The sequence below is a fragment of the Lichenibacterium minor genome (genome assembly GCF_004137685.1).
Lineage (GTDB): Bacteria > Pseudomonadota > Alphaproteobacteria > Rhizobiales > Beijerinckiaceae > Lichenihabitans > Lichenihabitans minor.
In genome coordinates, this window is record NZ_QYBB01000004.1 from 1 (window position 1) to 112,801 (window position 112,801).

At 71.7% G+C, this 112,801-nt stretch carries 106 protein-coding genes and 4 tRNA genes (1 of these 110 cut by a window edge); 51 read left to right on the forward strand and 59 right to left on the reverse strand.

All coding sequences use genetic code 11. The features are described 5' to 3' along the window. From D3273_RS05260 to D3273_RS05275, 4 genes are all read left to right on the forward strand, one after another. Positions 1-515, forward strand: a 515-nt coding sequence (locus D3273_RS05260) for a DNA translocase FtsK (protein WP_165359382.1), incomplete at its 5' end; no start/stop codon positions are given. 644 nt (positions 516-1,159) lie between these two features. Beyond that, positions 1,160-1,789, forward strand: a complete 630-nt coding sequence (locus tag D3273_RS05265) for a transglutaminase-like cysteine peptidase (protein WP_129224247.1) — start codon at positions 1,160-1,162, stop codon at positions 1,787-1,789. Positions 1,790-1,863: 74 nt separating this feature from the next. Next, positions 1,864-2,241: a hypothetical protein gene (locus tag D3273_RS05270; RefSeq protein ID WP_129224249.1), complete on the forward strand. Its 378-nt coding sequence runs from the start codon at positions 1,864-1,866 to the stop codon at positions 2,239-2,241. 93 nt (positions 2,242-2,334) lie between these two features. Further along, a complete protein-coding gene (locus tag D3273_RS05275) occupies positions 2,335-3,123 on the forward strand; it encodes an NAD kinase (protein WP_129224251.1) in 789 nt (262 codons plus the stop codon). A 57-nt stretch (positions 3,124-3,180) separates the two neighbouring features. Here the strand turns inward: D3273_RS05275 and D3273_RS05280 are convergent, their stop codons facing one another. Together D3273_RS05280 and D3273_RS05285 are read right to left on the reverse strand one after the other, a co-directional pair. Further along, positions 3,181-4,377, reverse strand: coding sequence for a DUF2336 domain-containing protein (locus D3273_RS05280; RefSeq protein WP_165359383.1), 1,197 nt, complete (start codon positions 4,375-4,377; stop codon positions 3,181-3,183). Between the two features lie 91 nt (positions 4,378-4,468). Continuing rightward, positions 4,469-5,041, reverse strand: a complete 573-nt coding sequence (locus D3273_RS05285; RefSeq protein WP_129224255.1) for a nitroreductase family protein — start codon at positions 5,039-5,041, stop codon at positions 4,469-4,471. Between the two features lie 120 nt (positions 5,042-5,161). Between D3273_RS05285 and D3273_RS05290 the strand changes: the two genes are divergently transcribed. Next, positions 5,162-6,154 carry a hypothetical protein gene (locus D3273_RS05290; protein ID WP_129224257.1) on the forward strand — a complete coding sequence of 331 codons (993 nt, stop codon included), beginning with the start codon at positions 5,162-5,164 and terminating at the stop codon, positions 6,152-6,154. 32 nt (positions 6,155-6,186) lie between these two features. Further along, positions 6,187-6,423: an Lrp/AsnC family transcriptional regulator gene (locus D3273_RS05295; protein WP_129224259.1), complete on the forward strand. Its 237-nt coding sequence runs from the start codon at positions 6,187-6,189 to the stop codon at positions 6,421-6,423. Between the two features lie 38 nt (positions 6,424-6,461). On the opposite strand, the gene D3273_RS05300 is transcribed toward D3273_RS05295, so the two are convergent. Together D3273_RS05300 and D3273_RS05305 are read right to left on the reverse strand one after the other, a co-directional pair. Next, complete coding sequence (locus D3273_RS05300) at positions 6,462-7,040, reverse strand: SAM-dependent methyltransferase (protein ID WP_129224261.1); 579 nt, start codon at positions 7,038-7,040, stop codon at positions 6,462-6,464. 214 nt (positions 7,041-7,254) lie between these two features. After that, positions 7,255-8,499: a hypothetical protein gene (locus D3273_RS05305; protein WP_129224263.1), complete on the reverse strand. Its 1,245-nt coding sequence runs from the start codon at positions 8,497-8,499 to the stop codon at positions 7,255-7,257. 279 nt (positions 8,500-8,778) lie between these two features. Between D3273_RS05305 and D3273_RS05310 the strand changes: the two genes are divergently transcribed. Both D3273_RS05310 and D3273_RS05315 read left to right on the forward strand, forming a co-directional pair. After that, the gene (locus tag D3273_RS05310; RefSeq protein WP_129224265.1) at positions 8,779-9,702 is read left to right on the forward strand and encodes an SMP-30/gluconolactonase/LRE family protein; all 924 of its coding nucleotides are present in this window, start codon (positions 8,779-8,781) and stop codon (positions 9,700-9,702) included. Beyond that, the gene (locus tag D3273_RS05315; protein ID WP_245501005.1) at positions 9,699-10,571 is read left to right on the forward strand and encodes an EamA family transporter; all 873 of its coding nucleotides are present in this window, start codon (positions 9,699-9,701) and stop codon (positions 10,569-10,571) included. Before D3273_RS05310 ends, D3273_RS05315 begins: the two co-directional genes overlap by 4 nt. Before the next feature lie 3 nt (positions 10,572-10,574). Here the strand turns inward: D3273_RS05315 and nagZ are convergent, their stop codons facing one another. From nagZ to D3273_RS05330, 3 genes are all read right to left on the reverse strand, one after another. After that, positions 10,575-11,591: a beta-N-acetylhexosaminidase gene (gene nagZ, locus D3273_RS05320; RefSeq protein ID WP_129224266.1), complete on the reverse strand. Its 1,017-nt coding sequence runs from the start codon at positions 11,589-11,591 to the stop codon at positions 10,575-10,577. After that, complete coding sequence (locus D3273_RS05325; RefSeq protein ID WP_165359384.1) at positions 11,588-13,150, reverse strand: SPOR domain-containing protein; 1,563 nt, start codon at positions 13,148-13,150, stop codon at positions 11,588-11,590. Before D3273_RS05325 ends, nagZ begins: the two co-directional genes overlap by 4 nt. Positions 13,151-13,271: 121 nt before the next feature. Then, positions 13,272-14,345, reverse strand: a complete 1,074-nt coding sequence (locus D3273_RS05330; protein ID WP_129224270.1) for a DALR anticodon-binding domain-containing protein — start codon at positions 14,343-14,345, stop codon at positions 13,272-13,274. A gap of 209 nt (positions 14,346-14,554) precedes the next feature. Between D3273_RS05330 and erpA the strand changes: the two genes are divergently transcribed. Further along, entirely contained in the window at positions 14,555-14,899 is a 345-nt protein-coding gene (erpA, locus tag D3273_RS05335) for an iron-sulfur cluster insertion protein ErpA (protein ID WP_129224272.1), read from the forward strand. A 180-nt stretch (positions 14,900-15,079) separates the two neighbouring features. Then, a complete protein-coding gene (locus D3273_RS05340; RefSeq protein WP_165359385.1) occupies positions 15,080-15,664 on the forward strand; it encodes a helix-turn-helix domain-containing protein in 585 nt (194 codons plus the stop codon). Positions 15,665-15,772: 108 nt separating this feature from the next. Here the strand turns inward: D3273_RS05340 and D3273_RS05345 are convergent. From D3273_RS05345 to D3273_RS05380, 8 genes are all read right to left on the reverse strand, one after another. Beyond that, positions 15,773-15,849: transfer RNA gene (locus D3273_RS05345), tRNA-Arg, on the reverse strand. A gap of 46 nt (positions 15,850-15,895) precedes the next feature. Continuing rightward, positions 15,896-16,207 carry an ETC complex I subunit gene (locus tag D3273_RS05350; protein WP_129224275.1) on the reverse strand — a complete coding sequence of 104 codons (312 nt, stop codon included), beginning with the start codon at positions 16,205-16,207 and terminating at the stop codon, positions 15,896-15,898. Between the two features lie 54 nt (positions 16,208-16,261). Then, positions 16,262-16,338, reverse strand: a tRNA-Pro gene (locus D3273_RS05355). 56 nt (positions 16,339-16,394) lie between these two features. Beyond that, positions 16,395-16,868, reverse strand: a complete 474-nt coding sequence (locus D3273_RS05360) for a DUF192 domain-containing protein (protein ID WP_129224277.1) — start codon at positions 16,866-16,868, stop codon at positions 16,395-16,397. A gap of 40 nt (positions 16,869-16,908) precedes the next feature. After that, positions 16,909-17,532: a cold-shock protein gene (locus D3273_RS05365; protein ID WP_129224279.1), complete on the reverse strand. Its 624-nt coding sequence runs from the start codon at positions 17,530-17,532 to the stop codon at positions 16,909-16,911. 176 nt (positions 17,533-17,708) lie between these two features. Next, positions 17,709-18,443, reverse strand: a complete 735-nt coding sequence (locus D3273_RS05370) for an SIR2 family NAD-dependent protein deacylase (protein WP_245501006.1) — start codon at positions 18,441-18,443, stop codon at positions 17,709-17,711. Next, positions 18,440-19,657, reverse strand: a complete 1,218-nt coding sequence (locus D3273_RS05375; RefSeq protein WP_129224281.1) for an LL-diaminopimelate aminotransferase — start codon at positions 19,655-19,657, stop codon at positions 18,440-18,442. Before D3273_RS05375 ends, D3273_RS05370 begins: the two co-directional genes overlap by 4 nt. A gap of 79 nt (positions 19,658-19,736) precedes the next feature. Beyond that, positions 19,737-20,138, reverse strand: a complete 402-nt coding sequence (locus D3273_RS05380) for a hypothetical protein (RefSeq protein WP_129224283.1) — start codon at positions 20,136-20,138, stop codon at positions 19,737-19,739. A gap of 213 nt (positions 20,139-20,351) precedes the next feature. Between D3273_RS05380 and D3273_RS05385 the strand changes: the two genes are divergently transcribed. Beyond that, on the forward strand, positions 20,352-22,328 hold the full coding sequence (locus tag D3273_RS05385; protein WP_129224285.1) for a PHA/PHB synthase family protein: 1,977 nt from the start codon (positions 20,352-20,354) through the stop codon (positions 22,326-22,328). Between the two features lie 94 nt (positions 22,329-22,422). Further along, positions 22,423-23,271 carry a fumarylacetoacetate hydrolase family protein gene (locus tag D3273_RS05390; protein ID WP_129224287.1) on the forward strand — a complete coding sequence of 283 codons (849 nt, stop codon included), beginning with the start codon at positions 22,423-22,425 and terminating at the stop codon, positions 23,269-23,271. Positions 23,272-23,343: 72 nt separating this feature from the next. Here D3273_RS05390 and argC read toward each other — a convergent pair whose 3' ends face one another. From argC to rplM, 3 genes are all read right to left on the reverse strand, one after another. Beyond that, positions 23,344-24,252 (reverse strand): N-acetyl-gamma-glutamyl-phosphate reductase, encoded by a 909-nt coding sequence (gene argC, locus D3273_RS05395; protein ID WP_129224289.1) that lies wholly within the window; start codon positions 24,250-24,252, stop codon positions 23,344-23,346. 106 nt (positions 24,253-24,358) lie between these two features. Then, the gene (gene rpsI / locus D3273_RS05400; protein ID WP_129224291.1) at positions 24,359-24,838 is read right to left on the reverse strand and encodes a 30S ribosomal protein S9; all 480 of its coding nucleotides are present in this window, start codon (positions 24,836-24,838) and stop codon (positions 24,359-24,361) included. Then, positions 24,838-25,308, reverse strand: a complete 471-nt coding sequence (gene rplM / locus D3273_RS05405; RefSeq protein ID WP_129224293.1) for a 50S ribosomal protein L13 — start codon at positions 25,306-25,308, stop codon at positions 24,838-24,840. The genes rpsI and rplM overlap by 1 nt, the downstream gene beginning before the upstream one ends. A gap of 175 nt (positions 25,309-25,483) precedes the next feature. On the opposite strand from rplM, the gene D3273_RS05410 reads away from it, so the two are divergent. After that, on the forward strand, positions 25,484-25,918 hold the full coding sequence (locus D3273_RS05410; RefSeq protein WP_129224295.1) for a CoA-binding protein: 435 nt from the start codon (positions 25,484-25,486) through the stop codon (positions 25,916-25,918). A gap of 14 nt (positions 25,919-25,932) precedes the next feature. Next, positions 25,933-27,366 (forward strand): MFS transporter, encoded by a 1,434-nt coding sequence (locus tag D3273_RS05415; RefSeq protein WP_129224297.1) that lies wholly within the window; start codon positions 25,933-25,935, stop codon positions 27,364-27,366. Positions 27,367-27,423: 57 nt separating this feature from the next. Here the strand turns inward: D3273_RS05415 and D3273_RS05420 are convergent, their stop codons facing one another. Continuing rightward, positions 27,424-28,560, reverse strand: coding sequence for a COX15/CtaA family protein (locus D3273_RS05420; RefSeq protein ID WP_129224299.1), 1,137 nt, complete (start codon positions 28,558-28,560; stop codon positions 27,424-27,426). Between the two features lie 150 nt (positions 28,561-28,710). Here D3273_RS05420 and D3273_RS05425 point away from each other — a divergent pair, with 150 nt between their 5' ends. Beyond that, the gene (locus D3273_RS05425) at positions 28,711-28,953 is read left to right on the forward strand and encodes a DUF2842 domain-containing protein (protein WP_129224301.1); all 243 of its coding nucleotides are present in this window, start codon (positions 28,711-28,713) and stop codon (positions 28,951-28,953) included. Here D3273_RS05425 and D3273_RS05430 read toward each other — a convergent pair. After that, positions 28,940-29,992, reverse strand: coding sequence for a polysaccharide deacetylase family protein (locus D3273_RS05430; RefSeq protein ID WP_129224303.1), 1,053 nt, complete (start codon positions 29,990-29,992; stop codon positions 28,940-28,942). The genes D3273_RS05425 and D3273_RS05430 overlap by 14 nt on opposite strands. Positions 29,993-30,114: 122 nt before the next feature. Between D3273_RS05430 and D3273_RS05435 the strand changes: the two genes are divergently transcribed. Then, on the forward strand, positions 30,115-31,308 hold the full coding sequence (locus tag D3273_RS05435; protein WP_129224305.1) for a GNAT family N-acetyltransferase: 1,194 nt from the start codon (positions 30,115-30,117) through the stop codon (positions 31,306-31,308). A 190-nt stretch (positions 31,309-31,498) separates the two neighbouring features. Here the strand turns inward: D3273_RS05435 and D3273_RS05440 are convergent, their stop codons facing one another. The 14 genes from D3273_RS05440 to D3273_RS05505 all read right to left on the reverse strand — a co-directional run bounded on the left by D3273_RS05440 (position 31,499) and on the right by D3273_RS05505 (position 48,435). After that, positions 31,499-33,625, reverse strand: coding sequence for a GumC family protein (locus tag D3273_RS05440; protein WP_245501007.1), 2,127 nt, complete (start codon positions 33,623-33,625; stop codon positions 31,499-31,501). 133 nt (positions 33,626-33,758) lie between these two features. Further along, on the reverse strand, positions 33,759-34,934 hold the full coding sequence (gene lpxB, locus D3273_RS05445; protein ID WP_245501008.1) for a lipid-A-disaccharide synthase: 1,176 nt from the start codon (positions 34,932-34,934) through the stop codon (positions 33,759-33,761). Positions 34,935-34,944: 10 nt separating this feature from the next. After that, positions 34,945-35,781 carry an acyl-ACP--UDP-N-acetylglucosamine O-acyltransferase gene (gene lpxA / locus D3273_RS05450; protein ID WP_245501009.1) on the reverse strand — a complete coding sequence of 279 codons (837 nt, stop codon included), beginning with the start codon at positions 35,779-35,781 and terminating at the stop codon, positions 34,945-34,947. 51 nt (positions 35,782-35,832) lie between these two features. After that, complete coding sequence (gene fabZ / locus D3273_RS05455) at positions 35,833-36,294, reverse strand: 3-hydroxyacyl-ACP dehydratase FabZ (RefSeq protein ID WP_129224307.1); 462 nt, start codon at positions 36,292-36,294, stop codon at positions 35,833-35,835. Between the two features lie 140 nt (positions 36,295-36,434). Further along, entirely contained in the window at positions 36,435-37,484 is a 1,050-nt protein-coding gene (gene lpxD, locus D3273_RS05460; protein WP_129224309.1) for a UDP-3-O-(3-hydroxymyristoyl)glucosamine N-acyltransferase, read from the reverse strand. 188 nt (positions 37,485-37,672) lie between these two features. Next, on the reverse strand, positions 37,673-40,144 hold the full coding sequence (gene bamA, locus D3273_RS05465; protein WP_129224311.1) for an outer membrane protein assembly factor BamA: 2,472 nt from the start codon (positions 40,142-40,144) through the stop codon (positions 37,673-37,675). A 308-nt stretch (positions 40,145-40,452) separates the two neighbouring features. Then, complete coding sequence (locus D3273_RS05470; RefSeq protein ID WP_129224313.1) at positions 40,453-41,577, reverse strand: M50 family metallopeptidase; 1,125 nt, start codon at positions 41,575-41,577, stop codon at positions 40,453-40,455. Between the two features lie 97 nt (positions 41,578-41,674). After that, positions 41,675-42,895, reverse strand: a complete 1,221-nt coding sequence (gene dxr / locus D3273_RS05475; protein WP_129224315.1) for a 1-deoxy-D-xylulose-5-phosphate reductoisomerase — start codon at positions 42,893-42,895, stop codon at positions 41,675-41,677. Positions 42,896-42,903: 8 nt separating this feature from the next. Beyond that, the gene (locus tag D3273_RS05480; RefSeq protein ID WP_129224317.1) at positions 42,904-43,767 is read right to left on the reverse strand and encodes a phosphatidate cytidylyltransferase; all 864 of its coding nucleotides are present in this window, start codon (positions 43,765-43,767) and stop codon (positions 42,904-42,906) included. Next, the gene (locus tag D3273_RS05485; protein WP_129224601.1) at positions 43,764-44,555 is read right to left on the reverse strand and encodes an isoprenyl transferase; all 792 of its coding nucleotides are present in this window, start codon (positions 44,553-44,555) and stop codon (positions 43,764-43,766) included. Before D3273_RS05485 ends, D3273_RS05480 begins: the two co-directional genes overlap by 4 nt. Positions 44,556-44,613: 58 nt before the next feature. Further along, positions 44,614-45,174 carry a ribosome recycling factor gene (gene frr / locus D3273_RS05490; RefSeq protein WP_129224318.1) on the reverse strand — a complete coding sequence of 187 codons (561 nt, stop codon included), beginning with the start codon at positions 45,172-45,174 and terminating at the stop codon, positions 44,614-44,616. 151 nt (positions 45,175-45,325) lie between these two features. Further along, positions 45,326-46,054, reverse strand: a complete 729-nt coding sequence (gene pyrH, locus D3273_RS05495; RefSeq protein ID WP_129224320.1) for a UMP kinase — start codon at positions 46,052-46,054, stop codon at positions 45,326-45,328. 221 nt (positions 46,055-46,275) lie between these two features. Next, a complete protein-coding gene (gene tsf, locus D3273_RS05500) occupies positions 46,276-47,199 on the reverse strand; it encodes a translation elongation factor Ts (protein ID WP_129224322.1) in 924 nt (307 codons plus the stop codon). Positions 47,200-47,409: 210 nt separating this feature from the next. Further along, a complete protein-coding gene (locus D3273_RS05505) occupies positions 47,410-48,435 on the reverse strand; it encodes a 30S ribosomal protein S2 (protein ID WP_129224324.1) in 1,026 nt (341 codons plus the stop codon). Between the two features lie 321 nt (positions 48,436-48,756). Here D3273_RS05505 and D3273_RS05510 point away from each other — a divergent pair, with 321 nt between their 5' ends. From D3273_RS05510 to purF, 5 genes are all read left to right on the forward strand, one after another. After that, positions 48,757-50,256, forward strand: coding sequence for a replicative DNA helicase (locus D3273_RS05510; protein ID WP_129224326.1), 1,500 nt, complete (start codon positions 48,757-48,759; stop codon positions 50,254-50,256). Further along, positions 50,253-51,428: an alanine racemase gene (gene alr / locus D3273_RS05515; protein ID WP_129224328.1), complete on the forward strand. Its 1,176-nt coding sequence runs from the start codon at positions 50,253-50,255 to the stop codon at positions 51,426-51,428. The genes D3273_RS05510 and alr overlap by 4 nt, the downstream gene beginning before the upstream one ends. A gap of 27 nt (positions 51,429-51,455) precedes the next feature. After that, positions 51,456-52,964: a DNA repair protein RadA gene (gene radA / locus D3273_RS05520; RefSeq protein WP_129224330.1), complete on the forward strand. Its 1,509-nt coding sequence runs from the start codon at positions 51,456-51,458 to the stop codon at positions 52,962-52,964. A 134-nt stretch (positions 52,965-53,098) separates the two neighbouring features. Further along, a complete protein-coding gene (locus tag D3273_RS05525; RefSeq protein ID WP_129224332.1) occupies positions 53,099-53,851 on the forward strand; it encodes a CvpA family protein in 753 nt (250 codons plus the stop codon). 151 nt (positions 53,852-54,002) lie between these two features. Beyond that, positions 54,003-55,448 (forward strand): amidophosphoribosyltransferase, encoded by a 1,446-nt coding sequence (purF, locus tag D3273_RS05530; RefSeq protein WP_245501010.1) that lies wholly within the window; start codon positions 54,003-54,005, stop codon positions 55,446-55,448. Positions 55,449-55,455: 7 nt separating this feature from the next. On the opposite strand, the gene D3273_RS05535 is transcribed toward purF, so the two are convergent. Further along, entirely contained in the window at positions 55,456-56,388 is a 933-nt protein-coding gene (locus D3273_RS05535; protein WP_129224351.1) for an ion channel, read from the reverse strand. 123 nt (positions 56,389-56,511) lie between these two features. Here D3273_RS05535 and D3273_RS05540 point away from each other — a divergent pair, with 123 nt between their 5' ends. Then, positions 56,512-57,261, forward strand: a complete 750-nt coding sequence (locus D3273_RS05540) for an SDR family NAD(P)-dependent oxidoreductase (protein ID WP_129224353.1) — start codon at positions 56,512-56,514, stop codon at positions 57,259-57,261. Between the two features lie 6 nt (positions 57,262-57,267). On the opposite strand, the gene D3273_RS05545 is transcribed toward D3273_RS05540, so the two are convergent. From D3273_RS05545 to D3273_RS05565, 5 genes are all read right to left on the reverse strand, one after another. Continuing rightward, positions 57,268-58,113 carry a protein-L-isoaspartate O-methyltransferase family protein gene (locus D3273_RS05545; protein ID WP_165359386.1) on the reverse strand — a complete coding sequence of 282 codons (846 nt, stop codon included), beginning with the start codon at positions 58,111-58,113 and terminating at the stop codon, positions 57,268-57,270. Positions 58,114-58,142: 29 nt separating this feature from the next. Next, positions 58,143-58,394, reverse strand: coding sequence for a YjiS-like domain-containing protein (locus D3273_RS05550; RefSeq protein WP_129224357.1), 252 nt, complete (start codon positions 58,392-58,394; stop codon positions 58,143-58,145). Further along, positions 58,391-58,639 carry a hypothetical protein gene (locus D3273_RS05555; protein ID WP_129224359.1) on the reverse strand — a complete coding sequence of 83 codons (249 nt, stop codon included), beginning with the start codon at positions 58,637-58,639 and terminating at the stop codon, positions 58,391-58,393. The genes D3273_RS05550 and D3273_RS05555 overlap by 4 nt, the downstream gene beginning before the upstream one ends. Then, positions 58,636-59,208, reverse strand: coding sequence for an RNA polymerase sigma factor (locus tag D3273_RS05560; RefSeq protein WP_245501011.1), 573 nt, complete (start codon positions 59,206-59,208; stop codon positions 58,636-58,638). Before D3273_RS05560 ends, D3273_RS05555 begins: the two co-directional genes overlap by 4 nt. Positions 59,209-59,298: 90 nt before the next feature. After that, a complete protein-coding gene (locus D3273_RS05565; protein ID WP_129224361.1) occupies positions 59,299-60,573 on the reverse strand; it encodes a 3-phosphoshikimate 1-carboxyvinyltransferase in 1,275 nt (424 codons plus the stop codon). 74 nt (positions 60,574-60,647) lie between these two features. Here D3273_RS05565 and D3273_RS05570 point away from each other — a divergent pair, with 74 nt between their 5' ends. Further along, positions 60,648-61,205 carry a nucleotidyltransferase family protein gene (locus tag D3273_RS05570; protein ID WP_129224363.1) on the forward strand — a complete coding sequence of 186 codons (558 nt, stop codon included), beginning with the start codon at positions 60,648-60,650 and terminating at the stop codon, positions 61,203-61,205. 22 nt (positions 61,206-61,227) lie between these two features. On the opposite strand, the gene der is transcribed toward D3273_RS05570, so the two are convergent. The 4 genes from der to D3273_RS05590 form a co-directional block, all read right to left on the reverse strand. Next, positions 61,228-62,619, reverse strand: a complete 1,392-nt coding sequence (gene der, locus D3273_RS05575; RefSeq protein WP_129224365.1) for a ribosome biogenesis GTPase Der — start codon at positions 62,617-62,619, stop codon at positions 61,228-61,230. Then, positions 62,616-63,380 (reverse strand): tetratricopeptide repeat protein, encoded by a 765-nt coding sequence (locus D3273_RS05580; RefSeq protein ID WP_165359387.1) that lies wholly within the window; start codon positions 63,378-63,380, stop codon positions 62,616-62,618. The genes der and D3273_RS05580 overlap by 4 nt, the downstream gene beginning before the upstream one ends. 181 nt (positions 63,381-63,561) lie before the next feature. Beyond that, a complete protein-coding gene (locus D3273_RS05585; protein WP_129224369.1) occupies positions 63,562-66,213 on the reverse strand; it encodes a valine--tRNA ligase in 2,652 nt (883 codons plus the stop codon). A 193-nt stretch (positions 66,214-66,406) separates the two neighbouring features. After that, positions 66,407-66,482: transfer RNA gene (locus D3273_RS05590), tRNA-Phe, on the reverse strand. A 144-nt stretch (positions 66,483-66,626) separates the two neighbouring features. Here D3273_RS05590 and D3273_RS28105 point away from each other — a divergent pair. After that, positions 66,627-66,878 (forward strand): sulfurtransferase TusA family protein, encoded by a 252-nt coding sequence (locus D3273_RS28105; protein ID WP_165359388.1) that lies wholly within the window; start codon positions 66,627-66,629, stop codon positions 66,876-66,878. A gap of 116 nt (positions 66,879-66,994) precedes the next feature. After that, entirely contained in the window at positions 66,995-67,228 is a 234-nt protein-coding gene (locus D3273_RS05600) for a hypothetical protein (protein ID WP_245501012.1), read from the forward strand. Between the two features lie 24 nt (positions 67,229-67,252). On the opposite strand, the gene D3273_RS05605 is transcribed toward D3273_RS05600, so the two are convergent. From D3273_RS05605 to D3273_RS05635, 7 genes are all read right to left on the reverse strand, one after another. Then, the gene (locus D3273_RS05605) at positions 67,253-67,453 is read right to left on the reverse strand and encodes a DNA gyrase inhibitor YacG (protein WP_129224375.1); all 201 of its coding nucleotides are present in this window, start codon (positions 67,451-67,453) and stop codon (positions 67,253-67,255) included. Between the two features lie 18 nt (positions 67,454-67,471). Then, positions 67,472-68,125: a Maf-like protein gene (locus tag D3273_RS05610; protein WP_129224377.1), complete on the reverse strand. Its 654-nt coding sequence runs from the start codon at positions 68,123-68,125 to the stop codon at positions 67,472-67,474. A 10-nt stretch (positions 68,126-68,135) separates the two neighbouring features. Continuing rightward, positions 68,136-68,354 carry a translation initiation factor IF-1 gene (infA, locus tag D3273_RS05615; RefSeq protein WP_129218220.1) on the reverse strand — a complete coding sequence of 73 codons (219 nt, stop codon included), beginning with the start codon at positions 68,352-68,354 and terminating at the stop codon, positions 68,136-68,138. A gap of 209 nt (positions 68,355-68,563) precedes the next feature. After that, positions 68,564-69,412 carry a CDP-alcohol phosphatidyltransferase family protein gene (locus D3273_RS05620; RefSeq protein WP_129224379.1) on the reverse strand — a complete coding sequence of 283 codons (849 nt, stop codon included), beginning with the start codon at positions 69,410-69,412 and terminating at the stop codon, positions 68,564-68,566. Then, positions 69,409-70,713, reverse strand: a complete 1,305-nt coding sequence (locus D3273_RS05625) for an adenylate/guanylate cyclase domain-containing protein (protein ID WP_129224381.1) — start codon at positions 70,711-70,713, stop codon at positions 69,409-69,411. Before D3273_RS05625 ends, D3273_RS05620 begins: the two co-directional genes overlap by 4 nt. 3 nt (positions 70,714-70,716) lie before the next feature. Continuing rightward, positions 70,717-71,415 (reverse strand): phosphatidylserine decarboxylase, encoded by a 699-nt coding sequence (locus D3273_RS05630; protein ID WP_129224383.1) that lies wholly within the window; start codon positions 71,413-71,415, stop codon positions 70,717-70,719. A gap of 74 nt (positions 71,416-71,489) precedes the next feature. Next, entirely contained in the window at positions 71,490-73,385 is a 1,896-nt protein-coding gene (locus tag D3273_RS05635; protein ID WP_129224385.1) for an ABCB family ABC transporter ATP-binding protein/permease, read from the reverse strand. A gap of 155 nt (positions 73,386-73,540) precedes the next feature. Between D3273_RS05635 and D3273_RS05640 the strand changes: the two genes are divergently transcribed. Then, a complete protein-coding gene (locus D3273_RS05640; RefSeq protein ID WP_129224387.1) occupies positions 73,541-74,161 on the forward strand; it encodes an LOG family protein in 621 nt (206 codons plus the stop codon). A 37-nt stretch (positions 74,162-74,198) separates the two neighbouring features. On the opposite strand, the gene D3273_RS05645 is transcribed toward D3273_RS05640, so the two are convergent. From D3273_RS05645 to D3273_RS05650, 3 genes are read right to left on the reverse strand one after another with little or no spacing between them, the layout of a single operon-like run. Next, positions 74,199-74,534 carry a DUF1491 family protein gene (locus tag D3273_RS05645; RefSeq protein ID WP_245501013.1) on the reverse strand — a complete coding sequence of 112 codons (336 nt, stop codon included), beginning with the start codon at positions 74,532-74,534 and terminating at the stop codon, positions 74,199-74,201. Positions 74,535-74,544: 10 nt separating this feature from the next. Continuing rightward, positions 74,545-75,474 (reverse strand): hypothetical protein, encoded by a 930-nt coding sequence (locus D3273_RS29050; RefSeq protein WP_245501014.1) that lies wholly within the window; start codon positions 75,472-75,474, stop codon positions 74,545-74,547. Then, the gene (locus tag D3273_RS05650; protein WP_129224391.1) at positions 75,467-77,305 is read right to left on the reverse strand and encodes a sensor histidine kinase; all 1,839 of its coding nucleotides are present in this window, start codon (positions 77,303-77,305) and stop codon (positions 75,467-75,469) included. The genes D3273_RS29050 and D3273_RS05650 overlap by 8 nt, the downstream gene beginning before the upstream one ends. Before the next feature lie 273 nt (positions 77,306-77,578). Here D3273_RS05650 and D3273_RS05655 point away from each other — a divergent pair, with 273 nt between their 5' ends. Together D3273_RS05655 and D3273_RS05660 are read left to right on the forward strand one after the other, a co-directional pair. Further along, positions 77,579-77,920 carry a hypothetical protein gene (locus tag D3273_RS05655; protein WP_129224393.1) on the forward strand — a complete coding sequence of 114 codons (342 nt, stop codon included), beginning with the start codon at positions 77,579-77,581 and terminating at the stop codon, positions 77,918-77,920. A gap of 101 nt (positions 77,921-78,021) precedes the next feature. Then, on the forward strand, positions 78,022-78,480 hold the full coding sequence (locus D3273_RS05660) for a SufE family protein (protein WP_129224395.1): 459 nt from the start codon (positions 78,022-78,024) through the stop codon (positions 78,478-78,480). A 76-nt stretch (positions 78,481-78,556) separates the two neighbouring features. On the opposite strand, the gene D3273_RS05665 is transcribed toward D3273_RS05660, so the two are convergent. Beyond that, a complete protein-coding gene (locus D3273_RS05665) occupies positions 78,557-78,982 on the reverse strand; it encodes a Ros/MucR family transcriptional regulator (RefSeq protein ID WP_129224397.1) in 426 nt (141 codons plus the stop codon). Positions 78,983-79,183: 201 nt separating this feature from the next. Between D3273_RS05665 and D3273_RS05670 the strand changes: the two genes are divergently transcribed. The 3 genes from D3273_RS05670 (at position 79,184) to D3273_RS05680 (ending at position 82,919) form a co-directional block, all read left to right on the forward strand. Beyond that, entirely contained in the window at positions 79,184-81,325 is a 2,142-nt protein-coding gene (locus D3273_RS05670) for a S9 family peptidase (RefSeq protein ID WP_129224399.1), read from the forward strand. Between the two features lie 132 nt (positions 81,326-81,457). Continuing rightward, positions 81,458-81,652 carry a hypothetical protein gene (locus tag D3273_RS05675; protein ID WP_129224401.1) on the forward strand — a complete coding sequence of 65 codons (195 nt, stop codon included), beginning with the start codon at positions 81,458-81,460 and terminating at the stop codon, positions 81,650-81,652. 112 nt (positions 81,653-81,764) lie between these two features. Beyond that, complete coding sequence (locus tag D3273_RS05680) at positions 81,765-82,919, forward strand: alpha/beta hydrolase (protein ID WP_245501015.1); 1,155 nt, start codon at positions 81,765-81,767, stop codon at positions 82,917-82,919. Positions 82,920-82,949: 30 nt separating this feature from the next. Here D3273_RS05680 and D3273_RS05685 read toward each other — a convergent pair whose 3' ends face one another. Beyond that, positions 82,950-83,318, reverse strand: a complete 369-nt coding sequence (locus D3273_RS05685) for a DUF2267 domain-containing protein (protein ID WP_129224403.1) — start codon at positions 83,316-83,318, stop codon at positions 82,950-82,952. Positions 83,319-83,447: 129 nt separating this feature from the next. On the opposite strand from D3273_RS05685, the gene D3273_RS05690 reads away from it, so the two are divergent. From D3273_RS05690 to D3273_RS05705, 4 genes are all read left to right on the forward strand, one after another. After that, positions 83,448-85,106 (forward strand): helicase HerA-like domain-containing protein, encoded by a 1,659-nt coding sequence (locus D3273_RS05690; RefSeq protein ID WP_129224405.1) that lies wholly within the window; start codon positions 83,448-83,450, stop codon positions 85,104-85,106. Positions 85,107-85,120: 14 nt separating this feature from the next. Continuing rightward, positions 85,121-86,092, forward strand: coding sequence for a PfkB family carbohydrate kinase (locus D3273_RS05695; RefSeq protein WP_281011226.1), 972 nt, complete (start codon positions 85,121-85,123; stop codon positions 86,090-86,092). A 53-nt stretch (positions 86,093-86,145) separates the two neighbouring features. Beyond that, positions 86,146-87,756: an inorganic phosphate transporter gene (locus tag D3273_RS05700; RefSeq protein WP_129224409.1), complete on the forward strand. Its 1,611-nt coding sequence runs from the start codon at positions 86,146-86,148 to the stop codon at positions 87,754-87,756. Positions 87,757-87,905: 149 nt separating this feature from the next. Next, positions 87,906-89,279: a M20/M25/M40 family metallo-hydrolase gene (locus D3273_RS05705; protein WP_129224411.1), complete on the forward strand. Its 1,374-nt coding sequence runs from the start codon at positions 87,906-87,908 to the stop codon at positions 89,277-89,279. Positions 89,280-89,306: 27 nt separating this feature from the next. On the opposite strand, the gene murJ is transcribed toward D3273_RS05705, so the two are convergent. Together murJ and D3273_RS05715 are read right to left on the reverse strand one after the other, a co-directional pair. Next, a complete protein-coding gene (murJ, locus tag D3273_RS05710) occupies positions 89,307-90,839 on the reverse strand; it encodes a murein biosynthesis integral membrane protein MurJ (protein ID WP_129224413.1) in 1,533 nt (510 codons plus the stop codon). Between the two features lie 238 nt (positions 90,840-91,077). Next, positions 91,078-91,677 (reverse strand): superoxide dismutase, encoded by a 600-nt coding sequence (locus tag D3273_RS05715; protein ID WP_129224415.1) that lies wholly within the window; start codon positions 91,675-91,677, stop codon positions 91,078-91,080. A gap of 179 nt (positions 91,678-91,856) precedes the next feature. Between D3273_RS05715 and D3273_RS05720 the strand changes: the two genes are divergently transcribed. Continuing rightward, on the forward strand, positions 91,857-92,504 hold the full coding sequence (locus D3273_RS05720) for a hypothetical protein (RefSeq protein WP_129224417.1): 648 nt from the start codon (positions 91,857-91,859) through the stop codon (positions 92,502-92,504). 14 nt (positions 92,505-92,518) lie between these two features. Here D3273_RS05720 and D3273_RS05725 read toward each other — a convergent pair whose 3' ends face one another. Continuing rightward, positions 92,519-93,037 (reverse strand): VOC family protein, encoded by a 519-nt coding sequence (locus tag D3273_RS05725; protein WP_129224419.1) that lies wholly within the window; start codon positions 93,035-93,037, stop codon positions 92,519-92,521. Between the two features lie 180 nt (positions 93,038-93,217). Here D3273_RS05725 and D3273_RS05730 point away from each other — a divergent pair, with 180 nt between their 5' ends. The 15 genes from D3273_RS05730 to D3273_RS05800 all read left to right on the forward strand — a co-directional run. After that, positions 93,218-94,837, forward strand: coding sequence for an efflux transporter outer membrane subunit (locus D3273_RS05730; RefSeq protein WP_165359389.1), 1,620 nt, complete (start codon positions 93,218-93,220; stop codon positions 94,835-94,837). Then, complete coding sequence (locus D3273_RS05735; protein WP_129224423.1) at positions 94,834-96,204, forward strand: efflux RND transporter periplasmic adaptor subunit; 1,371 nt, start codon at positions 94,834-94,836, stop codon at positions 96,202-96,204. The genes D3273_RS05730 and D3273_RS05735 overlap by 4 nt, the downstream gene beginning before the upstream one ends. Positions 96,205-96,346: 142 nt before the next feature. Further along, positions 96,347-99,550, forward strand: a complete 3,204-nt coding sequence (locus D3273_RS05740; RefSeq protein ID WP_129224425.1) for an efflux RND transporter permease subunit — start codon at positions 96,347-96,349, stop codon at positions 99,548-99,550. A 169-nt stretch (positions 99,551-99,719) separates the two neighbouring features. Then, entirely contained in the window at positions 99,720-102,818 is a 3,099-nt protein-coding gene (locus tag D3273_RS05745) for an efflux RND transporter permease subunit (protein WP_129224427.1), read from the forward strand. Positions 102,819-103,017: 199 nt separating this feature from the next. Continuing rightward, on the forward strand, positions 103,018-104,178 hold the full coding sequence (locus D3273_RS05750; protein ID WP_129224429.1) for a GGDEF domain-containing protein: 1,161 nt from the start codon (positions 103,018-103,020) through the stop codon (positions 104,176-104,178). 96 nt (positions 104,179-104,274) lie between these two features. After that, the gene (locus D3273_RS05755) at positions 104,275-105,126 is read left to right on the forward strand and encodes a transporter substrate-binding domain-containing protein (RefSeq protein ID WP_129224431.1); all 852 of its coding nucleotides are present in this window, start codon (positions 104,275-104,277) and stop codon (positions 105,124-105,126) included. 82 nt (positions 105,127-105,208) lie between these two features. Further along, positions 105,209-105,868: an ABC transporter permease gene (locus tag D3273_RS05760; RefSeq protein WP_245501030.1), complete on the forward strand. Its 660-nt coding sequence runs from the start codon at positions 105,209-105,211 to the stop codon at positions 105,866-105,868. A gap of 19 nt (positions 105,869-105,887) precedes the next feature. Continuing rightward, positions 105,888-106,655, forward strand: a complete 768-nt coding sequence (locus D3273_RS05765; RefSeq protein ID WP_129224607.1) for an ABC transporter permease — start codon at positions 105,888-105,890, stop codon at positions 106,653-106,655. 61 nt (positions 106,656-106,716) lie between these two features. Next, the gene (locus D3273_RS05770) at positions 106,717-107,490 is read left to right on the forward strand and encodes an ABC transporter ATP-binding protein (protein WP_129224435.1); all 774 of its coding nucleotides are present in this window, start codon (positions 106,717-106,719) and stop codon (positions 107,488-107,490) included. A 71-nt stretch (positions 107,491-107,561) separates the two neighbouring features. Next, positions 107,562-108,353 (forward strand): HugZ family pyridoxamine 5'-phosphate oxidase, encoded by a 792-nt coding sequence (locus D3273_RS05775; RefSeq protein WP_129224437.1) that lies wholly within the window; start codon positions 107,562-107,564, stop codon positions 108,351-108,353. A 362-nt stretch (positions 108,354-108,715) separates the two neighbouring features. Next, a complete protein-coding gene (locus D3273_RS05780) occupies positions 108,716-109,489 on the forward strand; it encodes a CarD family transcriptional regulator (protein WP_245501016.1) in 774 nt (257 codons plus the stop codon). A 442-nt stretch (positions 109,490-109,931) separates the two neighbouring features. Continuing rightward, positions 109,932-111,494 carry a 2-isopropylmalate synthase gene (locus tag D3273_RS05785; RefSeq protein ID WP_129224441.1) on the forward strand — a complete coding sequence of 521 codons (1,563 nt, stop codon included), beginning with the start codon at positions 109,932-109,934 and terminating at the stop codon, positions 111,492-111,494. A 124-nt stretch (positions 111,495-111,618) separates the two neighbouring features. Then, positions 111,619-111,694 (forward strand) — tRNA-Lys (locus D3273_RS05790). Between the two features lie 201 nt (positions 111,695-111,895). Continuing rightward, the gene (locus tag D3273_RS05795) at positions 111,896-112,117 is read left to right on the forward strand and encodes a hypothetical protein (protein WP_129224443.1); all 222 of its coding nucleotides are present in this window, start codon (positions 111,896-111,898) and stop codon (positions 112,115-112,117) included. Positions 112,118-112,464: 347 nt separating this feature from the next. Next, positions 112,465-112,801, forward strand: partial view of a hypothetical protein gene (locus D3273_RS05800; protein ID WP_129224445.1) — the beginning only. 482 nt of this gene lie beyond the right edge of the window; the window shows 337 of its 819 coding nt (coding positions 1-337); its start codon is at positions 112,465-112,467; the stop codon falls past the right edge of the window.

Below are 112,801 nucleotides of genomic sequence, written 5' to 3' on the forward strand. Positions count from 1 at the left end.
TGACCAGCAAGATCGACTCGCGCACCATCCTGGGCGAGCAGGGCGCCGAGCAGCTGCTCGGCCAGGGCGACATGCTCCACATGGCGGGCGGCGGCCGCATCTCCCGCGTGCACGGCCCCTTCGTGTCCGATGCCGAGGTCGAGAAGGTGGTGGCGCACCTGAAGATGCAGGGCCACCCGGCCTATCTCGACGTGGTGGTGGCCGAGGAGGGCGCCGACGACAAGGCCGACGCCGCCGACGACAAGCCCGTGTTCGACAAGTCCGCCATGGCGGCGGCGGGCGGCGACGACGATTCCGACCTCTACGACCAGGCCGTGAAGGTGGTGCTGCGCGACAAGAAGTGCTCGACCTCCTACATCCAGCGCCGCTTGGCAGTCGGCTACAACAAGGCGGCGTCGCTGGTGGAGAAGATGGAGCGCGAAGGCATCGTCGGGCAGGCCAACAACGCCGGCAAGCGCGAGATCCTCGTCTACAGCCGCGACCTCCGCTACACGGAACGCGACGGGGACGAGTAGCCCCGCCGCACGGCATCGACGGCGGCGGGCCCGGGGCCGCCGCCCCACATCGCGAAGGGCGGGAGGGCGACCTCCCGCCCTTCGCGATTCGAAAGCCCTGGTCGATGCGATCGAGGGATGCCCCGGTGCGAAACCGGATCCCGGGCTGGCCCGTCCGCCGGAACTCCCGCGACCGAACATTCCCGACGTGTGCCCGGCCGCCGCCGCCCGACCCCGTTCGGCGCGTCCAGCCCGCGGCACCGGAGCGGTCCCGGACCGTCCTCGTGCTCGTCCCGGCTCCCGTGCCGCCGGGGCGCGGGAACCATGGCGGCGGCGCGGCGCGCCGCCCCCGCGCCGCCCCATGCGTTACAGAAAGTTCGGGCGGCGCGCGGCCCCGTTAACCCCGTCGCGGGCGTCCCATGGTTTCCATCGCGTTTCCGTTTCGGCGCAGGTTATCAAGATTGGTCAACAGGGTTTGAAGATCACCCGCACCCACGAGGAAGGCCGCATTCGCTTCAAACGCCGCTGTTGAGATTTACGCCTCGAACACCATTGATATGACCGCAAGAAAGATGAAGCTGAGCGCGTAAAACGCGAGAGTTTTACTTCAATCGACTGCGACGCGCCGGATCCATGATGACCCCACAGCGAGACGTGAGGGCATCATGGCGATCGAGTGGAGCAGAGCGGCGGTCCTGGCGGGTGCGGTGGTGGCTGGCCTCCTCGCCGTGGGCGAAGCCGCATCCGCCGCCCCCACCCTGCCCCGCGCCACCTATGCGGCCGTGGGCGAGCGCACCAGCGTCCCCTTCGGCTGGGTCGACTTCTGCAACCGGTACGGCAGCGAATGCGACGTCCAGCCGATGGACCCGGTCGACATCGACCTGACCCCGGCGGCGCTGAAGGACATCGAGCGCATCGACCGCCAGGTGAACGCCGCGGTCACGCCCGTGACCGACATGGACCATTGGGGCGTCGTGGACCGGTGGGACTACCCCGTCGACGGCAAGGGCGATTGCGAGGACTACGCGCTCCTGAAGCGCAAGATCCTGATCCACCAGGGCTACCCCCGTCAGGCCCTCCTCATCACCGTGGTCAAGGACCTCGAAGGCGAGGGCCACGCGATCCTCACCGTGAAGACGAGCCGCGGCGAGTTCGTGCTCGACAACCTGAACGATCGCGTCATGGCCTGGGCCGACACCGGCTACAAGTTCATCAAGCGCCAGTCGCAGACCGACCCGAACCTGTGGCAATCGATCGGCACGCCCTCGTCCGGCCCGCAGTTCACCGCCAAGTGAGGCCGGGGGCTTGGGCGCCGCCCGAGCCGCACCCGCTTCCGTGATCCCCCGACAGCTCGCCCCGGACCGTTTCGATGCCCGCGACCCTCAACCGCTTCGGCCTGGCCGTTTCGGCGCTCACGGCGGCCGGCGCCGTGGCGCTGTGGCAGCCCTCGGCCTCGGCGGGGCAGCCCCGCCCCGTCGCCGAAGCCGACGACCCCCTGCAGGTGCTGGCCGACGTCGTGCTGATCGAGTCGGATTGCCGGCAGTTCAACGTCGATTACGGCAGGCTCTTCGCCTACGCCGAACGCAACGGCATCCGCCCGGTCGACATCATGCCGTTCGGCGAACGCCGCGCCGCCTTCGACGCCGACTACCGCCGCCGCGCCCGCGACACCCAGGGGAGCCGGCTGTGCGGCGCCCTGGCCCAGGACCGCGACGCCCTCATCCCCGGCGTCTTCACCGCACGCTGACCGCGGCGGACCACGCGGGAGGATTTCACCCGCACCCGGAAACATCTAGTGTCCCGCCGCCGTCGACGGGATGGCGCGGGTGACGGAGTCGACATGGATCGGGCGCAGGGCGAGCCGCATCGCCACGAGGCCATCGCCTTCCTGTCGTCCGGCACACCCGACGCCACGGCCGCGCTCGCCCGCCTGACGGCGACCTACGGCAACGTCGACCCCGACCGCGCCGACGTCGTGGTGGCGCTCGGCGGCGACGGCCTGATGCTGCAGGCGCTGCACCGTTTCATGGGGTCGGGGAAACCCATCTACGGCATGAACCGGGGATCCGTCGGCTTTCTGATGAACGAATACGTCGAGGACGGCCTCCACGAACGGCTGGCCGCGGCGGCGCGCTCCATGGTCCACCCGCTCGTCATGACGGCGACGGACCGCGCCGGCCGCGTGTCGACCGCGCGGGCCATCAACGAGGTGTCGCTGCTCCGCCAGTCCTCCCAGGTCGCCAAGGTGCGGATCTCGATCGACGGCCGCGAGCGGCTCAGCGAACTCGTCGCCGACGGCCTCCTGGTGGCGACGCCGGCCGGCTCGACGGCTTACAACCTGTCGGCCAACGGCCCGATCCTCCCGCTCGACGCCGCCCTGATGGCGCTGACGCCGATCTCGGCCTTTCGGCCCCGCCGCTGGCGCGGCGCCCTGCTGTCCGACGAGGCGCGCGTCACCGTTGAAGTGTTGGAAGCCGACAAGCGGCCCGTCGCCGCCACGGCCGACCACCAGGAGATCAAGGACGTCGCCACGATCGAGATCGGCATGGACCACGAGACGGGGCTCGTGCTGCTGCACGACCCGGGCCATTCGCTGGACGAACGGATCCTTCGCGAACAGTTCGGCTGACCGGGCACCGCGCCCTGCCGCTCGCCCTCCCGGCGAGGAACGGCGGGCCGGCGCGGATCAGGCCGCGAGGGCGACGAAGGACGCCGATGCGGCGTGGAACCGCGGCTCCACGCGGCGCTCCGCGGGCGCGGCGCGCTCCCCTTCGCCGCCGCGGCGGCATTCGTCGCGCGCGGCTTCGGACTCGAAACGGCGCAGGAGGGCGGTGAGCCCGGCGACGGTCGTGTCCCCCTCGAGGCCGCAGCGGGCCAGCACGCGCCCCACCACGTCGCGGCGCAGCATCGCCGGGGGCTGCGCCCCGGCGGGGGGCCGGGCGTCGAGCGCGGTGCGGAGCACGGGCAGGAGGTCGTCGGAGAAACCCGCGGAGCGGACCAGCGCCGCGAAGGCCAGGCCCTGGTGGCGGCGCACGAGGCCCGACACGCGGTTCAGCTTCTGGCCGGACAGTTCGGCCAGCGCGGCCTCGAACAGCTCCACCTGCCCGCTCAGGAGCGCCCTGATGACCAGGGCGGGCGTCAGGCGGCCGGCGCCGCGCAGGTAGGCGGCGAAGCGCAGCCGGTCGCGGTCGTCGGTGTCCTGCCCCGCGAGGCGCAGGGCGGCGCGGTCGGTCTCGTCGGCGGCGACGCGGCGCGCGCGGGCGGGCGCCACCCAGCCGCAGGCCGTGACGAAATCGCGGAGCGCGTCCGCGGTGGCGACGACGAGTTCGTGGCGCAGCGCGGCGCCGAGGTCGGGACGGGCGCCGAGCGTTTCGCGCACCTCGCCGTCGCGTCCGAACCGTTCCAGGATGCGACGGCTCGAAATATCGGCGAGCGCCGCGGCGTGGTTTCGGCACAGGACCAGCACGGCCTCCACGGTCCCGACCTCGGCCAGCGCCCCCGCCACGGCCGCCGACAGGCCGGGCCGGGCCGCGATGGCGCACTGGGCCGGGCTTTCCCCCAGCGCCGCGGCGTCGATCAGCTCGGCGTCATCGAGGCGGGGGGACCGGGCCAGCACGAGGGCGGCGATGTCGGCCTGGTCGTTGGCCAGGGCCGACACGAGGTGGTGCGGGGCGTCGGCGGCGCCCGCGAGGGCTTCGGCGAGGGCGCGGCGGACCAACGGCGACGCGTCGTCGAGGAGGCACGTCATCGTGCGCTCCATCTCGCCCCGCTCGATCGGGTCGAGCTCCGCGTAGAGGCAGGCGCGGGCGAGGTTGCCCGCCGCCTCGGCGCGCTCCCCGGCGGACGCGTGCTCGGCCCAGGACAGAAACTGACGGCTCAGCATGGGATCTCCGCGGCGCATCGGTCCGGCACGCCGCGAAGATCCGCTTTTCATGGTAAAGGGCGGGTTAAGCCGCGCCCCGCGGGGTCCCTCGTCAGAAGCGGGACACGATGTCGGCCATCACCGGGCGGACACGATCCTCGACCGCGACGGTGGGCCGGCCGATGTGGACGAAGCCCGCCAGCTTCTCGTGCGGCGCCAGGCCGAAGGCTTCCGCCACGCGCGCGTCGTAGTTGTACCATTCCGTGAGCCACGCGGTGGCGAAGCCCAGGGCGTTGGCGGCGACGACGAGGTTCATCGAGGCCGCCCCAGCCGACATCAACTGCTCCCATTCCGGGATCTTCACGTGGGGCGCCGCGCGCGACACCACCGCCACCACGGCCGGGGCATGCTGGAGGCGCCGGGTTTCGAGTTCGATCCGGTTCGCCGGCGCCCCCGGGTTGTCGGCCGCGTAGACGGCCGCGATCAGGGCGCCGGCGCGGGCCCGGGCTTCGCCCTCGAAGACGATGAAGCGCCAGGGGGCGAGCTTGCCGTGGTCCGGCACCCGCGCCGCGAGGGACAGGATCGTGTCCATCTCGTCGGCGGTGGGGCCGGGCCCCGCCATGGTCATGGGCGGCACGGAACGGCGGCGGCGCAGCAGCGCGATGGTGGGATCGGTGTCGGTCATGGGGAAGGGCAAAGCACGGCGTCCGGGCGCCATCAAGGCGCGGGCACGGGAGCGGCGCCTTGATGCGGGCAGAATCGTGCCGCATCGCGACACGGCACCGTTCCCCTGCTTCCGGCTCCCATGATCCGCAATCGCCCGTCGGCCCGCCTCGCCGCCCTGCTCTTCCTCGCCGCGGCGACGCCGGCCGGGGCCCAACAGGTCCAGCCGGTGCCGGCGCGCCCGCCCCTGCCCGCCCAGGTGGCGCCCGGCGGCCAGCCGGCCCCGCAGGTGCAGCCCGCCGTGCCCGGCCCCGCCGGCGGCGCGGCGGACGCGCCGCAGACCGGCCGCGGCACCCTCCACCTGTCCGCCACGCTGACGGCCGATCCGCCGCTGGTGCGGGGGGGCCTGCGGTGGCGCGTCTTCGCCGACGCGGCGCAGCCCGACGGGACCCGCCGGCTCGTGGCCGAATCGGGGGACGCACAGCCGACCTTCGACCTGCCGGACGGCCGCTACATCGTCCACGCCACCTACGGCTACGCCGGCACCATGAAGCGCGTCGACATCGCGGGCCGCGCGTCCAGCGAGCGGTTCAACCTCAACGCCGGCGCCATCGAGGTCGACGGCACCCTGGGCGATGCCGCCATCCCGGCCGACAAGCTGTCCATCGCCATCTACGTGCCGGACCACAACAACCCGGAAGCCAAGCTCGTCGTCGCCGGGGCCAAGCCCGCCCAGGTGATCTGCCTGCCCGAAGGCAGCTACCACATCGTGTCGACCTACCTCGACACCGAAGGGGTCGGCTCGCTGACGCCCGTGTCGAACACCAATTCCACCGTGGCGGCCGACCTGCGGGTGCAGGCCGGCAAGCTCCTGCTCGCCACCGTCAAGCACCGCGCCGCGATGCTGACCCTGAAGCTCGTCAACACGCCGGGCGGCGAAGCGCTGGCCAACACCTCCTTCACGGTGCTGACACCCGGCGGCGACGTCATCCGCGAGCTGATCGGCGCCTTCCCGTCGCTGGTGCTGGCGGAGGGCGACTACGTCGCGATCGCGCGGCATGCCGGCAAGACCTACCAATCGGAGTTCAAGGTCCAGTCCGCGCGCGACAGCGACGTTGAAGTGACGGCGCATTGACGGGCCGCGCGGGCTCGACCAGGATCCCGGCCATGCAGTGCTTCTTCGTCCAGATCAAATGCGCCCTCGGCCGGACCTATGCGGTGGCGAGCGCGCTCGCCGAAGCCGAGATCGCTTCGGAGATCTATTCCATCGCGGGCGACTACGACATCCTCGCGAAGTTCTACGTGCCGACGGAGACCGACATCGGCCACTTCGTCGGCGACAGGGTGCACCCCATCCCCGGCATCGTCGACACCCGCACCGTGATCACCTTCAAGGCGTTCTGAAGCCAGCGGTCGGACGGCCCGTCCTCATCCGTCGCGCGTCAAACCTTCCGCAGCACGTCGAGCCGGTAGTCCGCGTTGCGCTCGGCGCGCAGCACGTCCAGGGCACCGCCGGCCGCGGCGCGGAACCGGTCGGACGCCTCGTCGCCCGACGGCGGCCCCCGCTTCTTACCGATCCAGTGCACCATCACGACGTCGCCCCCGCGTTCCAGGGAGCCGACGACCCGACCCGCCAGCAGGACCACGTCCTCGGCCCCGAGGTAATCGAGGACTTCGGACAGCACGACGAGGTCGAAGACGCCCGACGGCCAGTCGCCCGGCACGAACATGGACGCGAAGCGGATGTGGGGCTGATCGGCCGCCCGCGCCGCCGCGGCGGCCAACGCCGCCGCCACCGGCTCCACGGCGAGGAGATCGCCGCAGCGGCGGCCGAGCTCGGTGGTCAGGGTGCCGAGCGCGCATCCCACCTCGAACCCGCGCGGGTAGCGGGGCCGCGGCAGCGCCGCCAGGGTGGCGGCGTGCTTGGCGCGTTCGTAGCCGCTGGTGGCGAGGCGCCACGGGTCCGGCCGCGCCGCGTAGAGGGCTTCGAAATGGTCGCGCCCCAGCGTGTCCCGCCGCATTCCGTTTCCCGTCCGTCTCACCCAATGTGAAGCACGCCCGCGGTGGCGAGGCTGGCGACGCCGAGCACGCCGGCCAGAACGAAGGCTTCGACGGTGCCGATGATGATGTCCATGGGTCTACTCCAGAAGGCGGCTGAATGCATACGGCCCCCGCGGGTCGCCCCCGGGAGCCGTTCTGTGGAATTGGACGCGGCGGGAGTTCCGCCGCAAAGGGTCACCAGCGGTTGTCGGCCTGGATGATGCCGCGGCTCGTCACCACGACCCAGCCCCGCCCGCGCCGCTCGATCGAGCGGATCTCGCCGACGCCGGGCACGTACTCGCCGGGCGCGACCTCGCGCAGGCCACCGGCCCGGCCCTCGACGAGGGCCACGCCACCGTAGACGTCGCGCAGGAGCCATCCATCGACCGTCGCGGGCTTGGGCGGCACGTCCTGCGGGCGGGGTTGCCGCCCGGCATCGACCCGGGCGACCAGCTCGGGCCTGGCGGCGTCCGGCTTCGACGGCTCGACCTTCGCGCTCTCGGGCCGCGCCGGCGGTACGGCCGCGGCGACCTCGGCGCGCGGCGCGGGCGCAGCCTTGGCGGGATCCGGCCGCACCGGCGGCACGGCGGAGGCGACCTCGGGCCGAGGTGCAGGCGCAGCCTTGGCGGCATCCGGCCGCGCCGGCGGCACGGCCGAAGCGGCCTCGGGCCGCGGCGGCGGCTCGGCGACCACAGGGGCGGCGGCGTGCTGCGCGGGCGGGGGCGCCTTGGCCTGCGGCGCGGCGGCACCCTGGGGCGGGATCGAGGCCGTCGCGTCGGGCGAGGCCACCTGCCGCTCGATCCGGTCGAGGCGCGTCGCGAGCTGGGCCGCCACCTGGGCGATCTTGGCGTCGGGCTCGCGATCCATCCGGTCGAGGCGGGCCGAAATCTCGGCGAGCTTCGGCGACGGATCGTGGTCGAGCTTGTCGAGCCGCGCGGCGATCTCGTTCAGCTTCGGCCCGGGGTCCCGGTCGAGCTTGTCGATCTTGGCGCCGAGCTGGCCCACGGCGCCCGCCGAAGCGGCCTTGGCGCCCTCGATGTCCTGCTTCAGGACGTCGACGCTCTTCTTCAGGCCACGGATCGTGTCGGCCTGGCGCCCGTCCTCGGCCGATGCGCGCAGCCCGTCGAGGCTGGCCTTCAGCGACCGCACCTCGCCCTGCACGCGGTAAAGCACGTCCATGGTGGTGTCGGCCGGCGGCACGGCCCGGGCCACGGCGACGGCCTGCGGCTTCGACGCGAACACGGCGGTCCCGGCCACGAAGCCGACGCCCATCACCACCGCCACCGTCGCCGCCACGACGCCGTGCGAGCGGCCGAGCCCGGACGCGAAATCCGCACGGCGCGCGGCCGGCACCGCCACCAGGGCGCGGCCCTTGCCGAGCGAGATGCGGGGCGCCGCGCCGTCGCCGGCCGTTCCTCCTGCAGAAGCGGCGTCGTCCATCGCTGTCTCGGCTCCGGTGGTGATGTTTCGGTAACCACCCTGGCCCGCCAAGGGTGAAGGGAGCGTCAACCCCGCCCGGCCACGCGCTGTGCCGAAACGGGACGCGCGCCTTCGTCCGACATTTCGCTTGCGCCAGGAACGCGGCGGGGCCTTATTCACGCGAAAATCGCGATGCCCGAAGGGGCGCGCAGCCGCGGCCGGCCCTGGGGGCCCGCCTCCATCTCTGCGAGGTCGGGCGGCGTCGCCATCGACCGCGCGAATCCGCTCAAGGGGGGAGCCATGTACACCGAAAGCCTCGAGATCCACGACGCGCGCTTCAAGGGCCTGGTGTTCGGCAACGTGCATCTGGAGAAGCTGTGGACCGGCGGCCGGTGGACGGAAGGGCCCGCCTACTTCCCGGCCGGCCGCTATCTCGTCTGGTCCGACATCCCCAACGACCGGGTGATGCGCCTCGACGAGACCGACGGCTCCGTGTCGACCTTCCTGCAGCCGGCCCGCCACCACAACGGCCACACCGTCGACCGGCAGGGCCGGCTCGTGTCCTGCGAACACGAGGGGCGCTGCGTGTCCCGCATCGAGCACGACGGCTCGACGACGATCCTGGCGTCGCACGTCGACGGCAAGCGCCTGAACTCGCCCAACGACGTGGTGGTGAAGTCCGACGATTCGGTGTGGTTCAGCGATCCCACCTACGGGATCGACAGCGAATACGAGGGGGGCGCCGCCCTGTCGGAGACGGACGGCAGCCACGTGTATCGCATCGACCCGCGCGACGGCCGCGTCCAGGCGGTGGCGACGGACTTCCACAAGCCGAACGGCCTGTGCTTCTCGCCCGACGAGCGGCTGCTCTACATCGCCGACACCGGCGCCACCCACAGCGAGGACGGCCCGCGCCACATCCGCGTGTTCCGCGTCGGCGCGGACGGGCAAACGCTCGACGGGGGCAGGATCTTCGCGAGCCTGGACGAGGGCCTGTTCGACGGCTTCCGCTGCGACCGCGCCGGCAACGTTTGGACGTCGGCGGCCGACGGGGTCCACTGCTACGCGCCGGACGGGACGCTGCTCGGCAAGGTGCGGGTGCCGGAAGTGGTGGCCAACCTGTGCTTCGGCGGGCGCAAGCGCAACCGCCTCTACATCTGCGGGACGACGTCGCTCTACGCCATCTTCGTCAACGCGCAGGCGGCCACCTGGCCGGACACGTGACCACCGCGACATCCGCCCCGGCCGGGTCCGCGCTCCGGCCCGCCGCCGCGGTGGTGGCCGGCATCGTGTCGATGTGCTTCGGCACGTCCTTCGCCAAGCAGCTCTTCCCCTTGGTGGGCGCCGAAGGCACCACGACGATGCGGGTCGGCTTCTCGGCGGTGCTGCTGCTGGCGGCCTGGCGCCCGTGGCGGAGGCGGATCACGGCGCGGCATGCCGGTGCGCTGGCGCTCTACGGGGTCGCGGTCGGCGTGCTGAACCTGCTGTTCTACATGGCGCTGCGCACCATCCCCTTCGGCATCGCTGTCGCGATCGAGTTCGCGGGGCCTTTGACCGTCGCCACCCTGTCGTCGCGGCGGCCACTCGACGCTCTGTGGGTCGGCCTCGCACTGCTCGGCCTGAGCCAGCTCCTCCCCGTCGGGGCGCGATCCGCCCCCCTCGATCCCGTCGGCCTCGCCTATGCGGCCGGGGCGGCCGTCGCCTGGGCGCTCTACATCGTCTTCGGCCAAAGGGCCGGGCGCGTGCGCGGGCCCGACGCGGTGGCGCTCGGCACCGCCGTGGCGGCCCTCGTCGTGGCGCCGTTCGGCATCGCCCGGGCCGGCGCGGCCCTGCTCGACCCCGCGCTCCTGCCGCTCGGCCTCGGCGTGGCGCTGCTGTCGAGCGCCCTGCCGTTCTCGCTGGAAATGTACGCGCTGCGGCGCCTGCCGAGGCAGACCTTCGGCATCCTGCTCAGCGTCGAGCCCGCCGTGGCGGCGCTGGCCGGCCTCGTGGTCCTCGGCGAAGCGCTGACGCTCGCGCAGTGGGCCGGCATCGCCGGCGTGGTCCTGGCCTCGGTCGGAAGCGCCTCGACGGCCGGCCGGCAGGAGGCCTGAGGCTCAGGCCGCCGGAGCCGCGAAGGCGGCCGCGAAGGCGGCGCGCTCGGGGCCGAGGTCGCGGTCCGGCGGCATCGTGAGCCTCCCCAGGGCCACGGCGGCGCGCTCGGCCGCGCGTCCGTCGAGGATCGGCGCGGCGTCGGCCACGGCCCGCGCTTCGGCCAGGTTGCCGTTGCAGTGGAGCAGGATGTCGCAGCCCGCGGCCGAGGCGGCGGCGGCGCGCTCGCCGAGCGTGCCCTCCAGGGCTTCCATGGACAGGTCGTCCGACAGCAGCAGGCCGTCGAAGCCGATCTCGCCCCGGATCACCGCGTCGATGGCGCGCTTCGATGTCGTGACGGGCCGCTCGGGATCGAGGGCGCGGTAGACGATGTGGGCCGTCATCGCCATGGGCAGGCGGTTGAGGGCGCGGAACGGCGCGAAATCGCGGGCGAGCGCGTCGCGGCCCGCCGCCACCACGGGCAGGTCGAGGTGGCTGTCGACCTCGGCGCGGCCGTGGCCCGGCATGTGCTTCACCACCGGCAGGGCGCCGCCGGCCATCAGGCCCTCCGCCCAGGCGCCGGCCAGGGCCGCGACCGTTTCGGGGTCGCGGCCGAAGGCGCGGTCGCCGATCACCGAGCTCGCGCCGTCGACCGGCAGGTCGAGCACCGGCGCGCAATCCACCGTGATGCCGCTCCCGGACAGGTCCCGCCCCGTCAGCTCGCCGCCGAGCCGCGCCATCGCCAGCGCGCGGTCGGGCTCGAGGGCGTGCATGTCGGCGTAGCGCGCCGCGGCCGGGTGGCGCTGCCAGTGCGGCGGCCCGAGGCGCTGCACGCGGCCCCCCTCCTGGTCGACCAGCACGGGGGCGTCGGCGCGGCCGACGATGTCGCGGAACGCCGACGCCAGGGCGAGGAGCTGCCCGGGCGACTCCACGTTGCGCCGGAACAGAATGAGGCCCCAGGGTCGCGTCGCGACCAGGAAGTCCCGTTCGTCGGCGTCGAGCGCCGGGCCGGCGCAGCCGCAGACGAAGGCGCGCGGGCTCAGTTGTGCACCACGAAGCAGGAGCCGCCCGCGCCCTGCAGCTGGGCGCAGAGCGCCTTGGCGTCGTCCTGGCTCATGCTGCCGACGCGGACCCGGTACACGGGCTTGTCGCCGGTCTCGGCCTTGTGGACCGAAGCGGTCAGCGCGCCGAGCTGGGTCGGGAACCTCTTCTTCAGCTTGGCGAAAGCCGCGTTGGCGTCGGCCTCGACCGGCGAGGACGCCAGTTGCACGCCATAGCCGCCGGCCGAGGCCGTGGGCGCGTCGGCGGTGTCGTTGGGCTTGGCCGACGCGAGCTTGGCGCCGGGCGACGCGGGCTGGCGCGCCGGCCGCGCCGGCGCGGCACCCGCGGCGTCGGTGGGCAAGGCGGTCAAGGCCGCGATGGCGTCCGCCGGGGCGGCACTCCTCGGCGTGGTGCCGCCGTTCGACGCGGTCTTGGGCGTGGCGGGGAGCGCAGAGCCGGAGCCGTCGGGGGCGGCCGCGACCCCGCCGGCCGTGCTCGACGGCGCGCCGTCGGCGGACAGCATGGTGCCGTCCGGGTGGACCACGAAGGTCTTCACCTTCTTGGGCTCCGGGAAGGGGCTCGGCGTGGGCGCCGGCAGCGGCCGGGCGCCGTCGGCGAGGTCGGAGGTCCTGGGCAACTGGCCGAGGTCGACCGGCTGCTCCTGGCTCGACACGATCTTCACCGGCCCGGACGACACGTTGCCGTTCTTGTTCAGCAACGCCGCGTCCTGGTCCTCCGGCGCCGTCGCGTTGGCGCCCTCGACCTTCACCTTGGTGGGCCCCGTGGCCGCCATGATGGTCGGCGCGGTGCGGCCCGACCCCGCCGCCGCAGCGCCGGGCGTGGACGGCCCCTTCACGAGGAAGCTCGCCGCGAGGCCGCCGCCGGTCAGGACCAGGACGGCGGCCAGCACCGCCAGGGGGCGCCGCGGCGACGAGCGCCGGTCGGCCCCGATGCCGTCGCGGATCTCGCCATGGGCGAGCGAGGGCCCGCCGGCTTCGGCGCCGTCGCCACTCTGCGCCCAGATGTCGGGCAGGGTGGACGCCGCGGCGGCCTCCGTCGCGTATCGCTCGTCGGCATAGGCCGCATCGTCGTGATGCGCCTCGTGTTCGGCAGCGTAGGCCCGGTCGTCGTAGCCCCGGTCGTCGTAGGCGTGTTGGCCGTGGTGGGCGTCGTGGCCGTGGTGGGCGGCATCGGCGTGCGCGGGGTCGTGGTGGTACCCGTCCGCATAGGCGTGCCCGTCGTAGGCCGGGTCCGCGTGGCCGTGGCCGTCGTCGTGGTGGTGTTCGTGACCGTCGTGGGTCGCTTCGGTGCCGTGCGGCTCCCCGCCGACGGGATAAGGGGCATCGCGCAGGTAGCGCGGCCCTTCGCCGTCGGCCGTGCGCTCGGCCGCCATCCCCGGCGAGGCCGGGCGGAACACGCTGCGGAACGGGTCGTCCTGGCCGACCAGCCGCGCGAGCTCGGCCAGCGGGTCCGCGTGGCCCTGCGACGCGTCGCGCCCCGGGGCAGCCATCTGAGGCTCGTAGCGGGTGTCGTCCCGGCGCGATCTCGCGGCTTCACTCATCGAACAACCTCGCCTCACAGAGTCCCAGCGGCCCGGGAGATGGATCCACCATGCCTCGCCGCGTCCCGTCCCCCGCGATGGTGGCGGCGGACAGCCGTACATCGGGAGACGGGCGAGCCCGTCAAAGCATCTCGTCGGGAGCCGTGACGCCGAGTATGCCGAGACCGGACTTCAGAACGAGGGTGGAGGCCGTCACCAATCCGAGCCGAGCTATGGATAAAACTCTCTCTTCTTCATTAACAAAGCGTAATTGTGGCTGATCTTTGCTTCTGTTCCATCGACAATGGATGGCATCGGCGAGGGCGCCCAGGTAGGCGGCCACGCGATGCGGGGCCTGCGCCGCCGCCGCGGCGGCGATCGCGTGCGGATACCGGACCACGGATCGCGCCAGGGCGAGGTCCTCCGCATGCGTCAGGGCGGACAAGTCCGCGTCGGAAGGGGGCGACGGTTCGATCGCGAGCGCCGCACCGGCGCGCAGCACGCCGCGAAGCCGCGCGTGGGCATAGGGCACGTTGAAGGCCGGGTTGCCGCGCGACCGCTCCGACCAGGCGGCAGCGTCGAGGTGGAGCGAGGTCGCGGGGCGGCGCGACGCCACGGCGAAGCGGAACGCGTCCGCGCCGAGGCCGGCGAGCGCGGACGGGCCGCCGACGGTCGTTCGCTCCGGCGGCCGGGCTTCACGCCGCAGCGTCACCGGGCCGACGACGATCGGCCCTCGCCCGTCCGGCCGAGCGGGCCGACCGGCCGCGATGGACAGCGCCGCGATCTGCTCCGCCGTCACGAGCGCGCGAGCCTCGCCGAGCGACAGATCCGGACGGAGTTCGGCCGAGGCCGCGGCGCCCCGCCCGCCACCGGCGCCGGATCCGCGCAGCAGCGACGCGACGGCGTCCAGCACGGCGGCCGGCCGCAGCGTGACGTTGACGAACCCCGGCCCGGCCACGTCCACCGAGGCGGAACAGGGGTCCGTTGCCAGATCGAGCGCGATCGCCCGCGCGAGGGCGACGGGGTCGCCCGCGGGCGCGGCCGCGTCCCGGGCGTAGACCAGGGCCGCGTCGACCACGACGTCGAACGCGGCGCCGGACGGGGATGGCGTCGCGGCGAACCGCCCGAAATCGAGGTCCGGAGGCAGCACGCCGTCGGCGATGCACCGGCGCAGCGACGCTTCGGTGCGCCGGCGATAGCGGTCGAACAGGTCCAAGCGCGACGCGTCTCCGATGGTGGCTAGGCCGCGGCGGAACCGGCGAAACCCGCGCCGCCATCGCCGGCACCGCGCGGCGGAACGTCACCCTCGCGGCGGGTCGATCCGCCGCGCGGGGCGGCGGCCATTGCGAGCATAGTCCCCCCTGCTTAAATCCTGGAAGACCGGGCCCGTGCCGCGTCCTGCGGCCGCGCAGAAGGAAAGCCGACATGAGCCTCAACGACACCCTTTCGCCCGTCACGCTGTCGGCCTCGGCGGCGGCGCGCGTGAAGCGCGTCCTGTCGGGCGAAGCGCCGGGCTCGGCCCTGCGCGTCGCCGTCGACGGCGGAGGCTGCTCGGGGTTCCAATATTCCTTCACCATCGTCCGCGACGTGGCCGCCGACGACCTCGTCCTCCAGCGCGACGGTGCGACGGTGCTGATCGACCCGATGTCGGTCGACTACATGCGCGGGTCCGAGATCGATTTCGTCGACGACCTGATCGGCCAGTCGTTCAAGATCCACAACCCCAACGCCACGGCGTCCTGCGGCTGCGGCACCAGCTTCGCCCTTTGACGGCGGCGGAAGCGCCCGCCTGCGTCCCCGGCGGCGAGGCGGGGGGCGGCGCGTTCCCGCCCTTCGGACATGTTCACCGAACTTTCGCCACACTACAGTCGAGCTCGAAACGGTGTCGCGCCAATGTTGCCGACCCCCGATCCGCATTCTTCAGTGGGAAATGGCGCTCAGACTGTGCATATGCAGGGCCAAGCGGTTGAAGAAAACGATTTCTCGCCCAAGTCAATCGCAACCCCTTGGTTCAATCCCGGCATCCGTGCTAGGGACCGGGACCACAGCGCTCAGCAAGAGGACATGATGGCGCGGAAAAATCATGCAGTCGATCGCCATCTCGGAGCGAGGGTGCGCTTTGCGAGGATCGAGAAGCGGATCTCGCAGGGCGCGCTCGGCGAGCAGCTCGGCATCTCGTTCCAGCAGGTCCAGAAGTACGAGCTGGGCAAGGATCGCATCAGCGCGAGCCAGCTCATGAACATCGCCCGCATCCTCGAGAAGGACATCTCCTTCTTCTTCGAAGACATCACCCCCGAGGGGGAAACCTCCGGCGGCATGGAACTGGCCGACATCGTGGACCGCCGCAAGCGGTCGCGGGCGAGCGCGACCTACGACGTGAAGATCATCCGGATCCTGCACTCGATCGAGGACGAGCGCGTCAAGCTGAAGCTCTACAACCTGATGGAAGCGATCGTGGCCTCGAAGGCTCCGGTCGAAGCCGAACCGCCCGTGGCGCCCGCCGCCCCCGAAGACGTCCCTTCGCTGGTGCAGTGACACGACGCTCGACGGGAAGCTCGCGCTCCCCGTCGCCGGGCGCACCGGCGCCCCGAGGTCTGCCCGGTCGACGGGCCGGGGCGAACTCCGGCGACGTTCTGTAATCGATGGCGACTCCGGAAGGGCTCGAACCTTCGACCTGCCGCTTAGAAGGCGGCTGCTCTATCCAACTGAGCTACGGAGTCTCGGACCGGCCCGCTCGGGGACGGCCGCGATTCGGGCGAACCGGCATCAGTGTGTCCACTGGCCGACGCGGGTCGACTTGAAATTGTCCGAATAGGACAGGCCGCGGCGCTCCTGCTCGGGCAGGTGATCCTCGACCTCGTAGGCGATGCCGCGCTTTTCCGCGAAGGCGACGGCCTCCTCGCGGGTGTCGAACGTCACCTTGACCTGCATCTCCGTTTCCGACGAGCCGGTCCAGCCCATCATCGGTTCGATCTCGACCGGCTCTGTCCGCTCGTATTCGAGCAGCCACGCCTTGGTCCGGGCGTGGCCCGATTGCGTGGCGCCGCGGGTCGGACGATAGATGCGGGCGATGGTCAAGACGCTTCACCTCGGGTGACGGCGGGCCGCGAGCGGCCCGATCGGAACGATGATTGGTCGGGGCGGCAGGATTCGAACCTGCGACCCTCTGCTCCCAAAGCAGATGCGCTACCAGACTGCGCTACACCCCGGACGATCGACGGGTCCCGACGCATCTCGGTAGCATGGGGGCCCCGTGGCGACAAGGTCAGGGCGCGAACATGGGGTCGACCACGCGGTCGCCCGGCTTCACGCCGATCCTGGCCGCCGTGCCGGCGTTGATCTCGAGCACGCCGAGCACGTCGCCGCCGGACGGGATGATGGCCTCGGACAGGGGTTCGGCGTTCGACTTCACCGACACGACGCGCCCGTCGGCGGCGATGAACACCATGTCGAGCGGCAGGTAGGTGTTCTTCATCCACATGGACACGGGCTTGGACGCGCCGAAGTCGAACAGCATCCCCTTGTCGGGCGCCATCTGGCGGCGAAACATCAGGCCCCTCTCCAGCTGGTCGCGCGTTCGCATCACCTCGACGGCGAAATGGTGCGTGCCGCTCGCCGTGGCGATGGCGAGGTCGTCGACCGCGGGCGGCGATCCCGCGGGAGCCGCCGCCTGGGCGGCAGACACCAGGGCGGCGAGGGCCAGCGCGAAGGCGGTCGTGGGGGCAGAAACACGTGGCATGGCGGGGCGTCCGTCCGCGGGCCGCGCCCGCTTCCGGAACTCAATGCGACGCGGGAGAGCCGGATTCAAGGGGCCTCACCTCGGCGGCCATGAGGCCCTTCGGCCCGTCTCCGAATCGGACCATCACGCTTTCGCCCGGCTTCAACTCGGTCATGCCGTAGCGGCGCATCACCTCGATGTGGACGAAGATGTCCTGGGTGCCGTCCCCGCGCGACACGAAGCCGAAGCCGCGCACGCGGTTGAACCATTTCACCACGGCGATCTCGAAGCCGCCGGTCGGCACCACCTGGACGTGGGTGCGGGGGGCGGGAGCCTGCGACGGGTGGACGGCGGTGGACAGGTCGAGGGACAGCACCCGGAACACCTGGAGGCCCTTCGCGCGCTGCAGCACCTCGCAGACGACGCGGGCGCCTTCCCGGGCGGCGCCGAAGCCGTCGCGGCGCAGCGTCGTGACGTGGACGAGGACGTCGGGCATGCCGTTGTCGGGCAGGATGAAGCCGTAGCCCTTCGACACGTCGAACCACTTGATCTCGCCCGCGACCTCCACGAGGTCGAGCGCGAAGTCCCCGCCCTCGTCGAGGCCGGCCTGCAGGTCCGAGGACTGATCTTTGCTGCCCAACGCGATCACCCCGTCCAGAAGCGGCGCCGCCCCGCGTCGCGGCATTCGAGGCCGCGCCGCCCGCCGGGCGAATCGACCCCGAAACGCCATGGGACGACCTTAGCACCGCCGGAATCCCGTCAAAGTCGAAATCGCGGGGGCGATCGCAAGATTATGAAATGTGTGTTGCCGGCCACGCGCCCCGTGCCGCGGCGTCGCGTCGCACGGCCCGTCGATCGGGGTCAGAGCGGGTCGAGGGTGTCGCCGATGTCGGCGTGGACGACGAGGTCGGCTTCACGGTCGAGCGGCGTCGGTTCGCGGTTGACGATCGCGAGGCGCGCGCCGTTCCGCCGCGCGAGGTCGGGGAAGCGCGCCGCCGGGCGGACCAGCAGCGTCGAGCCGAGGACGACGAACAGGTCGCACTCCAGCGACGCTTCGACGGCGCGCTGCAGCACGGCCGGGTCCAAGGATTGGCCGAAGGCGATGCTGGCGGATTTGACGATCCCGCCGCAAGCGCATTCCGGGAGCGCGCCGTGGCTCTCGAACCGCGAGCGGATGGGGCCGAGTTCGTGGCGATCGCCGCAGCCGAGGCAGCGCGCATGCGAGCCGACGCCGTGCAGCTCGACGATCTCGTCGTCCGGGCCGGCCGCGGCCCCGTGCAGCCCGTCGATGTTCTGCGTGACGACCGCGCGGACGCGCCCGGCGGCCGCCCAGCGGGCGACGGCCCGATGGCCCCGGCCCGGCCGCGCGGCGGCATAAAGGTCGTCCATGGCGAACTTGCGTCGCCACGCTTCCGCCCGCATCGCGGGGTCGGCGAGGTAGTCGGCGAAGGCGATGGGCGCATGGGCGCGCCACGGGCTGCCGGGGGAGCGGTAGTCCGGCACGCCGCATTCGGTGGAGATGCCCGCGCCCGTGAACACCGTCACGGCGCGGGCGTCCCCGAGCAGGCGCGCGAGCGCGGCGCCGCCGGCCGTCAAGCCGATTGTTTCAGCGGCACCACGTTGTGGAGCCGGGTGTCGGCGGCATCGAAGAACTTCTTGATGCCCCGCGCCGCCTGGCGGATGCGCTGCTCGTTCTCGACGAGCGCCAGGCGGACGTGGTCGTCGCCGTGCTCCCCGAAGCCGATGCCGGGCGCCACCGCCACGTCGGCCCGCTCGATGAGCAGCTTCGAGAATTCCAGGCTGCCCAGGTGCTTGAACCGTTCCGGGATGGGCACCCAGGCGAACATGGACGCGGCCGGCGCCGGCACCGCCCAGCCGGACGCCGCGAAGCTTTCGACCATGACGTCGCGGCGGGCCTTGTAGATGGCGCGCATCTCGGCGATGCAGTCCTCGGGGCCGTTCAGCGCCGCCGCTGCCGCCACCTGGATGGGCGTGTAGGCGCCGTAGTCGAGGTAGCTCTTCACGCGGGTCAGCGCGGCGAGGAGCCGCTCGTTGCCGACCGCGAAGCCCATGCGCCAGCCCGGCATGGAGAAGGTCTTCGACATGGAGGTGAACTCCACGCACACGTCCATGGCGCCCGGGACCTGGAGCACGGAGGGCGGCGGCTCGCCCTCGAAATACACTTCCGAATAGGCGAGGTCGGACAGGATGAAGATCTCGTGCTTCTTCGCGAAGGCGACGAGGTCGCGGTAGAAGTCGAGCGAAGCGATCATCGCCGTGGGATTGGACGGGTAGCACACCACCACGGCCAGGGGCTTGGGGATGGAATGCACCACGGCGCGCTCGAGCGCGGTGAAATAATCCGGCGTGGGCTCGGCCGGCACGGAGCGGATCACGCCGCCCGCCATGAGGAAGCCGAAGGCGTGGATGGGGTAGGACGGGTTCGGCACCAGCACGACGTCGCCCGGGCCCGTGATGGCCTGGGCCATGTTGGCGAAGCCTTCCTTCGAGCCCAGCGTCGCCACGACCTGTCGGTCGGGATCGAGCTTCACGCCGAAACGGCGGCCGTAATAATGGGCCTGGGCGCGGCGCAGCCCGGGGATGCCCTTCGACGACGAGTAGCGGTCGACGCGCGGCTTCGTCGCGGTCTCGACCAGTTTGTCGACGACATGCTTGGGCGCCGGCAGGTCGGGGTTGCCCATGCCGAGGTCGATGATGTCTGCGCCCTTATTCCGGGCCGCTGCCTTGAGGCGGTTCACCTGCTCGAAGACGTAGGGCGGCAGGCGGCGGACGCGGTGGAAATCGGACATCTCGGTAACGACCCTGGGTCGGAGGGGGCAGTCGCGGGCGAGCCACGATCCATACGGGAAAATGCGGGTTTTTGGTGAATCAATCCGCAACGGCGGGCTCGGGAACGGGCTTGGCGGCCCTCTTGCCCTTGCCGATCCCGAGCGGCTTCGGGGCGCCTGGGTGGAGCTGGCGCTGCTGCGCGGCGTCGAGGGCGGACTTCTGCGCCTCGATCTGGCCGGGCGTCTTCACCGGGAGGGGCGACACCCTGTGGGGCGTCGCGGTCGGCAGGTAGCCGAGGTCGGCCGCGTCCGGCCGGGTCCGCTCCACGAAATCCGGCCCCGGCCCGGGGGGCGCGGCCTTGATGTTCATCTTTTCCAGCACGCTGTCCCACAGGCCTTCGGCGGCGCGCACCGGCGGCGGGGCGGCGAGGACGGCCGCGAGCGCCAGCGCGGCGAGCCACCGGCCGGAACTCGACTTGCGATCAGGCTCTTTCCCCAACATACATGTACCCCGCGCGGCCGACGTCGCAGCGACGCCCGATGGGCTTCCGACACTGAAGGGTGCCGGGATATTATGTCCCGACCGGGACGGCAAGCGCGTGAGCGGTCCGCGCCCGGTCGGGCCGATGCCAGGGGCGGCGGAGAACCTCCCCGGCGGCGGACGGGACGACGGGCCACCCCGCGAGGGCGCGCCGGGATCGAAAGGGAGAGCGCCATGAAGGACCAGCGTCCGCCGCGTCAGCAGCCCCGCGCCGCGACCAAGCCCTCGACCAGGCCGCCGGCCGAGCGGGCGTCGACCCTGCACGATCCCGCGCCGACGGCCGCCGCCGCGGAAGCCGGCGACGCACCGGCGCGCGACGCCGCGCCGCGGGCCGAGCCCCGTCCCGCGCCGGATCCCGGCCCCGGCGACGCCGCCCCCCTGCCCGGCCACGCCGATTTCGACAGGCTGTCGCGCAACATGGGTTTGCTGGTCGCCGAAAGCCAGAAGGTCGCCGCCGCCTACATGGAGCCCCGCGCCCGGATGGGCGTGCCGCCGAAGGGCGGGGAAGAAGCGAAGGACATGGTCCAAACGCTGGGCCAGGTGGCGGCCCAGTGGTTCACCGATCCCGCCAGGATGATGGTGGCCCAGGCGTCGCTGTCGAGCCAGATGGTGGACCTGTGGGCCGGCACGATGCGCCGCATGGCCGGGGGCCCGGCGCCCGAGCCGGAGCCCACCCGGACGGCGGACAAGCGTTTCGCCGCGCCCGAATGGCGCGAGCTGCCGGGCTTCGACTTCATCCGCCAGGCCTACACGATCACCACCGGCTGGGCGGAAGGCCTGGTCGAGGATGCGGAACTCGACGACGAAACGCGCGACAAGGCGCGCTTCTACCTCCGCCAGCTCACGGGCGCGCTGTCACCGTCGAACTTCCTCGCCACCAACCCGGAACTGCTGAAGCACACCTTCGAGGAAGGCGGCGAAAACCTCGTTCGCGGCATGCGCATGCTCGCCGAGGACATCGCCGCCGGCAAGGGCGACCTGAAGATCCGGCAGAGCGACAACTCGGTCCACGAACTCGGCGTCAACATGGCGATGACGCCCGGCAAGGTCGTGTTCCGCAACGAGCTGATGGAGCTGATCCAATATGCCCCCGCGACCCCGGAGGTGTATCGGCGGCCGCTCCTCATCGTGCCGCCGTGGATCAACAAGTTCTACGTGCTGGACCTCAACCCGGCGAAGAGCTTCGTCAAATGGGCGGTCGACCAGGGGCTGACGGTCTTCGTGATCTCGTGGGTCAACCCGGACGAGCGCCACGCCGACAAGAATTTCGAGAGCTACATGCGCGAAGGCATCTTCGCGGCCCTCGATGCCGTCGAGCGGGCGACCGGCGAGCGAAACGTCACGGCGATCGGCTATTGCGTCGGGGGCACGCTGCTCGCCGTGACGCTGGCCTACATGGCGCTGAAGGGGGACGACCGGATCTCGTCCGCGACCTTCTTCACGGCGCAGACCGACTTCCGCAACGCCGGCGACCTCAAGGTCTTCGCCAACGAGGACCAGATCGAGGCCGTCGAAGCGCAGATGAAGGCCCAGGGCTATCTCCAGGGCTCGAAGATGGCCAACGCCTTCAACATGCTGCGGCCCAACGACCTCATCTGGTCCTACGTGGTCAACAACTACCTGAAGGGAAAGGCGCCGATGGCCTTCGACCTTCTGACCTGGAACTCCGATTCGACGCGCATGCCGGCGGCCAACCACGCCTTCTACCTGCGCAACTGTTACCTCGGGAACAAACTCACCAAGGGCGAGATGGTGATCGGCGGCGAAACGCTCGACCTCGGTCGCGTTACCGTCCCGGTCTACAACCTCGCCACAAAGGAGGACCACATCGCCCCGGCGAAGTCCGTCTTTGTGGGATCGCGGTTCTTCGGCGGGCCGATGCGCTACGTGCTGGCCGGCTCGGGCCATATCGCCGGCGTGGTCAACCCGCCCTACAAGCCGAAATACCAGTTCTGGTCCGGCCCCGAGGTCGGCGACAGCTTCGACGCCTGGCTCGCGGCCGCCGACGAGACGGCGGGCAGCTGGTGGCCGGACTGGATGGCCTGGGTCGCCGCCCAGGCGCCCGAAACCGTGCCGGCGCGGGAGCCCGGCGGCGGCGTGCTGGAGCCGCTCTGCGACGCGCCCGGCGAATACGTCCGCGTGAAGAGCTGAGCGCCGGCCGCCCTTGTCGCTGCCGCGGCCGCGCCGCATAGTTCCGGCCGCAGCCGGCGCCCGATGACGCGTCCGGCCTCGGGGAGAGACGAGCATGAAATTGGTGCGCTACGGCGAACCCGGACGCGAGAAGCCGGGCCTGATCCACGGCGGCGCGCTGCGCGACCTCGGCGGCCTCCTGCCGGACCTCGCCGGCGAGCACCTGAGCGCGGCGTCGCTCGACCGGGTCAGGGCGGCCGATCCGGACAGCCTGCCGCTGGTGCCGGGGTCGCCCCGCATCGGGCCCTGCGTGGCCCGTCCCTGCAACTTCATCGCCGTGGGGTTGAACTACGCCGACCACGCCGCCGAAACCGGCGCCGCGATCCCGAAGGAGCCGATCCTCTTCAACAAGGCGCCGAACTGCATCGTCGGGCCGCACGACGATGTGATGCTGCCGAAGGCGTCCGAGCGCAGCGATTGGGAGGTGGAGCTGGCGATCGTGATCGGCGCCCGCACCTCCTACATCGGCGAGAAGGAGGCGATGGACCACGTCGCGGGCTTCTGCGTGTGCAACGACGTGTCCGAGCGCTCCTTCCAGACGGAGCGGGGCGGGCAGTGGATGAAGGGCAAGGGTTGCGCCACCTTCGGGCCGCTCGGCCCCTGGCTGGTGACGCCGGACGAGGTCGGCGACGTGCAGGCGCTCGACATGTGGCTCGACGTCAACGGCAAGCGCATGCAGACGGGCTCGACCGCGACCATGATCTTCAACGTGGTGCAGCTCGTGAGCTACATCTCGCACTTCATGGTGCTGGAACCCGGAGACATCATCACCACCGGCACGCCGCCCGGCGTCGGCCTGGGCATGAAGCCCGCCACCTTCCTCAAGGCCGGCGACGTCATGAGCCTCGGCATCGCCGGGCTCGGCGAACAGAAACAGACCGTCGTCGCCTGGCAGAAGACCTGACGCGGCGTCGAACCCGGTGAGGCCCGGCCCTCGCCGGAGGGCCCGGGGGCGGTTCGCGGTCCCCGGGCCCGGTCAGTTCAGGCCGAGCATCAGTTCCAGGTTCTGCACCGCGGCGCCGGACGCGCCCTTGCCGAGGTTGTCGAGGGTCGCCACCAGCACGGCCTGCCGGCGCGGGTCGCTGCCCGCGACGCGGAGCTGCATCGCATTGGTGTCGACCCCGACCTGGGGGTCGACCCGTCCCTCGTGCGGCACCACGCGGACGTGCTCCGCATTCCTGTAATGGGCGTCCAGCGCGGCTTCGAGGTCGGCGAGCTTCGGCCGGCCCGGCAACGCATCGAGATGGAGCGGCACGCTGACCGCCATGCCTTGGCGGAAGTTGCCCACGGACGGCACGAAGATCGGCCGCGTCGACAGCCCGGCGAAGCGCTGGATCTCGGGCAGGTGCTTGTGCTCCATCTCCAGCCCGTAGAGCTGGAACGCCGGCGCCCGTCCCGCCTCGTAGTCCTCGATCATGCTCTTGCCGCCGCCGCTGTAGCCGCTGACCGCGTTGATGGCGAGCGGGTGGTCGGCGGGGATCAGCCCGGCCGCGACGAGCGGGTGCAGCAGCGCGATGGCGCCCGTGGCGTAGCATCCGGGGTTGCTCACCCGGCGGGCGTCCCGGATGCGGTCCGCCTGGCCGGCGTCGAGCTCCGGGAAGCCATAGGTCCAGTCCGGCGCCACGCGGTAGGCCGTCGAAGCGTCGAGCACCTTGGGCGCCCCTGCCCCGAGCCCGTCGGCGATCCGCACCGTGTCGCGCGAGGCCGCATCGGGCAGGCACAGGACGACGACGTCCACGCCGGACATCAATTCCGCCTTGGCGGCCGGGTCCTTCCGCTTGTCGGGGTCGATGGAGCGCAGTTCGACGCGGCCGTGCCGGCCCAAGCGGTCGCGGATGCCGAGGCCCGTGGTCCCCGCTTCGCCGTCGATGAACACCGTCGCCATGTCGCGCTCCCCCGTGCCACGCCGCGATGATGGTGCAGCGCAGTCCCGTGTCAAAGAAAAAGGCGGCCCGGGGGGCCGCCTTTCGTTCCGTTCCGGCGCTGAAAGCTCAGCGCTTGGAGAACTGGAAGGACTTGCGGGCCTTCTTGTGGCCGTACTTCTTGCGCTCGACCACGCGGCTGTCGCGGGTGAGGAAGCCTTCGCGCTTCAGCGTGGAGCGCAGCTCCGGCTCGAAGTAGGTCAGGGCCTTGGACAGGCCGTGGCGCACGGCGCCGGCTTGGCCGGACAGCCCGCCGCCCGCCACCGTGACGGTGAGGTCGTACTGGTTCGCGCGGCCCACGATGCCGAGCGGCTGCTGCACGATCATGCGCAGCACCGGACGGGCGAAGTAGACGTCGAAGGCGCGGGCGTTGACGGTGATCTTGCCCGAGCCGGGCTTGATCCACACGCGGGCCACGGCGTCCTTGCGCTTGCCGGTCGCGTAGGCGCGGCCCTGGGCGTCGAGCTTCTGGACGTGGACGGGGGCGTCGGGCTGGGCCGAGGCGTTGATGTTGGCGAGGTCCTGCAGGGACGAGAGGGTCTCGGCCATCAGTGGCTCCTGGAATTCTTGGAGTTCATGGCGGCGACGTCGAGCGCCACCGGGGCCTGGGCCTCGTGGGGATGCTCGGCGCCCTTGTAGACGCGGAGGTTGCCGAGCTGCTTGCGGCCCAGCGGGCCGCGGGGGAGCATGCGCTCCACGGCCTTCTCGACGACGCGCTCGGGGAAGCGGCCGTCGAGGATGAACTTCGCGGTGCGCTCCTTGATGCCACCCGGATAGCCGGTGTGGTGGTAGTACACCTTCTGTTCCTTCTTGCGGCCGGTGAACACGACCTTGTCGGCGTTCACGACCACGATGTTGTCGCCATCGTCCATATGGGGCGTGAAGGACGGCTTGTGCTTGCCGCGCAGGCGCAGCGCGATGATGGACGCGAGACGGCCGACGACGAGGCCGGTGGCGTCGATCACGACCCACTGCTTCTCGATCTCGGCCGTCTTGGTCGAATGAGTCTTGCCAAACATGAGGTTTAGGGTTCCGTAACGGGAGAGGCGACCATCCCGAGGGAGGCCGCCGCTGACGGTGCTTCTACGCAAGCGGCGATGCGCCGTCAACGCGTCCGGAACCGAAACGGGCAGAAAAACATAGGCTTGGCGCCTGCGGTATCGAGATACCGCAGGCGTCGCCGGGAGGAACGCCTTGCACCACGACCGTTATCCCGATGACCTGGTGGCTTCCGTGCTGGAGCGCACGCGATCCGTAGCCCTGGTCGGCGCTTCGGCCGATCCGGCGCGGCCGTCGCACGGCGTGATGGCGTGGTGGATCGCCCGCGGCGCGGAGGTCCATCCCGTCAACCCGGGGCTCGCCGGCGGCACGATCCTGGGGCGGCGCGTCGCCGCCGCGCTGGCCGACGTGCCGGGCGAGATCGACCTCGTCGACGTGTTCCGCCGGGCGGACGCCGCCGGCGCCGTGGTGGACGAGGCTCTGGCGCTGTCGCCCCTGCCCCGAACGGTGTGGATGCAGCTCGGCGTGCGCGACGATGCCGCGGCGGCCCGGGCCGAAGCGGCCGGCGTCACGGTGATCATGGACAGGTGCCCGAAGATCGAGGCGGCACGCCTCGACGGCGCCCGATGAAGGAGGGGATCACGATGTCGGACGCCGCCGCCCGCTGGACCGAGACCGACGTCCCGGCCCGCCTCGACCGCCTGCCCTGGAGCCGCTGGCACTGGCTCGTCGTCGTGGCGCTGGGCATCACCTGGGTGCTCGACGGGCTCGAAGTGACGCTCGCCGGCTCGGTCGCGGGCGTCCTGAAGGACAAGGGCAGCCTCGGGCTGAGCGACGCGGAGGTGGGCTTCACGGCCGCCGCCTACCTCGCCGGCGCGGTGCTGGGGGCGCTCGTGTTCGGCTACCTCACCGACAGGCTCGGCCGGAAGAAGCTCTTCACCGTCACGCTGCTGCTGTACCTCGCCGCCACCCTGGCGACGGCCTTCTCGTGGAACCTCGGCTCCCTGCTGGTCTTCCGCTTCCTCACCGGGGCGGGCATCGGCGGCGAATATTCGGCCATCAACTCGGCGATCGACGAGCTCATCCCGGCCCGCGTGCGGGGCCGCGTCGACCTCATCATCAACTCGACCTTCTGGCTCGGTGCTGCGCTCGGCGCCGCGGCCTCGATCCTGCTGCTCGACCCGGCGTATTTCCCCGTCGACCGCGGCTGGCGCTACGCCTTCGGCATCGGCGCGCTGCTCGGCCTCGGCATCATCTTCCTGCGCCATTGGGTTCCGGAAAGCCCCCGCTGGCTCATGACCCACGGCCGCAACGACGAAGCGGAACGGATCGTCGGCGAGATCGAGGAGCAGGTGAGCGACCACCCCGACATGCTGGCGCCCGTCACGGAAACGTCGAGCATCCGCGTGCGGAACACGACGCCGTGGGGCGAGATCTGGCATGCCATCGCGCACGAGCACCGGTCGCGGTCGCTGCTCGGCCTATCGCTGATGGTGGCGCAGGCCTTCTTCTACAATGCGATCTTCTTCACCTACGCGCTGGTGCTCGGCACCTTCTACGGCGTCGCGCCGGGGCAGACCGGCCTGTACCTGTTCCCCTTCGCGATCGGCAACTTCATCGGCCCGCTGGTGATCGGCCGGCTGTTCGACACGGTCGGCCGCAAACCCATGATCGTGCTCACCTATGCGACTGCGGGCATCCTGCTCGCCGCCAGCGGCTGGCTGTTCCGCGAAGGGCTGCTGACCGCCACCACGCAGGTGCTGTGCTGGACGGCGATCTTCTTCATCGCCTCGTCGGCGGCCAGCGCGGCCTACCTCACGGTGAGCGAGATCTTCCCGCTGGAGATCCGCGGCATGGCCATCGCGGTCTTCTACGCGGCGGGGACGCTGGTGGGCGGCGTCGGCGCCCCGGCGCTCTACGGGGCGCTGATCGGCGCGGGCTCGCGCGAGCCGCTATTCTGGGGCTACGTCGGCGGCGGCGTGCTGATGGTGCTGGCCGCGGGCGTCGAAGCGCTCATCGGCGTCAAGGCGGAAGGGCAGTCGCTGGAATCGATTACTAAGCCGCTGTCGGCGCGCTGAGGGTCGAAGCCCGGACGCCGGGGCGAAGGGCGGCCGCGAACGGCGCGGCCGCGCCGGTCAGGCCCCGGCGGACGCCCGGACGACGCGCAACGCCGGCGCGCTCAAGCGCCGGCGGTGCAGCACCGCCGTGGCCAGCACCACCATGGCGAAGCCCTGGTGGAGCAGCGCGGCCCACAGCGGCACGACGAGCAACAGCGTCGTGATGCCGATGGCGGCCTGCATCAGCACGGCCGCGACCAGCAGCCCGGCGCGCCGGGACACGCCCGTGCGGGGCGCACCGCTCCAAGCGTCCGCGGCGTGGAACAGCGCCAGGATGAGCACCGCATAGGCGACGGTGCGGTGGTCGAACTGCACCGTCGTGACGTTCTCGAACAGGTTCGACCAGGACGGGGACTGGCGCGCGAGGTCGGCCAGCGGCGGCACCAGGTGCCCGTCCATCAGCGGCCACGTGTTGTAGACCAGGCCGGCGTGGAGCCCCGCCACGAAGGCGCCGAGCCCGATCTGCAGCAGCACGAGCCAGACCAACGCGGTCGCGGTGCGGCGCAAGCGGTCCAGGGCCGGGGTTTGGCGGCCGGCGGGCGCGCGTCGCAGCCCTTCGGCCAGCCAGATCGCCCACACGAAGGCCAGGGACGCCGTCACGAGGTGGAGGGCCAGGAAATATTGCGACACGTCCGTGCGGGCGCTCAGGCCCGACTTCACCATGAACCAGCCGATGACGCCCTGGACGCCGCCGAGCAGGAACAGGCCGACGAGCCTGGGCTTCAGCGCCGGGGTCAGGCGGCCGGTGAGCCAGAAGAAGGCGAGCGGCAGCAGCACCAGCGAGCCCACGATCCGCCCGAGCAGGCGATGCGCCCATTCCCAATAGTAGATCGACTTGAAGCCCGACAGCGTCATGTCCGGGTTCAGCAGCGCGTATTGCGGGATCTGCTTGTAGCGGTCGAACTCGGCCGCCCAGGCGGCCTCGCCCAGCGGCGGCAGGGCGCCCATCACGGGTTTCCATTCGGTGATCGACAGGCCCGACTGCGTGAGGCGCGTGGCGCCGCCCACCACCACCATGGCGAAGATGCAGCCCGCCACGACCCAGAGCCACGCCCGCAGCGGCGCGAGCGATCGCGCGCGGCTGGCGGCCGGCGCGTCGGAAGCGGGGCGGAGCGCGACGGGAGCCGGCGCGGTGCGGGCTTGTGGGATCGACATGGGACGGCTTACACCTGACGGGATACGCCCCGGATGTAGGCGTCCGGGGCGGGGCGAACCACGCGCACCCTGTCGCATCGGCCCGCTCCGGCGGCACTGATACTCTTCCGGGGCGGGGACACAAGGCTCCGGACCAGGACGGGAAACGCCATGAGCCGACGCTTCCGCAAGTTCATCGGCGCCGGCGCCATGCTGGCCTTCGTCATGATCTACGCCGTATGCGCCATGGTGGCGGCGGAGGCCAACGCCATCCGCACCGCGCCCGGGCCCGTCCAGGCCGTGATCTTCGCCGCGCTGGGCCTCGCCTGGATCCTGCCGCTGCTGCCGCTCATCGCCTGGATGGAGCGGCCGGACCCGGAGCCGGACGCCCCGTCGCGCGTCAGGCCACGTTGACGCGGCGGCCGCGGTTCCACAACGCGAAGGCGGCGCCGGACAGCAGCACCTCGAAGTGTCTGAGGTCCTGCCACAGCCCGTTGACGGACACGCGCGGCAGCGCGGTGAGGTGCGCAGCGTGCCCGGCGTGGACCAGGCCGGGACGGGTCGTCACCGCGCTGGCATAGCCGAAGGCTTTCGCGGCGTCGAACTCGCGGCGGCCGGCCGAGCCGGGATCGCCGACCGGATAGGCGAGGTGCACCACCGGCCTGCCGAGCCGCTCCTCGAGGATCGTCTTCGCGGCGCCGAGTTCGGTCCGCATGTCGGCGATGTCGAGCCGCGCCAGCCGCGGGTGGGTCAGGGTGTGGGCGCCGATCGTCGCGAGCGGATGGCGGGCGAGGCTCTCGATCTCCGGCCAGTCCATGCAGCGGTCCTCGACGAGCCCGCGCCCGTCGATCCCCTGCCCCTGCGCCAGGGCGCCCACCGCGGCGAGCAGCCGGTCTTCGGCTCCGCCCCGCAGCGGCCAATACACCGCCTTGAAGGCGGCCCGCTTCTCCGCCGCCGTCCCGGCCGGCAGCGACAGGGTTTCGCCGTCGAGCTGCAGAGCGACGCGCGACCCGCGCCGAACCGCTTCCTCGAGCTCCACCCACCAGAGCCGCGCCGTGCGGTCCGCGAAGCCCGACGTGACGTAGACGGTGAACGGCGCCCGGTGCTTCTCCAGCACCGGCAGGGCGTGGACGAGGTTGTCGCGGTAGCCGTCGTCGAAGGTCAGCACCGCGAAGGGCGGCGCGCCCGCGGTCCCGCCGGCGCGCAGCTCGTCGACCGCCTGGTCGATCGACAGCATGCGGTAGCCGAGCGCCCTCACCCGCGTCAAAGCGGCATCCAGGAAAGCCGGCGTGATCTCCAGCATGCCGTTGGGGTCGAACGCGCGGGACACGCCCGGGCGCACGTGGTGGAACATCAGGATGGCGCCGAGCCCGCGGAAGCGCGGTGCGGCCCAGCGGTGCAGCCCCGTGGCGCCCAGGGCCGAGAAGCCCGCACCGATGATCCTGTCGCGCATGGCCCGCCCAACCCGCCGTTTACCCAACCCGGCGTTTATCAGCGAGCGCTTGCGACTTCCTTGCTATCATCCTCACTGCATTCCCGGGGACGGGACCGAGCGTCGTCGGAGACCCTACCCCTATGTCGCATGTCGCGTCGCCCTTGCGCCCGGCCCTCGGCGGCATCGCGCCGTTCCCCACGGGATCCCGCTCCATCGTGCCAAGCCGACCCTTCGCCAGCGTCGAGGTCCACGCCCGTCCCCGGGCCGTGATCGACGACTGGAGCGCCCTCGCCGCGGCGGCGGGCTCGCCCTACCAGTCGCCCGGCTGGGTCCTGCCCTGGATCGAGACCGTCGGAGCCGCGTCGGGCGTGACGCCGTTCGTCGTCGTGGCGCGGGACGCCGACGGCCGCGCCGTGGCGCTCCTGCCCCTCGGGCTCCATCGCAGGGGCGGCCTCACGGTGGCGTCGTTCCTGGGTGCCAAGGACAGCAACTTCAACATGGGCCTGTTCGCGCCGGGGCCGAGCTGGACGGCCGACGCGATCCGCGCGCTGCTCCTCGACAGCGCTGCGGGCGAGTCGGGGATCGACCTGTTCGCGTTGCGCAACCAGCCCCTCGCCTGGGAAGGCACGGCCAATCCGTTGGCGGCCCTGCCGCAGCAGCCGAGCCCGAGCTTCGCCTACAAGGCGACGCTGGAGCCCGACGCCGACGCCTTCCTGCGCGGGCGCCTGTCGCGCGACACGCGCAAGAAGGTCCGGCAGAAGTTGAACCGGCTGCGCGCACTCGGCCCCGTGTCCCTGGCCGAAGCCCGCACGCGGGGCGAAGCGGCGGACCTGCTCGACGCCTTCACGACGCAGCGCAGGCTGCGCAACGTGGCCTCCGGCATCCCCACCGACGAGCTGGCGGGCCTGCGCGGGTTTCTCGACCGCACGGTCGGGGCGGATGGACCGGTCACGCTCTACGGCCTTCGGTGCGGCGATCGCATCGTGGCGACGCTGGCCGGCACGCGGGCGCAGAACCGCTTCTGCGGCATGCTGACCTCGTTCGACGCCGATCCCGAGATCGCCCGCACGAGCCCGGGCGAGCTCCTGCTGTCCGAGGTGATCAAGGTCCATTGCGCGGCGGGATACACGACCTTCGACCTCGGCGTCGGCGAAGCGCGCTACAAGGAAAGCTACTGCCCCGAGGTCGAGCCGCTGTTCGACAGCCTCGTGGGCGTGACGCCGCGCGGGCGCGCCTTCGCCTGGGCGGAAGCCGGCCGGCTGCACGTCAAGCGGACCATCAAGCAATCCAGCTGGGCGTGGCCGCTGGCGCAGCGCCTCCGCCGCCTCCGCTGAACCGCCGAGGGCCGGCCCGCGCCGAGCGGCGCCGGCCCCGAGGCGGATCCCCGCGCGCCACGAGCACCGCTCCAGGCCGGGAATGAGCCATCCGGCGTCGTCCGGCAGTGCCGCACGGCACCACGAAGGCCGGCGCCGCCCGGACGGGACAAAGCGACGGAGACGCTGATGCGTTCCCGTCGCGCTTCCGTCAGGCCGCGCGCCGGACGGCGGCGCGCGGCTCCAGCGCCGCGGCCGGCACGCCGTGGACGATCGCCGGTCCGCCGGCGCGCGACACGGCGGCGCGCGCTTCGTCCAGGTCGGCCGCACCGGCCTCGGGTCCGTGGACCATCACGACGGCATCGCAGTCGGGCGCGAGGCGCAGCGTCACGGGATCGGACGCCCCCGGCGCGTGCAGCACGACGTAGTCGTAGGTTTCCCCGAGCGCGTCGAGCACGAGGCCCACCGCGTCGAAGGCTTCGGCGGTGCCCGCCAGGGCGCCCGTGGGCACCACGTGGAGCCGGGACTGGCTGTCGCGGTGGATGACTTCTGCGAAGCTCGCGCCGCCCGCCAACAGCTCGCCAAGGCCGAGCGGCGCGGCGTCGGTCGCGCCGTAGCTGTCGAGCGACAGGTGGCGCGGCTGAACGGCGGGCCGGCCGGCGTTGCAATCCACCAAGATGGTGCGCCCCTCGGCGCAGAGCCGGCGCGCGAGGGCGATCACGGCGGCGGGCGCCTCGGTGCCGGCCGCGGACGGCACCACGAGGGCGCGGGCGGCGTGGTTCTGCGCCCGGCATCCGCGCAGCGCTTCGAGGGCGGCCTGCAGGCTCGCCTCGCCCGACGCTTCCCGGGCGGCCTCGGTGACGACCGGCCTGCCCTCCCGGACGGCCGTGGCGACCGTCGGCGACTCCGTCTCGCCCTCCTCGAAGGCGCGCCCGGACAGGAGCTCGCGCGACACCAGGACGCCCAGCGACAGCACGAGGCCCGCGATGGTCGCGATGGCGATGATCGGCACCTTCTTGGGGAAGGACGGAAGCTGCGGCGGCACGGCGCGCGAGATCACGCGCGCGTCGGCGGGCGTCGAGGCGGCGTTCTCGCGGGCGACGGCTTCCTGGTATTTCGCGGTGTTGAACTCGAGCTGGTCCTTCAGAAGGCGGGCCTGCGAGTCGAGCCCGTTGAGGCGCACCTGATCGACGCCGGCCGTGCCGACGGTCTTCTTCTGGGCGTCCAGGGCGGCCAGGAGGTTCTCGACCCGTCCGGCCGCGATGTGGCCGTCGTTCTCCAGCGTCCGCGCCATCTTCTCGCCCGCGGTGCGGAGCTGGGCGTCGACGTCCGCCATCTGGGCGTTCAGCTCCTGCATGTGCGGGTGCCCGGGCAGCAGGGTGCGGGTCTGCAGGGCGATCTCGGCCTTCAGGGTCGCGCGCTGCTCCGACAGGCGGCGGATGAACTCGTTGTTGGCGACGTCGGGGATCTCGCCGACGCGGTTCTGCGCGATCATCGCCTTGATGACCTTGGCCTTCGCCTGGGAGTCGGCCTGGGCGGTGCGGGCCTGGGCGAGCTGGGTGTTCAGGTCGCCGAGCTGCTGGGTGGAGATGTTGGCGTTGTTGGAGCCCTGCAGCAGGCCCGACTGCGTGCGGTAGGCGTCGGCCTTGGCTTCCGCGTCGGCGACGCGGCCGCGCAGGTCCGTGACCAGCGACGCCAGCGACGCCGCGGCAGAGCTGGCGCTGTCGCGCTTGGCGGCGGACTGCGCCTCGATGAAGAGCTCCGCCACCGTATTGGCGGCCCGCGCGGCGAGGTCGGGGTCCGTGGCGGTGAACTCCACCGCGATGACGCGCGACTTCGGCACCGAATACACGGTCAGCCGGTCGTAGTAGTTGGACAGGATGCGGTCCTCGGGCGAGGTCGCGGTGGGGTCGCGCTCCAGGCCGAGCAGGATCGCGATGCGGGACAGGACGCCGACGCCCTTGGCCAGGGGATCGAACTCGGCGTTGCCCTTGAGATCCAGCCTGCGGATCGCCCGGCGGGCTATGTCCCGCGACTGGATGAGCTGGATCTGGCTCTGCACCGTTTCATCGTCGGGCAGCGTGGTGGCGAGCTGGTCCGAGCGGTCGGGGCGGGTGAAGTAGTTCTCGCCGTTCTCCACCAGCACCTTCGATTCGGCGGTGTAGCGCGGCGACACCAGCGACACGAACAGCAGCGCGCCGACGAAGCAGGCCAGTGCCGGCCCGAGGATCCACCACCGCCGGGCGGAGATCGCGCGGCCGAGCGCACCCACGTCGAGCTCGCGCCCCACGGGCGGCGACGCCGCACGCCCCTCGTCCAACTCGCTCCGCATCGACATCGCCGACCCTCGATCACGCGCAGGGTTCCAGCGCGATCCCGCCGCGCCCGTGATGGCCGGCGGAAGTCGTGAACCCGTGGACCGCAGTCAACACCATCAGGGTTCACAACCGATTAAATGGGTCGGGGGCCCGTTAAGGCCGATGCGGAGCGCTGGCGGCGGCGAGCACGATCCGCGCCGCTTCCGCGCTCGGGGTCGAGCCCGGGGCGATGCGCATCGCGCCGTCGAGGCGCGCGAAGGCGGCCAGTTGCGCGGCGCGCGCCGGCGTGTCCCCCATCAGCGGCAGGACGGCCGCCGCGAGGGCTTCGGCGGTGCAGGCACCCTGGAGGAACTCCGGGAAGGCGTTGTCGCCGAGGATGAGGTTCGGCAGCACGATCGACGGCACCTTGACGACGAAGCGCAGCCAGGTTTCCAGGGGCGACACCCGGTAGGCCACCGCCATGGGCACGCCCGACAGGGCCAGCTCCAGCGTGACTGTGCCCGAAGCCGCCAACGCCGCGCGGGCGGAGCGAAAGGCGGCGAGCTTCGCGGCCTCGCCCATGACCAGGCGGGGCGCCACCGGCCAGGACCGGACGCGGGCGCGGATCTCGTCCGCGCGGTCGGCGACGGCCGGCAGCACCACGTCGAGACCGGGCACGCGCTCCGCCACGAGGCCCACCGCGTCCCCGAACACCGCCGTGAGGCGCTGGATCTCGGACCGGCGCGAGCCCGGCAGCACCAGCAGCGTCGGGCGCGACCGGGCGGCGGCTTCAGCGGCGTCGGGCCGGAGCGCGTCGAGGCGTTCGATCAGCGGATGACCCACGTAGGTGCAGGGCGGGCCGCCCAACCGCAGGTGCGCGGCGGGCTCGAAGGGCAGGAGCGCCAGGAGATGGTCGACGTAGGCCCGCATGGCGGGCGCGCGGCCCGGACGCCAGGCCCAGACCGTGGGGCTGACGTAGTCCACCACGGGGATCCCCGGCGCCGAAGCCCGGACGCGCTTGGCGACGCGGTGGGTGAAGTCCGGGCTGTCGACGATCACCAGAACGTCGGGCTTCGCCGCCACGGCGGCGTCGGCCGTGTCGCGGATGCGCCGCAGCAGCTGCGGCAGCCGCGCCACCACGGGCACGAACCCCATCACGGCGATGTCGGACAGCGGGAACAGCGACGACAGGCCTTCGCCCGCCATCGCGTCGCCGCCCACCCCCGCGACGCTCACGCCGGGGGCGCGCTCGCGCAGGGCGCGGATCAGGCCGGCACCGAGGTGGTCGCCGGAATGTTCGCCCGCCACGATGAAGACGCGCGGCGCGCGGCCCGCGTCGGCGGACGTCACCGCGCCGGCCTCACGGCAGGTCGCGGCCGTCGCGCGGGACGCAGATGGCCCGCTCGCCGCCGTCGCGCAGGAAGGCCAGCACCTCGTCGGCCTGCGGGTGGCCGCCGAACTCGGCCGCCACCGCCTCGGTGCGCTCGCGCAGGGTGCCGGCGCCCGAGAACAGCAGCTTGTAGGCGCGGCGCAGCTCGTGGATGGCTTCGCGCGAGAAGCCGCGGCGCTTCAAGCCGACGACGTTCAGGCCGGCGAGGTGGGCACGGTTGCCCAGCGCGATGCCGTAGGGGATCACGTCGTGCTCGACGCCGGCGAGGCCGCCGACGAAGCTGTGCCGGCCGAGGCGCACGAACTGGTGCACGGCGGCGCCCCCGCCCAGGATCGCGTTGTCGCCCACCGTGCAATGGCCGGCGAGCATGACGTTGTTGGAGAAGATGACCTCGTCGCCGACCCGGCAGTCGTGCGCCACGTGGCTCTGCGCCAGGAACACGCTGCGGTCGCCGACGCTGGTCAGGAGCCCGCCCGCCGCCGTGCCGGGGTTCATGGTCACGCCTTCGCGGATCATGCAGTCCCGGCCGATGCGCAGCTCCGAGGTTTCGCCGCGGAACTTCAGGTCCTGCGGCTCGTGCCCCAGCGACGCGAAGGGGAACACGCGCGTGCCGTCGCCGATCGTCGTGTGGCCCGCCACGGCGACGTGGGACACGAGGCGCACGCCTTCGCCCAACACCACGTCCGGCCCGACCGTGCAGAAGGGACCGATGTGGACCCCGCGCCCGAGCCGGGCGGCATGCGCCACGACGGCGGACGGGTGGATGTGGGGACCGGCATCGTGGTCCCGCATGTCGTCCTCAGACATCGGCGTCTCCCCGGCGCAGCGGTTCCCCGGACCTGTCGGACGGGCGGCCCGTCACTCCATCACCAGCATGGCGCTGAGCTCGGCCTCGCACACCAGGACGCCGTCGACCTTGGCCTCGCCCTTGTACCACCACATGTTGCGGCGGCGGTTCAGCTTGCGCAGGTGGAACTCGACCCGGTCGCCCGGCACGACGGGCTTCCTGAACTTGGCCTTGTCGATCGTCATGAAATACACGAGCCGCGGCTTGTCGAGCTTCTGCGCATGGACGCAGAGCGCGCCCGCCGTCTGGGCCATGCCCTCGATGAGCAGCACGCCGGGCATCACCGGACGGCCGGGAAAATGGCCCTGGAACTGCGGCTCGTTGAAGGTGACGTTCTTGATGCCGACGCAGGACTCGTCGCCGTCCATCGCGTCGATGCGGTCGACCAGCAGGAACGGGTAGCGGTGCGGCAGGTATTCCAACAGTTTCAGGATGTCGACGGAGTCGAGCCCCGTCCGCGCCGTTTCATCCATCCGCCGTCCCCGGTCCTGTTCACGCGAGCCGCGCGGCTCCCCCGGGCGATGTCGCACACCTGCCCGGCGAGGCCAAGCCTGCACGTCGCACGGGCCCGTCCGCGCGGGTGCCGCCGCCGCCCGAGCGACGCGCGGCCCGCTCAGTCGGCGGCAGGCCCGGCGCGCCGCGCGAGGCGGCGCAGCGTCGCCTGGAGTCGGAACTCGTCGCGCGCCGCCTGGGCCGGGATGCCGAACCAGCGCTGTCCCGCCGGGATGTCGTTCATCACGCCGGACTTGGCGCCCACCTGGGCGCCCGTGCCGATCGTCAGGTGGCCGGCGAGGCCCGCCTGGCCGGCGGTGACGACGTAGTCGCCGAGCGTCGTCGACCCCGAGATGCCCGTCTGCGAGACGATGACGCAATGGCGCCCGATCGACACGTTGTGGCCGATCTGCACGAGGTTGTCGATCTTGGTGCCCTCGCCCACCACCGTGTCGCGGTTGGAACCGCGGTCGATCGCCGTGTTGGCGCCGACCTCCACGTCGTCCTGCAGCACCACCCTGCCGATCTGCGGCACCTTGAGGTGCCCGCCGGGCCCCATGGCGAAGCCGAAGCCGTCCTGGCCGATGCGGACCCCGGCATGGAGGATAACGCGGTCGCCCACGAGGGCGTGCACCACCGTGGCGTTGGACCCGACGGAACAGTTGCGCCCGATGCGGACATCCGGGCCGATGACGGCATGGGGGCCGATCACCGTGCCGGAGCCGATCTCGGCGCGGGGTCCGATCACGGCCCCCGGATCCACCGTGACGCCGGCCTCGAGCCGCGCCTCGGGATGCACCGTGGAGCTCGGCGACACGCCGACGGTGCCGAAGAGCGAGCCCGGCCGCAGCGCGTCCGGGTAGATGCGGCCCGCGACGGCCGCGACGGCGCGATAGGGCTCCCGGGCCACGAGCGCCACGGTGCCGGCCGGCACGGCGTCGGCGTGGCGCGCCGGCACCAGGCAGGCGGCCGCGCGGGTTTCCGCCAAGGCGGCAGCGTAGCGGGGATTGTCGAGGAAGGTGAGCTGGCCGGGGCCGGCGAGGTCGAGCGGCGCCACGCCCGTGATCACGACGGCGAGGTCGGCGCCCTCGGGCGCGGTGGCGCCCGTCCACAGGACCACCTCGGCCAGGGTGGGGGCCGCCGCGGGACGGAAGAACACGGGAGAACTCATGGCATCCTGCGGCTCGGCCGCGGTCTGTGCGGCCCTGGCGTATGTCATGCCCCGGATGGATTACGCCAGGGCAAACACGCGCGGCTGTTCACGGACCCGGCGCGCGCGCGTCGCCGCCCGAGCCGGGTCCGCAAACGAAAACTGCGGGCACGAGGCCCGCAGTGTCCTGTCGGCGACGGGACGTCGGATCAGAAGGAGGTGCCGCCCGAGAAGCGGAACGCCTGCGTCACGTCGTATTTGTCCTTGGTCGTCGCGTAGGCGTAGTCGAAGCGCAGCGGCCCGAGGGGCGAGGCCCACAGGATCGAGGCGCCCACGGCGGAGCGGATCGCCGAGGAGTCCCGCACCTGGACGCAGGTGCCCTGGGTGTAGCTCGGGGCCACGCCGCCCTGGACGCAAGCGCCGCCGCCCGGGGTGAAGTTCGTCTTGCCCTCGTAGCCGAACAGGGTGCCGGCGTCGGCGAACACCGCGCCGCGCAGGCCGAGGTCCCGCGGCAGGTAGGGGATGGCGAACTGGGTTTCGAGCGAGGCGCCGAAGTAGGTGGAGCCGCCCAGCGGGTTGTACTTGTAGGCCGCGAGGTTCGAGATGTCGCGCGGGCCGATGCCGGACGGCGCGAAGCCGCGGACGAGCGTCGGGCCGAGCTGGAACTCGTCGGCGATGCGGAGCTGGCTTTCGCTGCCGAAGCCGGTGATCTGGCCGCCCTGCAGATGCAGGATGCCGACCACGTCGTCGATGATCCCGTGATAGTAGCGCAGGTCGCCCGAGGTGCGGACGAACTGGGAATCGCCGCCCAGGCCCGCGACGTCGTTGCGGAGCTCGATGAACAGGCCCTGGGTGGGATCCTTGCGGTTGTCCAGCGTCGTGTAGTCGAGCGTGAAGCCGGCGAGCGAGGTCAGGGTCGAGCCCTGCGCCTGCTTGATGGCGAGCGACGCTTCACCGTTGGTGAGGCAGTTGTTGTCCAGCGTCGGCGGGGTGCCGCCGAGCACGCCCACGCCGGGGGTGACGCCGTTCACCGGGAAGCTGCAATCGTTGTAGGGATAGCTGGTCGTGTCGGGGATGTTGATGCGGGTGTTGTAGATCGAATAATGCGGCGAGATCGAGAACTCGTCCGTCACCGGCACGCCGAGACGGAGCGTGCCGCCTGTCACGAAGGTGCGGTAATCCGTGTAGGCCGTGTTGTCGTTCTGCTTGGCGAAGATGTCGAAGCCGGCGGCGATGCGGGTGTCGAGGATGTAGGGTTCGGTGAAGGAGAAATCGATGCCGCGGGCGTTCTGGCCCTCCTGGATGGCGACCTTCACGAACTGGCCGCGCCCGAGGAAGTTGGACTCCGAGACCGACAGCTCGGCGATGAAGCCGTCCGAGGTGGAATAGCCACCGGACACGCCGAACGAACCGGTGGGCTGGTCCTCCACGTTGACGTCGACGACGACGCGGTCCGGCGAAGAACCCGGCTCGTTGGTGATCTTGACCTTCTTGAAGAAGCCCAGGCTGTTCAGGCGGCGTTCCGCCTTGTCGATCAGCACCTTGTTGTAGGGGTCGCCTTCGCCGATGTCGAACTCGCGGCGGATCACGTAGTCGCGGGTGCGGGTGTTGCCGCGCACGTTGATGCGCTCGATGTAGACGCGCGGACCTTCGTCGATGTTGAAGCCGATCGACACGGTGTGGTTGGCGTTGTCGCGGTCGCCGCGGGGCTTCACCTCGGCGAAGGCGAAGCCGCGGCGCGCGACCTCGCGGGTGAGCGCTTCGACCGACTTCTGCACCGCGTCGCCGTCGTAGGTGTCGCCGGTGCCGAGCTTCAGGAAGGGCAGCAGCGAGTCGTTCGACACGCCGGGGATCTGGGAATCGACCCTCACCGCCGCGACGGTGTACTGGGCACCCTCCTCGACCGTGATGAGGATGTTGTAGCCGCCGTCCTCGGCGTCGAACTTCACGTCCGTCCCGACGACGCGGAAGTCCGCATAGCCGTTCTTGAGGTAGAAGCGGCGGATCAGGTCCTCGTCCGAGGAGATCTTCTCGGGATCGTAGACGTCGGTCGTTTTGAGGAACGAGATGAGGTTCATCTCGGTCGTGGTCATGATGCCGCGCAGCTTGCGCGACGAATAAGCGTGGTTGCCGGCGAACTCGACCGACTTGACGCCGGTCTTCGAGCCCTCGTCGATGGTGAAGACGACGTCGAGGCGGCCGTTGGGCAGGTCGACGGTGCGGCTCGTCACCTTGGCATTGCCGTTGCCGGAGCGGCGGTAGATTTCCTGGATGCGCTGCACGTCGGCGGCCACGAGGGAGGCCGAGTAGGGGCCACGGGTCTTCGACGAGATCTCGGTCTCGAGCTGCTCGGACTTGACCTTCTTGTTGCCCTCGAAGGCGACGCGGTTGATCACGCCGTTCTCGGCCACGTGGACGATGATGCGGCCGCCGTCACGGCTGACGCGCACGTCCGAGAACAGCCCGGTCGCGTAGAGCGCCCGGACGGCGTCGTTGACCTTGCCCTCGTCGGTGCCCTGGAAATAGGTGCGGATCGTGTCGGAGTCGACGCGGTGGTTCCCCTCGACGGCGATGCTGGACGCGGGAACGGCGGCTTGAGCGAAGGAGTTGGGGCCAAATACGCAGGCCGCCAAGCAGAGGGCGAAGGCCAACCTGGTCAGAAAGCCTCGAAGAAAACGCATCGGCGATCGATCCCTGCACAGCCGTGGGCGGCGACGCCGTCCCGTCCGACTCACCCCCGGAAGGGCGTCTTTTGGTCAGTACCCGAGTCTGCGAACAGGCTCCAGCGTCCCCTTTTCCGGGAATTTCGCTTCTACAAGGTTTACGGCGCGCGGAGAACCGCGGCTCGGAACCCCTTCCCCGCTTTATCGAAAAACGTTGCAAGGGCGACACGGCGACGGAGCCCCGCCTCTCGTGCGACGGGCGCCCGGAGGCCGGGCGCCCGTGAAACGTTGAGGCGGAAAGGCGGCGGCCCGGCGGCCGTACCGCATCAACCGCGGGTGATGTGGGCGATGTCGTTGTAGGTCGCGAAGATCATCAGCATGGCCACGAGGGCCAGGCCGACCTTGAAGCCGAACTCCTGGGCGCCGAGGCTCATCGGCCGGCCGCGCAGGGCTTCGAAGGCGAAGTACAGGAGATGGCCGCCGTCGAGCAGCGGCACCGGCACGAGGTTGATGAGGCCGATGGAGACCGACAGGATGGCGATGAGGTTGAACAGCGGGCCGATCCCGATCCGCGCCACCTGCCCGGCCACGCCGGCGACCCCGATGGGCCCCGACAGCTGGTCGGGCTTCTCCCGGCCCAGCACGAGGCCGCCCACGTAGCTCGCCGTCCGGTCGATCACGAACCAGGTATCCCCGGCCGCCTCCGACACGGCCGCGCCGAGGCTCATGCGCTCGTTGCGGACGTCGGCGGGATCCGTCGAGGCGGCGACGCCGAGGACGCCGATGGACGACGTTCCGACCGGCCCCTTCACGTCGCGGCGATCGGGGGTCGCCGTCAGGGCGATGGGACGGCCGCCGCGCTCGACCTCGAAGGCGAGCGGCACGCCGCTCGACGCGCTGACGATCTTCTGCATGTCGACGAAGCTGGCGACCGGGCGACCGTCGATGGAGGCGACGACGTCGCCCGCGGCGAAGCCCGCCCTGGCGGCGGCGCTGTCGGCCACCACCGAGGCGACGCGCGGCAGCAGGATCGAGCGGCCCTCGACGTAGAAGATGCCCGTCATGATGACGAGGGCCAGGAGGAAGTTGGCGAGCGGCCCGGCCGCCACCACGGCGGCGCGCTCCCACACGGGCTGCGCCCCGAACGTGGTGGCGCGCTCGGCGTCCGACATGGCCGAGGTGGCCTCGCCGGTGCTGGCCGGGTTGATGTCGCCGTGGAACTTGACGTAGCCGCCGAGCGGTATCGCGGCCAGGCGCCACCGCGTGCCGTGCCGGTCCACCCGGGCGAAAAGTTCGGGCCCGAAACCGATCGAGAAGGCATCCACCTTCACGCCGCACCAGCGCCCGACCAGGAAGTGGCCCATCTCGTGAAAGAACACCACGACCGTCATCACGAAGACGAAGGGTACGATCGTGTAGAGGACCGAGGACACGGGCCCGAAAAACGACATCGATGACTCCCTGCACCCCATTCCGCCGATGCGCCGCGGGGGCGGTCGCGACCGGCCGGAATGGTTACCAGAGCGTTACTGTCTCATTTCGAAGGCTTCAATGTAAGAGAGCAGCAGCCCTTTCTCTCGCGACATGGTCAACGGCGAGCGCCTCGTCGACGTCGGTCGGCGTCGGGGCGAGGCCTTCGGCGACCGCCGCCTCGCAGGTGGCTTCCACGATGCGCACGATGTCGGAGAAGCCGATGCGGCGCGCCACGAAGGCTTCCACCGCCACCTCGTTGGCGGCGTTGAAGACGGTCGGGAGGCCTCCGCCCGTCTTCAACGCAGCGAGCGCCACACCGAGTCCCGGGAAGCGGGCGAGATCGGGCGCCTCGAAGGTCAGGGTGCCCACGGCCGCGAGGTCGAGCTTGCGGGCGCCGCTCTCGATCCGGCGGGGATAGGTCAGGCAGTGGGCGATCGGCACGCGCATGTCGGGCAGCGCCATCCCGGCCGTCACCGAGCCGTCGGCGAAGGACACGAGGCCGTGCACAACCGACTGCGGATGCACCACGACGTCGAGCTTCTCGGCCGGCACGCCGAAGAGGTGGTGCGCTTCGATGACCTCCAGCCCCTTGTTGATGAGGCCGGCCGAGTCGATCGTCACCTTGGGCCCCATGGCCCAGTTGGGGTGGGCCAGGGCCTGGTCGAGCGTCGCGGACGCGATGCGCTCCGCCGACCAGTCGCGGAACGGGCCCCCCGAGGCGGTCAGGGTCATGCGCTCGATCGTCGACCAGTCGGCGTCGCCCAGCGCCTGGAAGATGGCGTTGTGCTCGCTGTCGAGCGGCAGGAGCTTCGCCCCGTGGCGCTCGGCCGCCGCCATCACGGCGGCGCCCGCGCAGACCAGCGTTTCCTTGTTGGCAAGCGCGATGGTGCGCCCCGCCCGGATGGCCGAGAACGTCGGGCGCATGCCGGCCGTGCCGGCGATGGCGCCGACCACGAGATCGCAGGGGCGGCGCGCCGCCTCCTCCACGGCCTCGGGCCCGGCCGCGCAGGCGATGCCGGTGCCCGACAGGGCCGCCTTCAGCGCGGCGTAGCCGGACGGATCCGCCAGCGCGGCGAACTGCGCCCCGAGGGCGATCGCGGTCTTCGCCAGGGCGGCGGCGTCGCGCCCCCCCGCGACGGCCGCGACCGTGAAGGCGCGGGGATGGAGGGCGAGGATCTGCGCCGTCGAGCGGCCGATCGAGCCCGTGGCGCCGAGGATCACCAGCGTCTTGGGGGCGGCATCGTCCGGTATCGTGCCGGCGTGAGGGTGTTGCGGCGCGTCGCGGCCCGAAGTCATGCTCGTCCTCACCATTGCAGCAGCCCCGCCCCGACCCCGTCGGGCCCGAAGCGCCAAAGGCCGACGGCCGCCGCCAGGGCGGAAGCCGCGATGAAACCGTCGAGGCGGTCCATGACGCCGCCGTGGCCCGGGATCAGCGATCCCGCGTCCTTCGCGCCGCACCGGCGTTTCAAGGACGATTCGAAGAGGTCGCCCGCCTGGGCCAGCGCGCCGCCGACGAGGCCGGCGGCGAACACCAGGGTCGCCTCGACGGGGCGCGGCGCCACGGCCAATCCGAGCAGCGCGCCGGAGCCGACGCCGACGACGAACCCCGACCAGGTCTTCGACGGCGACAGGCGGGGTGCGAGCTTGGGGCCGCGCAGGGCCCGGCCGCCGAAGAAGGCCAGCGTGTCGGTGCCCCACACGACGGCGAAGAGCCAGAACACGATCGCGGCCCCGTCGAGGGCGGAATGGCGCAGGACGGGCGTCGCGACGGCGAGCACGCCGGCGTAGAGCGGGCCCAGGGCGGCCAAGCCGCGCCGCGCGCCGCGCGCCAGCAGCAGCGTCACGGCGGAGCCGAGCAGCAGCGCCAGGACGGCGCGGCCGGGATCGCCGCGCGCAGCCAGCGCGGCCGCGACCGCCAGGGCCGCCCCGCCGAGCAGGGTCAGGGGTCCGCGGCGCGGCGCGGCGACGAGGCCGTGCCATTCCCACAGCACCGCAAGCGCGGCGGCGAACCAGAACAGGTCGAAGGCCGGCCCTCCCGCCCAGGCGAGCGCCAGGGCGACCGCGGCCAGCACGACGGCCGACAGGACGCGCGGAAGGAGTTCGACCCGCCCCCCGATCCGCGCCGGCAGTGGCGCCGTCCGGTCGCGCCCGGGGCCCGCATTCGTCATAGGGCGGTCTTGACCTTGCGTTCGAGCTCGGCGGGGCGGATGCCGCCGAAGCGGCGGTCCCGCGCCGTGTAGGCTTCGAGCGCGGCTTCCATGGCGGTGCGGTCGAAGTCCGGCCAATGGCAGGGCAGGAACACGAATTCCGCGTAGGCGGCCTGCCACATCAGGAAGTTCGACAGGCGCTGCTCGCCCGAGGTGCGGATGATGAGGTCGGGATCGGGGATCCCGGCCGTGTCGAGATGGGTCGACACGGTGTCGGGGCCGATGGTGGCGGGATCGATGGCCCCCGAGGCCACGCCTTCGGCGATGCGCCGCATGGCCCCGGCGATCTCCTGGCGGCTGCCGTAGTTGAAGGCGACCACGAGCACCAGCCCGTCGTTCGCGGCGGTGAGGATCTCCGCCTCGTCGAGCAGCGCCCGGATATCCGGCATCAGGCGCACGCGCTCGCCGATGATGCGCACCCGCACTCCGTTGCGGTGCAGGTCGGCCAGGTCCTTCCGGATGAAGCGCTTGAGCAGCCCCATCAGGTCGGTCACCTCCTCGATGGGGCGCGTCCAGTTCTCGGACGAGAAGCTGTACACGGTGAGGTAGCGCACGCCGAGGTCGGACGCGGACTTCACGGCGGCGCGAAGGGCGTCGACGCCACGGCGATGGCCTTCGAGGCGCGGCAGGCCGCGGGCCGCGGCCCAGCGGCCGTTGCCGTCCATGATGATGCCGACGTGGGCCGGGATGGGACGGGGCTCCGCCACCCGGGCTCCGGGTCCCCTTCGGCCGTCGTCACCCTCAATCATCTGCATCTTGGCTGTCCGCAGCATCCGGCCGCCGTCCATCAGGCCCATCGTCGCGAGCCTAGACCTGCATGATCTCTTTTTCCTTGGCCTCGACGGTCGCGTCGACCTCGTTGACGTGAGCGTCGGTGACCTTCTGCACCTCGGCGGACAGGCGCTTCTCGTCGTCCTCGGAGATCGTCCGGTCCTTCAGGAGCTTCTTCAGGCGGTCGATGCCGTCGCGGCGGACGTGGCGCACCGCGACCTTGCCTTCCTCGCCGTATTTATGGGCGTATTTCACCATCTCCTTGCGGCGCTGCTCGTTGAGCTCCGGGATGCGGATGCGCAGGAGCTGGCCCTCGACGGTCGGGCTGAGGCCGAGGTTGGCGTCGCGGATGGCCTTCTCGACGGCGCTGACCATGCCCTTGTCCCACACCTGCACGGCGAGGGCGCGGGGCTCCGGCACCGTGATGCTGGCGACTTGGTTGAGCGGCATCGTTTGCCCGTAGGCGTGGACCATCACCGGCTCGACCAGGGCCGCGCTGGCGCGCCCCGTGCGCAGGCCGGCCAACTCGTGCTTCAGAGACTGGATCGCGCTCTGCATGCGGCGTTTCAGGTCGGCGACGTCGAAATCTGCGCTCACGATGACAAGTCCGTTCTTGAATCAGCGTCGCGCCCCGGGGCGCGCCCCGGGCGACGAAGCGCCCTCCCTTAACATGCACGGCGATTCCCGCGCACGTTCAATCGCCACGACCGCGCGAAGTTTGCGGCCCCGTCCCGTCAAGCCCGGCGCGTCACGGCGTCACGAGCGTGAAGGTGCCGCTGCCTTCCAGCGCGGCGCGGATCGCCCCCTCCACCGCGATGGAGAAGACGATGATGGGGATGCGGTTCTCGCGCGCCAGGGCGAAGGCCGCGGTGTCCATCACGGCGAGGTTCTTGGTGATCGCCTCGTCGTGGGTCAGCTGGGCGAAGCGCGTGGCGCTCGGATCCCGCTTGGGGTCGGCCGAATACACGCCGTCCACCTGGGTGGCCTTCATCACGGCGTCGCAGGACAGTTCCGCGGCCCGCAGCACCGCGCCGGTGTCGGTGGTGAAGAACGGGTTGCCGGTGCCGCCGGCCAGCACGCAGATGCGGCCCTTGCCGAGGTGGTGCAGCGCGGCCTGGCGCGAATAGGGCTGGCATACTGAGGGCATGGGCACGGCCGACAGGGCGCGGGCGGGATAGCCCTCGGCCTCGATGGCGGCCTCGATGGCCAGCGCGTTCATCACGGTCGCGAGCATGCCGATCGAATCGGCGCGGGCCCGCTCGATGCCCTTGGTGGCGCCCTGGATGCCGCGGAAGAAGTTGCCGCCGCCCACCACCACGGCGATCTCGGTGCCGCTGTCGGACGCCGCCACCAGATCGGCCGCGATGCGCTGGACGGTGCCGGCGTTGAGCCCGTGAGTGTCGCCCCCGGTCAGGGCCTCGCCCGACAGCTTGACGACGACCCGCCTGAACATTCCCGCGCCGTGGTCCGCGTTCATCGGCTCTTCCTTCCAAGCTGGGCTGGACCGAGCGCCGGGGCGGGCGGCACCGTTGCCGCCAGACCTGTCGACCGGGCCGTCCTGGACGGGCCCGACCACCGCGCCGGTTTCGTGTCGAATTTGCGGTCGCGGTCGCCGCGCCCGCCGACATGCGAAGGGCGGCACCGGGGCCGCCCTTCCCTCTCGTCAAACCGTCCGCGCCGCTCCGCCGGCGAGGCCCGTCAAGCGTTGCCCGACATCGACGCCACCTCGGCGGCGAAGTCCGGCTCTTCGGGCTTCTCGATGCCCTCGCCCAGCGCGAAGCGGGCGAAGCCCTTCAGAGCCACGGGGGCGCCGACGGTCTTCTCGGCTTCCTTGACGGCCTGGGCGACCGTCTTCGAACCGTCGTGGATGTAGCTCTGGTCGAGGAGGCTGACCTCCTTGAAGTAGGACTTCAGGCCGCTGTCGACGATCTTCTCGAGGATGTGGGCCGGCTTGCCGGCGTTCTTGTCGGCCAGCACGGCCTTCTCGCGCTCGACCACGGCGGGGTCGATCGACGACGAATCGAGGCCCAGCGGGCTCGTCGCCGCGACATGCATGGCGATCTGGCGCCCGAGCGCCTGGAGCTCCTCGGCCTTGCCGGTGGATTCCAGCGCGACGATCACGCCGATCTTGCCCAGGCCATCGCCGGCCGAGCCATGCACGTACTGGCCGATCACGCCCTGCCCGACGGCGAGGGTCGCCACGCGGCGCAGCGTCATGTTCTCGCCGATGGTCGCGATGGCGTTGGAGATCGCTTCCTGCACGGTGCCGCCCTTCGGGGCCGCGTCGGCCAGGATGGCGTCGACGTCGCCGCCATTCTTCAGCGCCACGGCCGCGACGTCGCGGGCGAGCGCCTGGAAGTCGGCGTTGCGGGCCACGAAGTCTGTCTCGGAGTTCACCTCGACGACCACGCCCCTGGTGCCCTCGACCAGGACGGCGACGAGGCCCTCGGCGGCGACCCGGCCGGACTTCTTGGCCGCCTTGGTGATGCCCTTCTTGCGCAGCCAGTCCACGGCGGCTTCGACGTCGCCCGACGTCTCGTTGAGGGCGTTCTTGCAGTCCATCATGCCGGCGCCGGTCTTCTCGCGAAGATCCTTCACCATCGCGGCCGAAATCGTGGCCATGCGTTCACCTTTCGAAGTTCGAGTCGTGCGGCGGATGAGGGCACCCAAGGAAACGACCGCTTCATGACAGGGACCGCCTTTGGGGCGATCCGTGGCACGAAACGGCCGTTCAGTGGAGGCCTGCGCGGACGAGGCCCGAAGCCCGCACCGCGCATCGCCGCCGGCCGCCGCCCCGAGGGCGCGGCCGGAGGACGTGTCGGGATGCGCCGATCAGGCGCCGGCGACGAGCTCGCGGGCCTGGATGATCCAGCCTTCGCGGTCGAGGCGGCCGTTCAGCTTCAGGTCGCGGTCGATCGTGGCGGCGTCTTCCGGCGTCATGGCGGCGAGCTGCCAGAAGTGGAAGATGCCGGCGTCGTTCAGCTTCTGGGCCAGCTGCGGGGAGCCGCCGTTCAGCTTGGACATGTCGTCGGGCGCGCCGCGGGGGGCGGACAGCAGCTCGAAGGCTTCGGCGGGAGCCTCGGCCTCGAGCGGGGCGGTCGGCGCGGCCTCGAGAGCCTCCTCCTCGGCCGGCTGCTCGATCTCGCCGAGGTCGACGCCCAGCGAGCCCTGCGAGCGCGAGATGCCGTCGATGGCGGCGCGGGCCACGAGGTCGCAATACAGCAGGATGGCGCGGGACGCGTCGTCGTTGCCCGGGATCGGATAGGTGATCCCGTCCGGGTCGCAGTTCGTGTCGACGATGGCCGCCACCGGGATGCCGAGGCGCTTGGCCTCCTTGATGGCCAGCTGCTCCTTGTTGGTGTCGATCACGAAGATCAGGTCGGGCACGCCGCCCATGTCCTTGATGCCGCCGAGCGCCTTCTCGAGCTTCTCGCGCTCGCGGCTCATCATAAGCCGCTCCTTCTTGGTGAGGCCGACGGCCCCGCCGTTCAGGGTCTCGTCGACCTTGCGCAGGCGCTGGATCGAGGCCGAGATGGTCTTCCAGTTGGTCAGCATGCCGCCGAGCCAGCGGGAGTTGATGAAGTACTGGGCCGAACGGGTCGCCGCGTCGGCGATCGGGTCCGCCGCCTGGCGCTTGGTGCCGACGAACAGCACGCGGCCGCCGCCCGCCACGGTGTCGGACACCGCCTGGAGGGCGCGGTGCATCAGCGGCACCGTTTGCGCAAGATCGATGATGTGGATGTTGTTGCGGGCGCCGAAGATGAAGGGGGCCATCTTCGGGTTCCAGCGGTGCGACTGGTGGCCGAAATGCGCGCCGGCTTCGAGCAGCGAGCGCATGGAATAGTCGGGCAGTGCCATGATGGATCTTCTCCGGTTGAACCTCCGCGGACAATCGACCGGCGCGGCCTCGGCGATCCTGGGGATCGCACGGGCCTCGTCGGTCACCGGTGCGGGCCTTGAACAGGTCCGCTTCAGTCCGCGTGTGGGGTGGCGCGGCTTATAGGCGCCGCGATCCGCCGGGGCAAGTGGCCTTGCGACAGGGCTGTGACAAGGCCGGGGCGGATCCGCGCGGAAAAGGCGGAACGCTGTTAACCGGCGCTCCATCCCATTAACTGTAAAGCGGGAACGGTCCGGACGCCGGAAACGGCGGCCGGCGGGGATGCGGGACAGGGGCGGCCCATGAGCAATGTCGAGACCATCGCGCGCTGGGCCGCCGTGCTGACGCCGGAGCCCGCCGAGTTCCGCATGCCGCCCCACAACGTGGAAGCCGAGCAGGCCCTGCTCGGCGCCATCCTGGTCAACAACGACGCCTACGACCGCGTGTCGGACTTCCTGCGGCCCGAACATTTCGCCGAGGAGATCCACCGCCGCATCTTCGAGGTGACGTCCTCGCTGGTGAAGAGCGGCAAGATCGCGACGCCCATCACGCTGAAGACCTTTCTGGGCGACCACGACCTCGGCGGCATCACGGTGCCGCATTATCTCGCGCGCCTCGCCGCCGAAGCGACGACGATCATCAATGCCGCCGACTACGGCCGCATGATCTACGACCTGTCGGTGCGGCGGAACCTGATCACGATCGGCGAGGAGATCGTCAACGTGGCCTTCGACGCGCCGGTCGACCATTCGCCGCGCGAACAGATCGAGGCGGCCGAGCGCCAGCTCTACGCCGTCGCCGAATCGGGCCGGGCCGAAGGCGGCTTCCAAACCTTCTCCATGGCGCTCACCACCGCCATCGACGTGGCCGCCAAGGCCTACGAGCGGGACGGCAAGCTGTCCGGCATCTCGACCGGCATGGTCGACCTCGACAAGTCCCTGGGCGGGCTGCAGAAGTCCGACCTCATCGTGCTGGCCGGCCGCCCCGCCATGGGCAAAACGTCGCTCGCCACCAACATCGCCTTCAACATCGCCAAGGCGTACCGCTCGGAACAGCGCCCCGACGGCACGCTGGAAACGGTGAACGGCGGCATCGTCGGGTTCTTCTCGCTCGAAATGTCGGCCGAACAGCTCGCCACCCGCATCATCGCCGAACAGTCCGAGGTCCCGTCCTACAAGATCCGCCGCGGCGACGTGACGGACGAGGACTTCCACAAGGTGACCGAGGCGGCGCGGCAGATGCAGCACTGCCCCTTCTACATCGACCAGACGGGCGGCATCTCCATCGCCCAGCTCACCGCCCGCGCCCGCCGCCTGAAGCGCCAGCGCGGGCTCGACCTCCTGGTCATCGACTACCTCCAGCTCCTGTCGGGATCGAAGTCGGGCGGGCAGGCCAACCGCGTGCAGGAGCTGACGGAGATCACCACGGGCCTGAAGGCGCTGGCGAAGGAGCTGGCCGTGCCGGTGATCGCGCTGTCGCAGCTGTCGCGCCAGGTCGAGAACCGCGAAGACAAGCGGCCGCAGCTGTCCGACCTTCGCGAATCGGGCTCGATCGAGCAGGACGCCGACGTGGTGATGTTTGTGTACCGCGAGGAATACTACCTGCAGATGAAGGAGCCGAAGGTCGGCACCGAAGAACACGTCCAATGGCAGTCGCAGATGGAGAGCGCTCACGCGAAGGCCGAGGTGATCGTCGGCAAGCAGCGCCACGGGCCGACCGGAACGGTGCCGCTGCACTTCGAGGCGTCGGTGACGCGCTTCTCCGACCTCATCCAGGCCGACCACCTGCCGGAGCAGATGTGAGCGGGTCGGCCTTCTCCGACCGCGCGGACGACGAGCGCGACGCGCAGGCGGTCCTCACCGTCGACCTCGACGCCCTCGTCGCCAACTGGCGGCACCTCGCGGCCCGCGCGGCGCCGGCCGAATGCGGCGCGGCCGTCAAGGCCGACGCCTACGGCATCGGCATCGAGGCGGCGGTGCCGGCGCTGGCGCGGGCCGGCTGCCTCACCTTCTTCGTCGCCCACGCGTCGGAAGGCCGGCGCGCCCGGGCGGCGCTCGGCGCGGCGGGGCTCGGCGCCCGCATCTTCGTGCTGAACGGCTTCCATCCCGATGCGGCGGGCTTCGACAGCTACCGGGCCCACGGGCTCGACGCCGTGCTGGGCTCGGCGGAGGAACTGCGGGCGTGGAGCGAGGCGCGCGCGGCGGCCGGGGGCGGGCGCCTGCCCGACGCGGCGCTGCACGTCGACACGGGCATGAACCGCCTCGGCTTCCCGGTCGAGGACGCGCGGTTCCTGTCCCAGGCGGAGCTCGGGTCGGCTGGGATCACGCTGGTGATGAGCCACCTCGTGTCCGCCGAGGACGCCGCTGACCCGATCAACGCCCGGCAGATCGCCGCCTTCGACCACGCGCGCGAGCGGGCGCTGAGGGCCTATCCGGCGTCGCTGGCCAACTCGTCGGGCATCTTCCTGCCGGCGCGGCCCTTCCACGACCTCGTGCGGCCGGGCTTCGCCCTTTATGGCGGCAATCCGACGCCGGGCCGGCCCAATCCCATGCTGCCGGTGGCGACGCTCCGGGCCCGCGTGCTGCAGCTCCGCTCGGTGCCGGCCGGCGCCACGGCGGGCTACAACGGCCGCTGGACGGCGGATCGGCCGTCGCGCCTCGCCACGATCGCGCTCGGCTACGCCGACGGCGTGCCGATCGGCGGCAGCGGCATCGACGGCCGGGGTGCGGAGGTCTTCGTGGACGGGACCGCCTGCCCGCTCGTCGGCCGCATCTCGATGGACCTGTCGATCGCCGACGTCACCCACCTGCCAGCGGGCGCGCTCGCGGCGGGCGACAGCGTGGAATGGCTCGGACCCCACGGGGACGTGGACGCGCTCGCGGCGCGCTGCGGCACGATCGGCTACGAGATCCTGGTCAACCTTGGGCGACGCCACCGGAGGGACTATATCGGAAACGGAACGGGAACGGCCTGACGCGCCCGTGACGGGTCCGGTCGCCACATGAGCAAATCCCGAAGCAACTTCGTGTGCCAAAGCTGCGGCGCGGTCACCAACCGCTGGCAGGGGAAGTGCGACGCCTGCGGGGCGTGGAACTCCATCCAGGAGGAGCAGGCCGCCACCGGCATCGGCGCCGGCACGGCCCGCAAGCCGCCCCCCAAGGGCCGGCAGATCGCCTTCCAAAGCCTCGCCGCCACCGGCCAGGAACCGCCGCGCACGCCGATCGGCATCGCGGAACTCGACCGCGTCACGGGCGGCGGCCTCGTGCCCGGATCCGTCATCCTGCTCGGCGGCGAGCCCGGGATCGGCAAGTCGACGCTGCTGATCCAGGCCTGCGCCAAGCTCGCCGACGCGGGCGGGCGGGTCGCCTACATCTCGGGCGAGGAGGCGACCGCGCAGGTGCGGATGCGCGCCGAGCGGCTCGGGCTGTCGGGCGCCCCGGTGCGGCTCGCCGCCGCCACCAACGTCGAGGACATCGCCGGCACGCTCGGCGCCGAGCGTTTCGACCTCGTGGTGATCGATTCGATCCAGACCATGTGGACCGAAACCATCGACGCCGCGCCCGGCACCGTCAGCCAGGTGCGCGGCGCCGCCCAGGCGCTGATCCGCTACGCCAAGAACCACGACGCCTGCGTGATCCTGGTCGGCCACGTCACCAAGGACGGGCAGATCGCCGGCCCCCGCGTGGTCGAGCACATGGTCGACGCCGTGATGTCCTTCGACGGCGACGCCGGCCACCACTTCCGCATCCTGCGCGCCATCAAGAACCGCTTCGGGCCGACGGACGAGATCGGCGTCTTCGAGATGACCGGCAAGGGCCTCAGCGAGGTGGGGAACCCGTCGGCCTTCTTCCTGTCCGGGCGAGACGCCAGCGCGGCCGGCACCTCCGTCTTCGCCGGCATGGAGGGCACGCGGCCGCTGCTCGTCGAGGTCCAGGCGCTGGTGTCGCCGACGGCGCTCGGCACGCCGCGCCGCGCCGTCGTGGGCTGGGACCAGAACCGGCTCGCCATGGTGATCGCGGTGCTGGAAACCCACGCGGGCGTCCGGCTCGGCCAATACGACGTGTACCTGAACGTCGCCGGCGGCATGAGGATCGTCGAGCCCGCCGCCGACCTCGCCGCCGCGGCCGCGCTGGTGTCGTCGATCACGGGCAAGATCCTCCCCGTGGACGCGGTGTTCTTCGGCGAGATCGGCCTGTCGGGCTCGATCCGGCCGGTGGTCCACGGCGGGGCGCGCATGAAGGAGGCGGCCAAGCTCGGCTTCGACGCCGCGGTGGCGCCGCCCGGCAGCGGCGACGAATCGGCCGGGCTCCGGGTGGAGCGCACCGACCACATCGCCGACGTCGTGGCCCGCATCGCCGCCCTGCCCGGCGGCCGCGTGGCGCAGCGCCGGGCCGAACCGGAGGAGCGCCGCGGCGACGGGCCGAAGCGGGTGACCGACGCGCGGCGCGGGCCGGCGCGCGCGCCGCGCGACACGGACTACGACGGCGAGGTCGAGGGCGCGCCCTTCTGACCGCGGTGCGCGGGCGGGCGCTTCGCCTTTGGCGAGTCGAGGCGGGTGACGCAACGGGGCCGCTTCGCTATAAGGCGCGACCGGCATCGCCGCCCCGCACCCATCCCACGACCAACAGGCACGAGGGCAGAGCCATGCCGTCCTATCTCGATCTGGCGTTGCTCGGCATCGTCGTGATCTCCGCGCTCCTGTCCATGGTGCGGGGCTTCGCCCGCGAAGTGCTGGCGATCGCGTCCTGGGGCGCCGCGGCGGTCGCCGCCTACCTGCTCTACCCGCGGGTGATGCCCTACCTCGAGCATTACATCGCCAAGGACACGGTGCGCATGATCGCCGCGATCGCGATCGTGTTCTTCACCACGCTGGTGCTGGTCTCCATCGTCACCGTGAAGCTGTCGGACGCCATCCTCGACAGCCGCATCGGAGCGCTCGACCGCACGCTCGGCTTCGCGTTCGGCGCGGCGCGCGGGTTCCTGCTCGGCGTCGTCGCCTTCCTGTTCTTCAACTGGCTCGTGCCGGCGAAATCGCAGCCCGATTGGGTGCTGAACGCCAAGGCGAAGCCGCTGCTGGTCGCCAGCGGCAACCAGATCGTGTCGCTCCTGCCGGACGACGCCGACGCGCTGATGAAGCGCTTCAAGCGCGACAAGGGGGCGACGGGCGACGAAGCCCCGGCCGACACGGATGCGCCGGCCGGCAACACCGACAAGGCCCCTGCCCCGGTGCCGCCGAGCGCCACCCGCCGCACCGAAGCGACACCGCCCGCCGTGACGCCGTCGGCCGCGACGCCGAAGACGACCGCGGCGGCCGCCCCCATGACCACGGACAAGCAGGGCTTGGACGCGATCCTGAACGGTTCGGCGCAAACCAAGGCGGCAAAGAAAAAACCGTGACATCGATTCGACGGAGTCGGCGGAACCCGCCTTAAAAACTTCTCAGGTCGGATCCATATCGACTGCGGGCCGATGTCGAAGAGCGGGCCCGCTTCCCCCCGAGCCCGGCTTCACCACGGTGGACCGGGCCTTCCGGCTTGAGGATGGACCGTTGAGCGATCTCGAAACCGAATCCCTCCGGGAAAAGTGCGGCGTGTTCGGCATTTTCGGCAACCCGGATGCCGCGGCCGTCACGGCGCTGGGCCTGCATGCCCTGCAGCACCGGGGCCAGGAAGCGGCCGGCATCGTCGCCTTCGACGGGCGGACCTTCAATTCCGAGCGGCGCCACGGCCTCGTGGGCGACCACTTCTCCTCGGAGCGGGTGATCAAGCGCCTCGCCGGCTCGGCCGCTATCGGCCATGTCCGCTACGCCACCACGGGCGAAACGGTGCTGCGCAACGTGCAGCCGCTCTTCGCCGAGCTCGACGGCGGCGGCTTCGCGGTGGCCCACAACGGCAACTTCACCAACGGCCTCACGCTGCGCCGGCAGCTCGTGCGCGACGGCGCCATCTGCCAATCGACCTCGGACACGGAGGTGATCCTCCATCTCGTGGCGCGGTCCCGCAAGCCCCGCTTCGTCGACCGTTTCATCGAGGCCCTGCGCCAGATCGAGGGCGCCTACGCCCTCGTGGCGCTGACGAACAAGAAGCTCGTCGGCGCGCGCGACCCGCTCGGCATCCGCCCGCTGGTGCTGGGCGAGTTGAACGGCCAGTACATCCTCGCCTCCGAAACCTGCGCGCTCGACATCATCGGCGCCCGCTTCGTGCGCGACATCGAGAACGGCGAGGTCGTGGTGATCTCGGAAAGCGGCATCGAAAGCCTGAAGCCCTTCCCGCCGCAGCCGGCCCGGCCCTGCATCTTCGAATACATCTACTTCGCCCGGCCCGATTCGATCGTGAACGGCCGCTCGGTCTACGATGTGCGCAAGCGCATGGGCGCCGAACTCGCGGCCGAAAGCCCGGCACAGGCCGACGTCGTCGTCCCGGTGCCGGACAGCGGCGTGCCGGCGGCGCTCGGCTATTCGCAGGCGTCGGGCATCCCCTTCGAGCTCGGCATCATCCGCAACCACTACGTCGGCCGAACCTTCATCCAGCCGAGCCAGGGCATGCGCGAGATCGGCGTCCGCATGAAGCACAGCGCCAACCGCGGCGTGATCGAGGGCAAACGCGTCGTGCTCATCGACGATTCGGTGGTGCGCGGCACGACCTCGCTGAAGATCGTCCAGATGATGCGCGACGCCGGCGCCGCCGAGGTCCATTTCCGCATCGCCTGCCCGCCGATCACCCACCCGGATTATTACGGGATCGACACGCCCGAGCGCGAGAAGCTGCTGGCCGCCCAGATGGACCTCGAAGGCATGCGAGCCTTCATGGGCGCCGATTCGCTGGCCTTCCTGTCGGTGGACGGCATCTACCGATCGATGGACCTGCCCAAGCGCGATCCCGTGCGCCCGCAGTTCACCGACCACTGCTTCACGGGCGACTACCCGACGCGCCTGACGGACGTGCTGGCGGAATCGACCCCGAAGCAATGGGCGCTGCTCGCCGAAGCGAGCTGAGCACGGGTCACGGGCTGCCCGCCCCGGCGAGCGGCTCGACCTCGTGGAACCGGGCATAGTCGAGCACCGTCGACCCGTCCGGGCGGGTCGACAGGATGTCGGCATAGCGATGGTCCCAGCGTATGTCCGTCGCGGCGTAATATTCCCGGGCCTGGACGGTCTGGCCGGACGACTCGTCGACGCCCGTGATCACGACCATGAACATGGCCTCCTCGGCGACGAGGTCCGCCGTCGAGCGCCCGTGGATCGGGCTGGCTTCGTCGCAGCGGTGCAGGATGGTCCAGCTCAGGGCGAAGTTGGGGTTTTCCGACCTGAGCACCGGCAGCTCGACGTAGCGCCGGAAGCGGCTGCCTTCCCGCGTCGTCTGCTGCAGCAGCACCCACAGCCGTGCCGTGGCGGAGGACAGGATGTTGAGCCGCGCGTTCGCCACCCTGATCGCCAGCGTGCGCTCGCCCTCGTGGGGGCCGACCACGAGGGCGCGGGCGAACAGCAGCCGGGCCCGCGGGCGGGACATGCGGGCGAAGATCAGCCCCAGCATGGTGGCGGTGAAGAACAGCCCGGTGAACACCTCGGCGCTGACGAGGACGTGGCCGTAGCGGGTCTGCGGGAACATCTCGCCGTAGCCCACCGTCGTCAGCGTTTCGGCGCTGAAGTAGAACAGGTTCTCGAAATCGCCCGCGCTGTTGGCGATGGCGTTCGGGCTCAGCCGGTAGAGCGTCGCGAACGCGGCGTTGATGGCCAGGTAGGCGGTGAGCAGACCGGCCACGAAGGCGGGAAGGCGCGCCGTCATGGCGACATGGTAGACGTCGTTCCAGAAGCTCGGCTTCAAGCCCGTGGTCAGGACCTGCTGCCGGCCGATGATGACGCGGCGGAGCCGCCGCGGGCCGGCCCGCCCGCTGCCGGCCGTCCTCGGCGGCCGTCGCGCTGGTTCCCCGTTCATCGTCGCGCCCCCGATCTGCCCGCGCGCCGGCGCGGCTTGCCTGCCGGTAGCCGTTCCGGCTAGCACAGGCTATCCCTCGCCGCGCGGCGCGTCGCCCGCGGCGCTCACCGTCGAGTCCTGCACATGTCCAATGCCATGGAGGGTCGGCTGGCCCTTGTCACGGGCGCGTCGCGCGGCATCGGGCGCGCGGTCGCGCTCGAACTGGCCCGCGCGGGCGCCCACGTGGTGGCCCTGGCCCGCACCCAGGGCGCCCTGGAAGACCTCGACGACGAGATCCGGCGCGTCGGAGGCGACGCCACGCTGGTGCCCTGCGACCTGAAGGACTCCGAGGCGCTGGACCGGCTCGGCGCGGCCCTGCACGACCGCTGGGGTCATCTCGACATCCTGGTCGCCAACGCCGGCGTGCTCGGGCCCATCACGCCGATCGGCCATGTCGACCCCAAGCAGTGGGACAACGTGGTGGCGGTGAACCTCACCGCCAACTACCGCCTCGTGCGCTCGCTCGATCCGCTGCTCCGTGCGTCGGACGCCGGCCGGGTCGCCTTCGTGTCCTCGGCCGCCGGGCACCGCGCCGAGATGCGCCCCTACTGGGGCCCCTATGCCGTCACCAAGGCGGCGCTGGACGCCCTGGCGCGCACCTATGCGGCGGAAACCGCCACGACCTCGAACGTCGTCGTCACGGTGGTGAACCCCGGCCCCCTGCGCACCCGCATGCGCGCCGCCGCCATGCCGGGCGAGGACCCCGAGACGTTGAAGACGCCGGAGGACCTGGCGCCCGCGATCGTGGCCCTGTGCTCGCCCGAGTTCCGCGATTCGGGCAAGCTCTACGACTTCCCGACGGACCGGTTGATGAGCTTCCAGGGTCCGGCCTGATCGGCCTCACCCCGTCGTCAGGCACCAGTCGCCGCCGTCGAGCCACAACCTGTCGCCGCGCTTCGGCGCGCGCCGGTGGAGGGCGGTGACGTCCATGCCGCCGCCTCGCGCGAAGGCATCGGCGAGGCGCGCCTCGCCGTCGGGCTCGCGCCCGCCGATGCAGGGGAAGATCCGGGTCGGCGAAACGTGGCGCGCTTCGAAAGCGCCGCCGCGGCGGGTGACGAGGAACACCGCGCCCCGCGTGCCCGTGTCACCCCCGTGGACAGTGAGCGGCAGGACGAGGCGGCCGCCGTCCTTCAGGCGGTCGAGCCACGCGGGGGCCGGCCGCACCGCCCCGGCATTGACGAAGACGACGTCGGCGGGCGCGAAGTCGGTATCTCCACCGTCGCCGGCCAGCACCGTCGCGCCGGGATAGCCGGCGAGGTTGTCGGCGGCCCGCGCGGCGAGCCCCGGATCGACCTCGATGCCGGTGACGCACCCGTGCGGGCCGGCGAGGCACCGCATCAGTGCGGTGTAATAGCCGGTCCCCGTCCCGACGTGGACGACGTGGTCGCCCGGCCGGATTCGGGCGGCATGGATCAGCTTCGACAGGAAGGAGGGCTGGCCGTTGTTGAGCCCGCGCGCCGCGTCGATGGCGACGAGGTCGTCGGTGTAGAGGTAGACTGGGTCGGCGTCGGGCGTCTCGACGTAGTTGCCACCGAACCGCATGAGCTTCCAAGGCCCGGGGCCGAGGAACCGCTCGCGCTCCGTTTCGGCGAGGGCCCGCATCAAGGAAGCATCGGCGACCGCCGCGGCGGCGAGGACCTGCTTCGCATAGGCGCGGCGCACCACGGCGAGGTCATCGATCGTCATCCCGTCATCCCTTTCTCTGAACCGCCCGGTCATCGTCGCCAGTCCCGGTGGCCGGGGATATCGAAACGGGTGAGGCCGATATCGGCCAACTGGCGGTCGGTGAGCCGGCCCGCGTCGGGGTTCCGACCGGTTCGGAACCGGAGTGCGATGGCCGTCCGCAGGCGGGACACCCCCGCCCACGCCGCCCTGAAGGGAAACGACCGCCCGTCCGACGTCTTTCGCGGCGGGAACGGCCCGGCGGCGTCGGCCGGAACGGGTCGGGTATGATCGACGACCGTCATCGCCGCTCCTCGTCGTCGCGGTCTCGTCGGAGGGGACCGCCGCGAGGCGCGTCCGGTGCGCCTTCGTCCGGTTCCGCGGCTTCGCCGAAGGCTCGCCGGAGCGCCTGACGCAGGGATCCGGCGACGACGCGGGCGGCGCCCGGCGCATGGCTCGCGAGGATGTCCTCGTCGGTGGCGCCCAGGAGGTCGTCGGCGAGCGCATCGACGAGCCTCTCCTGTCGCCCGATCTGTTCGTGCCCCTTCATGGCGTGCCTCCGTCGCCGTCCCGGCGGAGCAGAGCCCGCCGCATGCGCCTGCGGGCCGTGTCGTAGGCCGTCGCGCTCAGGCCGTAACGGCGGCGGATCTCGGCGGGGGCGAGCCCGTCGCCCATGCCCGCGATCACCTGCAACGCCACGACGTCGCGGGCGAACAGCCGGTCGATGTCGGCCAGCGCCTGGGCGGCCGCCGTGGCGCGCTCGGGATCGACGCCGGGCGACGGATCCGCATGCAGCGCGGCGGCGGCGGCGTCGCGTGCGGGGACCAGCACGGGACGCTCCCGCCGCAGCTTCCGCCAATGGTCGTGGGCGACGCCCCGCATCGTCATGGCGAGCACCGCCACCAGCGGCACGCCGGGCGGCCGGGGCCGCGACCCGTCGAGCAGCCGCAACACGGCCTCGTTCAGGAGGTCGGCACCCTCCAGGCCGGGCAGGCCCCGCGCGCGGAGGCGCGCCAGAGCGCCGAGCCGCAGCAGGTCGGCATCGACGAGGGCGGCGACCTCGCGGGCGGGGTCGGACGCGGCGGGCGGACATCGTCGTTCTCGGGATCTTTGCGGCATGGCGCCACCGGTGAGCAGGGTCCTACCGGTCCATGCGCCCGCGGCGCGGGAGTGCGGACATCCCGCGCGAAATTTCCCCTGACGGCCCGCTCAGCCCGGGCCGGCCCTCAGCTCGACCCCGAGCGAGGCCAGCGCATCCCAGTAGCCCGGGTAGGTCTTCGCCACGCAGCCGGGATCGAGCACCGTGATGCCGCGCAGCTTGAGGCCCATCAGCGCGAAGCTCATGGCGATGCGGTGGTCCGCGTAGGTGGTGACGGCGGTCGGCAGCTCCTGCCCGGCCAGCCCCGGGTCGGAGGTCACCAGCAGGTCGTCGCCCTCCTCCCGGGCGAGGCCCGGGCGGATGCGGTCGAGCTCGGTCGACAGCGCGCGCACGCGGTCGCATTCCTTGACGCGCAGGTTGGCGATGCCGACGAAGCGCACCGGCGTCGCGTTGAAGGCCGCCAGCACCGCCAGGGTCGGCACCGCGTCCTGCATCTGCGACCCGTCGATGACGCCCGGCATGTGCGGAAAGGCGTCGATGACCGCCTTGGCGGCGGCATCGGGCTGGGTGAAGGCGTCCGCGGCGACGCCGAGGTCGATCGCGCCGCCCGTCAGCGCCTCGGCGGCCCACAGGTAGGTCGCCGCGGACGCGTCGGGTTCGACGTGGAAATCCGTGGCGCGATATCCGGTGGGCCGCACCGCCCAGGTGGCCGCATCCCGCTGCACCACCTCGGCGCCGAAGCTCCGCATCGCGCCGAGCGTCAGGTCGACGTAGCCGCGCGCCCCGATGTCCGCGCCGACGAGCGCCACTTCGACGTCGCCTTCGCCGAGCGCCGCCATCATGAGGAGGGCGGACACGTATTGCGAGGACAGGCCGGCGTCGATGGACACGCGCCCCGCGGGCACGCGACCCCGGCCGCGCACCGTCACGGGCGGGCAGCCGCTCGGGGCCCGCACGTCGAGCCCGAGCGACGCCAAGGCTTCGACGAGCGGCCGGATGGGCCGCACGCGCATGTGGGCGTCGCCGTCGACCACCACCGTGCCGTCGACGGCCGCCACCGCGGCGGTGAGGAACCGCGTCGCCGTGCCGGCATTGCCGAGCATCAGCGGGCCGGCGGGCTCGCGCAGCCGGCCGTCGCCGGTCACCACGAATGCGGTGTCGCCCGGTTCCTCGACCCGCACCCCCATGGCGCGCAGCGCTTCGGCCATCAGCCGCGTGTCGTCGCTCTTCAGAGCGCCCGTCAGCCGGCTCGTGCCCCGCGCCAGCCCGGCGAGCAGCAGCGCGCGATTGGTGATGCTCTTCGAGCCCGGGGGCGACACCCTGCCCCGCAGGGGCGTGGCGGGCGGCACCACCGTGACGGCGGGGCTCTTCAGGTCGAAACTCATCGGGAGGTCTCCGGGGACATGGCGATGCGTGATAGGGAGTGGTGCCCCTCCGGGGCAAGCGCGAGGCGGGCCGGATGACGCCGGCCGGGTTCGCCCGGGCCGTGCGCCGCAACGCCGACGTGGCGGCGCTGCTGGACCGCCTGCCCGACCTCGGGCTGCCGCAGTGCCACCTCGCCGCCGGCTGCCTGTTCCAGACCGTGTGGAACCTGCGGGCGGGGCGCTCGCCCGCGCAGGACATCCGGGATCACGACGTGTTGTACTGGGACGCCGACACGTCCTGGGCCGCGGAGGACGACGCGATCCGCCGGGCCGCGGCGCTCGGCGCCGCGCTCGGCCTCGCCCTGGAGGTCCGCAACCAGGCGCGCGTCCATCTCTGGTACGAACAGCGGTTCGGGGTGCCCTGCCCGCCGCTCGGGTCCGCCCGCGCCGGGATCGACCGCTTTCTCGTCGCCGGCACCGCCGTCGGCATCGCGGTCACCACCGGCGGCGTCTACGCGCCCTTCGGCCTCGACGACCTCGCCGCCGGCGTGTTGCGGATCAACCCGCGCCACCCGAGCCCGGCGCTGTTCCGCGCCAAGGCCGACGACTACCGGGCGCGCTGGCCGTGGCTGACGCTCGTCGACCCCGGATGAGGGGCGCCGGCGGGACGGCGCCTCACCGGTTCTTGTTCTTGTCGTAGGGATTGTCGCCCTGGCGCATGACGAGCCGGATCGGGATGCCGGGCAGGTCGAGCACGTCGCGCATCTGGTTGACGAGGTAGCGCTGGTAGGACCTCGGCAGCCCGTTCAGCTGGTTTCCGAAGAGCACGAAGGTCGGCGGACGCGCCTTGGGCTGCGTCATGTAGCGGATCTTGATGCGCCGGCCGCTGACGGCCGGCGGCGGGTTGGCGTCGAGCGCGGCCGACAGCCAGCGGTTGATGCGCGAGGTGGACAGCCGGCGGTTCCAGGTTTCCGCCACCTTGAAGGAGGCTTCGAGCAGCTTGTCGAGCCCGAAGCCGGTGCGGCCCGACACGGGCACCACCGGCACGCCCTTGATCTGAGGCAAGAGGCGCTCGGCCGATTCGCGCATCTCGCTGAGCTTGGAGCCGCGCGCCTCGATCAGGTCCCACTTGTTGACGCCGATCACGATGGCGCGGCCTTCGCGCTCCGCAAGGGCCGCGATGGTGAGGTCCTGCTTCTCGAACGGGATCGTGGCGTCGAGCAGCACGATCACCACTTCGGCGAACTGCACGGCGCGGATCGCGTCCGCGGCGGCGAGCTTCTCCACCTTGTCCTCGATGCGGGACCGCTTGCGCAGGCCCGCGGTGTCGAAGATCTTCAGGTCGCGGTCGCGCCACTTGAACTCGATGCCGATGGAGTCGCGGGTGATGCCGGGCTCGGGGCCGGTCAGCAGCCGGTCCTCGCCCAGCCACGCGTTCAGCAGCGTCGACTTGCCGGCGTTGGGGCGGCCCACGACAGCGATGCGCAGCGGCTTCGTGGGGTCGAGCTCGGTGCCGTCCTCGTCGTCGCCGAGCACCAGCGGGGCGACCTCCTCCTCGGGCAGCTCGGGAGCGGACTGGGGCAGCACGGCCGCCAGCGCGTCGTAGAGGTCGATCATGCCCTCGTTGTGCTCGGCCGAGATCGCCACCGGCGTGCCGAGGCCGAGCCCGTGGGCTTCGAGGGCGCCCGCTTCGCCCGCCCGCCCTTCCGCCTTGTTGGCCACGACGATGATGGGCTTGTCGGCCCGGCGCACGAGGCCGGCGAAGTGGCTGTCCATCGGCGTGACGCCGATGCGGCTGTCGATCACGAACAGGATCACGTCGGCGTCCGCCACCGCGACCTCGGTCTGCTGGCGCATGCGCCCGGCCAGCGTTTCTTCGGCGGCGTCGTCGAGGCCGGCGGTGTCGATGAGGGTGAAATCGGCGTCGAACAGCGTCGCCTCGCCTTCACGGCGGTCGCGGGTGACGCCGGGCTGGTCGTCGACCAGCGCGAGCTTCTTGCCCACCAGCCGGTTGAACAGCGTGGACTTGCCGACGTTGGGCCGGCCGATGATGGCGACCTTGCTCATGGCTTCTCCGCCGGCTTCGCGCCGGGCTCTCGTTTGTCGGCCGGCGGGACGCCGGGTTCGGCCTTGCCGGCCGCCGCGTCGCCCGGCGTCGCCGCGCTCGTGGCGGGCGCCGCCGCGGGCCTGCCGGCCCGGATGACGCCGAGCAGGAACCCGGCGCGCTGGCGGCTGTCGGGCGAGGCCAGGGGGTCGGCTTCGATGGCGTCGAGCCACTTGCCGGCGCCGGCATCGTCGCCGCGCTTCAACGCCGCCGCGGCCAGCATCTCGCGCGCGACGGAGCGGAACGCGGAGTTGGTGTCGGCGAGCGGCCCGAGGCGGCGGCCCAGTTCGGCGGCATCCGCCGTGTCCACCACGAGGAGCCCGGCGCGCAGGGCTGCGATGTCGCGCATCTCCTGGGGCACGGTGGCGTCGGCCGCGAGGGCATCGAAACCCTTCACGGCGCCGGGGACGTCGGTGCGGCCGAGCTCGCCCGCGGCGCGGAAGCGCGCCAGGGTGCGGTACCCGGCCGGGCCGTCCTGGGCCAGGGCGTCGAAGCCGGCGAGCGCGGCCTTCGGGTCGGCCGGGAGGGCATCGAGCGCGTCGAAGTAGCGGGCGCCGGCCGCCTCGGCCTGCTGCTGGCGGTGATATTGATACCCGCGCCAGCCGCCGGCGGCGGCCAGGACCACGACGACGAGCAGCAGCAGCGCGACCCAGTAGCGCGACAGGAATCGCCGGAACTGGTCCTGGCGGTATTCCTCGTCGACCTCGCGGATGAAATCGGACATCGTTTCTCGTGAACCTCGCGGGGCCGGGACGCGCGCGGGGCGCGCCGGTCCGTCGAACATGGGGCCGACGACAGCCCGCTCCCGCGTCCCCCTTAGCAGGTTTGAGCCGCGGGATGGCAAGAGAACCGGCGGAGCGACCCCGGACGGGCGGCGCGCCAGCGGCGCGCGGCCGCGCGACGGTTCACAGCAGCGCCAGCGCCGCCACCAGCCGCTCGCGCTCGGCTTCGAAAGCGACGAGCCGCGCCCGGTTCAGCGCGATGACGTCGGGCTTGGCCTTGGCGACGAAAGCCTCGTCGCCGAGGCGCGCCGCGATCGAGCCCGCGTCCTTGCCGTTCTTGGCGAGCTCCTTTTCGAGCCGGGCTTTCTCCTTGGCGAAGTCGACCACGTCGCCGAGCGGCAGCAGGTAGTCGGTTCCGCCGACCGCGAGGCGCACCGACCCCTCCGGCGCGTCGCCGGCGACGTCGATCCCCGACAGGTTGGCGAGGCGGCGGATGTGCGGCCCGAAGCGGTCGAGCAGCGCGCGCGCGGCGTCCGACGGCGCGGACACGAGCAGCGGCACCGGCTTGCCCGGCGCCACCTTCAGCTCGCTGCGGACGGAGCGGATGCGCGTCACGAGCGCGATCACGCCCTCGACCTGCGTCGACGCCTCGGCGCGGACCGGCAAAGCCTCGAAGTCGGGCAGCTGCGCCGCCGTGATGGCTTCGCCCGCCGCGCAGCCGTCCCACAGCGCTTCCGTGACGAAGGGCATGAACGGGTTGAGGAGCTGCAGGATGGTCTTCAAGCACCAGCCCACGACCGCGCGGGTTTCCGCTGCCGCTGCGGCGTCGCCGCCGTTCATGCTGATCTTCGAGAATTCGACGTACCAGTCGCAGAACGTGTCGCGCACGAAGGCCTGCAGGCCGGTGGCGGCATCGCTGAAACGGTAGTCGTCGAGCGCCGCCAGCGTGGCGCGCGCCACGGCGGCCAGCTCGGCCACGATCCAGGCGTCGATGGCGTTGGACGGCGCGGCCGGCAGGGGCACGGCGGCCTCGAAGCAGCGGTTGAAGGCGGCGAAGCGGGCGGCGTTCCACAGCTTGTTGGCGAAGAGCCGCGCGGGACGGACCGCGTCCGGCGACATGCGGATGTCCTGCCCGTGGCCGCACAGGGTCATCATGGTCATGCGGGTGGCGTCGGCGCCGTATTGCGCGATGAGCTCGAGGGGATCGATGACGTTGCCCTTGGTCTTCGACATCTTCTGCCCCTGCGCGTCGCGCACGAGGCCGTGGATGTAGATGTCGCGGAAGGGGGCCGGTCCCTCGAAGTGGATGCTCTGCATCATCATCCTGGCGACCCAGAAGAAGATGATGTCGAAGCCGGTGACGAGCAGGTCCTGCGGATAATAGCGGGCGAGCTCCGGCGTCTCGTCGGGCCAGCCCAGCGTCGCGAAGGGCCACAGGGCGGACGAGAACCAGGTGTCGAGGATGTCGGGGTCGCGCGTCAGCGACACCGCGCGGCCGTAATGCGCCCGGGCGGCCTCGCCGGCCTCCTCGGCGGTTTCGGCGACGAAGATTTCGCCGTCCTCGCCGTACCAGGCCGGGATCTGGTGGCCGTACCAGAGCTGGCGGCTGATGCACCAGGGTTCGATGTTGTCCATCCAGCGATGGAACACGTTGGCCCAGTTGCCGGGAACGAAGCGCGTTTCGCCCGAATGAACGGCTTTCGCCGCAGCGGCGGCGAGGCCGTCCGTCCGCATGAACCATTGGTCGGTGATGCGCGGCTCGAGGACCACCTGGGACCGGTCGCCGAAGGGCTGCGCGATCAGCTTGGGCTCGATCTTCTCGATCAGCCCCAGCGCTTCCAGCGCTTCCACGGCGCGGGCGCGCGCGTCGAAGCGGTCGAGGCCGCGAAACGGCTCCGGAACGGCGTCGTTCATGCGGCCGTCGGGCGTCATGACGTCGAGCGCCACGAGGCCGTGGCGCAGCCCCACCGCGTGGTCGTTGAAATCGTGGGCGGGGGTGATCTTCACGGCGCCGCTCCCCTGCTCGGGGTCGGCGTGCTCGTCCGCGATGATCGGGATGGCGCGGCCGGTCAGCGGCAGGGTGACGAGCTTGCCGATGAGGTCGCGGTAGCGCTCGTCGGCGGCGTTCACCGCCACGGCCTGGTCGCCGAACAGCGTTTCGGGCCGCGTCGTGGCGACCACGATGTGGCGGAGCGGGTCCTCCGCCAGCGGGTAGCGGATGTGCCACAGGTGCCCCTCGACCTCGCGCGTCTCCACCTCGAGGTCGGACACGGCGGTGCGGAACTTCGGGTCCCAGTTCACGAGGCGCGTGCCCCGGGTGATCAGCCCTTCGCGGTGCATCGCCACGAAGACGCGCATCACCGCCCTGGTGATCACCGGATCGAGCGTGAAGCGCTCGCGCGACCAGTCCGGCGTGCAGCCGAGGCGGCGGAGCTGGCTCTGGATGGCGCCGGCCGACTGGTCGCGCCACGCGTCCGCGCGGCGCAGGAAGGCTTCGCGGCCGAGCGTGAAGCGCGTTTCGCCCGTCTTGGCCAGCTCGCGCTCGACGACGAAATGGGTCGCGATGGAGGCGTGGTCGGTGCCGGGCAGCCACAGCACGTCGAAGCCGCGCTGGCGCTTGTGGCGCACCACCACGTCCTGCAGCGTCATGTCGAGGGCGTGGCCGATGTGGAGCTGCCCCGTGACGTTGGGCGGCGGCATCACGAGCGAGAACTTCGGCTTCGACGAGGACACGTCGGCCCGGCCGACGCCGGTCTCGACCCAGCGCTCGACGAGCCCGGGCTCGATCGCATCGGGGTCGAAGTGGGCGGGCAGGCTCGGCGTGTCAGCGGTCATCGTTCAGCTCCGGACCGCGGGCCGGCGGCTGGGCCCGAGCGGTCGCATGCCCGGCGAAACGCGCGGGACGACGGGGATTAGCAGATCGGGGCCTGATTCACAGCCGCAACCGCACGAGAGCGGTCGATGCCCGATGCTGCTCAGAAAGGAAGTCGTCGCGACAGTCGAACTGTCATGCACCATCGAATGCTGATGGTGCCCGAGGGCGGATTCGAACCACCGACACTGCGATTTTCAGTCGCATGCTCTACCAACTGAGCTACTCGGGCGTCTCGGAGCCCGTCAGGGCCGCGACTGAGGGGCTTATACGGAGGGGCTCCGGGCTTGTCCAGGGCCTTTTGGAGCGGACTGTGGACAAGGGCGAGCGTTCGGGCACTGGACGGCACGGGACCGCTCGCGCCAGAACGGCGGCGATGGACGAGGAACGCGCGATGGCGGAAGCCGCTCCCGAAACGCTGGACCTGCGGGGCCTGAAGTGCCCCCTGCCCGTGCTGCACGTCCGTCGGGCGCTCGGGCGACTGCCCCCGGGCGGCGTGATCCTCGTGCGCTGCACGGACCCGCTGGCGTCGCTCGACATCCCGAACCTGGTCCGGGAAACCGGGGACATGCTGGTCGGCGCGGCGCGGGACGGACGGGAATCGCAGTTCACCGTCCGCAAAACATGAGGCCACGGCGGCGCGAAACCGCCGGGCAGGATCAAATGCGGACAGCCGGCGTTGACCGTCGACAGCAACAGCGGGGCATCACAACGGTGAAACGAACAGCTTACGCGATCCTCGTCTTGGCCCTCGCAGCTCCGGCGACGGCCTTCGCCCAACAGCACGGCGGCAGCGCCGAAGATCAGCTGGCCTGCACCCCGGACGTTTACCGCCTGTGCGCGAGCAACATCCCCGACGAGGACGCCATCACGGCCTGCCTGCGGCAGAACAAGTCCCAGCTCAGCGCCGGCTGCAAGGCGGTGTTCTCCCGCCCGGACACGGCCGCGGCCCCGAAGAAGACCGACGACGACGATTGATCGACGGGACGGCCGCGGTCCCGGTCACTCGGGGTCGGGGCTGTCCCGCATGTCGTCGTCCAGCGCGACGGGCACGCGATAGCCCTCGCCGAGCCAGCGGTGCAGGTCGACGTCGGCGCAGCGCTTGGAACAGAAGGGCTTGAACTCCGGCGAGGCTGCCCGGCTGCAGATGGGGCAGCGGCGCTTCACCGCCGGCCCGCTGTTGTCGTTCGCGGCCTCATCCATGGCGTCGCCTCCCGCGCCTCATCGGTCCCCCGCCGCCCAGGCGGCGTGGACGGGATAGCCTTCGCCGGCGAGGAGCGACACCGTTTCGTAGAGCGGAAGCCCGACCACGCCGGTGTAGGATCCCACGAGCTTGACCACGAAGGTGGAAGCGAAGCCCTGAACGGCGTATCCGCCGGCCTTGCCGCTCCATTCCCCGCAATCCAGGTAGCTCTGCATTTCGACGCCGGACAGGCGCTTGAATCGCACCCGCGTTTCCACCAGCCGGTGCCGCCGGCCGCCGCGCGGCGTCAGCAGCGTGACGCCGGTGTGGACGCGATGGGCGCGGCCCGACAGCAGGCGCAGGCAGTCCTCCGCCTCGTCGCGCGTTTCGCATTTCGGCAGGATCCGACGGCCGACGCTCACGACCGTGTCGGCGGCGAGGACGTAGGCGCCGTCGCGCTCCCCGCGCGCTTCCGCGGCGTCCGATGCCGCTTCCGCCTTGCCGGCGGCGAGGCGCGCCGCGAGCACGCGCGGCAGTTCGGACCGCTCGGGCGTCTCGTCGATGTCGGCGGGCAGCAGGGCGTGGGGCTCGACGCCGACCTGCTGGAGCAGCGCCAAGCGCCGCGGCGAGGCCGAGGCGAGGATCAGGCGCGGCGGCGGTGACGGGGCGCGGTCCCGCGCGGGTCCGATCACCGGGCGGGCCTCACTTGAACCGATAGGTGATTCGGCCCTTGGTGAGGTCGTAGGGGGTCATCTCGACCAGGACGCGGTCGCCCGTCAGCACGCGGATGCGGTTCTTGCGCATCTTGCCGGCGGTGTGGGCGGTGATCTCGTGTTCGTTCTCGAGCTTCACGCGAAACATCGCGTTCGGCAGCAGTTCCGTCACCGTGCCGGGGAACTCGAGCAGTTCTTCCTTCGCCATATGATCCGATCTTTCGAGCGCCGCGGATGGTCCTCCACGATGCGTTGCGCCGCCGGAAACGGCGGCGACATGCTGCACGGCGCCGGGGGGCACCGCTGCAAGCCGGCGGACCCTAATGGAGATTGCCCGGCTTGTGAACTGATGATGGTGACGGCACGGAGATCCCGAAAGGTGTCGCCCGGGAAACCCGGCCGGGCCGCCACCCCCGGCTAGGCCGGAAAGCTGCGCGCCTTCTCGGCATCGCGCCGCACGTAGCGCCGGTGGGACCGCAGGCTGAACGGGATGAGGGCCAGGAACAGGATCACCACGGCGGCCAGCACCTCCATGGGGAAGGTGGCCAGCAGCAGCACGAACACCGCCACGCCGAACAGCACCGGGATGACCTGCTCGCGCGGCACGCGGCCGAGCGACTTGCCGGAGAAGTGCGGGATGGCGCTGGCCATCAGCCCCGCGATGCCGAGCAGGTAGGCGATCTCCAGCGCCACGGCCCAGCGCTCGAAGACCCATCCCAGCGCCGACAGGTGCAGGTACAACGGCAGCAGCGCCGTGATGGCGCCGGCCGGCGCCGGCATGCCGGTGAAGAAGTTCGACGCCCAGGCGGGCCTGTCCGGATCGTCGAGGCCGGCGTTGAACCGGGCCAGCCGCAGCGCCATGGCGATGGCGAACACCATGGCGGCGAACCAGCCGAAGCTCTTCATCTGATGCATGTTCCAGAAATACAGCGTCAGCGCCGGCGCCACCCCGAAGTCGACGAAGTCGGCGAGCGAGTCGAGTTCGGCGCCGAACCGCGTCGTCCCCTTCAGGGCGCGTGCCAGCCGCCCGTCGACCCCGTCGAGGACGGCCGCCGCCACGATGAAGAAGACGGCCCTCTCGAAGGACCCTTCCGTGGCGTAGCGGATCGCCGTCAGCCCCAGGCACAGGGACAGCAGCGTGATGAGGTTGGGCAGCACGATGCGCAGCGGCACGTTGCGGAAGCGCCGCCGGCGGGCCGGCGGGCGCAGAAGGGCGGACGGCACCGGCTCCAGCGCGTCCGGATCTTGGTCGCGGTCCGCGCTCATGCGGCGTCGGCTCCTCGCTGCAGCGGTTCGGGCGGCTCGGGGCGGAACACGTCGATGGGCTCCTTGAAGCCCCGCACCGCGAAGGCGCCGACATGGGTGGCCGGGCCGTGCAGGCGCCGGGCGAATTCGCCCGACATCAGCACCGGCTGGTCGAGCGGTCGGTTGAGGTTGGCGATGCGGCTCGTCAGCCCCACGTCCTTGCCGATCACGGTGAAGTCGAGCCGAAGCCCCGAGCCGACGTTGCCGTAGGCCGCTTCGCCGTAGTGCAGCGCCACGCCGGCCTCGATCGGGGCTTCGCCCGGGTGGAGCAGGTTGCGGGCGCGGAGGGCTTCGAGCGCGTCCTGCCCCGCCGCCAGCGCGCGGTCGGCCGCGTCGCCGTCGGCCCCGTCGCGGAAGATCGCCAAGAGCCCGTCCCCCATGTATTTCAGCACCTCGCCGCGCCGGCCCTCGATCGGCGGCACGAGGCAGTCGAACAACGCGTTGAAGACCGCCACCGCCTCGACGGCGCCGAGGTCCGCCGTGTGGCCGATCGAATCGCGCATGTCGGCGAATAGGATCGCCGAACGGATCGTCGACACCTGGCCGCGCTTGGTGTTGCCGCGCAGGATGGCGCGGTGCGGCTCGTCGCCCACGTAGGTGCGCAGCAGCTTGTCGAGCGACAGCCAGGTCGAGCGCAGGTCGATCAGCATGGCGATGGCGGGGAGCAGCCGCGACAGCGCGGCCATCTCGGGCACGGCGAAGCCGCCGGCCTGCTTGGTGGCGAAGGTCACCCAGCCGTGGCCGCCGTTCATCAGCGGGATCGGCACGCAAAGGTAGTGGGTGAAGCCTTCGGCCTTCAGCTCGGCCACGATGCCGAAGCGCGTCACCTCCGTGTCGGCGAGGCGCATCTCCACCGCCCGGCCGGTCCAGGCGGCTTCGTAGAAGGGCGACAAGCGGTAGCCCGAATCGTCGTCCTGCGTGCGCACGTAGGTGCGCGTCGTCACGCCCCGGCCCCGCACCCACAGGCGCGACACGGAATCATGCTCGGCGTCGAGCACCTCGGTCGACGAGCCGTAGCGGTCGAGCGGCAGCCCGAGGACGAGCAGCTTGTCGCAGAGCGTGGCGATGCGCTCGCTCGGCATGTCCTTCGTGCGGGCGTTGCGGGTCAGCCAGTCGGCGACGAGCGAAACCCCGTAGGCGAGGTCCCAGCCCATCAGCCGGTCGAGGCGCTCGGCCGGGAGGTCGACGATGTCGGCCGCCGTCAGGGCCGCGTCGGCGGCCGCCAGGGGCATGTCGGCCGGGGCCTGCGCGGTGGCGTCCAAGCGTCACCCGGCCTTGAAGGAGCGCGGCGATTCGGCGGCCCGGGCATCGGCCAGCACGGTTTCGCCCGCGACCGCGGTGGCGCCGATGCCGACCATGACGCGGACGTTCTCGGGCAGGTACACGTCGACGCGCGAGCCGAAGCGGATCAGGCCGAAGCGGTCCCCGACGCCGATCGTTTCGCCTTCGCGCACGAAGGACACGATGCGCCGGGCGACGAGGCCGGCGATCTGCACGACGCCCACGCGCCCGATCCCCGTTTCCAGCAGCATGGACGAGCGCTCGTTGTCCTCGGACGCCTTGTCGAGGTCGGCGTTGACGAACAGCCCGGGCTTGTAGGCCACCTTGAGGATGCGGCCCGACAGCGGCGCGCGGTTCACGTGGCAGTCGAAGACGCTCATGAAGACCGACACGCGCTGCAGGGGCCGGTCGCCCAGGCCGAGTTCGGGCGGGGGCACGAAGAAGCCGACCGACGACACGGTGCCGTCCGCGGGCGACACCACCAAGCCCTCCCGCATCGGCGTGACGCGCTTCGGGTCGCGAAAGAAATACACGCACCAGGCCGTGACGATGAAGCCGAGCCAGCCGAGCGGGCTCCACAGCCAGTCGAGCACCAGCGCGGCCACGAAGAAGCCGGCGATGAAGACGTAGCCTTCGGGGTGGATCGGGACGGCCTGCCGCTTCAGGCTGGCGATCACCGACATGGGGAAGCCTTCACGGCGGCAGCGGTCACGTTCATCCCCATGGCACCATCATCCCAACCGCGCGACGGGTCGCGTCACGCGTCGACCGCTTCGCGGTCCCGCCCCTCGTCGCCCGCCTCGGACCCGCGCAGCATGTCCGCGACGGCTTCGGCCTCGCGCTGCTGGTTCCACATCGCGGAATAGATGCCGCGGCGCTCCAGCAGCCCGTCGTGGGTGCCGCGCTCGACGATGACACCCTTGTCGAGCACCAGGATCTCGTCGGCGTTCACCACCGTGGACAGGCGATGCGCGATCACCACCGTGGTGCGCCCGCGCGACACGCGGTCGAGCGCGTCTTGTATCTCGCGTTCGGTGAAGGTGTCGAGGGCCGAGGTGGCCTCGTCGAGCACCAGGATGGCGGGCGCCTTGAGGATGGTGCGGGCGATCGCGACGCGCTGCTTCTCGCCCCCCGACAGCTTGAGGCCGCGTTCGCCCACCTGGGCGCGGTAGCCCTCCGGGACGCTCGCCACGAAGCGGTCGATCTGGGCGAGGCGCGCGGCTTCCGCCACCTCGGCCTCGTCGGCGGCCCAGCGGCCGTAGCGGATGTTGTAGCCCAGCGTGTCGTTGAACAGCACCGTGTCCTGCGGCACCATGCCGATGGCGTCGCGCAGGGAGGACTGCGTCACCCCGGCGATGTCCTGGCCATCGACCGTGATGCGGCCGCGGTGGGGCTCGTAGAAGCGGAACATCAGGCGGGACAGCGTCGACTTGCCGGCGCCCGAGGGGCCCACCACCGCCACCGTCTTGCCCGGAGGCACGTCGAAGGACACGCCGCGCAGGATGTCGCGCTTGGGGTCGTAGCGGAACCACACGTCCTCGAAGCGCAGGTGGCCCCGGCTCACCACCAGCGCCTCGGCCCCGGGGCGGTCCTGCACCTCCGGGGCCGACCGCAGGATCGCCGACATCATATCGATGTCGATGATGGCCTGCTTCACCTCGCGGTAGACCAGGCCCATGAAGTTGAGCGGCTGGTAGAGCTGGATCATCATGGCGTTGATGAGCACGAAGTCGCCGACCGTGTTGCGCCCCGCCCGGATGCCCGCGATGCTCATCGCCATCACGACGGCCAGGCCGGCCGAGAAGATGATCGCTTGCCCGGCGTTGAGCACCGCCAGCGACACGTAGGTCTTCACGCTCATCTGCTCGTAGCGGCGCATCGACAGGTCGTAGCGGGACGCTTCGCGCGCTTCGGCGCCGAAATACTTCACCGTTTCGAAGTTGAGCAGGCTGTCGATGGCCTTGGTGTTGGCGTCCTGGTCGCTCTCGTTCATCACCTGGCGGATCGCGATGCGCCAGTTCGTCGCCACCGCGGTGAAGCCCGTGTAGGCGGCGATCATCAGCAGCACCGCCAGGGCGTAGAGCCAGTCGAACTGGACCAGGAACACGCCCATCACCAGCACGAACTCGATGATCGTCGGCACGCCGGTCAGCATGGTCATGCGGACGATGGTTTCGATGGCGCCGCGCCCGCGCTCCAGAACGCGCGTCAGCCCGCCGGTCTTGCGCTCCAGGTGGAACCGGAGCGACAGCTCGTGCAGGTGCACGAAGACGTCGTTCGCCATGCGCCGGACGGCATGCATGGCCACGGAGGCGAAGAGCCCGTCGCGCACCTGGGTCAGCACGCTCATCAGCATGCGCAGCAGGCCGTAGAGCAGCGTCAGCGCGACCGGGCCGGCCAGCACGGCGGGAAGATGCTCAACCCCGGCGTCCTCGCGGCCCACCAGGGCGTCGGTGGCGAACTTGAACGCGTAGGGGATCGCCACAGTGACGAGCTTGCCCGCCACCATCAGCACCAGCGCCACGTAGATGCGGCGGCGGAGGTCGGCACGGTCGGACGGCCAGATGTAGGGCCACAGGTGGCGCAGGGTGGCGGCGAGCGAGGTTTGCGCGTGGGGCGTCACGGCCGCGGCGGGATCGTCGATATCGGGCATGGTGGAAGGATCTGGCCTTTCGCGGCGGGCACGGCGGTCGGTCGCATGCATATAGGGCGGCGGCGGCTCCGGCGCAGGATGGGCGAACCGGAGGCGGCCCCGACGCAACGCCGGCCGGTTGACCGGCTCGCGCGTCGCCGTGCTAGATTTCCGCCATGACGAAGCTCCGATCCATCTGCGTTTACTGCGGTTCCAGCGACGGCACCGATCCCGGCATGCGGGCGGCCGCGGAAGCGTTCGGCCGCGCCATGGGGGAAGCCGGCATCGCGCTCGTCTACGGCGGGGGCGACCACGGGCTCATGGGCGCCGTCGCGCGCGCCGTGCTGGCGGCGGGCGGCTCCGTCACCGGCATCATCCCGGATTTCCTGCGCGGCAAGGAGCGCATGATCGACGGGGACGACGGGGACGAGCGGCGCCTCGAGATGATCGTGGTCGAGGACATGCACACCCGCAAGCGGATGATGTTCGAGCAGGCCGACGCTTTCGTGGCCCTGCCCGGCGGCATCGGCACCCTGGAGGAGCTCGTCGAGCAGATGACCTGGGTGCAGCTCGACCGACACTCGAAGCCGGTGGTCATCGCCGACGTGGCGGGCTTCTGGGCGCCGCTGCTGGAGCTGATCGAGCACATGCGACGTCAGGGCTTCATCCGCGCCGCGTCCGACGTCCGCTACCAGGTGGCCGGCACCGTCGAGGAGATCATCCCCGCCATCCGCGCCGCGATGGACCGCGCCGCGCGCGCGGGCGCCGAGAAGGCTTCGCTCGACATGCCGATGTGAGGCCGGGGGCCGGGCTACCCGGCCGCGGGATCCGGCGTCACAGGAACGCCCGGCCGGCGCGGTCCTCGACTTCGACGATCCACAGGTCCGGGTCGAAGCCGATCTCCCGCTTCAAGCGATCCTCGGCGGCGCCCGCGTCGATCGCGGGGTCGCGGTGGACGGGCACGAAGGCCCGCAGCCCGTCCTCGGCGGCCTCGCTCTGCGGCGCCGGGCCGAGCAGCGCGGCCGTGCCGTCGAGCCTGTCCACCTTGATCATGACGGCGCCGGACTCGGGCGAGCCGCGGCGGCGCAGCACCGCGACGACGCCCTCGACCTCCAGGCGCCGGATGTAGGCGGCGACCCAGAAATCGGTCCTGATGCGCGGCAGGCTCACGATACGCCCGTCATTCGGCCTGCGCGGCCGGCTTGGCCCCGGCGGCGGGCGCCGCCGCGGCGATCCGGTGATGCGGGTGCGGCGCGGCCGTGTCGGCGGCCTTGGCGGGATGCGCGGCGGCTTCGGCGGCATGGGGCGCCGGCTCGGCGGCCTTGGCCTCCGCCTTGGCGGCGGGTTTGTGGACCGGCTTGGGTTCGGGCTTCGCCGGGTGGGACGCGCCGGCGAGGAGCTTGGCGACCGGGTCCGCCTTGGCGTCGGCCTTCTCCACCTTGGCGCCGGCCGCCGCAGGCGCGGCTGCGACATGGCCGGGGCGGGGATGGGCGTGGACCTCGGCGGCGGCCTTCGGCTTCGCCACGGCCTCGTCGTGCGCCTTGCCGGCGGCCGCCTTGCCGACCGCGTGGCGGACCGGCGCGGGCTTCGGCGCCGCGGCGACCGCCGGAGCGGCGGGTTCGGCCGGGGCGGCGGGAGGCGGCGCGATCGTGCCGGTCCTTTCGATCGGCGCGGGCGGAGCGGGCGGGGGCACGGCCGCGGCGGTGCGCTGGGCCGCCTCGGACGCCCCGTCGACGGACCGGCCCAGGCCGAACAGCGGCGACGGGTGCTGGCCGCGCTGGAACACCATGGCGTTGGCGACGATCCCGACCAGCGCCACGCCGAAGGCCGCCACCGTGAGGGCCTTCAGCGGCCTGACGCGCGGCAGGCGCGCGCTCAGTTGCGCGGCGAGGCCGGGCCCGCGCCGCCCGCGCGACGCGGATCCGGGCGACCGGCCGCCGCCGAGGCGCTGGGCCGCGATGGCGGCGCTGGTGATGCCCCCGCGGTTCGGGGCGCCGCGGGAAACCGGGCCCTCGCCGACGAGATCGTCGAGCGGGGGAGCCCCCGCGGATCGGGAGCGGCCGGCGCCACGCGCCGGCGAGCGATGGGTGTCGATGGCCGCGTCACGCAATTTTGTGCATCCTGCCGCCGTTCGGCACACCGTCGTGCCGCACCCCCGAGGAATAGCGGGAAATGGTTTCGATTTTGGTCACGCCGCCCGGCGCGACGGCCGCCCGGCGGCAGTCCTGGGGCAGGCGGACCGACACGCGGGTGCCCTGCCCCGGCGCGCTTTCGATCGCGATCGAGCCGCCGTGCAGCCCGACGAGGCCACGCACCACCGACAGCCCCAGGCCGGTGCCGTCGCTGGGCCGGTCGTAGGCGGCGCGCGCCTGGAAGAAGGGGTCGCCCAGTCGCGGCAGGTCGCGCGCCGCGATGCCGACCCCGGTGTCCGACACGGTGATGAGGACCGAATTGCCGTCCGGCCGGGCCGTGATGGCGACGCGGCCGCCGGCGGGCGTGAACTTCAGCGCGTTGGACAGCAGGTTCAGCACGATCTGCTTGCAGGCCCGCTTGTCGCCGACGAGCTCGTCCGCACCGGGCGCCACCTCGCGCTGCAGGCGGACGCCGCTCTGCTCGGCCTTGAGGCCCACCATGTCGCAGCAGACCGCGACGAGGTCGTGCAGGTCGAAGGCTTCCGGATGGATGTCGAAGGAGCCGGATTCGATCTTGGACGCGTCGAGGATGCCGTTGACCACCGCGAGCAGGTGCAGGCCGGACTGGTGGATGATGCCCGCGTAATCGCGCCGCTTGTCGGCGTCGGCCGGCTCAAGCGCCGGGTTGGACAGGATTTCGGAGAAGCCGATGATGGCGTTCAGCGGCGTGCGCAGCTCGTGGCTGACGTTGGCGAGGAACATGTCGCGCCCCGCATGGGTGCGGTCCGCGGACGTCTGCGCCAGGGCGACGAGCCGGTCCTGCTCGACCCGCGCCGACACGTCGCGCATCAGGCCGACCGCCGCGACGGGGCGCGCGGCGTCGGTCACGGCCTCGCCGGGGTTCGGCGGCCTCAGCGACAGGTCCACGGCCGCGAACACCGGCTCGTCGAAGTCCCCCCGCTGGCTCGGCACCGTGCGGCCGGTGCGCAGCCGCAGCGTGGCGGTGCCGCTGCGGCCGTCGGCGGCGTCGGCGACGAGCTTCAGGAACACCGGGCGGTCGGCGACGTGCAGCCTTTCGAACAGCCCGCGACCGGCGAGGTCCGTCGGCGCGAGGCCGAACAGGCGCAGCGACGCGCAGCCGACCCGGCAGGCCGCGCCGGCGCGGTCGAGCTGCAGCACGACGTCGTCGATGGCGTCGGCGAGGGCGCGGTAACGGTCCCGGTCCGCGCGGGCCTCGCCGTCGCGGCGCCGCGCCGCCCGCCCGGCGACGGACGCCAGCAGGCCGCCGTAGGCCAGCGCGGCCATCAGCGCCGCCGCGCCGAGCGGGGTGAGGTGCAGGGGAGCCGCGGGTAGGCCGAAACGCGCGCGGAGCGCCGCCAGGAGCACCACCGCCGAGGACGCCAGGACCGAGGGAACGACGAAGCGCCCCGTGGACGCAGACGCCGCCTCCACCGGAACCATCAGCAGGATCGCCAGGCCGAGGCTCGACCCCGTCCCGAGCGCCACGGTGGCGCCCAGCCCGACCCAGGCGGCGAGGCTCAGTGCCTCACCGACGCGCAGGTTTCCGGTCCGCGATACCGCCAAGGCTGCACAGAAGGGCAGCGCCAGCCAGGCCAGGGCGCCCGCCTCCCAGGCGGCCGGCGCCGCGCCGGCGACGAGGCAGAGCGGCGCCAAGGCCAGCGCGGTGAGCGACAGCCCGACCCGCGTGAGGAGGAACGTACGATGGGCGTGCGCGTCGACGACGTCGGCACGGACGTCGTCGTGGACGAAGGGCGCGACGGCGGCGTCGAGATGGGCCAATGGGTTCACGCGACACTCCGCACCGGACGCAACCGGATCTCGTCCTGGCCTGATGCAAACTCCCAGGCCCGCCTTAAACCAACGCTAAGTCGGGGCGCCTTTCAGCGGTGTGAGCGTCGGAGCGAAGGGCACCGCCGGGGACGCGTCGCCTGTCGGCGTGGTTAAGACTTCGCATCCGACGCGACGGCGCCGCGTCGAGCGGAAAGCTTCCGCTCAGGATGACGGCATCCCCCCGTCGACTCCCACGCCCGCCCTGCCCTAAGCTTCCGGACGGCGCCGCGGATGGCGACCGACCGGGGCTCGGCACGCATGATGTTCTTCCTGGCGCGGTCGGCGCTGTGCATCGGCGCCGTGGCGGCCGCCGCCGGCGGCCTCGGCGGCGAAGGCTTGGTGACCGCGGCCGACCGCGGCGCGCGACAGGTCGCCGCCGATGCCGGGCGCGCCTGCCTGGCGTCGAGCACCTGCCTGCGCGTCGGCACGGCGGCCCTGTCGGCCGCGGGCGGCGCTTCGCCGGCCTCGGAACCGGGGGCGTCTGTCGCAGCGCCGGCCGGCCCGCGTCGGCGCACATCGGCGCGGCGGGCGGGCGCGGAACCGAACCGGACGCCGGCCCCGCCCGGCGGCTGAGCCGCCCCGCGCCGGCCATTCGAAGGCTCTCGGCTGCAGCCCGGACTGGAACGCGACCCGAGGACGCGCGATATGGAGGGGACACGGGATCCCTGCCGACCATGCACAACGTCGACGACATCATCGCGAACTTCGAGATCCTGGACGAGCTCGACGACCGCTACCGCTACCTCATCGAACTCGGGCGCGAGCTGCCGCCCCTGCCGCCGGACGCCCACGACGAGGCCAACCGCGTGCGGGGCTGCGCCAGCCAGGTCTGGCTCGAAACCGCGGTCGACCCCGGTCCGGCCCACGACCCCGTGCTGCGGTTCCGCGGCGACAGCGACGCCCACATCGTCAAGGGCCTGATCTACCTCGCCCTGGCGCTCTACGGCGACCGGCCGGCTTCCGAGATCGCCGCCACCGACGCCACGCCGATCTTCGCCAAGCTCGGCCTCGGCGGCCACATGACGCGCCAGCGGTCGAACGGCTTCGCCGCCATGGTGGAGCGCATCCGTGCGGACGCGCGGCGCGCGCTGGCGGGCGAGATGCCCCAGGCCGGTCCGCCGGCGCTGCACTGACCGGCCGGGTCCAGCCCCGCCGTCCGACGTCCCCGACGGTTCTTTCCGGGGCGGCGGACGGTGGCGCGGCGCGGCCTCAGGCCGGCTCGCGACGGTTCCGGCGCTGCTGGCCGAGGCCCATCTCCTTGGCGAGCTGCGAGCGCGCCTTGGCGTAGCTCGGCGCCACCATGGGGTAATCCAGGCCGAGGCCCCATTTCTGGCGATAATCCTCCGGCGACATGTCGTATTGCGTCCGCAGGTGTCTTTTCAAGGATTTGAACTTTTTTCCGTCTTCGAGACAGACGATGTAGTCGTCCGCCACCGATTTGCGGATGGAAACCGCCGGTTTCAAAGGCTCCGCCACGACCTCCTCGACCCCACGATGCATGCGGACCAAGGCCGAATGCACACCGGCGATCAGCGCGGGAAGCTCGCTGGACGGCACGGAATTGTTGCTGATGTAGGCAGCAACAATCTCGACCGCGACTTCAAGAAGGTCGCCCGACGTTCCAGCATCCGACATCATCGTCCTCGTATGCAAAAGATTTGATAAACGCGCGTGAGCACCTCGAATCATCAAATTTGGCGGTGCTCAACCGCGGCGATTATTGCGGGACTCGGGTGGCCTGACAAGATGCGCGCCGCAGCGGCCGCCCTTCGCGAGGCCCGGCGCCGGCCACATCGCGCCCTTGCCGGGCCAGCGGCGGGGCCCGATAAAGGCCGCATGACCGACCTGCCAGCCTTCGCCTCCGCGGCCCCCGCCCCCGTGCCGATCCCGGCCCGGCCCGTGACGCGCGCCGTCCACAACGTGGCCTTGACCGACGACTTCGGCTGGATCCGTGCCGACAACTGGCGCGAGGTCCTGCAGGACCCGGCCGCCCTCCCGGGCGAGATCCGCGCGCTGCTCGACCGCGAGAACGCCCATGCGGCGGCCGTGATGGCCCCCACCGAAGCCCTGCAGGGACGGCTCGCCGAGGAGATGCGGGACCGCATGGAGGAGGAGGAGGCGGAGGTCCCCGTGCCGGACGGCCCCTTCAGCTACTATTCCCGCTACCGCGAGGGCGGGCAGCACGAACTGGTGTGCCGCGTGCCGCGGAACGGCGGGGCGGAGCAGGTCATGCTCGACGGCGACGCGCTGGCCGACGGCGTCGAGTTCTTCGAGTTCGGCGACGCCGCGCCGTCGGACGACCATGCGCTGTTGGCCTGGGGCTACGACGACAAGGGCTCCGAGCTCCACACCATCAGGGTCCGTGACCTCGCGACGGGCGAGGACCGTCCGGACGCCGTGTCCCGCACCGAGGGCAGCGCGGTCTGGACCGCGGCCGGCGACGCCTTCTTCTACGTGCGGCTCGACGAGGACCACCGCGCCAGTTCCGTGTGGCTGCATCGGCTCGGCACCGACGCCGCGGACGACCGGGAAATCTACGACGAGCCCGACCCGACCTGGTTCGTCGAAGTGTCGCGCACGCGCTCGGGCCGCTTCGCCGTGATCTCGATCCACGGCCACGACGCCTCGGAAGCCCGGGTGGTGGAGCGCACCGAGCCCCTCGTGGCGCCGCGGCTGGTCGCCGAACGGGCGCCCGGCCTGCACTACGAGGTCGACCACCGGGGCGACGACTTCGTCATCCTGACCAACGCCGACGGCGCGGTGGACTTCAAGATCGTCACGGCCCCGGTGGAGGATCCCGGCCGGGCGAACTGGCGCGACCTCGTGCCCCACGAGGCGGGGCGGCTCATCGTCGGGCACGCCGCCTTCGCGCGCCACCTCGTGCGCCTGGAGCGGCGCGACGCCCTGCCCCGGATCGTCGTGCGCGGCTTCGCCGACGGCGCCGAGCGCGCCGTGTCGTTCCCCGAGGAAGCCTATTCGCTCGGCCTCGGGGAGGTGGCGGAGCAGGACACGGCGGTGATGCGCTTCACCTACTCGTCCATGACCACGCCCGGCGAAACCTACGACTACGACATGGACAGCGGCGAGCGGGTCCTGCGCAAGCGCCAGGAGGTGCCGTCGGGGCACGAGCCGTCCGACTACGTGACGCGTCGCATCCTGGCCCGGGCGGACGACGGGGCCGAGGTGCCGGTGTCGATCCTCCACCACCGCGACACCCCGGTCGACGGCTCGGCGCCGCTGCTGCTCTACGGCTACGGCGCCTACGGCCACGCGATCCCGGCGGCGTTCGGCACGAAGCGCCTTTCGCTGGTCGACCGCGGCTTCGTGTACGCGATCGCCCACATCCGCGGCGGCACCGACAAGGGCTGGGCGTGGTACACAGACGGCAAGCTCGCCAACAAGGCGCACAGCTTCACCGACTTCATCGCGGCGGGACGGGCGCTGGCGGCGGCGGGCTACACGGCGGAAGGCCGCATCGTGGCCCACGGCGGCAGCGCCGGCGGCCTGCTCATGGGCGCGGTGGCCAACATGGCCCCGGAGCTCTTCGCCGGGATCGTCGCCGACGTTCCCTTCGTCGACGTGCTGAACACCATCCTCGACGCCAGCCTGCCGCTGACGCCGCCCGAATGGCTGGAATGGGGCGACCCGATCCGCGACGTCGACGCGTTCCACACCATCCGGAGCTATTCGCCCTACGACAACGTGGCGGAGCAGCGCTATCCGCCGATGCTGGTGCTCGGCGGCCTGACCGACCCGCGCGTCACCTATTGGGAGCCGGCGAAGTGGGTCGCCAAGCTGCGGCAGAAGGCGCTCGGGCCGTCGCTCGTCCTGTTGAAGACCAACATGGGCGCGGGCCACGGCGGCGCGTCCGGCCGCTACGACCAGCTCGACGAGGTGGCGCTGCAATATGCCTTCGCGTTGGCCTGCGTCGGGCGGGACGGCGTGGAGCCGTTCGGGGACGACGACGACGGGGAGTGAGGGCGTCCCGGTGCCGCGGTACGCGGATCCGCCACGTGCCGGCCTTCGCCGATGCCGCACCGCGTGCCGACGGTTGCCGCGGTGCGCCGCGTCCGGCATGGGATCGCCCGACACGAGGGTCCGGGACAGCACATGACGGCCAACGACAACAAACCTCCGCGCCGGCCCGGCGAGCCCAACCGCCGCGGCACCGTCGCGGCCCTGGTCGCCGTGGTGGCGATCGGCTTGGCGCTGTTCTGGGCCCTGTCGGCCATCCGCGCCCACGACGCCGTCCAGGACTGCATCGATTCCGGCCGGCACGGCTGCGGCGACGCGGAGCCCCGGTGAGGCGCCGGGGCCACGCCGTCCCGCTCCCGCCATCATGTCCACAGACGGTGCCGGCATGCGGCGCCGCCGCGCGCTATGATGCGAGCCCAGGTCGAGGGCGGGAGACGACGACGTGGTGAGATCCGGGCCGAGACGATCCGTGCGGGCCGCCGTGCTGCTGCTGGCGGCCGCCGCGCTGTCGGGCTGCGTGTCGGCGGTGGCGGGCGTCGGCGGCCTCGGCTCCGACGCGGCGTCGCGCCAGGCCCGCAACGTGCAGATCTTCGTCGACTCGACGCGCCCGCTCAAGGCCGACGAGAGTGCCGACGGTTCCGCCCATTTCTCCCTCGCCACCGTCAGCGTGCCGTCGGGGCACGAGGCGGGCGGCCTCGAGATGGCGAGCTTCGGCGCACCCGACCGGGCGCGCGACTTCGCCATCGTGGGTCGCCGCGCGCTCGACGCGGAAGCGTTCCGCAACGCCGTCGCCACGCACCTGTCGGGCCGCGTCGGCTCGAACCGCGACGTGCTGGTCTTCGTGCACGGCTTCAACACGGGCTTCGACGAGGCGCGCTTCCGCTTGGCGCAGATCGTCACGGACGGCGGCTTCAACGGCGTCCCGGTGCTGTTCACCTGGCCGTCGAAGGGGAGCCTGTTCGGCTACGGCTCGGATCGCGAAGCCGCGACGGCCTCGCGCGACGCGATGGAGCACCTGCTGCTCGACCTCGCGGCCCTGCCGGACGTCGGCAAGGTGCACGTGCTGGCCCATTCCATGGGGTCGTGGCTCGCCATGGAAGCGCTGCGCGAGGTGGCGATCGCCGGCCACCCGGACCTCGACGGGCACCTGGGCGACATCATCCTGGCGGCGCCCGACATCGACCAGGGCGTGTTCCGCCAGCAGGTGGAGCGGCTCGGGCCGGGCGCCCACATCTCCGTCTTCGCCGCCACCAACGACCGCGCCCTGGGCCTGTCGGGCTTCCTGGCGGAGCGGCCGCGCCTCGGCGCCATTGATTCGACGAGCCCGGACGGGCGGGCGGCGCTCGAAGGTCTCGGGGTCCACGTCATCGACCTCACGCGCGACAGCGTCGGCCTCATCGGCCATGCCACCTACGCGAGCGTGCCGGAGGTCATCCGCGGCATCGGCGCCGAGATCGGCGCGTCCCGGGCCGGGGACAGGAACCGCCAGGCGGTGCTGGGCGGCGAGCCCGACGCGCCGCAGTTCGAGAAGCTCCCCGCCCCCGTGGTGGCGACCCCGCTTCCCGCCCCGCAGGCGCCCGCCATCGCGGTGCCCTGACGGCCCCGAGGACGACCGCGGGGCGCCGGCTCACATCACGTGCTGAAGCTCCGGGATGGCCTTGGCGACGTCGTCGACCGGGCCGTCGCCGACGTGGCGGCGGAGCCCCTCGAACATGGCGCGACCGAGCGACTGCATCGCCCCCATGCCGACGCCTTCCGCCATGAGGCGGTCGGCGAGGCCCATCAGGCCGGGCGTGGCGGAGCCCCCGCCTTCGGCCTCGTCCTCGGCCGCCGCGGAGGCCGCCGCGCGGGCGCCGGGCACCCGGTCGATGACGGCGGCGCTGGTGTCGGGCGGCACGTTCTTCTGCACGAAGTCGAGGACGATGCCGATCGCCTTGCGGGCGGTGGCGGGCTCGAGGCCGGCCTCGGTGCTGACGTGGTCGATGAGGTCCTGCATGGGTGGGGCGTCCTCCGCGTGTGTGGCGGGGCAACGCGCCCGCGCGCCGCGGGTTCAGCTCGGGCGGCCGCGTGACACGCCCCGCGCCGGCGCCCTATAGAGGCCCGGCATCCCCGGAGCCGGCGCGCCATGTCAGATCCCCATCCCGACGAGCCCGGCCGCATCCTGCTCGGCCTCAGCGCCGGCGCCGGCGGGGCGCCCGGGCACTACGACTACCTCGCCCTCGCCATGGCCAACCGCCACGGGCTGATCACGGGCGCCACGGGCACGGGCAAGACCGTGACGCTGCAGACGCTCGCCGAAGGGTTCAGCCGCGCCGGCGTGCCGGTGTTCGCCGCCGACGTGAAGGGCGACCTCGCCGGGCTGGCGATGGCCGGCGCGGGGCGCAAGGCGGTGGCCGAGCGCGCCCGGCTGATCGGCATCCCCTACGCGCCCGAACCGACGCCGACCGTGTTCTGGGACCTCTACGGGGACCAGGGCTCGCCCGTCCGCGCCACCGTGGTCGAGATGGGGCCGCTGCTCATGGCGCGCATGCTGGAGCTCAACGACACGCAGGCGGGCGTGCTCAACGTGCTGTTCCGCGTCGCCGACGAGCGCGGGCTGCTGCTGCTCGACCTCAAGGACCTGCGCGCCGTGCTGGGCTACGTGGCCGACCACGCTTCCGAGCTGACCACGCAATACGGCAACGTCGCCGCCGCGACCGTCGGCACGATCCAGCGGCAACTGCTCGTGCTGGAGAATCAGGGCGGCGCCAACCTGTTCGGCGAGCCCGCGCTGGACATTTCGGACTTCCTGCAGTGCGCGCCGGACGGGCGCGGCCTCGTCAACGTGCTGGCCGCCGACCGGCTGATGCGCTCGCCCCGGCTCTACGCCACGTTCCTGCTGTGGCTCCTGTCGGAACTGTTCGAGCGCCTGCCCGAGGTCGGCGATCTCGACCGGCCGAAGCTCGTCTTCTTCTTCGACGAGGCGCACCTGCTGTTCGACCACGCGCCGAAGCCGCTGATGACCGCGGTCGAGCAGGTGGTCCGGCTGATCCGGTCGAAGGGCGTCGGGATCTACTTCGTCACGCAGAACCCGCTCGACGTGCCGGACTCGGTGCTGGGCCAACTCGGCAACCGCGTGCAGCACGCGCTGCGGGCCTTCACGCCGCGCGACGCCCGGGCCGTGAAGGCGGCGGCCGACACCTTCCGCCAGAACCCCGCCTTCGACGCCGCCGCCGCCATCAAGGAACTCGGCGTCGGCGAAGCGCTGGTGTCGACGCTCGGGGCGGACGGCGCCCCCGGCATGGTCGAGCGCTGCTGGATCGCGCCGCCCGCGTCGCGCGTCGGGCCGCTGACGCCCGAGGAGCGGCGCGCCGCCATCGAGGCCGGGCCGATCTACGGCAAATACGACACGCCGGTCGACCGCGACTCGGCCTTCGAGGTGCTGGCCCGGCGCGGCGCCAAGGCGGGCGGGGCGCCGGTGCCCCCGGCCGAGCCGCCCCGCGCGACCCCGACGCCGCCGCCCGCCGCCCCGTCGTTCCTGCCGCAGCGCCAGGGCTCCGCCGCCCCGGACGCGCCCCGTTCGCCCGCCTGGGGGTCGGCCGCGCCCCAGCCGGAGGCGGCCGGCTTCCTCGACGGCATCGAGGGCGCGCTCGGCGACTGGTGGAACGGCGGCGGGTCGAGCCGCGGCCGCATGACCAACGGCCAGCTCGTGGTGCGGTCCGCCATCCAGTCGGCGTCGCGCTCGGTCGGCACCCAGGTGGCGCGCCAGATCATCCGCGGCGTGCTCGGCGGGCTGCAGCGCTGAGCCGGCCCCCGCGCATCGTCTGCGTCGGCGGTGCGACGGTCGACCGGACCTATCGCCTCGGCGCGGCGCTGGTCGGCGGGACGTCGAACCCGGCCGAAGCCCGCGCCGGCCACGGCGGCGTCGCCCGCAACGTCGCCGCCAACCTCGCCCGCTCCGGCGTCGCCGTCGACCTCGTGTCGCGCGTCGGCGACGACGCGGCCGGGCGGGCGCTGCTCGCCGCCCTCGACCGGTCCGGCATCGGCCGCCGCGGCACGGCCGTCGCGCCCGGCGCAGCCACCGCCGAATATGTCGCCGTGCTGGCGCCGGACGGCGAACTGGCCTTCGGCCTCGCCGCCATGGCGGTGCTGGACGGCCTGACGCCCGGCGCGCTGGCCTCTCACGCCGACCTGCTGTGCGCCGCCGACTGGGTCTTCGCCGACTGCAACCTGCCCGGCGACGCCCTGTCGGCGCTGGCGCGGCGCGCCTTTCCGGGCGTGCGATACCGCTTCGCCGTCGATGCCGTGTCGGTGTCGAAGGCGACGCGCCTGCCCGAGCCGCTCGACGGCATCGACCTGCTGTTCCTGAACCGCGACGAGGCGGAAGCCGCGGCGATGCGGCACGGGCCTGCCGCGGCCTCGCCGGCCGACGCCGCCGCGGCGCTCCTCCGTGCCGGCGCCGGCGCCGTGGTGGTGACGCTCGGCGCCGAAGGCGCGATCCTGGCACAGGGGTCCGCCGGAGGCGCACCCTCGGCGCAGGGGTCCGCCGAAGGCGCCTTCGCGGCGAGGGCCGAGCGCATCGTCAGGGTGCCGGCCGTCCCGGCCCGGGTTGTCGACGTGACGGGCGCCGGCGATGCTCTGGTGGCGGCGACGCTCCGCGCGCTCCTGGACGGCGTCCCGCTGCCCGACGCCCTCGTCCGGGGTTGCCGCGCCGCCGCCGACGCCGTCGGCCGCGACGGCGCGGTCGGGGCGGAGGGGGCAGGGCCCGACCCCGGGGAGCGGGCTTCATAAAACCGTGACGTGCCGCGGCTACGCGCTGGACGACGCCCAGTGGAGCCACCCCCATGTCGAGCACCGTCCTGCCGCAGACCCCGCCAGCCCGCGAAAGGCCGGTCATCGACCATGGGAACGACAAGGCGACCCGCTACGGCGTGCTCGTCATGATGGTGGTGGGCCTCTGCTTCACGGCCTACAGCGTTTGGCGGGACATCGACGTCGCGGGCGGCTCTTCCGACCCGGTGCTGGTGTACCTGCTGCTCGCCATCGCGCTCGTCATCGCGCTGGGCTTCGAATTCGTGAACGGCTTCCACGACACCGCCAACGCGGTCGCGACCGTGATCTACACGCATTCGCTCATCCCCAACTACGCGGTCGTCTGGTCGGGCTGCTGGAACTTCCTCGGCGTGCTGACCTCGACGGGCGCGGTGGCGTTCGGCGTGATCTCGCTGCTGCCGGTGGAGCTGATCCTGCAGGTGTCGTCGCACGCCGGCTTCGCCATGGTGTTCGCGCTGCTGATCGCCGCCATCCTGTGGAACCTCGGCACGTGGTGGCTCGGCCTGCCGGCCTCCTCGTCGCACACGCTGATCGGCTCCATCATCGGCGTGGGCATCACCAACGCGCTGCTCAACGGCCGCAGCGGCACGTCGGGCGTCGACTGGGGCCAGGCCACCACCATCGGCAAAGCCCTGCTGCTGTCCCCCATCGTCGGCTTCGTCTTCTCGGGGGCGCTGCTGCTGGTGCTGAAGTTCCTGGTGAGGAAGCCGGAGCTCTACGCCGAGCCGCAGCCCGGCAAGGCGCCGCCGCTGTGGATCCGCGGGTTGCTGATCTTCACCTGCACGGGCGTTTCCTTCGCCCACGGCTCCAACGACGGCCAGAAGGGCATGGGCCTCATCATGCTGATCCTGATCGGCACGGTGCCCACCACCTACGCGCTGAACCGCGCCGTGCCGAACGACTTCATCCCGCAGTTCGAGCAGAGCTCGGCGGCGGCCTCCAGGATCATCGACTCCAAGGCGGCCGGCTACGCCATCACGGGCGACCCCCGCCCCGCCGTGACGGCCTTCGTGCGCGACCACAAGCTCGACGACGGCGTGTACCCGTCGCTCGCCGCGCTGATCACCACGGTGGCCAACGACGTGAGGGGCTTCGGCACCCTGGCCAACGTCCCGGCGAGCCGGGTCAACAACACGCGCAACGACATGTACCTGACCTCGGAAGCCCTGCGGAACCTGCCGAAGGTCCAGGACAACCAGCTCTCGCCCGACGAGGTGAAGATGCTGAACACCTACAAGGGCGCGCTCGACACCTCGACCAAGTTCATCCCGATCTGGGTCAAGGTGGTGGTGGCGCTGGCGCTCGGCCTCGGCACGATGATCGGCTGGAAGCGCATCGTCGTCACGGTCGGCGAGAAGATCGGCAAGACGCACCTCAACTACGGCCAGGGCGCCTCGGCCGAACTCGTCGCGATGGGCACCATCATGGCGGCGGACCAGTTCGGCCTGCCGGTCTCGACTACCCACGTGCTGTCGTCCGGCATCGCCGGCACCATGGCGGCCAACGGCTCCGGCGTGCAGATGGAAACCATCCGCAACATCGTGATGGCCTGGGTGCTGACGCTGCCCTGCGCCATCGTGCTGTCGGGCTCGCTCTACTTCGTGTTCAGCCGCATCTTCTGATCGCTCGGGGTCCGAAGCGCCCCGGCCCGGCGACGGCGGGGCGGCACCCTCGGCCCGGCTCCGTCGCGAGCCGGGCTTTTTTGCGCCTGTTCGGTGACGGGGCCGGCTGATAAGCCTGACAAAAGCTCACGTTTCGCCGGGGAAACTCCATGGCCTCCATCGACGCAGTCCTTCTCGCTCTCGACAACAACCGCCCCGCGGCCCTCGACCGGCTGTTCGAACTCCTGGCGATCCCCTCCATCTCCACCGACGCCGCCTATGCGCCGCAATGCGAGCGCGCCGCGGACTGGCTCGCGAAGGAGCTGACCGGCCTCGGCTTCGACGCCGCCGTCCATCCCACGGCGGGGCGGCCCATGGTGCTCGGCCACGCCAAGGCGGCCCACCGCGACGCCCCGCACGTGCTGTTCTACGGCCATTACGACGTGCAGCCGGTCGACCCGCTGGAGCTGTGGAACACCGATCCCTTCAAGCCCGAGCTGCAGGAGGGCCGGAGGATCGTCGCCCGCGGCGCGTCCGACGACAAGGGCCAGCTCATGACCTTCGTCGAGGCCTGCCGCGCCTTCCGCGAGACCGGCGGCCTGCCCTGCGAGATCACGGTGCTGTTCGAGGGCGAGGAAGAATCGGGCTCCCCGTCCCTGCCCGCCTTCGTGGCGGCCAACAGGGATGCGCTGAAGGCCGACCTGGCGCTCGTCTGCGACACCGGCATGTGGGACGCCGAAACGCCGTCGATCACCACCATGCTGCGCGGCCTCGTGGGCGAGGAGGTCGTCGTCAAGGCCGCCGACCGCGACCTCCATTCGGGCATGTTCGGGGGCGCTGCCGCCAACCCCATCCACGTGCTGGCGCGCATCCTCGCCGACCTGCACGACGGCGAGGGCCGCGTCGCGCTGGCGGGCTTCTACGACGGCGTCGAGGAACTGCCCGCCGACGTGGCCGAGCAGTGGCGCGCCCTGCCCTTCGACGAGGCGGAGTTCCTCCACGGCGTCGGCCTGTCGGTGCCGGCCGGCGAGCGGGGCCGCTCCGTCCTGGAGAAGGTGTGGTCCCGCCCCACGGCGGAGGTCAACGGCATCACCGGCGGCTACGGCGGCCCGGGCTTCAAGACCGTGCTGCCGGCGCAGGCCAGCGCCAAGGTGTCGTTCCGGCTGGTCGGGCGGCAGGACCCGGCGAAGGTCAGGGCCGCGTTCCAAAGCTTCGTGCGCGAGCGCCTGCCCGCCGACTGCACGGCCGAGTTCCTGCCGCACGGCGCCAGCCCGGCGCTTCAGCTGCCGTTCTCGTCCGAAGCCCTGACCCGCGCCCGGCGGGCGCTCCATGCGGAATGGGGCAAGGAGCCCGTGATGGCGGGCTCGGGCGGCTCGATCCCCATCGTGGGCACCTTCAAGCAGGACCTGAAGATGGACGCCATGATGATCGGCTTCGCGCTCGACGACGACCGCGTCCATTCGCCGAACGAGAAATACGAGCTGACCTCGTTCCACAAGGGCGCCCGCTCCTGGGCCCGCGTGCTCGACGCCCTGGCGAAATAGCCGGGCCGGCCGCGGCGGGCGACCGCCCTACCGCTTGCGCCGCAGCGGCACGCGCACGCCGGCGCAGCGCAGCGCCACGGCCAGCGCCGCGCCGTAGACGGCGGCGCCGCCCGCCCCGGTGACGCCGAGGTGGACCAGGTCGGCGAAGCGGAGGTCCGCCGTCGCGGCGCCGATGCGCCCGTCGGCGGCGAAGACGTAGAGGATCAGCGCCACCGCGGCGGCATCCACCGCCAGCGCGACCCTCAGCACCGTGTCGTCCGGCCGGACGACGTGCTGCAGGTGGCCGATGAAGCCGAGCACGAGCAGGTTGATCCAGGCGCCCACCGCGGTCGCGGTGGCGAGGCCGGCGGCGCCGAAGGGCCGGTACAGCGCGAGCTTGAGGGACAGGTTGAACGCGACCGCGAGCAGGGACGCCGCCATCGGCACCGTCGTGTTGCCCCGCGCCTGGAAGCCGGAGCGCGCCGACGAGATCAGCAGGAAGGGCATGAGCCCGAACCCGTAGGCGCTGAGCACGGCGCCCGAGGCCGCAGCCGCTTCGGCGGTGAACTTTCCCCGCAGGAACACGCCGCGCATGATCTCGTCCGGGATCAGCACGAAGGCGATGAAGAAGGGCGCCGCCAGGACCAGCGTGAGAGCGACCGTGCGGTTCTGCGCCCGCAGCGCGCCGGCCGGGTCGCCCGCGGAAAAGTACCGGCTCATCTCGGGCAGCAGCACCGTGCCGGCGGCGACGCCGATGACCCCGATGGGGAGCTGGAAGATGCGGTCGGCGTAATAGATCGAGGAGGGTCCGCCGGCGGGCAGGAGGGACGAGATGATCGTGTCCGCGAAGATGGCGATCTGCGGGCCCGCCGAGCCGATCACCGCCGGCCCGAGCGCGCGGAAGAACCGACGCACGTCGCCGTCCAGCCGCGGGCGCACGACGCGCTCGATCACGCCCGCCCGCCGCGCCGCGCCAAACATCAGGGCGAGCTGCGCGATCCCCGACACGGTGACGCCGACGCTGGCCGCCACGCCGGCGTCGGGAAAGGCCCAGCCCACGGCCAGGAAGGCCATCATGACGACGTTGAGCAGCACGGGCGCGAAGGCGGCGGCGGCGAACCTGCGATGGGCGTTCAGCGTGCCCGACTGCAGCGTCACCAGCACCATGCAGAACAGGTAGGGGAAGGTGATCCGCGTCATCAGCACGGCATGGGCGAACTTCGCCGGCTCGGCGTCGAAGCCCGGCGCCAGCAACCCGACGAGCTGCGGCGTGAACAGCTCGGCGAGGAGCAGCACGGCCGCCTGGGTGAGCAGCAGGATCGTGAAGATCTGGCTGGCGAAGCCCCCCGCGGCGCCGGGGCCGCGGCGCTCCAGCACGCGCGAATAGGAGGGCACGTAGGCGGCGTTGAAGGCGCCCTCGCCGAAGATGGCGCGGAACTGGTTCGGCAGGCGGAAGGCGACGAAGAACGCGTCCGCGACCGCCCCCGCGCCGAGCAGCGTGCCCAGCATCACGTCGCGCAGGAACCCCGTCGCGCGCGACACCAGCGTGATGCCGCCGACGGAAAGCAGGTGTCTGTACATCCGGGCCCGCGCTTGCCGGGCCGCCCGCGGCGGCCCGTCCTCCTTCGCGGGCCACCGAGGCCCGCGACCTGACACTGGCATGTGCCGGCGATGGGCGCGCGCCGGGGGTGGCCCGACACGCGCGGCCCGATCCGAAAGCTCCGCCGCCGACGCGGCGGCGCCCGGACCGGGCCGGGATCAATCGATCACGCGACGCTTGCCCGGGCGGTGCGGGGCGCCCCCGGCGGGGGCGCCGCCCTCACTTGACGGCGGCCTGGTACAGCTCGTCGACGTGGTCCCAGTTGACGAGGTTGTCGACGAAGGCCTTGAGGTAGTCGGGGCGGCGGTTGCGGTAGTCGATGTAGTAGGAGTGCTCCCACACGTCCACGCCGAGGATGGGATGGGCCCCCTGCACCAGCGGGCTTTCGCCGTTGGCGGTCTTCATGACCTCGACCTTGCCGTCCTTCACGGCGAACCAGGCCCAGCCCGAACCGAACTGCGTGGTGCCGGCCTCGATGAACTTGGCGTTGGCGGCTTCGAGCGAGCCGAAGCTGTCGACCAGCGCCTTCTCGACCGCGCCCGACGGCTTGCCGCCGCCGTTCGGCTTCATCCACTGCCAGAAGTGGATGTGGTTGTAATGCTGGCCCGCGTTGTTGAAGAGGCCCTGGTTCTTGCCGAAGGCGCCCTTGACGACCTCCTCGACGGGCTTGCCTTCGAACTCGGTGCCTTCCAGCAGCTTGTTGCCGTTGGTCACGTAGGCCTGGTGATGCTTGTCGTGATGGAATTCCAGCGTCTCCTTCGACATGTAGGGAGACAGCGCGTCGTAGCTGTAGGGCAGCTCGGGAAGCGTGAAGGCCATGGTCGAAGCTCCTGGTGCGAAAGGTCCGGGCGGGACTCGGCTCAGCAGTGCCGCCGCCCCGCCGGGGAACCTAGTGGGGCGGACCCGCCCCGGCAACGCCGCACCGGGCCCCGCTTTGCGTCGCCCTGGCTTCCTGTGTAACGGTTCGCCGGGCTGCATGCGGTGGCGGAGTTGATCGAATGGCTTGGGTGATCGCCGTCCTGGGCGCCGCGCTGGCGGCGGGCGGGGGTGTTTCGCTGTGGAACGGCAGCGGCTACATCCGGCTCGACTGGGGCCAGGCCGAGACCGTTGCGGGCACGGTCGCTTTGTCGGCCGGCGTGGTCACGCTCGCCATCGCGGCCGTGCTCTTCACCCTGCGTGACCTCGCGCGGCGGCAGCCGCTGGCCGCCGCGTCCGGCGTGGGGCTGGAAGCCGTGCACCTGCCGGACGATGCCGGCACGCCGGCGCCCCCCGCGCGCCGAAGCCTCGCCGGGCGGCTGGCCACGGTCGGCCTGCCCAAGGCCGAGACCGCCGCGCCCGACGCGCCGGTTGCAGCCCCCGACCTCGACGAACCCTTCACCGATTCGCACCCGCTGCACGACCCGACCCCCAGCGCACCGCCCGAGCCGCTCCCCGACCCGCGCGCCCGCGCCGTCCCCGAAGCGCCGCGGCCGATCGCGCCGATGCTGCCGGAAGCCCCCACGGTGGTGGGCCGCTACGAGGCGAACGGCGCGTCCTACGTGCTGTTCTCCGACGGGACCATCGAGGTCGAGACCGACAGCGGCACGCATCGCTTCGCCTCGATGGCGGCGCTGAAGGACCACATCGAGCGCCAGGACGCGGTCTGAAAGCCGTTCGACCCTCAGCGCGCCGCCAAAAGGTCTTCGAGGTCGAGCCGCCGCGTGAACATGGCGAGGCGCCCCGCGGCGTCGGTCGGCCACGCGTCGCGGGGCCTGTCCCGGTAGAGTTCGACGCCGTTGCCGTCCGGGTCGCGCAGGTACAGGGCTTCGCTGACGCCATGGTCGCTGGCGCCGTCGAGCGGGATGCCGGCGACGATCAGCCGGCGTAGGGCGTCGGCCAGGGCGGCGCGGGTCGGGTATAGCACGGCCGTGTGGTAGAGCCCGGTCGTGCCGGGCGCGGGGGGCCGCCCGCCCAGGCTTTCCCAGGTGTTCAGGCCGATCTGGTGGTGGTAGCCGCCCGCCGACACGAAGGCGGCCTGCGTGCCGAACCGCTGCATCAGCTCGAAGCCGAGCACCCCGCAGTAGAACCCGAGCGCGCGGTCGAGGTCCGCCACCTTGAGGTGGACGTGGCCGATGGTGGCGCCCGGGTGGATCGGGCCGAAGCCCGACGGGGGCATGGAGGTATCGGGCGTATCAGTCATGGCGGCGGATCCTGGCTGCGGGACGGGCGTCCCCCCACGATGTGCAGCGATCGGATGGAAATGCCACAGGGATGAAACGCGGGCGGGATGGGCTGGCCTTCGTTTCGCCGGTAAAGACTTCCTAAACAGGGGGACCGCGCGGAACGATCTTCGGCGGGAGTGAAGCGGGAGTCGGGCCAGGTGGCAAGCCACGCCGTGGGGGCGGCACGAGGGGACGGGCCGCGCGGGGCGCGGCAGGCTTCGCCGGGTCTCGCCGTGGCGGCGCTGGCGGCGGGCGCGCTGGCGGTTTCGCTCGGGGCCTGCTCGTTCGACGAAGTGCGGCCCGGCGTCGACCAGCCGACGCCCGTCGCCTTCTCGCACGCGCCCGGCGAAGCCCCGGCGAAGCCCCTGCCCGTCGACTGGCCGAAGATCTTCGGCGCGCCGGAGCTGACCCGGCTGGCCGGGCTCACCGCGCACGACAATTTCGATGTCGCCGCCGCGGCGGCGCGGATCGTCCAGGCCGACGCCCAGACGGCTGTGGCGAGCGCCGCGCTGTTCCCGCAGGTCACCTCCAGCGACACGGGCAGCCGCAACTTTTCGCCCGCCAGCATCCGGTCGGGCACGGGCCTCGCGGCCGGGCGGGGGGTGACGGCCGCGAACGCCTTCAACCTCGGCCTCACGGCGAGCTACGAGCTCGACCTGTGGGGGCGCAACCGGTTCAACAGCCTCGCGGCGGCGCAGAACGCCGTGGCGACGCGCTATGCCAGGGACACGGTGGTGCTGTCCTCCGTGGCGTCGGTCGCCAACAGCTATTTCTCGCTCCTGTCGGCGCAGGACCGCCTGAGGATCGCCGACCAGAACCTCAAGGAGGCCCGGTTCGGCCTCGAGGCCGTCAAGGGGCGCCTGTCCGTCGGCACCGTCACGGCGCTGGAGGTGGCGCAGCAGCAGAGCGTGGTCGAGCAGCAGCTCGCCCTGTTCCCGCCCCTGCAGCAGCAGCTCCAGCAGGCCAAGACCGCCATCGCGCTGCTCACCGGCCGCGCGCCGGAAAGCCTGGCGATCCGGGGCGGGAGCCTTGATGCGCTGAAGCCGCCCGCGATCCCGGCCGGCCTGCCGTCGCAGGTGATCCGCCGGCGCCCCGACGTGGCCGAGGCCGCGGCGCTGCTGTCGTCGGCCGACGCTTCGGTCCTGACGGCCCGCGCCGACCTGTTCCCGCGGCTGACCCTCACCGGGACGGGCGGCGTCGAAAGCCTGGCGCTGCGCAACCTCCTGTCGCCCGGCGCGGTCTTCGGCTCGTTCGGCCTGGGCCTCGCCTCGCCGCTGCTCGACGGCGGCGCGCTCAAGGGCGAGCTCGACCTGCAGCGCGGGCGGGACCTCGAATATCTCCAGGACTTCCGCAGGTCGCTGGTGCAATCCTTCGTCGACGTCGAGAACGCGCTGATCGCCGTGCAGCAGAACGCCGAGCACGAGAAGCGCTTGGCCGCCGTCGTGACCTCGGCGCGACTCGCCTTCGACATCACCAAGGCCCGCCTGCGCGAGGGGACCATCGACATCCTGACCGTGATCAACACCGAACAAACGCTGTTTTCGGCGCTCGACGCCCAGGCGGTGGTGCGGCTGGCACGCTTCACCGCGCTGTCGAGCCTCGCTCAGGCAATCGGCGGGGGGTGGACGCGTCCGGAGCTGCTGGAACTGCCGTCGCTCGACGGCCTCGAGCCCGTGCCCCTCGACGCCGTGGCGCCGGGCGCGACGCCGGCGCAGGGGCTCGCGACCGACCGGGGCGGTTACACGGCGGGCGGGCCGGTGTCGGCGGGGAAGTCATGAAGCGCGTCATCCTCCTGTTGGTCATCCTGGCGACCGGCGCCGCCGTGGTGGCGGAACGGTTCCCCGCCATCCACGCCCGCGTGCCCTGGATGCCGAACGTGCCGGGCCTGACCCAGACCGCGGCGGAGAAGCCGGCCGACGGCGAGGGCGGGGACGGCAAGAAGCGCCGCCGCTTCGCCGCCGACGGGCCGATCCCCGTCCTCGCCGCGCAGGCCCGCTACGCCGACGTGCCGGTGACGGCCGACGTGCTCGGAACCGTGCAGGCGACCAACAGCGTCCTGGTGCGCAGCCAGGTGGACGGCAAGCTGGTCGAGATCGACTTCAAGGAAGGCCAGGACGTCAAGCGCGGCGACGTCGTCGCCCGCATCGATCCCGCAACCTACAAGGCGCTCTACGACAGCGCCGTGGCCAAGAAGGCGCAGGACGAGGCGCTGGTCAACAACGCGCAGGTCGACCTCGTCCGCTACCAGAAGCTGGCCGAAACCCAGTACGGGTCGCACCAGCAGGCCGACACCCAGAAGGCGCTGGTGGCGCAATACACGGCGCAGCTGGCCCAGGACCAGGCGGCGATCGACAACACCAAGGCGACGTTGGACTACGCGACGATCCGTTCGCCGATCGACGGGCGCACCGGCATCCGGCAGGTGGACCAGGGCAACCTCGTCCACGCCAGCGACTCGACCGGCATCGTCACGGTCGCCCAGGTCAAGCCCATCGCGGCGGTGTTCAACCTGCCCCAGCAATGGTTGCGGCAGGTCAACGGCGCCGCCGCCAAAGGGGCGCTGCGGCTCGAAGCCCGCGACGGCACGACGGGCGACCTGCTCGACACCGGCACGCTGCAGGTGGTGGACAACATCGTGGACCAGACCACCGGCACGGTGAAGATGAAGGGCAGCTTCCCCAACGCCGACGCCCAGCTCTGGCCCGGGCAGTTCGTGAACCTGCGCCTCTACGTCGACACGCTGAGCCACGTCGTGGTGGTGCCCACCCCCGCCGTGCAGCGCGGCCCCGACGGGCCTTTCGCCTACCGCGTCGAGGACGGAAAGGCCGTCATGACCAAGATCCAGACCGGGCGCCAGACCGAGGCCGACACGGTCGTGACGGGCGGCCTCGTGCCGCCCGCCGAGGTGATCACCACGGGATTCACGCGGCTCACCGACGGCACCAAGGTGGCGGTGTCGACCGCCACGGCCTCGGCCGAACCGGCGAAGCCGGGCGACGCGGCGAAGCCGGCCGAACCCGCTGCCGGGCAGGCCGAGGCCGCTGCCGTTTCCGACCACGCCGCCGACGCCAAGGCCGACGCCGAAGCCGGCGGCCCCGACGCCGTGAAGCATCGCCGCCGCCGGCGCGACGGGGCGGCGAACTGATGCCGGCCGTCCCGCCAAACGTCCCCGCGCCGGCGTGGGCCAGGCGGAAAGGTCCGTCCGACGGCCGGCGGCCGGCGGCCGACATCGCGATCCTGCATCCCGGCCTCGGCGGGGACGAGCCCTGGGGGGGATGCGGAACCCCATGAACATTTCCGCCCCGTTCATCCTGCGGCCGGTCGCGACGGCGCTGCTCGCCGTGGCGGTGCTGCTGGCCGGGCTCATGGGCTACAAGCAGCTGTCGGTGTCGTCGCTGCCCCAGGTGGACTTCCCCACCGTCCAGGTCACGACCCAGCTCCCCGGCGCCAACCCGGACACGATCGCCACGCTGGTGACGGCGCCGCTGGAGCGGCAGTTCGGCCAGATCCCGTCGCTCGCCGCCATGTCGTCGCAGAGCTCCTTCGGGCTCAGCCAGGTGACGCTGCAGTTCAACCTCGACCGCGACATCGACGCCGCCGCGCAGGACGTGCAGTCCGGCATCAACGCCGCGGCCTCGACGCTGCCCAGGAACCTCCCCTACCCGCCGGTCTATTCCAAGGTGAACCCGGCCGACACGCCGGTGCTGACGCTGGCGCTGACCTCGCGGGCCACCCCGCTGCGCGAGCTCAGCGACGTCGCCGACACCGTGCTGGCGCCGAAGATTTCCCAGGTGTCCGGCGTCGGGCACGTGTCGATCGAGGGCAACATCCGCCCGGCCGTGCGCATCCAGGCCGACCTGCCGCGGCTCGCCGCCTATGCGATCTCGCTCGAGGACCTGCGCGCCGCCGTGGTGGCCGCCAACGTCGCGGCCGCCAAGGGATCGCTCGACGGCACGAGCCAGGCCTACACGATCGCCGCCAACGACCAGATCGACGCCGCGGCATCCTACGAGACGGTCGTGGTCGCCTATCGCAACGGGGCACCCGTGCTGCTGCGCGACGTGGCGAAGGTGGTGGACGGGCTCGAGAACAGCCGCGTCGGCGGGTGGTACGCCGGCGAGCCCGCGGTGATCATCGACGTGCAGCGCCAGCCCGGCGCCAACGTGGTGGAAACGGTGGACCGCGTGCTGCGCGAGCTGCCCCAGCTGCAGAAATCCCTCAGCGCCGGCGTGACGCTGAAGGTCGTGCACGATTCCACCGACACGATCCGCGCCTCGATCCGCGACGTCGAATTCACGCTGGTGCTGGCCGCCGGCCTCGTGGTGCTGGTGGTGCTGCTGTTCCTGCGCACCGTGCGGGCCACGATCATCGCCGGGGTGGCGCTGCCGCTGTCCATCGTCGCCACCTTCGGGGTCATGTGGGCCGCCGGCTTCAGCCTGGACAACCTCAGCCTGATGGCGCTGACGGTCGGCACGGGCTTCGTGGTCGACGACGCCATCGTGATGATCGAGAACGTCGTGCGGCAGATCGAGGACGGCGAGCCGCCGCTCGGGGCGGCGCTGAAGGGCGCGCGCGAGATCGGCTTCACGGTGGTGTCGCTGACGGCGTCGCTGATCGCGGTGTTCATCCCGTTGCTGTTCATGAGCGGCATCGTGGGGCGGATGTTCCGCGAGTTCGCCCTCACGCTCACCTTCGCCGTCATCGTGTCGGCGGTCGTCTCGCTGACCCTCACGCCGATGATGTGCGGCCGGCTGCTGCGGGCGCCGCGGCACGGCGCGCGCGAGCCCTGGTTCCTGCGCGCCGCCGAGGCGCCCGTCGGCTGGATGGCGCGCGGCTACGAGGTGTCGCTCGGCTGGGCCCTGCGCCGGCAGGGGCTGATGACGGTGGTGTCGCTGCTCACCCTGGGCCTCACCGTCTACCTCTACGTGATCGTGCCCAAGGGCTTCCTGCCCGTGCAGGACACGGGGCTGATCGACGTCGTGCTCGAAGGCGCGCCGTCGGCCTCCTTCGCCGAGATGGCCCGGCTGCAGGCGGAGGCCGAGGCGGCCGTGCGCGGGGACCCGGCCGTCACCGGCGTGGTGGCGGTGCTGGGCGTCGGCACGTTGAACCCCACCTCCAACGTGGCCCACCTCCAGCTCACCCTGAAGCCGTCGGACGACCGCCGGGAGGATGCGGGAACGGTCGCCGAGCGCGTCCGCGGGGAGCTCGGCGCCATCCCCGGCGCGACCGCCTTCGTCAAGCCCGTGCAGGACATCCAGATCGCCACCTCGGCGAGCCGTTCGCAGTACCAGTACACGCTGACCGGCACCGATGCCGCCCAGGTGACGAACTGGTCGAACAAGCTCGTGCGCCGCCTCAAGCGCGACCCGCGTTTCGCCCACGTGGCCGACGAGGTGCAGGACGGGGGCCTTCGCGCCTTCGTGGACATCGACCGGGCCAAGGCCGGGCGCCTCGGCGTCACGGCGCAGATGATCGACGACACGCTGAACGACGCCTTCGGACAGCGCCAGATCTCGACCATCTACGGCCAATCGAACCAGTACCGCGTGATCCTGGAAGCGGCGCCGGGCTCGGCCGACGACCCCCGCGTCCTCGACAAGCTCTACGTCGGGGTGACGAGCGGCACCACGACGGCGCAAACCTCGACGGGCGGCGTGACGACGGCCGCCACCACCACGGCCGCGACCCCCGGCGCCCAGGTGCCGCTCGTGTCCTTCGCCACCCTGAAACGCACGACGGCGCCGCTCAGCGTGGCCCACCGGGAGCAGTTCCCGGCCGCGGCCCTGTCGTTCGATCTCGCCGACGGCGCGTCGCTGGGCCAGGCGGTGGCGGGCATCGCCGAAGCCGAGCGCGACATCGGCATGCCGGAAGCGCTGGTCGGCGCCTTCGGGGCCGACGCCGCCGAGTTCCAGCACTCGCTCGCCGGCGAGCCCTGGCTGGTGCTGGCGGCCGTGGTGACGATCTATCTCGTGCTGGGCGTCCTCTACGAAAGCTTCGTCCACCCCCTCACCATCCTGTCGACCCTGCCGTCGGCCGGCGTCGGCGCCCTGCTGGCCCTGATGGCCACGGGGCACGAACTGTCGATCGTGGCGCTGATCGGCATCATCCTGCTCATGGGCATCGTGAAGAAGAACGCCATCATGATGATCGACTTCGCCACCGCGGCGGAGCGCGACGAGGGGCTCACGCCCTTCGACGCGATCGAGCGCGCCTGCCGCCTCCGCTTCAGGCCCATCATGATGACCACGCTGGCGGCGCTGTTCGGCGCGGTCCCGCTGGCGCTCGCGCACGGCTCGGGCGCGGAGCTGCGGGTGCCGCTCGGCATCACCATCATCGGCGGGCTGCTGCTCAGCCAGCTGCTGACGCTCTACACGACGCCGGTGATCTACCTGCAGATGGAAGCGCTCGGCCGCCGCTTCGGGATCGGCACGGCGCCGATCCCGGACATCGAGGCCGAGGGAGCGCCCGAGATCCGGCGGGCGGCGGAATAGCCTCCGGCGGCGGGCAGCGTGCCGTGACGGGCTGGAACCAGGGGGGTGGGACGATGACCTTCGGTGTGGACGGCCTCGCCCTGGGGCTGGGCACGGGCGGGCGCCCGGCGACGGCGGATCGTCCTCCGGCCGCCGCCGCCCGCGCCTGCGGCATCCCGCTCCTCGCCCCGTGAACATCTCCGCCCCGTTCATCCGCCGCCCGATCGGCACGGCGCTGCTGTCGATCGGCCTGTTCCTGGTCGGCGCCGTCGCCTACGTGCAGCTCCCCGTGGCGTCCCTGCCGACCGTGGACTTCCCGGCCATCCGGGTCGGCGCGTCGCGGCCGGGCGCGGATCCCGCCATCATGGCGGCGACGGTCGCGGCGCCGCTGGAACGCCGGCTCGGCGAGATCGCGGGCGTCAACGAGATGACCTCCAACTCGTCGCTCGGCTCCTCCTCGATCCAGCTGCAGTTCGACCTCGGCCGCAACGTCGACGACGCGGCGCGCGACGTGCAGGCGGCGCTCAACGCGGCCGTCACCGACCTGCCGGGCGACCTCCCGGCGCTGCCCACCTACCGCAAGGCCAATTCGGCCGCCTTCCCGGTCATCATCCTCGCCCTCACCTCGAAGACCCTGCCCGTCACGGCGCTCTACGACGCGGCCGACACCGTGATCGCGCAGAAGATCAGCCAGGTGGACGGCGTCGCCGAGGTGACGGTGAACGGCGCGGCCCAGCCCGCCATCCGGGTGCGGATCGACCCTCAGCGCCTCGCCGCCATGGGGCTGTCGATCGACACGATCCGCACCGCCATCGGCAACGCCAATGTCGGACAGGCGATCGGCTCGTTCGACGGGCCGGACCTCACCGAAACGCTCGCCACCTCGGACCGCCTGTCGACCCCGGAGGACTTCGCCGGCATCGTGGTGAAGACCGGCCCCGGCACGGTGGTGAAGCTCGGCGACGTCGCCACCGTCGAGCGCGGGAACAAGAGCCGGCGCGCCGCGGGCTGGTACAACAAGCGCCCCTCCGTGCTGCTGATCGTCACCAAGCAGCCGAAGGCCAACGTCATCGACACGGTGGACCGCGTGAAGGCGCTGCTGCCCGAGCTGCGCCGGTGGGTGCCGGCCGGCGTCGACATCTCCATCTTCACGGACCGCACGGTGACGATCCGCGCCGCCGTGAAGGACATCCAGATCACGCTGCTGATCACCGTGGCGCTGGTCATGGGCGTGGTGTTCGCCTTCCTGCGCCGCGCCACGCCGACGCTGGCCGCGGGCGTCGCGGTGCCGCTCAGCCTCGCCGGCACGGTCGCCTGCATGTGGGCGGCCGGGTTCAGCCTCGACAACCTCAGCCTGATGGCCATCACCATCTCGGTCGGCTTCGTGGTCGACGACGCCATCGTGATGATCGAGAACGTGTCGCGCAACATCGAGCGCGGCGTGCCGCCGATCCGGGCCGCGCTGATGGGGTCGAAGCAGATCGGCTTCACGGTGGTGTCGATCAGCCTGTCGCTGGTGGCCGCCTTCGTGCCCCTGATCTTCATGGGCGGCATCATCGGCGCCTTCTTCCGAGAATTCTCGCTCACCCTCACCTTCGCGGTGGCGGTGTCGACCCTCGTGTCCCTGACCCTGACCCCGATGGTCTGCGCCCATTTCATGCGCGCGCACGACCACCGGTCGCCGAACCTGCTCGACCGGCTCGTCGAGGGCGGCCTGGCCCGCCTGGTCGGCGGCTATGCCCGCACCCTGCGGGTGGCCCTGCGCCACCCTTGGGTGATGGTGCTGGTGATGCTGCTCACGATCGGGCTGACGATGGAGCTGTTCAGGACCACGCCCAAGGGCTTCGTCCCCGAGGACGACACCGGCCTCATCATGGGCCTGACCGAGGCCGCCCCCGACGTGTCCTTCCCGGCCATGTCGACGCTGCAGCAGAGCCTGTCCGACGTCATCCTCGACGACCCGGCCGTGGACGGCGTGGGATCCTTTATCGGCGGCGGCGGCGGCGTGAACTCGGGCCAGCTCTTCATCGGGCTGAAGCCCGAAGGCCAGCGGCCCACGGCCGCCAAGGTGATCGACCGCCTCCGCGGCAAGCTGCAGCACACGCCCGGCATCCGGCTCTTCATGATCCCCATCCAGGACCTCCGCGCCGGGGGGCGGCAGGGCAAAGGCTCCTACCAGTTCACCCTGTCCGATTCCGACCTCGACGAGCTGCAGCTCTGGCAGCCGCGCGTCCTGGAACGGTTGAAGGCGGTCCCCGGCGTCGTCGACATGTCGACCGACCGCGAGCAGGGCGGGCTCGAGGCCGAGGTGGTGATAGACCGGCCGGAAGCGTCGCGGCTCGGCGTGTCCATCCAGTCGATCGACGACGCGCTCGGCGACGCCTTCGGGGAAAAGCAGGTTTCCACCATCTACACCCAGCGCAACCAATACCGCGTCGTGCTCGAGGTGGCGCCGAAGGACCAGCGCGACCCGTCCGACCTCGCCCGCATCTACGTGCCGGGGGCCAAGGGCACGCAGGTGCCGCTGTCCGCCTTCGCGACGGTGAAGCGCCGCAACGCCGCCCTCGTGGTCAACCACCAGGGCGCCTTCCCGGCCGTGACGCTGAGCTACAACCTGAAGGACGGGGCGAGCCTGGAAGCCACCAGCGACGAGATCCGCGCCGCCGTGGCGGGCATGCACCTGCCGGACGGGCTCCACGCCGAGTTCGCCGGCGACGCCCTGGTGTTCCAGCAGGGCGCGGGGGGCCAGGGACTGCTGCTGCTGGGGGCGCTCCTGTCGATCTACATCATCCTCGGCGTCCTCTACGAAAGCCTGACGCATCCGCTGACGATCCTGTCCACTCTGCCTTCGGCGGGGCTCGGCGCCCTGCTGGCGCTGCGGCTCGTCGACATGGAGCTGACGGTGATCGCCTTCATCGGCATCATCCTGCTGATCGGCATCGTGAAGAAGAACGGCATCATGCTGGTCGACTTCGCCATCCACGCCGAGCGCGACGAGGGGATGACCCCGCGGGACGCCATCTACGCGGCCTGCCTCGAACGCTTCCGCCCCATCCTGATGACCACGCTGGCGGCGCTGTTCGGCGCCATGCCGATCGCCTTCGGCGAGGGCGTCGGCGCCGAGCTGCGCCGCCCGCTCGGCGTCACCATCATGGGAGGGCTGATCCTCAGCCAGGCGCTGACGCTCTACACGACGCCGATCATCTACCTCGGCATGGCGCGGCTGCAGCGCGTGCGCTGGCCCTTCCGCAGCCGAGCGGCGTTCAAGCCGATGCCGGCCGCCGAGTGATGCGGCGGCGATGCCGGGGCGGACGGGTCGACGCTCGGCCGCCGCCACCCCCGGCGGGCCATGCAAGACCGGCGACACACGGCCAGGTTGAGGAACCCGAGCCAAGATGACGACCTCCTCAGGTTGGACGTTGGGGCTTTCTCAACCCTCGGCACCTTAGGGTGGAGTCCAGGTCGACGAGCGCAGGACGCACGCCCGCATGTTTCTCAGCGCCGTATCCCCGTCTCGCGAAGCCGAGCTGAAACTCGCGCTCTACGCGGAACTGGTGGAGCGCCTCTTCTCCAACGCGGTGTCGATCGGCGCCATGGGGGCGCTGTTCACGGCTTTCGGCCTGCTCGTGGCGGCGCGCATGCAGGATTCGCTGCTGGCGGCCCTGGTGGCGGCGGGAGGCCTGGCGGCGGCGAGCCACGTCGCCGTAGTGTACCTGTACCGCGCGTCGCCCCGCGGCGGCACCGCCTTGCGGACCTGGGAGATGCGCTACGCCGCGGCGGGCTTCTCCAGCGCGGCCTTCGTGGGGTTGGCCGCCGCCCGGACGTTCGTCGCCGACGACCTCGGCAGCGCCATGCTGATGACCGGCCTGATCTTCGGCTACGCCGCCGGCACCATGGCGCGCGCCGCGACCCGCCCCTGGATCACCGCGCCGCGGATGGTGGTGCTGGTGGCGGCGCCGGTCGCGGTGCTGCTGGCCCGGCGCGACCTCCTGTTCTGCGCGCAGGCGCTGCTGCTCGTCCTGTTCCTCGCCACCGGTCTCGAATCCATGGTGTCGCTTTATCGCCAGGCCGTGACGGAGATCGACACCTCGCTGCGGCGCCGCGACAGCGCCCGCCGGGACTCCCTGACGGGCGTGGCGAACCGGCTGTCGCTCGGCGAGTTCCTGGCCGAGCGCCTGGCCCGCAACACCGCCGCCGGCCGGGCCCTCGCGGTGCACTGCGTCGATCTCGACGGGTTCAAGGCCGTCAACGACACCCACGGCCACCCCACCGGCGACCTGCTGCTCCAGGCCGTCGCCGACCGGCTCGCCGCCCTCGTGCAGCCCGACGACCTCGTGGCGCGGCTCGGCGGCGACGAATTCGTGGTGGTCCAGTCCCACGTCTCCGACGGGCTCCACGCCCAGCAGGTCGCGGCCGTCATCGTCGAGGAACTCGGACGTCCCTATGTGCTGGGCCGGGTCGAGCTGGTGCTGGCGGCGAGCGTCGGCGTGGCCGTGGCGGCCCGTCAGGCCGCGAGCCCCGCGTCGTTGCTGGCCGACGCCGACGCCGCGCTCTACGCCAGCAAGGCGCTGGGCCGCGGGCGCTTCACCCTGCGCCAACCCTTCGCGCCCCCGGTGCCGGACGGGCCTCCGAGGCTGCGAGCCCCTTGACGACGGCGCGTCCCGGCCCGACGCTTGCATCGTTGTGACCGCAACGGTGCCCTGGACCGCGCCAGGACGCCCTCTCGGCTAGGAGCATCTTTCAGCATGAAGCGCATCGCGATCCTCGCCCCCGCGGCGCTCGCCGCCGCCCTGGGCGCCGGCCCCGCCGCCGCCAAGGATTGGACCAAGGTGACGATCGCCACGGAGGGCGCCTACGAGCCCTGGAACTACGTGCTGCCCGACGGCAAGCTGGCGGGCTTCGAGATCGATCTCGCCCACGACCTGTGCAGGGTCATGAAGGTCGAATGCGCGATCGTGCAGAACGACTGGGACGGCATGATCCCGGCGCTCAACGCCGGCAAGTTCGACGCCATCATGGCGGGCATGAGCATCACGGCGAAGCGCCTGCAGGTGATCGACTTTTCCCGCTCCTACGCGTCCGGCCCGTCCGGCTTCCTCGTTCCCAAGGCGGGCGACCTCGCCAAGCTCCCCGGCACCGGCGAGATCCTCGCCATGGGGACCGACGAAGCGAAGGCCAAACCGGTCATCGACGGGATGCGCGCGATGCTGAAGGGCAAGTCGATCGGCGTGCAGGTGGCGACCATCCAGGCCGCTTTCGTCCACCACCACTTCGACGACGTCGCCACCGTGCAGGAATACAAGACCGCCGACCAGAACGACCTCGACCTGATGGCGGGGAGGCTGGACGCGTCCTTCGCCGAAGAATCCGTGCAGCTCTCGACCCTGGCCAAGCCCGACGCCAAGGACCTGGCGATCGTCGGCGCCGAATTCCGTGGCGGCCCCGACCTCGGCGACGGCACCGGTGTCGGCCTCCGCAAGAACGAGCCCGAACTGAAGGCGATGTTCGACCGCGCCATCGCGGCCGAGATCGCCGACGGCTCGCTGAAGAAGCTCCAGGACAAGTGGTTCAAGCTCGACATGATGCCGCCGGGCTGATGACGCCCCCCGCCCCCTCGCAGGCCGAGCCGTGACCGACCTCGCGCTCTTCGGATTCGGCCCCGCGGGCTGGGGCGCCGCCATGGTGCGGGCCACGGCGATGACGCTGGCCGTCACGGTCACGTCCATGCTGATCGGCGCGGCGGGCGGCGCCGCGGTCGCCACCGCCAAGCTGTCCGGCAGCCGCGCGCTCAGGGCCGCCGGCGACGCCTACACGACCGTGCTGCGCGGCGTGCCGGAACTGCTCGTGATCTATCTCGTGTATTTCGGCGGCAGCGCCGTCGTCACGGCGGTCGCGGCCGCCCTGGGCTTCGAGGGCTTCCTGGGCATGCCCTCCTTCCTGGCCGGATCGCTGGCCTGCGGGCTGACCTCGGCGGCCTACCAGGCCGAAGTGTACCGCGGCGCCGCGCTGGCGGTGCCGCGGGGACAGATGGAGGCGGCGCGCGCGCTCGGCATGGGCGCCGGGCTCCGGTTCCGCCGCATCCTGGCGCCGCAGATCCTCGCCGTGGCGCTGCCGGGCCTCGGCAACGTGTGGCAGCTCGGCTTGAAGGAATCGGCGCTGATCTCGGTCACGGGCCTCGTCGAGCTCCTGCGCCAAAGCCAGATCGGCGCCGGATCCACCCACCAGCCCTTCAGCTTCTATATCGCCGCGGGCGTCCTCTACCTCGCCCTGACGACGGGCTCGACGCTGCTGTTCGGCCGGGCGGAATGGCGCCTGACGCGCTCGACGCGACGCCCGTGACGCGCGGAACGCCGCAGTGATCGACCTCGCCTTCATGGGCGACACGGCGCAGGCCCTGCTGAAGGGCCTGCCCCTGACGCTGGAACTGTTCGGGGTTTCCGCCCTGGCGGGCCTGGTCCTCGCCGTGCTCATCGCCTGGATGCGGAGCGGAGGCCGCGTCCTGCGCGGGCTCGCCGGCGCCTACGTCTTCGTGTTCCGCGGCACGCCCCTGCTGGTGCAGCTCTTCCTCGTCTACTACGGGCTGAGCCAGTTCCCCGAGGTGCGCCACAGCTTCGCCTGGCCGTTCCTGCGCGACCCGTTCTGGTGCGCGGTGCTGACGCTGTCCTTGAACACCGGCGCCTATACGAGCGAGATCATCCGCGGCGCGCTCGCCGCCGTCCCGGCCGGGCAGGTCGAGGCCGCGCGCGCCTGCGGCATGCCCGCCGCGCTGCTGTTCCGCCGCATCATCGCCCCCGTGGCGCTGCGCCAAGCGCTGCCGAGCTACGCCACCGAGCTGATCCTGATGACCAAGGCGACCTCGCTCGCCAGCATCGTGACCCTGAAGGAAACGATGTTCGTCGCCGCCCGGATCAACAGCGAAACCTATCGCGCCATCGAGGTCTTCCTGTGCGCCGGCGCGATCTACCTCGCGCTGAACGTCGTGCTGGCGCGCGCCATCGCGCTGCTCGAATGGTGGCTGTCGCCGCACCTGCGCCGTCCGCCCGACGCCCTGCCCGGGCTCGACACCCCGCTCGATCGCGCCGTGGGCCTCGAAGGCCCGCGCCTGTCCGGCGCCCCGCGCCCGTGATCGTTCTCCCCTGGACGCGTCCTCCGGCGACAGCCGGCGGGCGCCAGCTTGGAACCGCCCGATGATCCCCGTCGCCCTCTCGGTCAAGGACCTGCGAAAGACCTTCGGGTCTCTGGAGGTGCTGAAAGGCATCTCGCTCGACGCGCGCCAGGGCGACGTCATCTCGATCCTCGGCGCCAGCGGCTCGGGCAAGAGCACCTTCCTGCGCTGCATCAACCTCCTCGAAACGCCGGACAGCGGCGAAGTGCGCCTCGGCGACGAGGTGATCCGGATGAAGGCGGGCCGCGACGGCAAGGCCGGCCCGGCCGACCGTCGCCAGGTGGACCGCATCCGGTCGCGCCTCGGCATGGTGTTCCAAAGCTTCAACCTGTGGTCCCATATGACCATCCTGCAGAACGTCATCGAGGCGCCGGTCCACGTGCTCGGGCGGCCCAAGGCGGACTGCGTGGCCGAGGCCGAGGAACTGCTCGCCAAGGTCGGCATCGCGGAAAAGCGTCACCAGTACCCGTCGCACCTGTCCGGCGGGCAGCAGCAGCGCGCCGCCATCGCACGGGCGCTGGCGATGCGCCCGGACGTCATGCTGTTCGACGAGCCGACCTCGGCGCTCGACCCCGAACTCGTCGGCGAAGTGCTGCGCGTGATGCGGCAGCTGGCGTCGGAAGGGCGCACCATGCTGGTCGTGACGCACGAGATCGGCTTCGCCCGCGACGTGTCGGACCGCGTGGTCTTCCTGCAGAACGGCCTCGTCGACTGCGAGGGCGCGCCGCGCGACGTCTTCGGCAGCGCCGGCTCGGAGCGCTTCAAGACTTTCATAGCCCGGCATGCTACCCACTGACACGCCGTTACCCCCGCGCGGAGCGTGAGCGGATCCCCGCATCGCGACGCGCTCCACCGGACGCGACAGGCATGAGCGACGACGCGATCCCTTCGGCCGAACCGGCAGCCCCGGCGACGGGGCGCCCGCAGGACCGCCCCTACGACGCGCGGGCCGAAGCGCGCCGGCTGCTGCGGACCGTGCGGTCGGGCGCGCTGGCGACGCTGACGCCGGAAGGCGCCCCCTACGCCAGCCTCGTCACCGTGGCGACGCTGCCGGACGGCAGCCCCGTGCTGCCCCTGTCCACGCTGGCGGTCCACACCCAGCACCTGATGGCCGACCCGCGCTGCTCGCTGCTGCTCGACGGCGGCGGGACCGGCGACCCCCTCGCCCACCCGCGCCTGACCGTGACGGCGCGCGCCGTGAAGGCCACGGCCGAGCAGCGCGCGGCGTGGCGGTCGCGCTTTCTGCGCCGACACCCCAAGGCCGAACTCTACGTCGACTTCGGCGACTTCGCGTTCTGGCGGCTCGACCTCGCCGCCGCGCGCATCATCGGCGGCTTCGGCCGCATCGCCACCCTGGACGCGGCAGCGCTCGGGACCGACACGGCGGGCGCCGAAGCGCTGGCGGCCGCCGAGGACCGGTCGCTCGACCACATGAACGCCGACCACCGGGACGCGCTGAAGCTCTACGCGACGGCCCTCTGCGGCGCGCCGGAGGGGGACTGGCGCGCCGTCGGCGTGGATCCGGACGGCATGGATCTGGCGTGGCGCGACGCCGGGCTGCGGCTCGACTTCCCCGAGCGGATCACCGACCCGGCTGCGCTGCGCCGCCAGCTCGTGCGCTGGGTCGAGGACGCCAGGGCACCCCGCGGCGGCGCCTGAGCGCGGCGCCCGGTCGCCCCGAATTCCGTTGACCTTGACGGCGATCGCCTGTTGGTTCCGCCTCGGCGCGCCGTTTCCTCATTGATTTTACAGCACTGTGCTGTTATGGTCACTGCCGATCGGCGATGCGCGCGAGCAGTTGCGATCCGGTTGACGACCCCGACCTGCGGGGTTCGGCGCGGCGCTTTCGAGCGACATGCTTAACCGGACGTTTCCGCTTCTTCAACGCCGAACTCGACCGGGCCGCAACTCTCCGCGTCTCGCGTCCCCTGGAAGCTGACGACACAGAAGAACGGTCTCGGATCGCCCGCACGGCTCGCCGTGCGGGGCGGAACCCGGCCTGCAACAGCGAACGGATCATCGTGACCCAGAAACCAGCCTCCTCCCCCGCCGAAGCGGACGCCACGCCGGTCGCTTCCGAGAAGGTCGCGCCGCCCCGCGCCAAGTCCTCGTTCGGCTCGCCGGGATCTCGCCCGGGGTTTCCGTCCAAGTCGATCCGTCCCCAGCCGGGGGTCCAACAGGTGAAAGCCGATTTGGGCAAATCGGTGGCGAAGGTTCCCGGGTCGCGGCAGGGCTTCAAGGCCGGCGAGTTCATCGTCTACCCGGCGCACGGCGTCGGCGAGATCGTGGCCATCGAGGAGGAGGAGGTCGCGGGCTTCAAGCTCGAGCTCTTCGTCATCTCCTTCGCCAAGGACAAGATGAAGCTCAAGGTGCCGCTGCCCAAGGTGGCCGCCGTGGGCATGCGCAAGCTGAGCGAGCCCGAAGCCGTGCAGAAGGGTCTCGACACGCTGGCGGGCCGCGCCCGCGTCAAGCGCACCATGTGGTCCCGCCGCGCCCAGGAATACGAGGCGAAGATCAACTCGGGCGACCTCATCGCCGTCGCCGAGGTGGTCCGCGACCTGTACCGCTCGGACGCGCAGCCGGAGCAGTCCTATTCCGAGCGCCAGCTCTACGAGGCGGCGCTCGACCGCTTGGCGCGCGAGATCGCGGCCGTCCAGAAGCTGACCGATTCAGAGGTCAACAAGCTGATCGAAGCGCAGCTCCAGAAGAGCCCGCGCCGGTCCAAGGCCGAGGCGGAAGCCGACGCCGACGCCGAAGCGGACGAGGCCGAAGGCGACGTCGAGGAAGCCGCCTGAGCGTCAGTCGGCGTCAGCGCAAGCAGGTCGGCCCGGGCTCGCGCCCGGGCCTTTTTTTCGTCGATGCGGGGCGGCATCCGTTCGACGGGACCGTGGGTCGACGCCCGAAACTTCCGCGAGGGGCGGAGTCCGGGCCAACCCTGACGCTCGAGCCCGCGACGATCGCCGCTTGATCTTCGGCGTCGCGCACCCTATTCGATCCCTGTTGGGCTCCCTTTCGGTTCGAGCCCGGGATCGTTCGAGGCACGGCGTGGCGGCTTCCGCTCACCATCCGACCCGACCCCACGGTGCGCGCGTCGCGGCCGTGCTCCCGCTCGACCTGCTTCTTAGCCGCCCCTGAGGGCCGGCCGGGCTTCGCGCCTGGGCGCTCAGGGGACCGCGAGCCTTCATCCCATCCTTTTCAGGGCGGCGTCCGCGCGCCCGCACCCTTCGAGGCCCTTCCATGACCCAAGCCCCCACCCAGGCCGATCGCGTCCTGATCTTCGACACCACGTTGCGCGACGGCGAGCAGTGCCCCGGCGCCACCATGACCTTCGAGGACAAGATCGAGATCGCCCACATCCTCGACGAAATGGGCGTCGACATCATCGAGGCCGGCTTCCCCATCGCGTCCGAGGGCGATTTCGAGGCCGTGTCCGAGATCGCCCGCCAGGTGAAGCGCGCCACCGTGGCGGGCCTCGCCCGCGCCATCGAGGGCGACATCGCCCGCGCTGGCGCGGCGGTGCGCCACGCCGAGCGCCCGCGCATCCACACCTTCGTGTCGACCTCGCCGATCCACCTCGCGCACCAGATGCGCAAGTCCGAGGACGAGGTGGTGGAGATCATCGGCCGCACGGTCGCGCAGGCCCGCGGCCTCGTCGAGGACGTGGAATGGTCCGCCATGGACGCCACCCGGACCCCGATCGACTACCTGTGCCGCTGCGTCGAGACCGCCATCCGCGCCGGCGCCACCACCATCAACCTGCCCGACACGGTCGGCTACGCCACGCCGGCCGAATACATGTCCATGTTCCGCAGCGTGCGCGAGCGCGTGCCGGGATCCGACCGGGCGGTGTTCTCCGTCCATTGCCACAACGACCTCGGCCTGGCTGTCGCCAACACGCTGGCCGGCATCGAGGGCGGGGCCCGGCAGGTCGAATGCACGATCAACGGCATCGGCGAGCGCGCCGGCAACGCCGCGCTGGAGGAGGTGGTGATGGCCATCCGCACCCGGCGCGACGTGCTGCCCTACGCGACGGGCATCGACACCACCATGCTGACCCGCGCTTCGAAGCGCCTGTCCGCCGTGACGTCCTTCCCCGTGCAGTACAACAAGGCGATCGTCGGCCGGAACGCCTTCGCGCACGAAAGCGGCATCCACCAGGACGGCATGCTGAAGAACGCCGAAACCTACGAGATCATGACCCCGGAATCCGTCGGCGTGACCAAGACGTCGCTGGTCATGGGCAAGCATTCCGGCCGCGCCGCCTTCAAGGACAAGCTGCGCGAGCTCGGCTACAGCCTCGGCGACAACGCCCTGCAGGACGCCTTCAAGCGCTTCAAGGACCTCGCCGACCGCAAGAAGCACGTCTACGACGAGGACATCGTCGCCATCGTGGACGAGGAGATCGGCAGCGCCCACGAGCGCGTCACGCTGGAAGCGCTGACGTCCATCTCCGGCACCGCCGGCCCGTCGACCGCCACGCTGACCCTCGCCGTCGAGGGCGCCCATCGCACCACGCAGGCGGCCGGCAACGGCCCGGTGGACGCCATCTTCAACGGGATCCGCGCGCTGGAGCCGCACGAGGCGGAGCTCGAGCTGTTCCAGATCCACGCCGTGACGGAGGGCACCGACGCGCAGGCCGAGGTGACGGTCCGGCTCGGCGTCGCGGGACGCGCCTTCACGGGCCGCGGTGCCGACCCCGACACCATGGTGGCCTGCGCCCGCGCCTATCTCGGCGCGTTGAACAAGCTGCAGGCCTGGGCGCAGCGCGGCTCGGCGCAGAGCGCCATGAAGCTGGGCTGACGCATCAGCGGCCCGCCGCGGCGATCGACGCCGCGGCGGGCATTCCGGGCAAAAACCGCTTTACAGCCCGGGCGACCGCCCCTATACACGGCTCATCGGCGGGGCGCGCCCCGGTCGAGAGCGTGGGTGATTAGCTCAGTTGGTAGAGCAGCTGACTCTTAATCAGCGGGTCGTAGGTTCGAGCCCTACATCACCCACCATCAACGCTTCGGCGTTCCTGAAGAACTCCTCTTAAAGTCAGCGCTGATTCATAACGTTGATCGAACCCCTTCATTCCTTCGCCGGGTGCCGATCTCGCGTTCCGCTGCGTCCTGCTGCGGTTTTCCCCGTTTTTCACAGGCGCGCCTCTTCCCCTGACCGCGCCCGGCGTTAGAACAAAACAAGAACGTTTGGGGGCGGCCATGGCTTACGCGATCGGGGATGTGGTGTGGCTCCGGCGGGATTCGCGTCTCGTCGGCCTCCGGGGACGCGTGGGGACCAACCTCGGCAAGGTCGGCGACGTGTGGGTGGAGGGGGATGGGGAGCACATCAGCGTCGTCTACGAGGACGAACAGGTGCTCGCCATCGACCTTTCGGCTTCGGAGTTCGTCGGCGAGCGGCGCCACCCGGCGGCGGCGCCCTGAGGCACGCTGCTTTCGGAGCGAGGCGACGGGATCCGGTGCCGCGATGGGCGAGGCGCCGGCGCGCGGCGAGCGCTGCGGCCGCCGCCCGTTTCGCGGCGGGAGGGCGGCTTGGCCGGCCCCGGCGTCCATCGCCGGTCTGCATGGCCTGCGCGGCGGACGAAGACGCGCCCGCCCGCCCCCGATGGCCACATCGATCGATTGCACGCCGTCGGGTTACGATTGCCGAATCAAATCGTTGATCGTTAACCTTGCCGACGGGCGAGGGGGCGGCAGGCCGGAGAGACCGGGGAGCCGGACGGCGATCGCGCGCCCGCGACGGGATCGGAGCTCGACGGGATGGGTCCAGCGTGACCGCGACGGCGCCGCGCCGCCCGCATCGGGCTTGCGTCGGCCTGCTCTTCGGCCTGGGCTGGCTCGCGTCCGCCGGTCCGTCGGCGGCCGGCGCCTGGAACCGGCGCGCGGGCGAAGGCCTCGCCATCATCGATTACACGTTGGGCTCGGGGACCGATTACTTCGACGGCGGCGGTCATCTCGCTCCCGCGCGGCACTATGCCAAATCCGAACTCGCCGCCTACCTGGAATACGGCGCCACCGACGCGCTGACCCTCGTCGCCCGCCCGTCGCTCGACGACGTCCACGTCGGGGCACCCGGCGCCGGCGTTTATCGCGGGTTCGGCAGCAGCG

Coding starts and splice junctions, on each gene's coding strand:
- D3273_RS05265 (WP_129224247.1), top strand. CDS start 1,160: ATGGCGATCGAGTGGAGCAGAGCGGCGGTCCTGGCGGGTGCGGTGGTG.
- D3273_RS05270 (WP_129224249.1), top strand. CDS start 1,864: ATGCCCGCGACCCTCAACCGCTTCGGCCTGGCCGTTTCGGCGCTCACG.
- D3273_RS05275 (WP_129224251.1), top strand. CDS start 2,335: ATGGATCGGGCGCAGGGCGAGCCGCATCGCCACGAGGCCATCGCCTTC.
- D3273_RS05280 (WP_165359383.1), bottom strand. CDS start 4,377: ATGCTGAGCCGTCAGTTTCTGTCCTGGGCCGAGCACGCGTCCGCCGGG.
- D3273_RS05285 (WP_129224255.1), bottom strand. CDS start 5,041: ATGACCGACACCGATCCCACCATCGCGCTGCTGCGCCGCCGCCGTTCC.
- D3273_RS05290 (WP_129224257.1), top strand. CDS start 5,162: ATGATCCGCAATCGCCCGTCGGCCCGCCTCGCCGCCCTGCTCTTCCTC.
- D3273_RS05295 (WP_129224259.1), top strand. CDS start 6,187: ATGCAGTGCTTCTTCGTCCAGATCAAATGCGCCCTCGGCCGGACCTAT.
- D3273_RS05300 (WP_129224261.1), bottom strand. CDS start 7,040: ATGCGGCGGGACACGCTGGGGCGCGACCATTTCGAAGCCCTCTACGCG.
- D3273_RS05305 (WP_129224263.1), bottom strand. CDS start 8,499: ATGGACGACGCCGCTTCTGCAGGAGGAACGGCCGGCGACGGCGCGGCG.
- D3273_RS05310 (WP_129224265.1), top strand. CDS start 8,779: ATGTACACCGAAAGCCTCGAGATCCACGACGCGCGCTTCAAGGGCCTG.
- D3273_RS05325 (WP_165359384.1), bottom strand. CDS start 13,150: ATGAGTGAAGCCGCGAGATCGCGCCGGGACGACACCCGCTACGAGCCT.
- erpA (WP_129224272.1), top strand. CDS start 14,555: ATGAGCCTCAACGACACCCTTTCGCCCGTCACGCTGTCGGCCTCGGCG.
- D3273_RS05340 (WP_165359385.1), top strand. CDS start 15,080: ATGCAGGGCCAAGCGGTTGAAGAAAACGATTTCTCGCCCAAGTCAATC.
- D3273_RS05360 (WP_129224277.1), bottom strand. CDS start 16,868: ATGCCACGTGTTTCTGCCCCCACGACCGCCTTCGCGCTGGCCCTCGCC.
- D3273_RS05365 (WP_129224279.1), bottom strand. CDS start 17,532: ATGCCGCGACGCGGGGCGGCGCCGCTTCTGGACGGGGTGATCGCGTTG.
- D3273_RS05375 (WP_129224281.1), bottom strand. CDS start 19,657: ATGTCCGATTTCCACCGCGTCCGCCGCCTGCCGCCCTACGTCTTCGAG.
- D3273_RS05380 (WP_129224283.1), bottom strand. CDS start 20,138: ATGTTGGGGAAAGAGCCTGATCGCAAGTCGAGTTCCGGCCGGTGGCTC.
- D3273_RS05385 (WP_129224285.1), top strand. CDS start 20,352: ATGAAGGACCAGCGTCCGCCGCGTCAGCAGCCCCGCGCCGCGACCAAG.
- D3273_RS05390 (WP_129224287.1), top strand. CDS start 22,423: ATGAAATTGGTGCGCTACGGCGAACCCGGACGCGAGAAGCCGGGCCTG.
- argC (WP_129224289.1), bottom strand. CDS start 24,252: ATGGCGACGGTGTTCATCGACGGCGAAGCGGGGACCACGGGCCTCGGC.
- rpsI (WP_129224291.1), bottom strand. CDS start 24,838: ATGGCCGAGACCCTCTCGTCCCTGCAGGACCTCGCCAACATCAACGCC.
- rplM (WP_129224293.1), bottom strand. CDS start 25,308: ATGTTTGGCAAGACTCATTCGACCAAGACGGCCGAGATCGAGAAGCAG.
- D3273_RS05415 (WP_129224297.1), top strand. CDS start 25,933: ATGTCGGACGCCGCCGCCCGCTGGACCGAGACCGACGTCCCGGCCCGC.
- D3273_RS05420 (WP_129224299.1), bottom strand. CDS start 28,560: ATGTCGATCCCACAAGCCCGCACCGCGCCGGCTCCCGTCGCGCTCCGC.
- D3273_RS05425 (WP_129224301.1), top strand. CDS start 28,711: ATGAGCCGACGCTTCCGCAAGTTCATCGGCGCCGGCGCCATGCTGGCC.
- D3273_RS05430 (WP_129224303.1), bottom strand. CDS start 29,992: ATGCGCGACAGGATCATCGGTGCGGGCTTCTCGGCCCTGGGCGCCACG.
- D3273_RS05435 (WP_129224305.1), top strand. CDS start 30,115: ATGTCGCATGTCGCGTCGCCCTTGCGCCCGGCCCTCGGCGGCATCGCG.
- D3273_RS05440 (WP_245501007.1), bottom strand. CDS start 33,625: ATGTCGATGCGGAGCGAGTTGGACGAGGGGCGTGCGGCGTCGCCGCCC.
- lpxA (WP_245501009.1), bottom strand. CDS start 35,781: ATGTCTGAGGACGACATGCGGGACCACGATGCCGGTCCCCACATCCAC.
- fabZ (WP_129224307.1), bottom strand. CDS start 36,294: ATGGATGAAACGGCGCGGACGGGGCTCGACTCCGTCGACATCCTGAAA.
- lpxD (WP_129224309.1), bottom strand. CDS start 37,484: ATGAGTTCTCCCGTGTTCTTCCGTCCCGCGGCGGCCCCCACCCTGGCC.
- bamA (WP_129224311.1), bottom strand. CDS start 40,144: ATGCGTTTTCTTCGAGGCTTTCTGACCAGGTTGGCCTTCGCCCTCTGC.
- D3273_RS05470 (WP_129224313.1), bottom strand. CDS start 41,577: ATGTCGTTTTTCGGGCCCGTGTCCTCGGTCCTCTACACGATCGTACCC.
- dxr (WP_129224315.1), bottom strand. CDS start 42,895: ATGACTTCGGGCCGCGACGCGCCGCAACACCCTCACGCCGGCACGATA.
- D3273_RS05480 (WP_129224317.1), bottom strand. CDS start 43,767: ATGACGAATGCGGGCCCCGGGCGCGACCGGACGGCGCCACTGCCGGCG.
- D3273_RS05485 (WP_129224601.1), bottom strand. CDS start 44,555: ATGATTGAGGGTGACGACGGCCGAAGGGGACCCGGAGCCCGGGTGGCG.
- pyrH (WP_129224320.1), bottom strand. CDS start 46,054: ATGAACGCGGACCACGGCGCGGGAATGTTCAGGCGGGTCGTCGTCAAG.
- tsf (WP_129224322.1), bottom strand. CDS start 47,199: ATGGCCACGATTTCGGCCGCGATGGTGAAGGATCTTCGCGAGAAGACC.
- D3273_RS05505 (WP_129224324.1), bottom strand. CDS start 48,435: ATGGCACTGCCCGACTATTCCATGCGCTCGCTGCTCGAAGCCGGCGCG.
- D3273_RS05510 (WP_129224326.1), top strand. CDS start 48,757: ATGAGCAATGTCGAGACCATCGCGCGCTGGGCCGCCGTGCTGACGCCG.
- radA (WP_129224330.1), top strand. CDS start 51,456: ATGAGCAAATCCCGAAGCAACTTCGTGTGCCAAAGCTGCGGCGCGGTC.
- D3273_RS05525 (WP_129224332.1), top strand. CDS start 53,099: ATGCCGTCCTATCTCGATCTGGCGTTGCTCGGCATCGTCGTGATCTCC.
- D3273_RS05535 (WP_129224351.1), bottom strand. CDS start 56,388: ATGAACGGGGAACCAGCGCGACGGCCGCCGAGGACGGCCGGCAGCGGG.
- D3273_RS05540 (WP_129224353.1), top strand. CDS start 56,512: ATGTCCAATGCCATGGAGGGTCGGCTGGCCCTTGTCACGGGCGCGTCG.
- D3273_RS05545 (WP_165359386.1), bottom strand. CDS start 58,113: ATGACGATCGATGACCTCGCCGTGGTGCGCCGCGCCTATGCGAAGCAG.
- D3273_RS05550 (WP_129224357.1), bottom strand. CDS start 58,394: ATGACGGTCGTCGATCATACCCGACCCGTTCCGGCCGACGCCGCCGGG.
- D3273_RS05555 (WP_129224359.1), bottom strand. CDS start 58,639: ATGAAGGGGCACGAACAGATCGGGCGACAGGAGAGGCTCGTCGATGCG.
- D3273_RS05560 (WP_245501011.1), bottom strand. CDS start 59,208: ATGCCGCAAAGATCCCGAGAACGACGATGTCCGCCCGCCGCGTCCGAC.
- D3273_RS05565 (WP_129224361.1), bottom strand. CDS start 60,573: ATGAGTTTCGACCTGAAGAGCCCCGCCGTCACGGTGGTGCCGCCCGCC.
- D3273_RS05570 (WP_129224363.1), top strand. CDS start 60,648: ATGACGCCGGCCGGGTTCGCCCGGGCCGTGCGCCGCAACGCCGACGTG.
- der (WP_129224365.1), bottom strand. CDS start 62,619: ATGAGCAAGGTCGCCATCATCGGCCGGCCCAACGTCGGCAAGTCCACG.
- D3273_RS05580 (WP_165359387.1), bottom strand. CDS start 63,380: ATGTCCGATTTCATCCGCGAGGTCGACGAGGAATACCGCCAGGACCAG.
- D3273_RS05585 (WP_129224369.1), bottom strand. CDS start 66,213: ATGACCGCTGACACGCCGAGCCTGCCCGCCCACTTCGACCCCGATGCG.
- D3273_RS28105 (WP_165359388.1), top strand. CDS start 66,627: ATGGACGAGGAACGCGCGATGGCGGAAGCCGCTCCCGAAACGCTGGAC.
- D3273_RS05605 (WP_129224375.1), bottom strand. CDS start 67,453: ATGGATGAGGCCGCGAACGACAACAGCGGGCCGGCGGTGAAGCGCCGC.
- infA (WP_129218220.1), bottom strand. CDS start 68,354: ATGGCGAAGGAAGAACTGCTCGAGTTCCCCGGCACGGTGACGGAACTG.
- D3273_RS05620 (WP_129224379.1), bottom strand. CDS start 69,412: ATGAGCGCGGACCGCGACCAAGATCCGGACGCGCTGGAGCCGGTGCCG.
- D3273_RS05630 (WP_129224383.1), bottom strand. CDS start 71,415: ATGTCGGTGATCGCCAGCCTGAAGCGGCAGGCCGTCCCGATCCACCCC.
- D3273_RS05635 (WP_129224385.1), bottom strand. CDS start 73,385: ATGCCCGATATCGACGATCCCGCCGCGGCCGTGACGCCCCACGCGCAA.
- D3273_RS05640 (WP_129224387.1), top strand. CDS start 73,541: ATGACGAAGCTCCGATCCATCTGCGTTTACTGCGGTTCCAGCGACGGC.
- D3273_RS05655 (WP_129224393.1), top strand. CDS start 77,579: ATGGCGACCGACCGGGGCTCGGCACGCATGATGTTCTTCCTGGCGCGG.
- D3273_RS05660 (WP_129224395.1), top strand. CDS start 78,022: ATGCACAACGTCGACGACATCATCGCGAACTTCGAGATCCTGGACGAG.
- D3273_RS05665 (WP_129224397.1), bottom strand. CDS start 78,982: ATGTCGGATGCTGGAACGTCGGGCGACCTTCTTGAAGTCGCGGTCGAG.
- D3273_RS05670 (WP_129224399.1), top strand. CDS start 79,184: ATGACCGACCTGCCAGCCTTCGCCTCCGCGGCCCCCGCCCCCGTGCCG.
- D3273_RS05675 (WP_129224401.1), top strand. CDS start 81,458: ATGACGGCCAACGACAACAAACCTCCGCGCCGGCCCGGCGAGCCCAAC.
- D3273_RS05685 (WP_129224403.1), bottom strand. CDS start 83,318: ATGCAGGACCTCATCGACCACGTCAGCACCGAGGCCGGCCTCGAGCCC.
- D3273_RS05690 (WP_129224405.1), top strand. CDS start 83,448: ATGTCAGATCCCCATCCCGACGAGCCCGGCCGCATCCTGCTCGGCCTC.
- D3273_RS05700 (WP_129224409.1), top strand. CDS start 86,146: ATGTCGAGCACCGTCCTGCCGCAGACCCCGCCAGCCCGCGAAAGGCCG.
- D3273_RS05705 (WP_129224411.1), top strand. CDS start 87,906: ATGGCCTCCATCGACGCAGTCCTTCTCGCTCTCGACAACAACCGCCCC.
- murJ (WP_129224413.1), bottom strand. CDS start 90,839: ATGTACAGACACCTGCTTTCCGTCGGCGGCATCACGCTGGTGTCGCGC.
- D3273_RS05715 (WP_129224415.1), bottom strand. CDS start 91,677: ATGGCCTTCACGCTTCCCGAGCTGCCCTACAGCTACGACGCGCTGTCT.
- D3273_RS05720 (WP_129224417.1), top strand. CDS start 91,857: ATGGCTTGGGTGATCGCCGTCCTGGGCGCCGCGCTGGCGGCGGGCGGG.
- D3273_RS05725 (WP_129224419.1), bottom strand. CDS start 93,037: ATGACTGATACGCCCGATACCTCCATGCCCCCGTCGGGCTTCGGCCCG.
- D3273_RS05735 (WP_129224423.1), top strand. CDS start 94,834: ATGAAGCGCGTCATCCTCCTGTTGGTCATCCTGGCGACCGGCGCCGCC.
- D3273_RS05740 (WP_129224425.1), top strand. CDS start 96,347: ATGAACATTTCCGCCCCGTTCATCCTGCGGCCGGTCGCGACGGCGCTG.
- D3273_RS05750 (WP_129224429.1), top strand. CDS start 103,018: ATGTTTCTCAGCGCCGTATCCCCGTCTCGCGAAGCCGAGCTGAAACTC.
- D3273_RS05755 (WP_129224431.1), top strand. CDS start 104,275: ATGAAGCGCATCGCGATCCTCGCCCCCGCGGCGCTCGCCGCCGCCCTG.
- D3273_RS05760 (WP_245501030.1), top strand. CDS start 105,209: ATGGTGCGGGCCACGGCGATGACGCTGGCCGTCACGGTCACGTCCATG.
- D3273_RS05770 (WP_129224435.1), top strand. CDS start 106,717: ATGATCCCCGTCGCCCTCTCGGTCAAGGACCTGCGAAAGACCTTCGGG.
- D3273_RS05775 (WP_129224437.1), top strand. CDS start 107,562: ATGAGCGACGACGCGATCCCTTCGGCCGAACCGGCAGCCCCGGCGACG.
- D3273_RS05785 (WP_129224441.1), top strand. CDS start 109,932: ATGACCCAAGCCCCCACCCAGGCCGATCGCGTCCTGATCTTCGACACC.
- D3273_RS05795 (WP_129224443.1), top strand. CDS start 111,896: ATGGCTTACGCGATCGGGGATGTGGTGTGGCTCCGGCGGGATTCGCGT.